The following is a 112,156-nucleotide window of genomic DNA, read 5'->3' as shown; positions in this document are numbered from 1 at the left end:
TGGCGATCTGCAACATCGAGGACAAACGAGCCCGCGAGCGGGCCAAGGAACGCGGGAAGCCCGCCGCGCAGCGCAAGGCCAAGCCCCGCCTGGTCGAGGGCCAGGTCGTGACCAACTGGAAGCAGGCACTCGGCCAGCTCGCGATCGCCTACCCCGACCGCATCAACCCCTACCTGTAAGCGAAATCAACAACAAGGGATCGATCACTTACACAGAAATCTTGACAAGCTCTGGTCGAGGTCGATGTCGACCCGCCGGGTCTCCTGGGCCTGCTGCCGCTTCTCCTCGGCCGCGGCCGGGTCGTACCTGACCAGGGCCTCCTCGACCAGCCGGTCGATCTGCGCCCAGGAGACCCCGTGCGCGATGGGCGCGAGCTGCCGGTCCACGAACCCCGCAGCATCGGCGGGCAGGGTGCGGGTGGACTCCGCGAACCGCAGTGCCTTCCACACCGGCACCCGCCCCTCCAGCACCCGCGCCCAGGTCTTCGGGAGCCGGTAGGCCAGCTCCACCACCTGACCCACATACGCACGCCCGGAGTCCAACGACCGGCCCAACAGGGCGGAGAGCTCCATCACCGCGAAGTCGCCGATCAGCGGGGCACCGGGGCCGGCGACCGGAAGCCCGGTGTCCAGACCCCGCTCGGTGATCGTCGAAGCGTCGCCCGTATCGGCCACGACATGCTCGCCCGCCCACTCGGCGATCCGACGGACCTCGCTGATCTGGCAGTCGATCAGGACTGCGCGGTTGTCCCGGATGCCGGCCAACAGCTCCCGCGAACGCGAGACCGGAGCGGGCTCGACGGCCTCGTCCTCCACCGGGGCGGAGAGGTCGAAGAGGGGTGCGGTCCCGAGATCCATACTGAACATTCAACACCTGACCCCCGACACATCGAAACGCTCGGAACCCCGTTGTGGACAGGCGAAACCCTCCTTCCTGGCCTGTGGACGAAAGGTGGGCTTCGCCCCTCGACCAGCGGGCGGCACCTCGCACCTCAACACCCGGCGTCGCCGTACGCCGCAGGTCCCACCGCGACCACCCTTGGTCCCTCCGCCCGCCAAGCTCAGAGCCCCGCCAGCACCTTCGCTGCCAGCTCAGCATCGGCCCGGCTCACATCAAGGTGCGTGACCAGGCGCACCGTGCGGGCTCCGACGGCGCCGGCCAGCACGCCCCCTCCCGGGCGGCGGCGACGAAGGCGGCAGCGTCGGGCCGGTCGAAGGCGACGATGTTGGTGTCGACGGTCGCGGGGTCGACACCGCAGGCCGCGGCGAGCAGCCGGGCGTGGGCATGGTCGTCGGCGAGGCGCTCGATGTGGTGGTCGAGGGCGTACAGCCCGGCGGCAGCGAGCACGCCGACCTGGCGCATCCCTCCTCCGAGCCGCTTGCGCCGCACCCGGGCCTCGGCCATCAGCGCTGCGGACCCGACCACCAGGGATCCGGCCGGAGCACCCAGTCCCTTCGACAGGCACACGCCCACGACGTCGGCCGCGGCGCCGTACTCCTCGAAGGGGACGCCGGTGGCGACGTGGGCGTTCCACACCCGGGCACCGTCGAGGTGGACGGCGGCGTCCTGCGCGTAGGCGAACGCCCGCAGTGCCTGCAGGTCCGCGATCGGGAGCACCGCTCCCCCGGCGAAGTTGTGGGTGTTCTCCACAGAGATCGCCGCGGTCCGGACGAAGAACGGCCCGAGGTCCGGCGCGAAGAGGTCCTCGATGACGGGCAGGTCGATCTGGCCCCGCGGGTGTGACCAGGTGCGCATGGTCACGCCGGAAACCGCGCCGTGCGCGCCGAGCTCGGCCCGCGCGATGTGGGCCCGCGACTCGCACAGCACCTCCTGTCCGGGAGCGACCACGAGCCCGACCGCGAGCACGTTGGCCATCGACCCGGTCGGCGTGAAGAGCGCCGCCTCGTGGCCGAGCAGCTCCGCGACCCGCTCCTCGAGCCGCCGTACGGTCGGATCCTCGCCGTAGACGTCGTCGCCGACCTCGGCGCGCGCCATCGCGGCGCGCATCGACTCGCCCGGCCGGGTGACCGTGTCGGACCGGAGATCGATCACGAGATCTGCTTGGAGATGACCGGCGACCAGCCGGACTCCTTGCCGGCGTTGGTGTTCGAGGTCCGCGCCCGCAGCTGGTAGGTCCCGGACCCCGACGGATTGAAGAGCCCGGTCGCGGAGGTCGCGTTGGTGCGGAACGGGCTCCACGTCGTCGTGCCCTGGCGCCGGAACTGGACGTCGAACGCCCGGCCACTCCCCGCCGAGGACGCCGACCACCGCAGCGTCAAGCCGCTACCGGCGGACCCGCCGGTCACCCTGAGCGGTACGACGATGCTGCCGTTCATGCCCGCGTGGATCGTGCAGTGGTAGGGGAACCTCCCCGCCGACGGCAGCGTCTTGGGGAAGCTGCCGGACGACTGCTGCCGGCTGTTCCAGAAGCCCTGGTTCGACGTCGTCGTGTGGGTGCCCTGGAACGTCCAGGTCACCGTCGTGCCCTGGGCGACCGTCGTGTTGGCCGGCGTGTAGCTGTTACCGGGACCGACGGTGATGGTCGATCCGCCGCCGACGGCCGACGGAGCGGTGGCGAGAGCGGCGAGGAGCGCGGCAGCGCCGAGACCGGCTGGCGCGAGGAGCGATCGGATGCGCATCTCGCCACCCTAGGACCGCGGTCAGGTCCGCCGCAGCATCTCCGCTACGAGGAACGCCATCTCCAGCGACTGCACCCGGTTGAGCCGGGGGTCGACGACCGACTCGTACCGGTGCGCGAGGCCCAGCTCGTCCAGCTCCTCGCCGCCACCGATGATCTCGGTGACGTCGTCGCCGGTGTTCTCCACCAGGATGCCCGCGGGGGTCGTGCCGAGCGCCCGGTGCACGTCGAAGAAGCCCTGCACCTCGTCGAGGACGTCCTCGAAGCGGCGGGTCTTGTAGCCGTTGGAGGTCTCGAAGGTGTTGCCGTGCATGGCGTCGCACACCCAGGCGACGTCGACGCCCTCGGCCGTGACCTTCTCGACCAGGTGCGGCAGTCCCTCGCGGATCTTGCCGGCACCGAACCGGGTGATGAAGGTGAGCCGGCCCGGCTCGTTGGTGGGGTTGAGCTTCGCGGCGAGATCGAGCGCCTCGTCGGCGGTCGCGGTCGGGCCGAGCTTGCAGCCGATCGGGTTGCGGATGTGCCGGAAGTACTCCACGTGGGCGCCGTCGAGCTGCCGGGTGCGCTCACCGATCCAGACCATGTGCGCGGACACGTTGTAGGGCAGCTCGGTGCGCGAGTCGGTGCGCGTCATGGCGTGCTCGTACTCCAGCAGCAGCGCCTCGTGGGACGAGTAGAAGTCGACCCGGTGGAACTCGTCCGGGTTGGCGCCGATCGCCTGCATGAAGGTGAGGGCGCGGTCGATCTCCGCGGCCATCGCCTCGTAGTGCTGGCCGACCGGGCTGTTGCGCACGAACTCGGAGTTCCAGGTGTGGACCTGGCGCAGGTCGGCGTAGCCGCCGGTGGTGAACGCGCGCACGAGGTTCAGCGTCGACGCGGACGCGTGGTAGACGTCGAGCAGCCGCTGCGGGTCGGGGCGGCGTGACTCCGGCGTGAACTCGAAGCCGTTGACGGCGTCGCCGCGGTAGGCCGGCAGCGTGACCCCGTCACGCGTCTCCTTGTCCGACGAGCGCGGCTTGGCGTACTGGCCGGCGAGCCGGCCCACCTTCACGACCGGCACCGACGCGGCGTAGGTGAGGACGACCGCCATCTGGAGCAGCACGCGCAGCTTGTTGCGGACGTTGTCGGCCGTCGCGTCGACGAACGTCTCGGCGCAGTCGCCACCCTGGAGGATGAACGCCTCGCCGCGGCTCGCGGCCGCGACCTTCGCCTTGAGCTCGTCGCACTCGCCCGCAAACACCAGCGGCGGCATGGTCCGCAACCGCGTGACGGCGGCAGCCACGGCGGCCGGGTCGTCGTACGTCGGCTGCTGCGCGGCGCCGAGGGCGTGCAACTGCTCGAGGGTGGGGATCTCCGTCACCACTCAAGGGTACGGCGCCTCGCCCGAGACCGCCGACTCAGCGACCCACCATGGGCACCTGGTGATCACGCGTCGCTGCGGTTCGGACTGGGCTAACCTGCCGGACGTGAGCAAGTTGCGCTCGCTCAAGCATCAGATCGACGTGTTGCGCGGACGGTACGTCGGCCTCGTCGTCGAGTCCACCGCGGACCGGGACGAGTGCCTGAAGGTGCTTGACGAGGTCCGTCGACTCGAGCTCAAGCGGGTCAAGGGACGCAGCGTGCTGGAGTCGGCGGCGTTCGTCGACGTCGACGTCGACGTCGACGACGTTCTCGTAGCGGTGCGGGACACCGCGGACGACCGGATCGTGGGCTGCGTTCGATCGACGCCGGCACCCCAGATCGCCACGCTCAGGTCCAGCCGTGACGAGTACCAGATCGACAAGCTGGCGCCGGAGCTCCTCGACCGTACCCAGATCCTCACCCGGTTCGCCGTGCTGCGCTCCCACCGGAGCACCCCCGCGTCGTACGTGATCATGCGCGAGCTCTACCGCTACTCACTCGCACGGGAATTGCTGATCAGTCTCCAGAGCTGCGAGCCCGGCCTGTACGCCAATTACCTACGGCTCGGCTTCCGCCCGTTGGGCTCGGTGCACCAGAGCTCGCTCGGTGGCTTCCGGATCCCGATGGTCCACGTGCACCACGACCGGGAGCACATGGAGCGCGTCGGCACGCCGTTGCTGCGTGAGCTGCCGCGCGACGCGCCGATGCCGACCGAGGGCCTGCGGTGGTACCGCGAGCTGGAGGCGCGCGAGGGTCGGATCGACCCCGGCGTCGCGTTCTACGAGCGCGACGAGGGCGAGGCCGGGGACCAGGGCGACCCCGACATCCACGCCTGGCTCACCGAAGGGCTCACCCCCAAGGGACGCGCCGAGCTCCTCCGCAATGCCCTCGAGGTGGACTGCTCCGACGGCGACGTCGTCATCGCTGCGGGCGATGGCGGGCGGTTCCTCGGCTTCGTGCTCGACGGCGTCGTGGAGGTCAAGGCCGGGGAGCGTGTGGTGCGGATGTTGGGCGAGGGCGAGCTGTTCGGCGAGATCGCGGTCGTGCTCGACCGGCCCCGGACGGTCGACATCGTCGCGGCTGGGGACGACACGCGCGTGCTGCTCCTGAGCCAGACGGCGCTGACGCGGCTGTCGAACGGGACGGATCAGGCGCAGGTGTGGCGCAACATTGCCCGGGTGCTGGCTAGGCGGTTGCCCTACACGACCTGATGAACGCGACCATCTCCGTCGCCAGCTCGTCCGCACGTTCGAACTGCACGGCGTGACCGGTCTCCACCTCCACGAGGTGGCTCGTCGGGGCCTGCGCCAGCACCGGCGCGATCCAGGCGCGGACCTTCTCGTTGTCGACGATGCGGTCGCCCGTGGCCGTGACGGCGAATATCGGGAGCCGGACACCGAGAATGGCCTCCCACGACCGCTCCTGCACCTCGTCGATGACCACCACAGATTTCAGCGTGAGCTGAGTCGTCTTGAGGTCGTCGGCGTCGATGAAGTCCAGACCCTCGGGCGCGAGCGTGAAGTCGGTCGCCTGCAGCGGCACGGGGACGAACGACTCGTCGCGGTCGGGACCGAGGTCGAAGTGGGTCAGCATGTGCTGCACCACCCGCTCGGTCATGTCCATGACCGAGCGGAAGCGGGCGTTCCAGAACAAACCCGGCGTGACGAGAAGCAGGCTGGCGAGCCAGTCCTCGTCCTGGAGGTGCTGGGCAGCCACGGCGGCGAACTGCGCTCCCTGGCACCAGCCGGCGAGGTGCACCCGCTGGTAGCGCTCGGCCAGGTAGCGGAGGTTCTCCTCGACGTCGACGATGCAGCGGTCGGCACTGCCGAGATCGCCCCGACCCTGGTTGAGCCCACACCCCCGGCGGTCGGGCGCGAAGACCGCGAAGTCCGACTGCGCGCAGATGGCCTCGGCGAGGGGACGCTGCCACAGCGAATGACTCATCCCGCCGTGAAGGACGACCACGACGTCGTCGCCCTGCTCGGGGCCCCAGAGCCGGTAGTGGACGTCGTACCCGTCCGACATCGTCTGCACCGCCACCTTCTCCCGCTCCGGCCACGAGGCGTGCGGTGCGCGGCCGGTCGTGCCCCATCCGCGCCCCCAGGCATCCGGCGGAGTGACCTGCAGACCCTCGGGAGTCACCTCCGCGTACAGCCGGCTGAGGTCGAGCCGGCCTCCACGGCCCCAGCGCAGGCTGGGCGTGACTGGTTCGCGCTCGATCAGGCGCGAGCCGAACGCCCCCTCCTGAGCGGCCAGGTCGTCAGCCTGCGCGGCAACCAGCATGGCCGCTCGCGTGAGCACCGACGTCTCCCCCACGTGGGCTCCGACGATGAGCGGCCAGCCCCGCTCGTTGATCGCGTCCACGAGGCGCAACGCACGGAGTACGCCACCGACGCGGGACACCTTCAGGTTCGCGATGTAGGAGCCGGGCAGGTCGTCGTACCGCTCGAGGTCGGCCATGGTGCACAGGCTCTCGTCGAGGATGATCGGCACCCCGAGCTCGGCGCTGATCGCGCTTTGGGTCTCGACATCCCGCGGAGCCACTGGCTCCTCGATGCCGAACAGGGGGGCGTCGAGGGCCTTCAGGTAGCCGAGCGCGGCACCGGGCTCATACGCCCAGAGGTTGTTGGCATCGACGCGGACGCGCCAGCCTTCGACGCCGTGCACCCCGGCCAGCTCGGCGATGTCGGCGATCTTCTGCTGATCGACGGCCAGGTCCCCACCAAGCTTCACCTTGAAGTCGGTGAGGCCGAGGATGCAGTACTGGTCGATGAGGAACCGGGTCTTCCACCGCTCGTCGTTGCCGAGCACCGCGCTGTATCGATGTGGCCCTCCCGGAGGCTTGAGTCCGAGCAGGCCCTCGACGCTGTTCGCCAGCTCCTGCGCGAACAGGTCGAGCAGCGCCATCTCGACGCCGCACCACGCCGATGGCGAGCCGTCGATCTCCTCCTCGTGCGCGACCGTCCACGCCCGGACGTCGCCCAGGGAGCCGCACTCGGCCGTGATCTGCGCAGCGCGGGCCCCGAGCCACGCGCGGACGGAGTCACGCGTCTCACCCGTCACGTACGGTCGCGGGCAGCCTTCGCCGTAGCCGCGCAGACCGCCGCGCGACGCCTCGACCCACAGGCTCTCGCCGTGCGTGCGGTCGGCCGACGCGTGCCGGAAGGTCATCTTCAACGGGACCCGAAGCTCGGAGAACTGCAGACGCAGGACGTCCATGCCGCAACAGTCCCACGTCGCGGCGGGTGCCACCAGACCTTGTCGGGCTACCTCGGGTCGTCCGTGGGATCGATGTCCATGTGCTCGATGTCGGCGAAATGACCGCCCTCGGGCTTGTAGAAGATCCGCGTGATGCCCCACAGCACGATGCCGACCAGGAGCAGGATCCCGGCGATGACGTACTGCACCTGGTCTGCCTCCAGCCGCGCCCACGGACCGAGCAGGTAGGCGCAGAAGAGGGCACCCAGCACCGGCACCACGATCGGGGCCTTGAACGAGCTCCCGTCCCCCGGGTCCTTGCGCAGGACGAGGCAGGCGATGTTGACGATCGTGAAGACCGCGAGCAGCAGCAGTGCGGTGGTGCCGGAGAGAGCGCTGACGACCGACACCTCGGTGCCCTTGTCGGCGTCGCCGATCGTCTTGTCGCTGAGCTTGACGACCGCGACGATCAGGCCCAGCGCCAGCACGGTGGTGAACGCGATCGCCGCCCACGGGGTACGGCGCCCGGCGAGGACGGTTCCGAGGGCGGGCGGCAGCACCTGCTGGCGGGCCATGCCGTAGATGAGCCTGCTGGCCATCAGCATGTTGATCAGCGCGGTGTTGGCGACCGCGAACACCGTCATGAACGGGAAGAAGTCGTCGATCGGCAGGTCGGGAGCGCCGAGCTTGACGACGTCGATGAGGATGCCGGCGTCCGGGTTCGTCGGCGCTGCGATGTCACCCGGAGGGATGACGACGACCACGGACACCGCGACCAGCATGTAGATCAGCGCCGCGATGCCGAGTCCGGTGAGCATCACGCGCGGGAAGATCCGCTCGGGCTCGCGCGTCTCCTCGACCATGTTCACGGAGTCCTCGAAGCCCACCATCGCGAAGAACGCGATCGTCGTGGCGATGGTGACCGCCAGGAACAGGCCCTTGTCGTCGGGGCTCTCGAAGACGGTGACCCGGTCGAAGTCGCCGTCGCCGCGGCTGATGACCACGAAGCCGATCACGATGACGATCGCGAGCGCCGCCATCTCGATCAGCGTGAGCACGATGTTGAACTTGACGCTCTCCCCGACGCCCCGGAGGTTGATCGCCGCGAGCAGGATCATGAACGCCAGCGCGATCGCCATCGCCCACCCGCTGGTGGTCGGGACGTCCTCCCAGATGTTGTTCAGGCCGAGCAGCAGGTTGTTCGCCAGCAGGTTGGACGAGGTGGAGGCGCTGGTGATGCCCGAGCACACGACCGTGAACGCCACGAGGAACGTGACGAAGTGGACGCCGAAGGCCTTGTGGGCGTAGAGCGCAGCACCGGCCGCCTGGGGGAACTTGGTGACCAGCTCGAGATAGGAGTACGCCGTCAGGGTGGCGACCGCGAACGCGACGAGGAACGGCAGCCAGGCGATGCCGCCCACCTGGCCGGCCAGCCGACCGGTGACGGCGTAGACGCCGGCGCCGAGGATGTCGCCGACGATGAAGAGCAGCAGCAGGCCGGGGCCCATCACCCGCTTGAGCTCGTGCCGCTGCCCTTCGGCCGGGGCGTGGTCCCTCGAGGTCGAGGCAGTCATCCGAGATCCCTCCATGGGGTGAGGTCCGCTTCCGTGGACGTCACCCTCCCGCAAGAATTCCTGTTTGGGAAGGACCGCGGCGGAGCGCCTCAGATCTGGTGTCCCCTGACCAGGACCGCCTGTGGCCGGCCCAGACCAGCCGGGTCGGCGGCCAGGTCTCCCTCGGCGACCAGCAGGTCGGCGTCGTACCCCACGGCCAGCCGGCCGGTCACGTCACCGACGCCGCACGCGTCCGCGGCGCCCGAGGTCCCGGCGGCCAGTGCCTCCTCGACCGGGTAGCCGCTCTTCACCATGTCGGTGACGGCTCGCCACGCGCCACCGTGCGGCTTGGCCGGCATCGCCCCGGAGTCGACGCCGGGCACCACCCGGACCCCGTGCGCGCGCATCCGGCCGAGGTCGACGTACCGCTGGGCCATCATCTGGTCGAAGTCGAGGCCCAGCCGCGCGAACGTCTCGGTGACCTGGGGCGGGGGCGGCGGCATGTTCGCCATGATGTCGGGGTCGAAGCCCATCGTCGGATCGACGGCGACCCCGGCCGCCGCGACCCGGTCGAGCAGGTCGTCGCTGAGCTCGGCGCCGCCCTCGGCGATCCCGCTGAAGTGCTCGATCCCGTCGACGCCCCCCGCGAGCGCGGCCTCGATCCCGGCGACCGAGTGCGCGTGCGCGAGCACCTGCAGCCCGACGGCGTGCGCGGCGTCGACGATGACCCGGATGTCGTTCGAGGTGTACTGCGCACCGAACATGTCGGTGCCGGGGGTCAGGAACCCGCCGCTCGCCATCACCTTGATCACGTCCACGCCCCGCTCGTGGTGCTCCGCAACGGCCGCTCTGAGCTCGTCCGGCGTTCCAGCGATGCTGCCGAGGAAGTGGCAATGGCCGTCCGGACTGGTGATCGGCGGCCCGGCTGCAACGATCCGCGGCTGACCCGGAGCACGGCGGTCGCGGGTCCCGAGCGTCCGGTAGCCGCGATCTCCCAGGTCGCGCACCGTCGTCACCCCGCCCGCGGCCTGCGCGGCCAGGGACTTGTCGATCTCGACGTCGATCTCCTCGAGCGTCATCGATCCCACCCGCTCGAGTGACCCCGGTTGGCCGTCGGAGACCAGGTGGACGTGCGCGTCCACCAGGCCGGGCAGGAGCGTTCCGTCGTACGACGTCACCTCGCACCCGGCGGGCACGGTGAAGTCGCCTGGTTCGACGCCGACGATCCGCGCCCCCTCGATCAGGACCGTCGCACCGCCCGGGAGGAACCGGCTGCCATCGAATGCACGGGGAGCGCGCCAAGCGAACACAGGCCGAGTCTGGACCGCGTGCGGGCCCGATGTCATCAGCCGATCGGCTGAGGGAAGGAGCCGTCAGCCGAAGAAGACCTGCGCCTCGGCGTACTCCTCCGGGCTGACGAGCTTGAGCTCGCCGGTGCCCTCGATGAGCGGCACCCGGATGATGTCCTTGCCGCGCAGCGCGACCATCACCCCGAAGTCGCCGTCGGCGACGGCACCGATCGCCTGCAGCCCGAACCGGGTGGCCAGCCACCGGTCGAACGCCGTCGGCGTGCCGCCACGCTGGACGTGGCCGAGCACGACGGCGCGCGCCTCGGCCCCGGTGCGGTCCTCGATCTCCTTGGCGAGCCGGTCGCCGATGCCGCCGAGGCGGACGTGCCCGAACGCGTCGACCTCGCCGCTCTGCAGCGTCATCCCGGTGCCGTCGCGCGGCACCGCACCCTCGGACACGACCAGGATCGGGGCGAACTTGGACTCGAACCGCTTCTGCACCAGGGCGCAGACCTCGTCGATGTCGAACGGCTGCTCGGGGATCAGCACGGTGCTGGCGCCGCCGGCGATCCCGGAGTGCAGGGCGATCCACCCGGCGTGGCGTCCCATCACCTCGACGACGAGCACGCGGTGGTGCGACTCGGCGGTGGTGTGCAGCCGGTCGATCGCCTCGGTCGCGATGTTGACCGCGGTGTCGAAGCCGAACGTGAAGTCGGTGCCGGAGAGGTCGTTGTCGATGGTCTTCGGGACGCCGACGACGTTGACCCCGAGGTCGGCGAGCTTGGTGGCGACGCCGAGGGTGTCCTCGCCGCCGATCGCGACCAGCGCGTCGACCCCGGCAGTCGCGAGGTTGTCCTTGATCCGCTGCACGCCGTCGTCGACCTTGAACGGGTTGGTTCGGGAGGAGCCGAGGATGGTGCCGCCCCGCGGCAGGATCCCCCGGCACTCGGCGATGCCCAGCTCCATGGTGATGCCCTCGAGCGGTCCCTTCCAGCCGTCGCGGAAGCCGACGAAGTCGAACCCGTGCTGCTTCACCCCCTTGCGCACCACGGCGCGGATCACCGCGTTCAGGCCGGGGCAGTCGCCCCCGCCAGTCAGCACTCCGACGCGCATCACGTCACTCCTTCTCCAGGCCCGGGGATTGGATCGTTCAACCAGGTCGAGCGTAGCGAAGCACCCCGATCCGGGTCACCCATCGGCGACGGCGATCTCCGGTCGCTACCGTTCCGGTATGACCTTCTCGATCGTGGCCCGGTCCGCTGACGGTGAGTCCTGGGGAGTCGCCGTCGCCTCGAAGTTCCTCGCTGTCGGCGCGGCCGTGCCGGCCGCGGTGGCCGGCGTGGGCGCCATCGCCACCCAGGCCGATGCCAACGTGGCCTACAAGGGGATCGCGCTCTCCCTCCTCGACGAGGGCGCGACCGCGCCGGTCGCCCTCCAGCGACTGCTGGAGGAGGACACCGAGCGCCAGCACCGCCAGGTCGGCATCGTCGACATCGACGGCGGCGCTGCGTCGCACACCGGCCAGGAGTGCATCGACTGGGCCGGTGGGGTGACCGGCGAGGGCTACGCGATCCAGGGCAATTGCCTCGCCGGCGCCGCGGTCGTCGACGCGATGGAGGAGGCGTGGCTGGGGAGCGACCCCGACGCCCCCCTGGCCGATCGGATGCTCGCGGCCCTCGCCGCTGGCGACGCGGCGGGAGGCGACAAGCGCGGGCGGCAGTCGGCGGCACTCCTGGTGGTCAAGGAGGCGGCAGGGTACGGCGGCCTCGACGACGTCGCCGTCGACCTCCGGGTCGACGACCACCCGACCCCGATCGACGAGCTCGCCCGGCTGCTCGACCTCAACGACCTCTACCTCACCGCCTCGACCGAGGAGGAGCGGGTCCCCGTCGACGACGAGCTCCGGGCCGAGCTCGAGGCGTTCGCGACCGCCGCCGGCCACCGCGACTTCCGCGACTGGGTCGGCACCGAGAACTACGAGATGCGCGTCGCCCCCGACCTCGCCTGGATCGACGAGCGGATCCTGGCGATCGTGCGGGGGGCGGGGGGCTAGCGGCCGCTGCAGGAATCCCCGGTCCACCGGTGATTCCTGCACTGATCGGGCATTGCACTGGCCGATAAGTGCCAGTCTTGCCTGGGCGATGTGACGCTTGAGGCTGGTGTGGCTACCTGATCTTGTCGAGTGCGGCCTGCGCGGCGTCCCGCTCGGCGGTCGCGGTCCGGAGCGCGGCCGCCGCCTCGTCGCGGACGTCCTCCGCGTCACCGAGCTCGTCGTCGACCTCGTCGAGCTCCGACTCGAGGTCGGCCACCCGGCGCCGCAGCTCGTCGAGCTCGGCCTGCAGCTGCAGCGATCGCGCGGACAGCCGGTCGACGTCGGCAACGGCGTCGGCGTGCGCCCCGTGGGCTTCGTCGTACGACGCCGCGGCCTGGTCGCGCCGCTCCTCGGCCGCCGCGCGTGCCTTGTCGGCGGCGTCCGGGTCGGGGACCACCCGGAGGTCCGGCGGGCCCGGCTCGGGCGCCTCCCGGGCCGTCGCGGAGAAGCCGAGCGCCTCCGGCACCGCGAGGGCCGTGGCCAGCGCCGCCTCACCGATCGGGTCGACGCCGGTGGTCTGCAGCGGACCAACGAGCAGGCCGCTCCGGACCGCGCGTCCGCAGTCGGCATCGACCATCGCGGCCGTCAGCGTCGCCTCCACCTGGTCGGCGACCGCCTGGGTGACCTTGTGACCCGCCTCGGCCGCGTGCTGCCGGGCCATCTGGGTGACGGCGGCGGTGACCTGGCGACGCTGCTTGGTGAGGGTCCGCAGCTCGCCGGCGGACATCGCGGCCTGCGCCTCCCGCAGCGCGGCACCCACGTTGAGGAGCTGGTCGACCTGGCCCGCCTCGCGACGGACCAGCAGGTTGACGACCCAGGCGGCGATGCCGGGCTTCTTCAGCGCTTTCACCGGGGCCGCGAGGTCGGTGCCCTTGAGCTCCTTGGCCCGGGCGTCCCGCGCGGCGGTGAACTCCCCCGGCGGGAGCGCGTACAGCTCGTCGGCGATCTCGAGCAGCGTCTCAGTCATCGTCGTCCAGGCCCTGCTCGATCGCGTAGCGGGTCAGCTCGACCCGGTTGTGGAGCTGGAGCTTGCGCAGGGTGTTCTGCACGTGGTTCTGCACGGTGCGGTGCGAGAGCACCAGCCGGTCGGCGATCTGCTTGTAGGACATGCCCTTGGCGACCATCTTGAGCACCTCGGTCTCGCGCTCGGTGAGCTGCTCGCCGTGGGGCGTCGCCGGTCCCGGGTCCAGCGCCATCCGGCGGAACTCCCCGAGCACCAGGCCCGCCAGGCCCGGGGTGAAGACGCTGTCGCCGACGCTCACCCGTCGGACCGCGGCGATCAGCTCGTCGCGCGAGGCGGACTTGACCAGGTAGCCGGTCGCACCGGCCTTGACCGCCTCCAGCACGTCGTCCTGCTCACCGGAGGCGGACAGGATGAGCACCCGCGCCGACGGATCCTCCTGGAGCACGGTCGCTGTCACCTCGACGCCGCTCGGCGGCGGGATCTGCAGGTCGAGGACAACGACCTGCGGCCGGGTCGCGCGGAACCGGTTGATCGCCTCGGTGCCGGTGGCGGCGGTGGCGACGATGCTGAGGCCGGCGGCGTCGAGGTCCTTCGCCACAGCGTCGCGCCACATCGGGTGGTCGTCGACGACCATCACCCTCAGCCGAGCCTGCTCCTCCATGGGCGAGACCCTAGTGCCCCCCGAAACCGGCCGGTCGGGTCAGTCGCGCCGCGCCGCGTCGGCCGCCGCCTTGTCCACCATCCGGAGCAGCTCCATCGGCACCGGGAAGGCGATCGTGGAGTTCTTCTCCGCGCCGAGCTCGAGCAGGGTCCCGAGCGTCCGCAGCTGCATCGCTGCCGGATGCTCCTCGAGGACCACGGCCGCCTCGCCGAGGTTGGCTGCCGCTTCCTTCTCGCCGAGCGCATGGATCACCTTCGCCCGCCGGTCCCGCTCGGCCTCGGCCTGCCGAGCCATGGCACGGCGCATCGACTCCGGCAGGATCACGTCCTTGACCTCGACCACGGTGACCTTCACACCCCACGGGTCGGTGACCTGGTCGATCACCTGCTGGAGGTGTTGGTTGATCTCGTCCCGCTTGCTCAGCAGGTCGTCGAGCGGTGCTCGTCCGAGCACGCTGCGGAGCGTCGTCTGCGCGATCTGCTGGGTGCCGAAGCGGTAGTCGTCGATCGACAGCACCGACCGCACGGCTTCCACCACGTTGAAGTAGACGACCGCGTTCACCCGCACGGTGACGTTGTCCTCGGTGATGACGTCCTGCGGCGGGATGTCGTACGTCTGGGTGCGCAGGTTGACCCGGATCAGCCGATCGACGATCGGGATGATCAGGATCAGGCCAGGGCCCTTCAGCGGCTGGATCCGCCCGAGCCGCAGAATCACGCCGCGCTCGTACTCCGGCAGGATCTTGACCGCCGCAGCCACCAGCGCCACCACGGCGATGAGGGCCAGGGCAAGTCCGATCAGTGCTCCCTCGCTCATGACGCACCTCTCTCCTCGTCTCCCGCGGCCGGTCCGGGCGCGGCTGGTTCCTCGGCTCCTTGGTCGGCCTGGTCATCGTCCTCGGGCACGTCCGGGTCGACGACCAGGACGAGTCCGTCGATCCCCACGACACGAGCCTCGCGGCCCGTCCGTAGCGGGGGTCCGGCGCTACGCAGGGACCACCACGCCCCCTCGGTGAACGTTCGCCCCGTAGACCCGTCGCTCTCCTTGACGGGCACCAGGCGTCCGATCAGCACGTCCGTCCCCGTCGAGACCGACGGCGCCCGCCGCGCGCGCATCGCGACCCGGCCGACGCCCACCACCAGCACGAACATCACGACCGCGAGCGGGACCGCCGCCCAGAGGTCGACCGCGACGCCCTCGGCGTCGTCGAACAGGAACACGGCCGAGAGCAGGAGGACGACGGCGCCGCCGAACCCGAAGCCCGCGGTGCCTGGCGCCAGTACCTCCGCCACCAACAGGCCGGCAGCGACAGCGAGCAACAGCAGGCCGACTGCGTTGACCGGCAGCACGGAGAGGCTGAAGAGCGCGAGCAACAGGCAGGTCGCGCCGGTCGCGCCGGCGAACCCGGCGCCGGGCGTGGCGAGCTCGTAGATCAGCCCGAGGGTGCCGAGGGTCAGCAGCAGGAACGCGAGGTTGGGGTCGGCCAGGAACTGCAGCAGCTTTCGGAACACGCCCATCTCGTGTCGGTCCGTGTCGGCGCCGCCCGTGCGTACGACGACGGTGCGCTCGTCCGCGACGGTGACCTGCTGGCCGTCCGCGGCGGCGAGGGCATCGGTCAGCGACGAGGCTCTGGCGTCGACCACGCCTTCGGCGACCGCTGTGTCGACGTCGACGGCGCGGCCCTCGCGGACCATGGCCGAGGCAAACTCGAGGTCTCGGCCGCGGAGCTTGGCCAGCGACTCGGCCTGGGCGGCCAGATCGTTCACGATCTTGTCCGAGACCTCCTCGCCTTCGAGGCCGACCGGCGTCGCTGCTCCGATCGTGGTGCCCGGAGCCATCATGGCGACGTGCGCGGCGAGGGTGATCACCGCGCCTGCGGACGCAGCCCGGGCGCCCTCGGGCGCCACGTAGACGATGACGGGAACCGGGCTCGCCAGGATGTCCCCGACGATGTCGCGCATCGCGTCCACCAGGCCGCCCGGGGTGTCGAGCTCGATGACGTATGCCGCATAGCCACCGTCGGCTGCGTCGCGCAGCCCGTCCTCGACGTGGTCGGCAACGACCGGGGTGATGGGGGTCGCCAGCGTCGTCACCAGTACCCGGGGCTGGTCGTCGAGCGCCGCGGCGCCTGCTCCCGAACCGATGAGGCCGACCGCCACCACGAGCACGGCTGCGAACAGCCGTGCCCCCGACTGCAGGCACCCGTTCATCGGACCAGCGACCTCAGCGTCAGCCTACGCCGACCCATCAGACGAGCTCAGGCCGTGTGGAACCGCCCGCGACGGTGCAGCAGTGGCTGGTCGTCGTCACCGACAGCGATCTCGTCCAGCACGGCCTCGACCTCGACCGACCAGCCCACCTCGCGCTCCCCTGCCAGCGACACGGAGGCGTGGGTCGTCGCGGTCGCGAGCAACGGTCCGTACGGCGTGGCGACGAACTCCGCCTGGCGGAACGGCCCGCCGGGCGCGGGCGCCGTCCCGGCGAACGCCTCCGCGAGCTGCCGGTCGTCCCAGGTCAGCAGCTGGACGACGGCCCGCCCGGTCTGCCGCAGGCCGGCGAGCAGGTCGCTGTCGGGGTCCAGCAGCGCCAGCACCCGGGGCTCCGGCCCGAGCGCCACCATCAGCGACGTCACGGTGAGTCCGGTCCTGTCCCCTCCTTCGCCGGCCGTCCAGAGGGTGACGGCGCCGACGATCCGTCCTCGCAGCCGCCGGGCCGGGTCGGGGTCGGGGTCGGCGAACGGATGGCCGGTGTGGATCGTCATTCGAGACCTGCTCTCCGGGGTACGACGAACTCCCACTCGGTGCCGAACGGGCCGGTGCTGAGCGTCGCCGTACCGCCGAGGTCGCGGAGGCGTCCCTCGATCGACTCGCTGACCCCGAGCCGGCCCTCGGTGCGGGCAGCGTCCAGCCGTCCCTCGGGGATCCCGTCGCCCTCGTCGCGCACCGAGATCGCGATCCGGTCGCCGAGGTCCTCCAGCAGGACCCAGGCGGGGGCACCGTCGCCGACGTGCCGGGTCACGTTGTCGAGGCAGGCACCCACGACGGCCACCAGCTCCGCGACGACCGACGCGGGCAGCTCGACCGGCCCGCCGGGGAGCACCACCTCCAGCCCCGGGCGGGGCGCGAACGACCCGAGCGCGGTCGCCAGGTCCTCCGTGTCGGGACGGTCGGCAGCGGTCACGCGGTCCTGGGCCCGGATCAGCGTCCGCAGCGCCCGCTCCTGCTCCCCTGCCAGGCGGCCGAGCTCGGCCGCCTCACCGCCGAGCTCGGCGCCGCGGCGCTGGACCAGGGCCAGCACCTGCAGCACGCCGTCGTGCACCACGCGGGCGAGCCGGGCGCGTTCGGTGGCCGCCGCGGCCTCCCGCTCGGCCAGGTCCCGCTCGGCCGCCATCTGCTGGAGCGACTCCACGAGGTAGCCGACGATCGGCCCCCCGAGCACGATGAGGAAGACGTAGCCGTAGTTGCCCTGGTCGAAGTCGGCCCGGATCAGCCGGTCGGTGCCGCCGAGGATGACGGAGGCGATCAGGCCACCCCGCCAGCCGTAGCGGATCGCCCAGGCCAGCAGGGCGCCCATGATCCAGAAGCCGGGGATCGTGGCGTTGAACCACTCGCCCTTGACGAAGGGGGTCGCCACCAGCAGCCCGACCGCGATCCCGAGGTCGGCGACCATCAGCCGCACGGTCCGGCGGATCGGCTTGGCGTAGGTGACGGTCGCGTGCACCGTCCACACGACCATCACTGCGACGCAGAGCCAGCCGGCGACGGGGTGCTCGAAGTTGTTGCGGTAGGCAGCCAGCACGACCGCGTTGACGAGGACGACGACCCGCAGCACCGCGAGCGCGCGGAACATCCGGTTCTCGACCGCGACCACCGCGCGGACCGACGTACCGGTCACGTCACGCTGCAGGCTTGCGCTGCTCGTCGCCCTTGGCGGAGTCGCCCTTCTTGGACTCCTCCTTGGCCCGGGTGGCGTACATGTCGACGTACTCCTGACCGGACAGCCGCATGATCTCGTACATGATCTCGTCGGTGATCGACCGCAGGATGAAGCGGTCGTTCTCCAGGCCGGCGTAGCGGCTGAAGTCGAGCGGCTTGCCGAAGCGCACGTGCGGGCGGGTCCAGCGGCCGAACTTCTTGCCCGGAGGGGCCACCACGTCGGTGCCGACGACGGCGACCGGGATGACCGGGACGCCGGTCTCGAGCGCCAGCCGCGCGATGCCGGTCTTGCCGCGGTAGAGGCGGCCGTCGTGGGAGCGGGTGCCCTCGGGGTAGATGCCGAAGAGCTCGCCCGCGCCGAGCACCCGCTTGGCGGAGAGCAGAGCGCCGGCCGCGGCGTCGGCGCCGGCCCGGTCGATCGGGATGTTGCCGGTGCCGCTGAAGAACGTCTTCTGCAGCCAGCCCTTGATGCCGGGCGTGGTGAAGTACTCGGCCTTGGCCACGAAGCTCACCTTGCGCGGCACGACGAGGGGCATGAACAGCCAGTCGGCGTACGACAGGTGGTTGCTGGCGAGGATCGCCGGTCCGTCGGCCGGGACGTGCTCCACACCGTCGGCACGCGGCCGGAACACGAGCTTCAGGATCGGCCCCAGCGCGATGAACTTGAGGAACCAGTAGAACACCCCACGCACCCTTTCCCCGAGACCGACGGGTCAGAGCCTAGTGCAGCGCGGGACAGGTTCCACACTGGTGCACAATCGCGCCATGAGTCGCAACCCGGAGTACGAGCCACTGACGGTCGACGCGCGCCCCGAGCTGACCGGCGGACGCCGGATCGGGGTCCTGCTCAGCCACGGCTTCACCGGCTCCCCCTTGTCGATGCGGCCCTGGGGCCGCTACCTCGCCGAGCGGGGGTACGGCGTAAGCGTGCCGCTTCTCCCCGGTCACGCCACCTCGTGGCAGGACCTCAACACCAAGCGCTGGAGCGACTGGTACGGCGCGATCAGCGCGGCGTTCGACGAGCTCGTGGCCGAGCACGACCAGGTGGTGATCGGCGGCCTCTCGATGGGTGGCACCCTCGTCCTGCGACTCGCCGCCGACCGCGGCGACCAACTGGCCGGCGTGATGGTGGTCAACCCGGTGGTCGCCTCGATGCGGCGCGACATCAAGGCGCTGCCCGTCGTCAAGCACCTGGTGCCGTCGCTCCCCGGCATCGCCAACGACATCAAGAAGCCCGGCGCCGAGGAGCACGGCTACACCCGCACACCGCTGCGTGCGTTCCACTCCGTGGTCCAGGCCTGGCGGCCGTTGATAGCCGATCTGCCGCAGATCAAGGCGCCGCTGATCTACTTCCGGGCCGACGACGACCACGTCGTGGACGCGGCCTCGCAGCCGATCATCCTCGGCCGGATCTCGTCGACCGACGTCGACGTGGTGCCGCTGCCGGACTCCTTCCACGTCGCCACCCTCGACAACGACGCCCCGACGATCTTCGAGCGCTCGGCCGAGTTCGTCGCCCGGGTCACGGCACCCGGGTAGCCCGCCCACGGGGATTGGCGGTTCGCCGTACCCTGGAGGCATGGCCCGCGAGGACGACGCTGAGTCTGCCGACCTGGCCCGCGAGCAGGAGCGCGAGCGGGAGTGGCAGCAGATCGTCGAGAACTACGGCGAGCGCGCCCTCCTCGACCCGGAGGACGCGGCGCCTGCTCCCGCGGCGCCCCAGCCGGTCCCGGAGCCGGAAGACCTCGACGATCCCAGTGAGGTCCGCGACCAGGTCCACCCGGAAGACGAGTTCGTCCCGCCGACCCCGCCGCCCATCCCCCGCCCCCCGCTCGACCGCCTGCTCGCGTGGCTGGGCGTGTTCGGCGTCCCCGCCGTCGTGCTGTTCTGCATCGTGGCGGGCATCAGCGTGCCCAGCTGGTTCGGGCTGCTGATGGCGGCCGGCTTCCTCGGCGGCTTCGGCTACCTGGTGCTCCGGATGTCCGACGAGCCCCGCGATCCCTGGGACGACGGCGCCGTCCTCTAGCCCCGCGAGGTCATGAGCAGCGCGGCGCCGACGGCGCCGGCCTCGGGACCGAAGCGGGTGGCGACCACCGGCGGGAGGTCGCGGTAGGCGGTGGCCTGGATCGCGTCCACGAGCCCGCGGCGTGCCGGCTCGAGCAGCAGGTCGCCGACGGCCGAGACGCCGCCGCCGACCACGACCTTCTCGGGGTCGAAGGACGAGACCAGTCCGGCGATGCCGACGCCCAGCCAGGTGCCGACGGTGGCGAACGCCTGCCGCGCGACCGGGTCCCCGGCGCGGGCGAGCGCCTCGACCTCGCGCCCGTCGAGGTGGGACCCGAGGGCGACCCGCATCACCCGCTCGAGCGTGCGGCCGCTGCAGTACTGCTCCCAGCAGCCGCGGAGCCCGCACTCGCAGGCCAAACCGTCGGGCACGACCTGGACGTGCCCGAACTCCCCGGCCATGCCGTTCGCGCCGCGCACCACGCGGCCGTCCAGGACGACGGCGCCGCCGATGCCGGTGCCGACCGTGATCAACAGCGCCGAGGAGACCCCGCGGAGAGCGCCCGCGGCGAGCTCGGCGTGGGCTGCGCAGTTCGCGTCGTTGTCGAGTACGACGGGCGCCCCGATCCGCTCCGCGAGCCGGTCCCGCACGGGCGCGTCCCGCCAGGGCAGGTGCGCGCCGAAGCGGACCCGCTCCCCCGGACGGTCGACCAGGCCGGCGGCGGCGACGCCGACCCCCGACACGGGCCGGCCGGCGGCGACCTCGAGCGCCGCCTGCACCACGGCCGCCTCGACCTCCGCGTCCGAGGCCGAGCGGCCCGGCATCGGGACCTGGGCGGACGAGGCGACGACGAGATCGTCGCCCTCCCCCGTCAGCTCGACGGCGAGCACCTTCGTGCCCCCGACATCGACCCCGACGTACATCGCGGTGCTTACGGCCTCGCCAGGTCGGCGGCGCCGATGACGCCGGCGTGGTTCCCGAGGAGGGCCCGGCGGATCTCCGCCTGCGGCCGGTAGCCACGTCCGGTGAGCGCGAGGGTGAACGTCTCGCGGATCGGGTCGAGCAGCAGGTCGCCGGCCTCGCTGACGCCACCGCCGATCACGATCACCGCCGGATCGAGCACCGCGACCAGGGACGCGATGCCGTGACCGAGCCACTGGCCGAGGGAGCGGAGCTGCTCGATGGCGAACCGGTCGCCGTCCTGCGCCGCCTCGGTGATGAGCGGGCCGGTGATCGCGGCGGAGTCGCCGCCGGCCCGGTCGAGCAGGTCGCGGGCGAGCAGCGACGACCCGGTCGCCGCTTCGCGGGTCGCGCGGACCAGGGCCGAGCCGGAGGCGTACTGCTCGAAGCAGCCGCGGTTGCCGCAGCCGCACTGCAGGCCGTCCGGCACCACACAGAGGTGCCCGATCTCGGCGGCGACGCCGTACCCGCCCCGCAGCAGCCGGCCGCCTGCGATCACGCCGCCGCCCACCCCCGTGCCGACGGTGACCATCAGCTGGTCGTCGACGTCGCGCCCGGCGCCGTACTGGAACTCGCCCCACGCCGCGGCGTTGGCGTCGTTCTCGACCACGACCGGCAGCCCGGTCAGCCGGGCGAGCTCGGAGCCGAGCGGCTCGTCCCGCCAGGCGATGTTGGGGGCGAAGAGCACGGTGGAGCGGCCGGCGTCGACGTAGCCCGCGGCGCCGACCCCGACGGCAGCGACCGGGTGCCGGGCGGCCAGCTCGGCGACGAGCGCGGCGACGGCGATCTCGATCGCCTCCGGGTCGGTCGCCGGCGACACGACGCGCGCCTCCTCGAGGATCGCCCCGCTGCCGTCCACCACTGCACCGGCGATCTTGGTGCCACCGATGTCGATGCCGCAGGTGACCGCGCCGGTCATCGGTCGGCCTGCGGGTCGGCAGTCGGGTCGGCAGGCGGGTCGGCCGGACCGTCGTCGGTGTCGTCGAGGTCGATCCGCTCGACCTCGGGACCGCGCTGCGGCCCACCGTGGTCCGGCGGCGGCACCGTCTCGAGCACCCCGGCAGCAGCCTGGAGCAGCGAAGTCGCCGCGGTGAGCAGGTGGGTCCGTACCTCGGGCGAGGTCTCGCGGACGGCATGGACGACCCGGCAGACGGGGCAGTACTTGCACTCCGCGCTGCCCGTGGCGATGTGGTCGTTGACCTCGTGCGCCAGCGACGACGCCTGGTCGGCGAGGCCGGCCAGGCTGCCACCCGCGTCTGCGCCCTGCTGGCGTGCCAGGTCGGCGAGGGCGCCGAAGAGCTTCAGCGCCTCCTCCCCGACAGAGCCGACCTGAGGACGCTCCGCGCCCTCCGATCCCTTCGGGTCCTGCGGTTCGGTCATGTCACCGCCTCCCGGCTGGTCGTCGTGGGGCTGGTCGTCGTGGGGCTGGTCGTCGTGGAGACGGCGTCGGGGTCGCGGAAGCGCACCTGCAGCTCGCCGCCGTCCACCTTGGCACCGGCGACCCGCAGCCGGGCCAGGCCGGCCGGCAGGGTCAGCAGCCTGCGGGACGACCCGACCGTCACGACCAGCTCGTCGCCGTTGCGGGCGAGGTCGACCTCGGCCCGGGTGACGAACGGGAGGGCGAGGTGGACCACCGCGTCGCCGGACTGCTCACGGGTGACACGGAACGGGCCCTCGCCCGCCGGCTGGGCCAGCGGGTCGTCGTCGCCGTACAGCTGTCGGGCCAGCTCGGTGACCGCAGGTACGCCGACCGGCTCGCCGGGTTGGTACTCCGAGCACCAGATCGGCAGCCCGGCGAAGGACTGGTCGACCTCCTTGAGCACGGTCTGCTGCGCATCGACCCAGCCGGCCCGCCACGCGTCGCCGTCGCCGGCCGGGAACACCCGGTTCGCCACGACGCCGTCGACCCGGTAGCCGAACAGCGACAGGCTCGTGTAGGCGCGCCGCGCCTCGGCCAGTACGACGTTCTCGGGCGTGAGCACCAGCCGGACCGAGGCATCGGGGCCGGAGAGCAGCGCGTGCACCTCGTCGAGCTCGGCGTGGAGCCGGGTGATCGCGTCGAAGACGGTGTCGCCCGGCATCGGCACGCCCGCCGCGCGGTTGAGCACCGGCCGGAGCGCCTTGACCAGCCGCCGCTGGATCGGCAGCAGCCGCTCCATGTACCACCCGAGCGCCTCGGGCAGCGCGAGCAGCCGGAGCGTCTCGGCGGTCGGCGCGCAGTCGACGACGATCACGTCCCACTGGCCGGAGCGGGCGTGCAGCCGCAGCTCCAGGAGTGCCAGCACCTCCTCGGCGCCGGGGATCACCGTCATCTCCTCGGCGGCGACCGGGTCCATCCCGGCGGCGTCGAGCACGGAGAGCAGGTAGCGCTGGACGTCGGCCCACGACTGCTCGAACCGCAGCTGGGCGTCGACCTGGTGCACGAACAGCCGGTCCGCGATCTCGGTCGGCTCGGCGTGCACCCGGCCGGGCGCGCCGTACGCGTCGGCGAGCGAGTGCGCGGCGTCCGTGGACAGCACCAGGGTGCGGAGACCCTGGGCGGCGGCGAGGGCGGCCGTCCCGGCGGCGACGGTCGACTTGCCGACACCGCCCTTGCCGGTGAAGAGGACGATGCGCACGTTGGAGCTCCGCGGTCCCTGCAGGGTGATCAGGCGCCCGACTCGACGCGCTTCTTGAGACCCTTCAACGCGGTGTCGATCAGGATCTTCTCGCCCTTCCGCTTGAGCATGCCGATGAGTGGGATCGACACGTCGAGGGCAAGCCGGTAGGTGACCTCGGTGCGACCCGGCGAAGTCTCGTCGAGGACGTAGGCGCCGTCGAGGGAGCGGAGCATCTTGCCCTGCACCAGGGTCCAGGTGACCTGGCGGTCGCCGTCCCAGATGTACGACAGCGTGTACTCGTCCTTGATCGGAGGCACGTCGAGCGCGAAGTAGACCTGCTCGGCGCGGCCGCGGGCCGCGGGGTCCGCCTCGTCGTACGACGCCTTGACGTCGGCGGTGGTGACGCCCTTCGCCCAGGCGGGGTATGCGGCGAAGTCGGCGATCACGGCCATCACGTCCGCCGCGGGAGCGTCGACAACGATCGACGAGGACGTCTGCTCTGCCATGGACGGCAGGCTACCGGAGAAGCGGGGCACCCCAACGCGGCGGTAACCTGCCGTGCGGTCTATCCCAGGAGGAACAACCTTGCGCGAGTACTCCACGCCCCAGTCCGTCGACATCCCGACGACCGGGAACCTGACGGACGACGTCGTCCGCAACGCGGCCGAGGCTCCCGAGGCCGTCGTGTTCAGCCGCCCCTCGCCGGACGGCGGCGACTGGGAGGACGTGACCACGCACGCGTTCCTCGAAGAGGTCAGCGAAGTCGCAAAAGGGCTGGTCGCAGCGGGTATCGAGCCCGGCGACCGGGTCGCGATCCTGTCGCGCACCCGCTACGACTGGACGCTGTTCGACTACGCCATCTGGTTCGCCGGCGCGGTGACGGTGCCGATCTACGAGAGCTCGTCCGGGGAGCAGATCGCCTGGATCCTCGGCGACTCGGGCGCCAAGGCGGTCGTCGCGGAGGACACGGGGCACGTCGCCAAGATCACAGCGGTCCGCCGCGACCTGGCCGAGCTCCACCACGTCTGGTCGCTCGGCGACAACGCGGTCGGCGTACTCACGCGGCTCGGCGCCGACGTCGGCGACGACGAGCTCGAGAAGCGCCGTACGACGGCGCAACCGGGCGACCTCGCCACGCTGATCTACACCTCGGGGACCACCGGTCGCCCGAAGGGCTGCATGCTCACGCACGACAACTTCCAGACCGAGCTGACCGTCGCGGTCGCCGAGCTGGACCAGCTGTTCGAGAGCGAGGGCGCGTCGACCCTGCTGTTCCTGCCGCTCGCCCACGTGTTCGCCCGGATCATCCAGGTCGGCGCGGTGAAGTCCCGCACCCGTCTCGGTCACAGTGCCGACATCAAGCACCTGCTCCCCCAGCTGCAGTCCTTCCAGCCGACGTTCATCCTCGCGGTGCCACGGGTGTTCGAGAAGGTCTTCAACACCGCCTCGCAGAACGCGACCGCGGACGGCAAGGGAAAGATCTTCGACCGGGCCGCCGACGTCGCGATCGCCTACTCCCGCGGCCTCGACGCCGGCCGGGTGCCGCTGCGGGTGCGCGCGCAGCACGCCGTCTTCTCGAAGCTGGTCTACGCCAAGCTCCGCGAGGCGCTCGGCGGCCAGTGCGAGTACGCCGTGTCCGGCGGCGCGCCCCTGGGTGACCGGCTCGGCCACTTCTACCGCGGCATCGGGCTCACCGTGCTCGAGGGCTACGGGCTCACCGAGACCACGGCCGCCCTGACCGTCAACCTGCCGGACGCGCTCAAGATCGGCACCGTCGGCCGGCCGCTGCCCGGAACGGCTGTCCGGGTCACCGACGACGGCGAGATCGTGTTCAAGGGCGGCCAGGTCTTCTCGGGCTACTGGGGCAACCCCGAGGCGACCGCCGAGGCCATCGACGCCGACGGCTGGTTCCACACCGGTGACGTCGGCGAGGTCGACGACGAGGGCTTCGTCCGGATCACCGGCCGCAAGAAGGAGATCCTGGTGACCGCGGGCGGCAAGAACGTCGCGCCCGCCGTGCTCGAGGACCGGGTCCGTGCACACGCCCTGGTCAGCCAGTGCCTGGTCGTCGGCGACGGCCAGCCGTTCATCGCGGCGCTCGTCACCATCGACGCCGACGCGCTGCCGGCCTGGGCCGAGCAGCACGGCAAGGACGACGTGCTCGAGCGGCTGGTCGACGACCCCGACCTGCGCCAGGCCATCCAGGACGCCGTCGACGACGCCAACCTGGCGGTGTCGAAGGCCGAGGCGATCCGGAAGTTCGAGATCCTCTCCTACGACTGGACCGAGGACGGCGGGCAGCTGACCCCCAGCCTCAAGCTGAAGCGCAACGTCGTCCTGCGGGAGTGCCGGGACGAGATCGCCGCGCTCTACGAGGTCTGAGCCTTCTGACCCACGCCGGACGGTCCGATCGCGTCAGTGACTGACCCGATATGACTAGGACCCCGGAACGTTCGGTCGGAGTCTGCGATTTCGCTCACTCGGCCCGGTTTTCCTCCGATAGCCTCCGATCGTCTCGGTGCCGCCTGGGAGGGTGCGCACCGGGCCTGGGACAACAAGATTTGACCCCGGGGAGCTCGCGGCGACGTGCCGCATCCCCGGCATGGGGAGCGGGAGGGCTCTGAGTTATGGACCGTCGCAAGTTGCTGTTGGTCGTCGCCGCCGTGATCGCGGTGCTGGGCGTGGCACTCGTCTTCGTCTACGCGAAGGGCGCTGACAAGCGCGCCGCGGACAAGTTCGACACCGTCGAGGTGCTCGTCGCGACCCAGAAGATCAGTCCAGGGGAGAGCTTCGACGACGCCCTCGAGAGCGGCAAGCTCGAGCTCGCCGACATCGCCCAGGCGCAGGTCCTCGACGGGGCCGACGACGAGTCCGACGAGTTCGAGGGCAAGCTCGCGCTCACGACCGTCTACCCGGGCGAGCAGGTCGTGCCGGCGAAGTTCGGTGGTGCGTTCGACATCGAGGCCGCAGCGACCCTGCCGATCCCCGAGGGCAAGATCGCGATCTCGATCCTGGTCAACGACGACGGCCGGGTCGGCAAGTTCCTCGCTCCTGGCGCCGAGGTGGCCGTGATCTTCACGGACATCGACCGGAGCACCCAGGAGCCGATCCTGACCAAGGTGCTGCTGAACCGCGTGACCGTCCTCGCCGCGGGCACCACCACCTCGCTCAACGGCGACGGCAACCAAGACGCGTCCGCCGAGGACGCACCGGAGGCCCAGAGCGAGCAGGGGATCCAGCAGCTGCTCACGATCGCTGTCTCGCAGCGCGACGCCGAGCGGGTGCGCTTCGCGGAGAAGGACGGCGAGCTCACCGCCGCGCTCCTCAACGACGGCAGCGATGTCGACGACGGGGCGAACCCCATCGTCAAGGACAACCTCCTCGACAACAAGGACAAGTGACATGCCCGTCCTCGTCGAGACCGACAGCGGGGTCGTCCCCTCGTTGCTGAGGGCGATGCCCGCCGGTTCCCACGCCGTCGCGGCTGCGGACCGCATGTACGTGTGGTTGGACCAGCACAGCGACGAGTACGTCGTCGCCCTCGGCCCGTCCCTGCCGCTGGACCTCGCGCTCTCGTACGCCGAAGACCTCCGGATCGCGAAGCCGACCGTCAGTGTGGTCCTGCTCCGCAATTCCTTCGACACCGAGGCGCTCACCCGGTCGATGCACGCCGGCGTGCGCGATGTCGTCGCCACTGACGACGAGAAGGGGCTGACCAAGGCGGTCGAGCGGGCCCACCAGCTCTACCTCGCCCTCCGTGGTCCGGGCGGCGCCCGGCAGATGGGTCGGGTCGTCACCGTCTTCTCCCCCAAGGGCGGTGTCGGCAAGACCACGACGTCGGTCAACCTCGCGCTCGCGCTCGCCGACAAGGGCGCGCGCAAGGTCTGCCTGGTCGACCTCGACCTCGCCTTCGGCGACGTCTCGATCACCATGCAGCTCTTCCCGACCCACTCGATCGAGCAGGCGGTCGGGTCCGAGGACTCCATCGACCTGGCGATGATCGAGGGCCTGCTGACCCGGCACGAGGACTCGCTCACCGTGCTGGCCGCGCCGGCCCACCCCGACGTGCGCGAGCGGGTCACGCCGCTGCTCATCTCGAGGATCCTGCGGGCGCTCCGGGACGGCTTCGACTACATCGTCGTCGACACCTCGCCGTCCTTCGACGACGCGACCCTCACCGCCCTCGACGAGACCGACGAGTGCGTGGTCGTGGCCACCCTCGACGTACCGACGCTCAAGAACGTCAAGGTCGCGCTCGAGACGATGGACATGCTCAACATCGCCCGTGGTCACCGGCACCTGTTCCTCAACCGGGCCGACGCCGAGGTCGGCATCGGTGTCGACAAGGTCGAGAACATCCTCGGCATGCCGGTGACGGCTCAGCTGCAGAGCGCGATGGACGTCGTCGCCTCGACCAACTCCGGCACGCCGATCGTCACCGCCCTGCCGAACCACCCCGCGAGCCGCGCCTACAACCAGCTCGCGGCGTCCGTGACCGGCGAGCCGATCGCCGTGCCCGCCTTCGTCCCCGACACCGTTGACGCGACCGCGAGGTCGCGCGGCCTGTTCCGTCGCGGAAGGAGCTGATCATGTCGAGTCTCTCCGAACGCCTCGAGGCCGCCCGGCGGGAGGCCCAGGGGAAGCACGCCGGCGAGCCGGACCCGAGCGACCCCCAGCGGCCGAACGGTCCGGCCCTCGCCGACAGGCTCACGCAGGCCGTGGCCACCGCGGCTGCCCCGGGCTCGGCCACCGCAGCTGCCGGCCCACTCTCCCAGCGGACCGCGGCGTCCGCTTCGGCTCCCGACAACCGCTCCGCCCAGCGGCGGGCGCTGGCCGGTTCGGAGAACGACCGGATCGAGGAGCTCAAGATCAGCGTTCACGCCGAGCTGCTCAAGGAGCTCGGGCCGCACCTGTACGACGCGGAGATGGACCAGGCCGAGCTCGACCAGCGGGTCCGCACCGTGCTGGCCGAGGTGCTGAGCGCGCAGGACCGCCCGCTCAGCAACAGCGACCGCGCGCGGGTCACCCAGGAGATCAGCGACGACATCCTCGGCTACGGCCCGATCGACCCCTACCTCCGGGACCCCGAGGTGTCGGAGGTCATGGTCAACGGCTACAACGACGTCTGGCTGGAGAAGGGCGGTCGCCTGACGAAGGCCGACGCCCACTTCGCGGACGAGGCGCACCTGCGGCGCACGATCGACAAGATCGTGTCCCGGATCGGGCGCCGCGTCGACGAGTCGAGCCCGATGGTGGACGCGCGCCTGCCCGACGGCAGCCGTGTGAACGCGATCGTGCCGCCGCTGTCCATCGACGGGTCCGCGCTGACGATCCGGAAGTTCGCCACCGACCCGCTCACCGTCGACGACCTGATCGCGTACGGGTCGCTGAGCCCGCAGACTGCTGACTTCCTCGATGCCTGCGTCCGCGGCCGCCTCAACATCATCGTGTCGGGCGGCACCGGCGCCGGGAAGACGACCACGCTCAACGTGCTGTCGTCCTTCATCCCGTCCGACGAGCGGATCGTGACCATCGAGGACGCCGCCGAGCTCCAGCTGCACCAGGACCACGTCGTCCGACTGGAGTCCCGGCCCGCGAACATCGAGGGCAAGGGTGCCGTCACCATCCGCGACCTGGTGAAGAACAGCCTCCGGATGCGCCCCGACCGGATCGTCGTCGGCGAGGTCCGCGACGCGTCCGCCCTCGACATGCTGCAGGCGATGAACACCGGCCACGACGGCTCGATCTGCACCCTGCACTCCAACGGCCCGCGCGACACGCTGGCCCGCATGGAGACGATGGTCCTGATGGCCGGCATGGACCTGCCGATCCGGGCCATCCGCGAGCAGGTCGCCTCCGCCGTCGACCTGATCGTCCACCAGTCACGCTTCAAGGACGGTTCGCGGCGGATCACCCACATCACCGAGGTCGAGCGGATGGAGGGCGACGTGATCACCCTCCAGGACGTGTTCGCCTTCGACAACACCGCGGGCTTCGACGAGAGCGGGCGCGTGCTCGGCCGGCTCCGCAGCACGGGCCTCCGACCAAGGTTCATCGAGAAGCTCGCCAATTCCAACGTCGCGGTCGACCCCGCACTGTTCCGACTGGACCGGGCATGAGGCGCGTCGTTCTGGCGGCGCTCGCCGCGGTCCTCGTCGTACTCGCGCCCTCGACCGCCTGGGCGGCGGAGGACGACGCGACGATCGCGCACGTCGAGGTCGCCGACAACGGCCTGCGCATCCTGGTGAGCGTGCCCTCCGGCGCCGAGGTCGACCTCGACGCCGTTGCCGGCACGCTCGACGGCGACACGCTCGACGCCACCGCGACCTCGACCGGCACCGACACCACGGTCCAGCGCACCACCGTGCTCGCCATGGACACCAGCGACTCGATGGCGCGCAACGGCAGGTTCGAGGCTGCGAAGGAAGCCGCGCTGACCTTCCTCGACAACGTCCCGGCGGACGTCCTGGTCGGGATCGTCACCTTCGACGGAGACGTGTCGACCGCTCTCGATCCCACCACCGACCGCGCTGCGGCCGAGGCCGTCATCGACGACCTCGAGCTCAGCAAGGGCACCCTGCTGTACGACGGCATCCTGGCCGCCGTGGACCTGGCCGGCGAGGGCGGGCAGCGCTCGGTCCTCGTCCTCTCGGACGGCGCTGACACCGGCAACGACACCGGCCTCACCGAGGTGACGGCCGCAATCGAGGACACGGCGACACTGGTCGACGTCGTCTCGCTCGACCAGGAGAACAAGCCGAAGGCCGCTGCCGCGCTCAGCGACCTGGCCGCAGCCGGCCAGGGCACCGTGATCGAGTCGACCGGCGCGGCCCTCGCCGACGCGTTCGCAGCCGAGGCGGAGGTGCTGTCCGACCAGATCCTGGTGACCGCTCCGCTGCCTGCCGGTTTCAACGCCGAGGAGGCCACGGTCGCGATCACGCTGCCGACCTCGGACGGCAACCTGGTCGCCAGCGCGTTCGCGAAGATCCAGGACGCGCCGGACGGTGACACCGGTCCGTCGACCCAGCCGGTCAACCCGGACGACACCTGGCAGCTGCCGGACTGGGCGCTCTACGCCGGCATCCTGGTGTTCGGCATCGGGCTGGTGACCGCTGCCGTCCTGCTGGTCCCTGCCAGGAAGCAGCCGATGACCATCGCCGACCGCCTCACGGCGTACACGGCGAGCACCGGAGTGGGCAGGCAGGAGACCAAGTCCGCGTCCGACCCGATGTTCGACCAGGCCAAGGCCGCCGCAGCCGGCGTGCTCGACCGCAACAAGGGGCTCGAGCAGAAGCTGGCGGCCCGCCTGGCGGCTGCCGGGAGCGGCTTCAAGCCGTCCGAGTGGCTCCTGCTCCACGTCGGGGTCGTCATCGCGTCGGGCCTGTTCGGCCTGCTGGTCGGCGGCGGCAGCCTGGTTGTCGGGATCCTGTTCGTCATCCTCGGCTTCTTCCTGCCGCGGTTCTTCCTGTCCTTCAAGGCCGGACGCCGGCGCAAGGCATTCAACAGCTCGCTGCCCGACACGCTCCAGCTGATGGCGGGTTCGCTGTCCGCGGGGCTGTCGCTGGCCCAGTCCGTCGACACGGTCGTCCACGAGGGGCCGGAGCCGATCGCCTCGGAGTTCAAGCGGGTGCTCGTGGAGACCCGGATCGGTCTGGAGATCGAGGACGCCTTCGACGGAGTCGCTGAGCGGTTCCAGAGCAAGGACTTCGCCTGGGTGGTGATGGCGATCCGGATCCAGCGCCAGGTCGGCGGCAACCTCGCCGAGCTGCTCACGACGGTGGCCGCGACGATGCGCGAGCGCGAGTACCTCCGTCGACAGGTCGCAGCACTCGCGGCCGAGGGCAAGCTCTCCGCGATGATCCTGGCCTGCCTGCCGCCCGGCTTCCTGATCTTCCTGAGCTTCACGAACCGCGGCTACATCGAGCCGCTGTTCAACACCGGGCTCGGGCTGATGATGCTGATCGGTGCGACCGTCTGGCTCTGTATCGGAGTCTTCTGGATGAGCCGCATGGTGAAGGTGGAGATCTGATCATGGTCCTTTTCCTTGCAGTGGTCCTGTTCGCCTCGGCGATCGTCCTGCTCCGCCTGGCCCTGGTGAAGGCTGAGACCAGCACCGGCCTCGAGCGGTCGATCGCGAGCCTCGAGCAGATGTCCTCGAGCCCCTCCGCGCTGACCGAGGAGCTCGAGCTGTCGTTCGCCGACCGGGTGCTCGAGCCGCTCCAGGCCCGTGCGCTCACGCTGGGACGGCGGCTGACCGGAAGCGACAAGGCCGAGCGGTTGCGTCACAAGCTCGACCTGGCCGGCAACCCTCGGGACATGTCCGTCGACCGGATCGTCTCGCTCAAGGTGATGGCTGCCGTGGTGCTCGCGCTCTGCGGGCTGGCCTACGCGCTCCTCAGCGCCGCCAACCCGCTCCTCTACCTCGCGCTGGGTGCGGGCGGGGCCGCGATCGGCTTCGTCGCACCGGACCTCTACCTGTACCAGAAGGCCTACGACCGGTCCGAGGAGGTCCGTCGCACCCTGGCCGACGCCGTCGATCTGCTGACCATCAGCGTGGAAGCCGGTCTCGGCTTCGACGCCGCGGTGCAACAGGTGGCCCGCAACACCGGCGGTCCCCTCGCCGAGGAGTTCTCGCGGGTGCTCCGGGAGATGCAGCTCGGCAAGGGCCGCGCGGACTCGCTGCGGGGCCTGTCGGACCGGACCAACGTCGACGACCTGAAGACCTTCGTCGGCTCGATGGTGCAGGCCGACTCGTTCGGCATCTCGATCGCCCAGGTCCTCCGCGTCCAGTCCGGCGAGATGCGGATCAAGCGGCGGCAGTACGCAGAGAAGAAGGCACAGCAGGTGCCGGTGAAGATCATGGTTCCGCTGATCCTCTGCGTTCTGCCGTGTTTGATGACGGTAGTCCTGGGACCTGCGATCATTAGTGTGATCAGGCAATTCGGCGGCAGCTGAGAGGCCCAACAGATCACAGGAGACATGCCCACCGGACAGTCGTTCGCCGTCGTCGCAGCGGCCCGTTTGTTCGCGCTGCTGGCGATCGGCGCGCCCTCGTTGTGGTACCACAAGCCGGGGGCCCTCTTCGCGCTGTTGACGCTGGCCGTGCTGTGGCTCTACCAGGTCGCGACCGTCACCAAGCGCGACCTGGAGCTGACGCTGACGCCGGCAGTCGAAGCGGCGGCGGTCGGAGTCGTCTGCGCCCTGGGCATGCAGGACTCGCCGGCGATCCTGGCCGCCCTGGTCGTGCCGCCGCTCTATGCGACGGCGGCGGTCGGGCTGCGCACGATGGTGCGGGCGGTCGCCTTCCAGCTCGTGTCCGTCGTCTCCATCGGTCTGATGTGGCACGGGCGGGGTGAGGGGACGGACTGGGCGGAGTGGGGAGTCTCGATCTTCACCTGGTCGATGGCCGGGGTCGGGCTGAGCCTGGTCGCCAGCGTCACCTTCGCGTCGGAGCAGCGGTGGCGCGCGTCGCTCGACCCGCTGTCGCCGTACCGTGACGCCCAGCACCTGATCAAGCAGCTGATCGAGCTGTCCGGCAACCTCAGCTCCGGACTCGACGTCTCGGCGATCGGGGGCGAGATGCTGGGCGTGGTCGGGGACCACATCCCGAGCCGCGCGCTCGCGGTCTACGTGCCACGCGGCGATGCCCTGACGCCCGTGGCGTCCAGCGCCGACCTGGAGCCGAGCGACGCGGACGCCTGCGAGAAGCTGGCGATCGACGCCTGGGCCCGGGGCGAACCGGTCACCGCGGGTCAGGGGTTCGCCTTCGCCGCCGGTGACTCCGCGATCGTCGCCGGGCTCCGTCCGGGGAGGGACGCCATCAAGGTCGCCGAACCGCCGTTCGAGGACCTGAGGACGGCGCTGGCGCCGAGCGCGGTGAAGTTCGACACCGCCCTGCTGTTCTCCCACTTCCGCGACGTCGCCAGCGCCGACGAGCGGCAGCGGCTCGCCCGGGAGATGCACGACGGGGTTGCGCAGGACATCGCGTCGCTCGGCTACCTCGTCGACGCCCTGGCCGCCCGGCCGGCCGACGAGCAGCAGGCCAAGCAGTTCGCGATGCTGCGCGAGCGGGTGACCAAGGTGGTCGCCGAGGTCCGGCGCTCGGTGATGAACCTGCGCACCAGCATCGGCGAGAACGAGAGCCTCGGCGCCGCGATCAGCGCGGTCGCCCGCCACCTCTCCGAAGCGTCCGCGATCCCGATCCGGGTGCGGCTCGACGAGCAGCCCGCCCGCCTCCGCCCCGAGATCGAGGCCGAGCTGTTCCGGATCGCCCAGGAAGCTCTGAACAACGCGGTCAAGCACGCCCGCGCCACCGCGATCGACGTACGATGCCAGGTCTACGCCCCCGAAGCCCGGATCACCATCGCCGACGACGGCGTGGGGATGCAGGGCGGGCGCGCCGACTCCCACGGACTGAAGATCATGCGCGAGCGCGCGAAACTGATCGGAGCGCAGCTGACAGTGCGCGACAATGCAAGTCGCGGACTCACTGTCTCGGTCGTGCTCCGCGCCCCCGGCGGCCACGGTCACCACCAAGAACAGACTCAGAGCTTGGAGACCCGATGACGAGCGACAACATCACCATCCTGCTGGTCGATGACCACGAGCTGATCCGCAGCGGTCTCGGCGCCGTGCTCGACCTCGAGCCCGACATGACGGTCCTCGGCACCGCGGGGAGCGTGTCCGAGGCGATCGCGGCGTACGACAGCCTCCAGCCCATGGTCGTGGTCGCCGACCTGCAGCTCCAGGACGGCACCGGTCTCGACATCGTGCGGACGATCCGCAAGAAGAGCGACACGACCGGCCTCATCGTCCTGACGATGCACTCCGGTGACGACCAGATATTCGCGGCGATGCAGGCCGGCGCCTCCGGCTTCGTCGGCAAGGACGCTCCCGCCACCGAGGTGATCAAGGCGGCCCGCCATGCCGCGGTGTCGCCGAAGGCGTTCGTGTGCGCCGGTCTGGTCGGGGCGATGATGCGTCGCCGTTCCGGTGAGGTGACGGCTCTGACCGAACGGGAGCACGACGTGCTCCTCCTGCTGGCCGAGGGACTCAACGCAGCTGCCATCGGAGCGAAGCTCTACCTGTCCGAGTCCACGACCAAGTCCCACATCGCCCGGATCTACCAGAAGCTCGGCGCTGCCAACCGCGCCCAGGCACTGGTCACGGCCATGCGGATCGGTCTGCTCTCGACGGTGCAGCCGTCGGCCCGATAACCCCTCGGGTCTTGCGGGTCGCGCCCGTCGAGACCCGCCAGGTAGTCCTAAGGGACTACCACCATCGAGTCGAACTCCCGATCCGCAGCGGTGCCCTCCCGCGGCAGGATTCTGGTCATCGGGGGAAACCCCCGGGGACACCGTTTCAGCAACTTGAGGGAGAACTTCGATGATCCAGTACCTGCAGATCCTGCTCAACGCCCACCGCGACGAGGACCGGGGCGCGTCCGCCGTCGAGTACGGCCTCCTGGTCGCCCTGATCGCGGTCGTCATGGCCGTTGGTGCCACCTTCTTCGGCACCCAGCTCAGCGCGCTCTTCAACACCGTCGGCGGCCAGCTCTGACCTGAGCTCGACCAACGCCGAAGGCCGCACGTCCACCCGGGCGTGCGGCCTTCGCAGTTGCAGCACCAGCTCAGCTTCCCGGAGGCCACCGATGCACCAGCGCACCTGCCGCCCGACCCGTCCGGAGGACGGGGGCTCAGCGGTCGAGTACGGGATCCTCATCTCGGCGATCGTGCTGGTCATCGTCGGGATGATCACCGTCTTCGGCGGCCTGGTCTCCAACCTGTACGCCAACGTGTTCTAGTCAATCGGGACCATCCCGGTCCGGACGAAGTGCCGATCCCACGGACGCTGCGAACGGGAAGACTTGTCGCATCGGGGGAACCCACCCCGGGGACCAAACCTCGAGATCACCGCAGTCGGATGGGCCGGCGAGCACCAGATCTCATCCACACCACAGGGAGAACTCCGATGATCCAGTACCTCCAGATCCTGCTCAACGCCCACCGCGACGAGGACCGGGGCGCGTCCGCAGTCGAGTACGGCCTCCTGGTCGCCCTGATCGCGGTCGTCATGGCCGTTGGTGCCACCTTCTTCGGCACCCAGCTCAGCGCGCTCTTCAACACCGTCGGCGGCCAGCTCTGACCTGACACCACGAACGGCCGAAGGCCGCACGCCCGGGGGGACGTGCGGCCTTCGGCAATTCTTGCTCACTCCTGCCGGGCGATCGCGATCCGCTCGAGCACGGTCGGGTGCGAGCCGAACCACCACTGCGACCACGCGGGCGGCGTCGGGTCGGCGAGGGACTTGACGGCGAGGCGCCGCTGGAGCGCGACGAACGGGTGCGGAGCGTTCGTGGCCTCCAGCGCGTCGACATCGGCACGGGTCTCGATCTGCCGGCTGATGCCGTTCTGGATCGGGCTCGCCAGGACCGTGGCGAGGGCTGTGAGGGCGAGGATCATCGGCACCGCGCCCACCTCGCTCGTCCGCGGCCGGCCGCGCCGTTCCGCGTACCCCGCCAGCAGCCCGAGGAGGCCGACGCCCACCAGCGCGCCGGCAGCACCCAGCGACGTGCCGATCAGCACGTCGTCATGGCGGGCGTGCGCCAGCTCGTGGGCGACGACCGACAGTGCCTGCTCCTCCGAGAGGTCGTCGACGAGAGTGTCGTAGACGACCACCCGGCGGGTGCCCCCGAAGCCCGACACATAGGCGTTGAGCGTCGTCGTACGACGGGACGCGTCGGCGACCAGCACCTCGTCGACCTCGACCCCCTCCTCGTCCGCGAGCTGGAGGATCTGGGTCCGCAGCGAGCCGTCCTCGAGCGGGGTGAAGGAGTTGAAGAGCGGCTCGACCAGCAGCGGGTAGACGAACGAGCCGGCGACGACGAAGCACGCCAGCACTCCCCCGGCCACGGCCGGCCAGGCGCGCGACCACCGACGAGCGATCCCGATCAGGGCGACGACCGCGATCGAGGTGGTCACGATGTCGACCAGCTCGCCCTTGACGAGGTCGTAGACCCACGTCGACCACGACGCCGTGCTGAGGCCCACGTCGAGCTGCAGCCGTCGTTGCGCGACTGCGAACGGCAGCGTCACCAGCCTGCCGATCAGGACCAGCGCCGCCACGACGAGGATCACCCGCACCCACCACGGGGGCCCGGACGTCCGGTCGACCAGCCGGCGTCCCCACGAGCCGAACCCGAGCCAGCACGCCACGGCGAGCGAGACCGCCAGCGAGCTCCAGCCCCACACCCGCGCCCACCGGGCGTAGTCCTCGGCGCGTCGGACCTGCTCGGCGGTGAAGACCGAGTCGGTCGCGACCGGATCCGGAGCGCCGCCCGGGACCGGGTGCCACGGCACCAGCCAGGTGGCGAGCAGCACGAACGCCGCCAGACCGATGATCGTGGTGCCGGCGGCGATCTGACGCTGCCCCGTGGTGTCGGCCACGTCAGCTGCCGACGGACGAGATGGACGTGAGCTTGGCCTGCCAGGCACGGGTGAGGTCGTCGATCGTCCAGTCGAACCGTCGGCGCAGCTCGCTGGGAAGGTCGGCACCACCCAGCACCGCGTCGTAGAGCTCCACCAGGGCCTCCTCTCCACCCCGCTCCGCCAGTGTCACGCAGACCAGCCAGGCAGCCTCGTAGGCGGCGCCGAGGTGCTGCGCGCTGGAGTCGAGGTCGGCACTGCTCGGCAGCTGGTCCGGGACACCGTCCGTCCGCACCTGTGCGGTGATCTGGCCCGCGGTCCGGGACACGGGCAGGTCGACGTCACGGAGGGCGACGTAGTCGGCGAAGCCCTCGAGCAACCACGGTTCCACGCCAGTGGTGGTCGGCGCCGCCGTCAGCGCGTGCACCGCCTCGTGACTCACCACCACCTGAGCCGCCAACGGACCGAGCCGGCCGAACACGTCGGGGTTCAGGAACACGTGGATCGGCCTGCCCGGCACATTGGCGCCGTCGGCCGACGTCGTGACCGCGGCCACCGCGTCGTACGTCCCGGCCGGCAGGCCGAGCGCCGCATGGAGGGCCGCACCGGAGGCCGGGACCTCGACCACGAGCCGCTCAGCCCGCTGCCCGAGCACCCGTCGCGCGACGACCAGCGCCTGCTCGGCCTCGGCGGCGAGGGGGCGGATCGGAATGACGCCGTCAGCCACCAGCACCACCGTGTCGGAGGTACGGCGGACGCTCGTCGCCGCGCCGAGCCACACCGGGCTCTGGCCCACTCCCCCGCCGACGGTGCTGATCCGCGTGCCGTCATCGGCGAACGCGAACTCGACCTCGGCCCGCGCCGGGGTGTCCTCGAAGCCGGAGATCCGCCAGGTCGTCGCGACCGCCGCCGTCCAGGTGCCGTCGGGGGCCACCTGTCCGTTCTCGGTCACATAGCTGAACGTCACGTCCGAGAGGTCGAGGGCGGCTGCCGTCTCGGCGATCGAGCGGAGCGTGTCCTGCGCCGGCCCGTCGCTGCCGAGGTCCGCAGCCGCGTCGGCGTCATGGCGCCGCAGCGCCCGTTCGAGCTGGTCGAGGGTGCCGGCGGCCGCGGACGGGGCGATCGCGTCGCTGGACGCGCTCGGCGTCGGCGCGACGTACGGCTCGTCAGAGTCGCAGCCAGCGAGCAGACCGACCGCGAGCAGGGCTCCCAGGAGCGGGAGCCGCCAGCGATCAGCCCGGGCGGACCGCACCGACGTACGGCATCGAGTGCAGGTCGGCCACCCGAACACCAGCACCGGGGTTCGCGGCGCCGGCGATCAGACCGTTGCCGATGTACATCTCGACGTGGCTGATCGGACTGTAGTAGAACACCAGGTCGCCCGGCATCAGCTGGCTCTCGGACACGCGTGCGCCGCTGCTGTACTGCGCGCTCGACGAGTGCGGGAGCGAGACGCCGGCCTGGGCCCACGCCATCATGGTCAGACCGGAGCAGTCGAACGCGTCCGGTCCGGCGGCGCCGTAGACGTAGGCGTCGCCGACCTGGGCCATGAGGTACTGAACAGCGGCGGCGGCACGGCCCTCGGCGGGCACGGAGGAAGGAGCCCGGACGTCGCCGTCACGGGACAGGATCGCGGCGCGCTCCTCGGCCTCGAGGTCGTCGAGCAGCTCCTCGGCCTCGGCCAGCTTCTCGTCGACCGTGTCCTTCTCGTCCTTGAGGTCGGCCTCGAGCTCGGCGATCTGGTCGCGGCGCTCGGAGGTCTCCTTGCGGCGGATCGAGTAGGCCTTGAGCTCGTCGTTGTAGTCGGAGAGCAGGGAGTCCTGCAGGTCGCTCACGGTCGAGAACGTCGACAGCTCGTTGAGGAAGGCGTCCTCGTCGGCGTTGAGGAGCTCGGCTGCCGGGCCCAGGGTCTGGCCCTGGAACTGGCGGATCACGGAGTCGCGGACGTCGGCGCGCACCCGGGCGACCTCGTCGCCCTGGCGAACCTCGTCGGACTCGAGAGAGTCGAGCTCGTCGGAGAGCTCGGAGAGCTCGAGCTTGGCGTCGTTGTAGCGCTCCTGCGCCTGCTCCGCCTCTTCGTAGAGGCGGTCGACCCGCGCCCGGACGTCATCGATGTCGGGCTCGGCCTGGGCGGGCACGGAACCGTTGACCGTCAGGACCACGGTTCCGGCGAGAACGAGTGCGCTCAGCGCGCTGGCAAGACGTTTGCGACCGTTCAGCACGAGCTGGGGGGTCTCCTCTGGTGTCGTACGCCTACCGGGTGAGCTGACGGGTTCGGGCACGACTTGCCCTACCCGTGCTCCTCGCGCCCGTGTCCACGGCCGCGCCTTGCACGGGATTCACCCCAGGATGGTGTGGGTCCCCGGCTCCGGTGCCGCGTGCGACACCAGACTCGACGCGGTGCCCGCGCGGATCGGGTTCGACCCACTTCCACGGACACCTGAGCGAGCAGCCTAAACCCGTCGCGAGGCCTCGCCAAACCCCGGCTCGCCGGATTGTGGGCAGGATCTCTGAGGCACGCGTCACACGAGTCACACGGGTCACTCAGGCGGACTCGACCTCGGGTCCGTCGACCGGGCGGACGAGCCGGAGTCGTGGCACCAGTCCCTCGTCCGCGAGCACGTCGAGCGCCCGCAGCTCCTCGTCGTCGATGGTCAGCTCCGGCGGCGGCCCGAGGAGGACGGTGACCACGCAGTCGTGGCACGCCAGTCCGCGGACCAGGCAGGTGTCGCAGTCGATCGTCGTCGTCATGCGACGACCGTGACAGGAGCCCCCGACACATCCTTGGTTTTCGAAGCTCTCTCCGCTCGCGCCTCCCCCGTCGTGTCGGAGGTTCCTCCTACCGTCGGCGACATGACCACCGCACCCGTCCGGAGCCGCTGGGAGGAGCAGCGCTCCTTCGACGAGCTCGGCCGGCCGTTGCGGGACGTGACCTTCTGCGTGGTCGACCTGGAGACGACCGGCGGCTCGGTGGGTGACGGCGACAGGATCACCGAGATCGGCGCGGTCAAGGTCCGCGGTGGCGAGGTGATCGGCGAGTTCCAGACCCTGGTCAACCCCGACACCGCGATCCCGGCGTTCATCGCCGTGCTGACCGGGATCACCAACGGCATGGTCGCCGACGCCCCGCCGATCAGCTCGGCGCTCCCCGCGTTCCTGGAGTTCGCACGCGGCTCGGTGCTGGTTGCTCACAACGCGGGGTTCGACGTCGGCTTCCTCCGTCACTTCGCCCGCGAGCAGGACCTCCCCTGGCCGGACTTCGAGGTCGTCGACACGGTCAAGCTCGCCCGGCGGGTGGTCACCCGCGACGAGGCGCCCAACCACAAGCTGTCGTCGTTGGCCCGGGTGTTCCGTTCGGGCACCACGCCCAACCACCGGGCGCTCGCCGACGCGCGCGCGACGGTCGACGTGCTCCACGGCCTGATGGAGCGCCTCGGCAGCCTCGGCGTGCATACGCTCGAGGAGCTGCAGACCTACTCGTCGAAGGTCGCGGCGGCGCAGCGCCGCAAGCGGCACCTCGCCGACCGCCTCCCCCACGCCCCGGGCGTCTACCTGTTCTGCGACGACCAGTCCCGGGTGCTCTACGTCGGCACCTCCAAGGACCTGCGCAAGCGGGTGCGCTCCTACTTCACCGCCTCCGAGACCCGGTCCCGGATCGGCGAGATGGTCCGACTGGCCTCCTCCGTCACCGGCATCGAGTGCGCGACCCCGCTCGAGGCCGAGGTCCGCGAGCTGCGCCTCATCGCGGAGCACAAGCCGTCCTACAACCGGCGCTCACGCTTCCCGGAGAAGGTCACCTTCGTCAAGCTCACCCGGGAGCCCTGGCCGCGGCTGTCGCTGGTCAAGCGGGTGCTCGACGACGACGCCGACTACCTCGGTCCGTTCTCGTCCCGCTCGGCCGCCGAGAGCTGCCTGGCCGCGCTGCACGAGACGTTCCCGATCCGCCAGTGCTCCGACAAGTTCGGTCGCCACCCGTCGCGCTCCGCCTGTGTGCTCGCCGAGCTCGGTCGCTGCCTGTCACCCTGCGACGGCAGCGTGGACTCGAGCACCTACGCCGCCGTCGTCCGCCAGCTGCGGGACGCGCTGCTGCGCCATCCCGACGACGTGGTCGAGCTGGTCAACGCCAAGATGGCCGCCCTCGCCGAGCAGGAGCGGTTCGAGGAGGCGGGCGTCCATCGCGATCGCCTGGCGTCGTTCGTGCGCGCCGCTGCCCGGACCCAGCGGCTGACGTCGCTCACGCGCTGCCCCGAGGTGGTCGCCACCCGCCGCGACGACGGCGGTCGCTGGTGCGTCCACGTGATCCGGCACGGGCGGCTGGCGGCGGCCGGCGTGATCCCCAGCGGCGTCGACGCGCGCAGCTACGTCGAGCAGCTCCGCGTGTCCGCCGAGACGGTCGTGCCCAGCATCGGGCCGATCCCCGCCGCGACCGCCGAGGAGTCCGAGCGGATCCTGCGGTGGCTCGAGCTGCCCGGCATCCGCCTGGTCGAGGTCGACGGCGAGTGGACGTGCCCCGTGCGCGGCGCCGGCCGTCCTCACCCGTCGACCGCGACGTCCTAGGCTGATCCCATGATCACCGCCATCGTCTTCGTCAAGGCCGACGTCGCCCGGATCCCCGAGGTCGCCGAGGCGATCGCCGCGCTCGACGGGGTCAGCGAGGTCTACTCGGTGACCGGTCAGATCGACCTGATCGCGCTGGTGCGGGTGCGCCGGCACGAGGAGATCGCAGCGGTCGTGGCGGACCAGCTCAACAAGGTGCCCGGTGTCATCGACACCGAGACCCACATCGCCTTCCGTGCCTACTCCCGGCACGACCTCGAGTCGGCGTTCTCCCTGGGTCTCGACTGACGATCGGACAACGCCTTCGTCAGCGGACGACCTGCGCGGTCGGCGCGCTGACCTTCCTCGCCGTCTGGTAGCCCGCGAGCCGGCCGGTCACGACGACGGTGATCCGCTTGCCCCGCGCGGTACGCGGGATCACGAACGACTGCCGCGCGCCCCTCGGCCCGGTGACCGCGTTCCTGCCGATCTTCCAACGGTAGGAGAGCCTCACGCCGGTCGGACCCCAGAAACCCGTGGACGCCAGGAGTGTCTGACCGACCTTCGCCTGTCCGCTGATGGCGGGTGTACCAGCGGTCAGCGCACCGAGGGCGACCGCCGCTGTCGGGGCGCTCGCGACGGTCTTCGGCGCATAGCCCGCCCTCCGACCGGTCACCTTCAGGACGATCGGACTGCCCACCGCACTGGCCGGGACGGTCAGGAACCTGCTGCCCTCGGCGAGGAGGGTGTCGCCGGCGTACCACTGATAGCTCAGGATCGAGCCGCTCGGGTCCCAGTCGGTGACCAGCCCGCTGAGCTGCTGACCCACCTGGGGGGTGCCCGTCACCACCGGCGTCGCGCCCTGCATCGTGGCGCCGAGGATGGTCACGGGAGCGCTCTCCTGCGGTGCTGCGGTGTACCCGGTCTTGACACCGGCGACCACGACCGAGATATCCGAGCCGACATCGTCTGCGCGGATCGTGTAGTTGGCGTAGACCGCGTTGGCGATGACGCTTCCGTTGCGCTTCCACTGGTAGCTGTAGCGGTCCGGCACCGGCGTCCAGCCGGTCCCGGGGTCGGCGGTCAGCGTCTTGCCGTACGACGCGGTCCCGTCCACGACGATGCTCGGCTGGTCCGTGCTGGTCCAGTCCTGGAGCCGGATCGGGCCGTACGGCGCGCTCAACCAGGGCTTGTCGGTGAAGTTGAGGCGCTTCGCCGTCGCCTGGACGGTGATCATCTTGCCGGCCTGGGCCGCGCCGATGGTGAACGTCTGGGACGTCGCTCCCAAGATCAGCTGGCCGTCGGCGTACCACCGCCAGGCCCAGGTGTCCTCGCGCGGGACCGTGTGGCCGATCTGAGCGGTCAGCACGTCACCCACTGCCGCCGTCCCCCCGGACGGCCCGGTGATGGTCGGGGCCTCGCCCTCGACGAACGTGCCACTGGCGATCGGCGTGGTGACGTACCACGTCCCGGACTCGCCGGTCGAGGGGAAGGTCTCGTACCGACGACCGTCCACGACGCCGGTGACCAGCACGATCAGCACCTTGCCCCTGTCACCCGCGGTCGGCACGTAGGCCTGGCGGTCGGCGTCGGGGATCGCCTGCCAGACGCTCATGTCGCCGATGAGTGCGTTGGTCGAAGTCGTCCGGTACCACCGGAACCGGAGCTCCACCGGGACGGCGGAAGGCGAACGCCATCCGTTGCCGTCGCTGTCGTACCTCTCGACCACCTCGGTGGAGGGGATCGGGTCGTAGACGAGCGCATTGCCGACGCCGCGGATTCCGGCGATCACTCCACCGCCATGAACGGGGTTGGGCTCGACGCCCGTCCCGGCTCTGCAGGACGCCCCGAGACGCACGCGATCGAGGAGCGCGACCGAGTCCAGGTCGCCATTGGCCCAGTCCGCCACCGTGATGTCCACGACCTCGTCGCCCGAGGCGAAGGTGAGCGGGATCCGTGCGGTGTCGCGGGTGGTCACGCTGTTCAGGGCAGTCACCTCGGGCAGCCACGGCTGCTCCGCCGTACCGGGCGCCGGGTCGAGGGGGTCGCCGGGGTGGTGCCAGTACATGACCGCGTTCGACGTGTAGGGGACGGGGGCCGCGGGCCGCGTGGCCTGGCTGAAGTAGCCCCAGCCCGCGTTCATGGCGTACTCCGTCGGCTCCCCGCGCCTCGTGATGCTGATGTCGTCGCCGCGATTGCCGTCGTGGTAGGTGTACTTGTGGACGGGTTCCTCCGTGCCCAGGGCGAAGTCGACGAAGAGGCATCCCGCTCCAGTCGCGTCGTCCACCGTCAGCGTCAGGGTCGAGCTGTCGGACACCCCGTCCTCGCCGCGGTCGGCGCTGAGCTGCGCGTCCGGGTCGGGCACCGCGGGGAACGCCGTGGGCGCGTACCCGGTCGACAACACGTAGTAGTCCGAGCCCTGCGACGGGAAGTCGTCGAACGCCCTGGTCGACACGGCACCGCTGCCCGTGACGCTCGCGCTGACGCCGGTCGGCAGGCCGAGCGCGGCGGTCGGGTCCGGCGGCGCGGCCGACGCCGATGGCGTCGTCGCGAGCACCGCCAGCGAGCTGCCGACGACGGCGGTGAGCACGGGCAGCACGAGCCGATGCGAAGTCACGAGATTTTCCTCCGGTGTTGATCCCCACGAGCGGATGCGTCAGCGCACTGCCCGTGTCCCCGGGCCCACTCCCGCCGCGAGACTAGGCGTCGCGGCCCGCCCGCTGACACGGGCAGCCAGACACTCCTGTTAGTCAGTTCGAACTAGGGGGACGGGGGTCCGTCTCGCGAGGCTCAGCCGGCCGCGGCGGCCACCCAGCGGTCCAGCGTCGCCTGGGCGGCACCGGAGTCGATCGCCTCGGCCGCCCGGGCGATGCCGGCGGCCAATGCCTCGTGGACGTCGGCGCCGGGGGCGCCGTAGACGGCCAGCCCCGCTCCCGCGTTGAGGAGTACGGCGTCCCGCACCGGGCCGGTCTCCCCCGCCAGCAGGCGGCGTACGACGTCCGCGTTGTGCTCGGCGTCCCCGCCGCGGAGTGCGTCCCTCTCCACCCGCGGCAGCCCGAACGCCGTCGGGTCGACCGAGGTGGTGGTGACCTCTCCGTCGTGGGCGACCCATACCGCCGAGGTGGTGGTCGTCGTGAGCTCGTCGAGCCCGTCGTCGCCTCGGAACACCCAGGCGTCGACGCCGCGGGCCGCGAGCACCCCCGCCATCACCGGAGCGATCCGCGAGTCGGCGCAGCCGACCGCCCGCGCCTGCGCGTGGGCCGGGTTGGTGAGCGGGCCGAGCATGTTGAAGGTCGTGCCGATGCCGAGCTCGCTGCGCGCCGGGCCGGCGAACCGCAGCGCGGGATGGAAGGTCTTGGCGAAGCAGAAGGTGATGCCGGCCTCCTCGACGACCGCTGCCACCCGCTCCGCGGGCAGGTCGAGCCGGATCCCGAGGACCCGCAGCACGTCGGCCGACCCCGACTGGGAGCTCGCCGAGACGTTGCCGTGCTTGACCACCTTGGCCCCTGCGCCGGCTGCGACGATCGCCGCCATAGTCGAGATGTTGACCGACATCGACCGGTCCCCTCCGGTGCCGACCACGTCGAGCAGCCGCCCGGACACCGTGATGGGGGTGGCGGCGGCGTACATCGCGTCGACCAGGCCGGTGACCTCGGCGACGGTCTCGCCCTTGGCCCGCAGCGCGACCGCGAAGCCGGCGATCTGCGCGTCCGTGGCCTCGCCCGCGAGGATCTCGCCGGTCGCCCAGGCGACCTGCTCGGAGGTCAGCTCGGTGCCGGCGACCAGCGCACTGAGGACCTCCGGCCAGGTGTGTCCGCTCACGCCGACGTGGCCGGGACGCGCGACCGCAGCAGGGCGATGACCGCCTCGGCGAGCTGGATCGGGTCGATCGGGTGCGGGACCGCGGCGTCCGCGCGGGACCAGGTGGCGAGCCACGCGTCCTGTGGGCGGCCGGTCAGCACCAGCAACGGCGGGCACTGGTAGATCTCGTCCTTGAGCTGCTTGGCAATGCCCATGCCACCGGCCGGGACCGCCTCGCCGTCGAGGATCGCGAGGTCGACGTGCCCGGCGTCCATGTTCTGGATGACGACCGGCTCGGTCGCCACCTCGACGTACTCCACCTCGGGCAGGTCCGGGTGGGGCCGCCGCCCCAGCGCCAGGATCACCTGCTCGCGGGTGTGGACGTCGTCGCTGTAGACGAGAACCTTGAGTGCCTTGGAGTCCGTCACGCGGCGTACGTTACTCGGAGGGTCGCGCCTGGCGCTCGAGCCGGTCCAGGCGCCGGTCCTCGCGCTCGGCCTCCTTCATCGACGCCCGCACCCACTGCACGAAGAGCACGACGAAGAAGACGATGCCGACCAGGTCGCCGGCACCCCACAGGATCCCGCCGGCCAGCTCCTGGTCCGCGCGCGGATCGGGCAGCCACGACCCCATCGGCCCGTCGTGGAGCGACGGGTAGTGGTCGCCGCCGATCAGTGCGCTCTGCCCCATGATCGTCACGCCCAGGAAGGCGTGGAACGGCAGCGTGAGCACGGTCAGCAGCACCCGGAACGGGTGCGCGACCCGCCCGGGCAGCGGATCCACCCCCACGATCGGCCAGAAGAAGAGCGCGCCGACGGTCACCAGGTGGACGTGCATCATCTCGTGCACGTACGCGTTGGAGAGCGAGGCGTCGTACCACCCGGTGAAGTAGAGCGCCCACGGCGAGATGACGTAGAGCAGGAAGGCCAGCGGCGGGAACGACAGCACCCGGGCGACCCGGGAGTGGAGTACGGCGAGCAGCCACCCCCGTGGCGACTTCGGCAGCGTGCGCAGGGCGAGTGTCACGGGCGCGCCCAGCGCCAGCGACAGCGGAACCACCATCGAGAGCACCATGTGCTGCGCCATGTGCACGCTCAGCAGCACCGTGTCGTAGGCGGCGACACCCGACGACGTCGCCAGGTAGAAGGCCAGCATCCCGACGCCCCAGGCGATCGACCGGCCGATCGGCCACCGGTCCCCGCGCCGGGTCAACGCGCGCACGCCGAGGGCGTACAGCCCGACCGCCCACACCGTCACCACGAGCGGCAACGGGGCGAGCGTCCACTCGGTCACGAGCGTCGCCCAGGAGAGCGGTTCCACGGACAGACGGTACGTCCTCGCGACACCCCGTCCGTTTACTGGGGGTCGGGGAGACGTCGGGGCCCACTATCGACATAATGACCCCGTGGCGACCACAGCAACGGCATCTCTCCCGGCCTCGCGACTGCACGGCCAGCACGACCGACCCAGCATGGTCGCGGTCGGGACCATCATCTGGCTGTCCAGCGAGCTGATGTTCTTCGCGGCCCTGTTCGCGTCGTACTTCACGATCCGCTCGGTCAGCGAGGAGATGTGGGCGGCCAACACCGACCTGCTCAACGTGCCGTTCGCGTCGATCAACACCACGATCCTGGTGCTGTCGTCGTTCACCTGCCAGCTGGGCGTGTTCGCTGCCGAGCGCGGTCAGGTGGGGCGCAAGGGCTCGCTGCTCCAGGTGGGCGGCTGGGGCCTCCGCGAGTGGTTCATCGTGACCTACATCATGGGCGCCATCTTCATCGGCGGCCAGGCGCTCGAGTACGCCGAGCTGATCCACGAGGGCGTCACCATCCCCCACGACGGCTACGGCACCATGTTCTACCTGACCACCGGCTTCCACGGCATCCACGTGACCGGCGGCCTGATCGCGTTCCTGTTCGTCCTCGGACGGACCTACATCGCGCGACGCTTCACCCACGAGCAGGCGGTCAGCGCGATCGTCGTCTCCTACTACTGGCACTTCGTCGACGTGGTCTGGATCGGCCTGTTCGCGACGATCTACCTCGTCAAGTGAGCCCCGTGACACCCACGAGCTCACCGACGAAGAACAATTGTCCGTCCCGGATCTGCAAGGACTGAATGTGCGCCTCCTGAACCGCTCCGCCGGCCGCCTCTCGCGGCACCGCCGCGGACCGATCGCCGGCCTCGTCGTACTCCTGCTCGGGCTGCTGATGACCGGCGGTCTGTACGCCGTCTTCGCGCCCGCCCAGGCCGACTCCACCGACAGCCAGGAGGAGCTGGTCAAGGACGGCCGCGAGCTCTTCCTCGTCGGCTGTGCGTTCTGCCACGGCCAGAACGGCGAAGGCGTGCTGACCCAGGACGGCACCCAGTACGGTCCGGCGCTCACCGACGTGGGTGCGGCCGCCGTCGACTTCCAGGTCGGCACCGGCCGGATGCCGATGGCCACGCCCGGCTCCCAGGCGCCCCGCAAGGAGGTCGTCTACACCGACGCCGAGATCGCGGCGCTCTCGGCGTACGTCGCCAGCCTCGGCACCGGCCCCGCGATCCCCGACGCCGAGCTCTACGACCCGGACACCCTCTCCTCCGAGGAGTACGACGAGTACGTCGTCCGCGGTGGCCAGATCTTCCTGGCCAACTGCACGGCGTGCCACAACTTCGAGGGCTCCGGCGGCGCCATGCCGCGCGGCGGCTACGCGCCCAAGATCCGTGGCGTCGACCCGAAGCACATCTATGAGGCCATGCTCACCGGCCCGCAGTCGATGGACACCTTCTCCGACGGCAACATCCCGCCGGACGACAAGAAGGCCGTCATCGCCTACCTCAACACCCTCGAGGAGCAGCCGAGCTACGGCGGCTTCACGCTCGGCGGCCTCGGCCCCGTCAGCGAGGGCATGATCGCGTGGTTCGTCGGCATGGGCGGCATGCTCGCGTTCGCCATCTGGGGCGCCTCGCACACGACACGCACGAGCAGGAAGAAGGACGGGGCGGACGCGTGACCGACTCTCACGACAGCATCGAGCCGGCCGACAGCCACGGCCACGGCGAGCTCGTCCCTGACGAGCCGATCGCCAACCCGGGCCTGCCGGCGCACGAGCCCCGGCCGACCGACGTCGACCCGGCGAAGGAGAAGCGCGCCGAGATCCAGGTCGCCGTCCTCTTCGCCCTGTCCGGGATCTGCAGCGTCCTCTTCGTCGTCTCGTACTTCACGTTCGACGTCGGCGACAACTGGCACGTCGTCGGCGGCCTCGGCGCCTCCACGGTCGCGCTCGGCTCCACGCTGGCCGGGGCGCTGCTCTTCGTCGGCGTCGGGATCACCCACTGGGCCCGCAAGCTGATGGGCGACCACGAGATCGTCGAGATGCGCCACCCGGCGTACTCCGAGGAGTCCGACCGCCAGCGGGCGCTGGAGGACATCAAGGTCGGCTTCGAGGAGACCGGGATCGCCCGCCGTCCGCTCATCGTCTTCTCGGGTGTCGGCGCGCTCGGCCTGCTCGGCCTTCCCGCCGTCGTCTACCTCCGCGACCTCGGCACGCTGCCGGGCGACAAGCTCGAGCACACGATCTGGGGCCAGGGCGGCCGGAAGATCACGATCGTCGAGGACGGTGAGGAGAAGGAGATCACCGTCCCGAAGATGCGGATCTCGCGCGACGCGATCGGGACGCCGATCCTGGCCTCCGACCTCGAGATCGGCGACCTGGTCAACGCCCAGCCCGAGGTGCTCTTCAACCCCACCCGCTACTACATGGAGCACGCCGACGTCGAGGGCGCCGAGCTCCAGACCCACAAGAGCAAGGCGTCGCTGATCCTGCTCCGGATGGAGCCGGGCGACATCAAGCCGGGCAAGGGTCGCGAGGACTGGGACGTCAACGGGATCGTCGCCTACTCCAAGATTTGCACCCACGTCGGCTGCCCGATCTCCCTCAACGAGCGCACGACGCACCACCTGCTCTGCCCCTGCCACCAGTCGACGTTCGACATGGCCGACTCCGGGCGGGTCATCTTCGGCCCGGCCGGCCGACCGCTGCCGCAGCTGCCGATCGAGGTCGACGAGCAGGGCTACCTGGTCGCGCAGAGCGACTTCACCGAACCGGTCGGCCCCAGCTACTGGGAACGTGACTACGAACGCGACCGCTTTGCGGAAGGTGACTGATGATGAAGAGCGCTGACGTCGCTTCGACGAACGGCACCGAGCCGGCGACCCCCAAGAAGGGCGCCAAGACTGCCGGCGTCGTCGCCACCTGGGCCGATGACCGGCTCGGCCTCGCGAAGGCCACCAAGGGCATGTCCCTCCGCAAGGTCTTCCCGGACCACTGGTCCTTCATGCTGGGCGAGATCGCGCTGTGGAGCTTCGTCGTCCTGCTGCTGACCGGCGTGTTCCTCACGCTGTTCTTCGACCCGAGCATGGCCGAGGTCCAGTACAACGGCTCCTACGACCCGCTGCGCGGAGTCCACATGTCGCGGGCGATGGCCTCCACCCTGGAGATCTCCTTCGACGTCCGCGGCGGTCTCCTGATGCGGCAGATGCACCACTGGGCCGCGATGATCTTCATCGCCGCGATGATGATCCACCTGCTCCGCGTCTACCTCACCGGCGCGTTCCGCAAGCCGCGCGAAATCAACTGGATCATCGGCTGCACGCTGCTGCTCCTCGGCACCATCGAGGGCTTCACCGGCTACTCCCTCCCCGACGACCTGCTCTCCGGCACCGGCGTCCGAGCGGCGGACGGCTTCATGAAGGCCAGCCCCGTGATCGGCACCTACATGTCGTTCTTCCTGTTCGGTGGCGAGTTCCCGGGTGACCAGATCATCCCCCGGTTCTACGCCATCCACATCCTGCTGATCCCGGGCATCCTGCTGGCCCTGATCACGTTCCACCTGATCCTGGTCGTCTACCACAAGCACACCCAGTGGCCCGGACCGGGCAAGACCGAGGAGAACGTCGTCGGTCCCCCGCTGATGCCGATCTACATGGCCAAGGCCGGTGGCTTCTTCTTCATCGTGTTCGGCATGACCGCGTTGCTCGGTGGCCTGTTCACGCTCAACCCGGTGTGGAAGTTCGGTCCCTACGACCCGTCCAAGGTGACCGCCGGCTCCCAGCCCGACTGGTACATGGGCTGGCCCGACGGCCTGCTCAGGATCATCCCCCCGTGGGAGACCCATATCTGGGGCGTCACGTTCTCCTGGAACATCATCCTGCCCATCCTCGTGATGCCGCCGCTGATGCTCACGGTCCTGATCGTGCTGCCGTTCATCGAGTCGTGGATCACCGGCGACAAGCGGGAGCACCACCTGCTCCAGCGTCCGCGCAACGCTCCGACCCGGACTGCGGTCATGGCCGCCCTGATCACCTTCTACGGCCTCTCGTGGGCCGCGGGCGGCAACGACATCATCGCGATCAAGATGCATCTGAGCATCAACCAGATCACGTACTTCCTGCGCGGCGCGGTCATCATCGGGCCGATCCTCGCCTTCATCATCACGCGGCGCTGGTGCATCTCGCTCCAGCGGCACGACGAGGGCAAGCTGCTGCACGGCTACGAGACGGGTGTCATCGTCCGCTCGCCCGACGGCGGGTACGCCGAGAAGCACCTGCCGATCAGCGAGGCCGCGGCCTACACGCTCACCGCTCGCGACCGCGAGGAGGTCTACTCCTCCAACGGCGCCGCCGACGAGGCGGGCGTGGCCGCTCCGGGTGGCAAGAAGGCCGAGATCGCCAACAAGGTCCGCGGCAAGCTGTCGGAGCTGATGTACGCCGACAACGTGCAGAAGCCGACCGCCGAGGAGCTGCACGACGCGCAGCACCACGCCGATCACGAGCTGCACGAGCTGGAGAACCAGATCGCCTCCGGCCCCAACCAGCACGGCCCGACCTCGGACCACTAGGTTCCAGCCCGTACGACGCGAGGCCCGTCCCCTCAAAGGGGGCGGGCTTTCGTCTTGCTCCAGCCCACGGCGAACGCTCCGGCAGCGGCGAGCGCCGCGAGGACGAGCATGCTCCACAGGACCGGTCGGTCGGCCGGGCCCCACACGAACGCGTTGCGGGTCCAGACGTGGGCGACCTTGAGGTAGAACCCGTCGACGACGGCGCCGGGTGTGATCATCACCAGCTGCAGCACCGCAACGGGCGCGAACACGGCGCGCGCGACGCGGCCCCTGTGATGGGCCGTCAGGGCCAGCGCCGGCGCGGCACAGGCCAGCAGCTCGAGGCTGGTCCGGTAGCCGTAGAACTGGTCTCCCCCGCTGAACCGCACCAGCACGCCCTGGACCAGCAGGTAGGCGACTCCTGAGGCGAGCAGCGCGCGGGACCAGTCCGGCAGGTCCCGCCACCCGCGCACCAGCGCAGGCGCGAGCACGACGAGGATCGGCGTCCAGAGGAGCAGGCCGCGGTCGGGCGCGACCCAGAACCCGAGGAGGTTGACCACGTCGAACAGGTTGGCGCCCGCGTTGCCCGTGAAGTCCCCTGCCCGGTAGCCCGACGACGGGTCCCAGCTGCCGTACATCCAGCGCGTCCAGACCGACATCAGGCCGAGCATCGCCCCGCTGACGAGTCCGACCCGAGCGACGATCGCCGGCTGGCGTCGTACCACCGCGACGGCGACAGCCAGCACCGCGCAGATCAGGGCGGCGTGCAGCCGTCCCCAGAGCGCCACTCCCCCGAACAGCCCCACCGCCCACCACCGGTCGCGATCCGCTGCCCAGGCCATCCCGACGATCCCGAAGCAGGTGAGGGTGTGCGGCCACAGGCCGTCCGCCGCCACGCTCCAGACCGGTGTCGTCAGGCCGAACAGCAACGACGCCAGCAGCGCGTGCCGGGGCTCGATCCGCCGGCGCAGGGTGAGGAACAGCAGCGTGACCGTGCCTGCGGTCAGCAATGCGGCGGTGATCCCGCCGGGGACCGCGGTCACGCCGTCCGGTCGCAGCAACCAGTACGCCGGCACGGACGCCGCGATGACGCCGGGCGCCCGTCCGACCGCCTCCCGGCCGTCGGTTGTCTCCACGATCCAGGTCTCGCGGATGATGTTGTGGTCGAGCGCCGGAAAGTCCGAGATCTCGGGCACCGGCTCGCCGGTGCGGGCGATGTGTCCAGCCGCGAAGTCCGCCGAGTAGACGTCGGGGCTCGGGTTCGGGCTGATGGTCAGCAGGTAGACGAGCGACAGGACGACGAACAGGGCGCCGGGGAGCCGCCATCCGCCGGACGACCTCGAGGAGCTGGGCACCGCGCCATTCTGGGGCGCTGCGCCGCTGCCGGACAGGCGCTGGACGGCGATCACCACGGAGTTCGTCCGACGTACACCTGACCGTTCCTCGACGCTCCGGGCCTGCTCCTCCGCTCTTCGTACAGTCCCCCCGCAAGTCGTACCCGACAACCAGCGAGGCGGACGTGAAGCTCGTCGTGCAGATCCCCTGCCTGAACGAGGAGGAGACCCTCCCCCTCGTGCTGGCCTCGATCCCGGCCTCGGTCCCCGGCATCGACGAGGTCGTGATCGTTGTCATCGACGACGGGTCGACCGACCGGACCGTCGAGGTGGCTCGCGCCCATGGCGTCCGGCACGTCGTCCACCATCGGCGCAACGAGGGCCTGGCCCGCTCGTTCACCGATGGCGTCAACTACGCGCTGGCGATCGGCGCGGACATCGTCGTGAACACCGACGGTGACAACCAGTACCCGCAGCAGCGGATCGCCGATCTGGTCGAGCCCATCGTGCGCGGCGAGGCCGACATCGTGATCGCCGACCGGCAGGTGCGGCTGATCGAGCACTTCTCGCCCAGCAAGAGGAAGCTGCAGCGGTTCGGCAGCTACGTCGTCAACCGCGCTGCCGGCACCGAGCTCCCGGACGCGGCGAGCGGTTTCCGCGCCTACTCGCGCGACAGCCTGATGCGGCTCAACACCGTCACCCGGTTCTCCTACTGCATGGAGACCATCATCCAGGCGGGCTACAAGCGGATGGCCATCGCGAGCATCCCGGTCGTCACGAACGCCAAGACCCGCGAGTCCCGCCTGTTCTCGTCGACCCGCCAGCACGTGTTCCGGTCCGGTGCGGCGATCGTGCGCGCGTACGTCATGTACCGCCCGTACATGATCTTCGGCTGGCTCGCCGCGCTCTTCGGCCTGCTCGGGCTGTTGCCGTACGTGCGGTACGCCTACCTCGAGGCGAGTGGCGACGGCGGCGGTCACCTGCAGTCGCTCGTCCTCGGGACCGCGCTGGTCCTGATGGCGTGCCTGAGCCTGATGCTCGGGATCGTCTCCGACCTGATCCGTGCCAACCGGACCCTGATCGAAGCGAACCTCGAGCACACCAAGCGCGCCCGGTTCGAGCAGGGCGCCCTGACGACAGGAGTCCTGTGAAGCAGCTCTACGTGCGATGCCTGCGCCTGATCGGCACCTTCCTCCGGGTCGCCGGTGTCCTCGGCTTCCTCGACCGGATGGCCCCGCGATCCCGCGCCGCGACCTGGGCCCGCTCACTGTTCGCGATCCACGACATCGACCAGCTCGCGCGGCTCGGCGTCCCCTGGTGGACGTTCGACTCCGCCGACCGGATCGCCGCGTTCCTCGACCAACGTCCCGCGGCGCGGATCTTCGAGTGGGGGTCCGGCGCGTCCACCCTCTGGCTCGCTGCCCGCGCGGGGAGGGTCCACTCCGTCGAGCACCACGCGGGCTGGGCGGCCGACCTGATGCCGCGGCTGCCGGCCAACGTGGTGCTGGAGGTGGTCGAGCCCACCCAGACGCGAACGCCCGCGATCGCGTCGAAGAAGCTGGGGCACGGTGGTCTCGACTTCTCCGCGTACGTCGACGCGATCGATCACACCACCGGCACGTTCGACGTGATCGTCATCGACGGCCGGGCGCGCGAGGCATGCCTGGCCAAGGCCGTCACCCGGCTCGCACCGGGCGGCGTCATCGTGTTCGACAACGTCGATCGGCAGCGCTACCGCGACGCGATCGCGTCCCTCGGCGCACAGGTCGAGGTCACCATGACCCGCGGATTGACGCCGGCGCTGCCGTACCCGACCCGGACCGCGCTGCTCGCCCACGCGGACGACCCGGCCCAGACGGCGTGACCCGGGACCGCATCCTCCTGGCGGCCCGGATCGGGTTCGTCCTGCTCACCATCGGGTTCGCCTGGTGGGGCTTCAACGGGCGCTGGCACGAGATCGCGGACGCGGTGCTCGAGACCGGGCCGCTCCACCTGCTGCTCGCGATCGGCCTCACCGTCGGCGGGCTGCTGGGCACGGCGCTGCTCTGGCGCCACCTGCTGGCGCACCTGGGCGCCGCCGTCCCGCGACGCGACGCGGCCGCGATCTTCCTCGTGGGGCAGCTCGGCAAGTACATCCCCGGCTCGGTCTGGACCTTCGCCGCGCAGGCGCAGCTCGGGCGGCGTCATGACGTGCCGGGCCGGGTCAGCGTGACGGCCTCGGCGATCTTCCTGCTGATCCACACCTTCAGCGGGATCCTGCTGGGCAGCCTCCTCGCGGGGACGGGCGTGCTGGAGACCCGCGTCGCCTGGTGGTGGTGGGCGGCGGCCGCCGTCGCCGGCGCCGCGCTGGTGAGCCCGCCCGTCGTGCGGCGGGTCGCCGACCGCCTGGCCGGTCGCGGCACCGTCGCCCGGTTCGGGATCGGCGACCTGATCCTCACGATGAGCGTCATGGCAGCGGTGTGGATCGCGTACGGCGCAGCCGTCGCCGCGCTGCTCGACGCCCGAGACCCCGACCACCTCCTGCTCGCCATCGGCGCCTTCGCGCTCAGCCATGCGGCCGGGGTCCTGATGGTCCTCGCTCCCGCGGGCATCGGCGCTCGCGAGGGCGTCCTGATCGCGTTGCTCGGCCCGACGTTCGGCGTGGGTCCCGCCGCGGCCGCCGCCCTCCTCGCCCGGGTCGTCCACGCGAGCGCCGACTTCGCCGCCGCCGCCGTCGCCCGTGCTGTCGCGCATCCAGCGCGCGCCGAACCCCAGCGGGAGGACGCCCGTGCACCCGTCGGTTGAGGACCGGGCGAGCCCACCCACCGCGACGCCACCTCGGGCCGCGCCGGAGCGACGTGGCGCCCGGCGCATGCTCGTCACCATCCTTGTCGCGGCGTTCGTCGTCCGCATGGTCGGGATCCGGCACGGGTTGCCGTTCGCCTACAACCCGGACGAGGAGCTGCACTTCGTCCCCCACGCCGCGAATGCGGCGGACGGCGACCTGAACCCGGGCTACTACGAGAACCCGTCGGCCCTCACCTACCTGTTGGCAGCGGTGTTCAAGGTGGTCTTCCTCGGCAGTGACGTGTCAACGAGGCTCGCGGACGACCCGGCCACGGTCTACACCGTCGCCCGAGTGGTGGTGGCCGTGCTCGGGACCGTGCTCGTCTGGCTCGTGCACTGGACGGCCACCCGCTTCTTCGACCGTACGACGGCGCTGGTGGCCGCGGCCGTCACGGCATTCGCGTTCCTCCCGGTCTTCTACAGCCATCAGGCGCTGAACGACGTGGTCACCCTGCTCCCGGTCACCGTGGCGCTGGCCGGCTCTCTGCTCGCGTATGAGCGAGGCGGGTGGCGGATGTTCGTCCTGGCTGGCGGCGCTGTGGGCGTCGCCGTCGGAACGAAGTACCTCGCCGCCCCGATGGCGTGCGTCGTGGCACTGGCAGCCGTGCTGCGGGTCGTCGAGCGGAAGGAGCGGGTCGCCCCCGTGATCGGGCTCCTGTGCGCCTCGGGCGTCGCGTGCCTGGTGGGCCTGTTCGCGCTGAACCCGTACCTCCTGCTCGACTTCGGCGTCTTCGTCGACCAGTTCGGCGGACAGTCGTCCCAGGTGGCAACAGCCAAGCTCGGCCAGCAAGGCAACGCGTGGACCTACTATCCGGGCACCCTGCTCTGGGGCTTCGGCCTCCTGCCCCTGGCGTTCGCGCTGGGCGGGTTCGCGGTCCTGCTCCGACGCAACCGGGCACACGCGCTGATGCTCGTGGGATTCCCGGTCCTGCTCTACCTCTACCTGGCGACCCAGGACAGGTTCTTCGCGCGGTGGGTGCTCCCGGCGTACCCCGCCCTGGCCGTCCTCGCCGGTCTCGGCGTGACGATCGCGGGGGAACGCATTCGCGACCGACTCTCGGCCGGTCGCGGGAGGGTCGCGCGCCTCGGGGTGGTCGCGCTCCCCGCACTCGCCGTCATCGTCCTCGCACAACCGCTGGCCGATGCCGTTCGCAGCGACCTGGTGCTCAGCCGCACCGACACCCGGACCGCCGCCCGCGGATGGATCCTGGACGAGATCCCCCGCGCCGACCGGGTCGTCCTGGAGCCGTCCTTCCCGGCGTCGTACCTGGACGAGAGCACCCTCGAGCTCTATCCGGTCGAGCGTCCGTACCAGGCCTACGAGGCACGGCTCTCCCCCGACCTGCTCGACGGCTACCGAGCCAACGGGTTCTGCTGGGTGGTGGTCACCAGTCATCAGAAGGATCGCGGCCTCAGCGCCGACCTTCCCGGGGCTCGGAGCTACTACCGACGACTCGACGACGAGAGCTCGCTCGAGGCCGTGTTCTCGCCGTACCGGGCAGGCGCGGAAGCGCCCGCGTTCTCCTTCGACTTCAGCTTCGACTGGTACCCGCCCGCGTACGCCCGGCCCGGGCCGCTCGTCGAGGTCCGCCACTTGGCGGACTGCCGACGGTGAAGCGCACCCGCGACGGACCCCGGAAGGGCCATCAACATGCTCATGAAGTCACCGCCAGCCGACGCGGGCGGAGTCGTCGGCCGTCTTCGCACATGGCCGGCCCATCCCCTCGCTGTGCCGTTCCTCCTCGCGATCGTGATGTTGGCGATCGGCGCCCAGGCTGCCTGTCTCTACGACCACCCCAACCCGGCCAACGACGAGCCTGCGCACATCGGGTACGTCGCCGCCCTGGCGCGTGGTGACCTCCCGACCATCGACACCTCCAGCGGGTACGACGGCTCCGACGAGGCCCACAGCCACGTCTGGACCGCCAACCACCCTCCGGCGTTCCACGCGCTGCTGGTGCCGATCTGGTGGCTGTCCTCGGGGGACGCCGGAGCCGCGACGATCGCGATGCGCCTGGTCAACACGGCTGGGTTCGCCGGCTGGCTGTTCCTGGTCGGCCTGATCGCGCGCGAGCTGGTGCCGCGTCGTCGCTGGGTCCCAGCGGTCGCGACCGCCGTTGCCCTGACGCCGACGCTCGCGATCCGGTCGGGGTTCGTGATGAACGACGGACTCGGCTCGGCCGCTGCCCTGCTCGCGATGCTGATGACGATCCGCATGGTGCGGCGGCAGGTCACGCCGATGCGGGTCGCGGTGGCTGCGATCGCCGGCACCCTGGCAGCGGGGACGCGGGCGCAGGGCGTGCTGCTGGTGGCCCTGTGCTGCCTGGTGGTGCTGATCGTGGGCGTCCGGCAGCACGGCTGGGTGCGCGGCTCGGCCGCCGCAGCCGTCGTGGGAGGTGTGCCTGCCGTCGCAACCGGTTGGTTCTATCTCCGCAACTACCGGCTGTACGGCGACTTCACCGGCCAGGACGCGCTTCTCGACAAGTTCGCGCGCAGCCCGATCGACCACGTGTTCGACGTCTTCGCGCTCCGTACGGTGATCGAGTCCCTGTTGTCGACGCCGATCCCGCTCCTCGCCCTGACCGTCCTCACCCCGATCGCGGCGATAGCCGCAGCACGGCGCGGCGACCTGCGGCCCGACCTCGCCTGGCTGTTGCTGGGGACGAACGGCGCGATCACGGCGGCCAACATCGCGCACTTCATCTCGGCCGGCGGCGGCTTCCACGACCGCTACTTCATGCAGGTCATGCCGCTTCTCGCGACGGCGACCGCGTTGGGCATGCTCGAGGTGGCCCGTTGGATTCCCCGGTCGAGCGCAGGTGACCTCCGAGAAGGCCTCGTCGCGACGTGCTGGACGGCGGTGCTCCTCGGCTGGCTCGCCGGTGCCGTCGCCGTACTCGAGTGGTTCGACCTCGTCGCCCACCCCAACCGGATCCCGGTCGCGGGCGCGACCCCGATCGTGCTGGCAGCGGCCGCCGGACTGACCGCGCTCGCGGCAGTCGCGGTGATGGTGCGCGGCGACCGAAGGCCGAGCGAAGGTCAGCTGAGCGCCGAGCCCGCCTTGTACTCGGACCAGTCGATGTTCCAGTCGCCGTAGCCGTTGTCCGGCTCCATCGGCCGGTCGGTGCCGGTGTACTCGACCACGTCGCCGCGCAGCGTCATCGCGTAGAGCCAGGCGGCATTGTCGGTGCTCATGCCGGTGCAACCGTGGGAGACGTTGGCGGAGCCCTGCGAGCCCACCGACCACGGCGCGGCGTGGATGAACTCACCGGAGTAGGTGAGGCGCATCGCCCACTGCACGTCGTCGATGTCGTAGGCCTCGGCCGAGCCGGCCGGGATTCCGACGGTCTCGGAGTTCATGCGCTTGACGTCGAACTTCTCGAGGATCACCTTGACGCCGGAGCGGGTCGTGAACCCCTCCTTGCCGGTCGTGATCGGGATCGTGCGGAGCAGCGAGCCGTTGGAGTAGACCTTCATCTGGTGGGTCTGGGCGTTGACCTCGTAGACGTGGGCGTCGCCGACGCTGAAGTCGACCTGCCGGTCCTCCTGGCCGTAGATCCCCGCGCCGGCGTCGACGCCGTTGATGTCGAGGTCGACGCTGACGTCGGTGCCGGCCTGCCAGTAGGTCTTCGGCCGGTAGTGCGCCTCGGTGCTGCTCACCCAGTGCCACGTCCCGGGCTGCGCCGGGGTGGTGGTCACGTGCATGTTGCGCTCGAACGAGGCCTGGTCGGTCACCGGGACGTCGAAGGTGACGACCACCGGCATGCCGACGCCGACGGTCTCGCCGTCGAGCGGCGCCACCGACGGGTAGGTCTGCTGGTCGAGGCTGAGCGCCTCGGTCGTGAAGCTCGACTTGCTCCGCAGGGTGTCGCCGCCGGCGCCCTCACCCACCGACTTCACGGTGTAGGTGACGCCGGGCTCCAGCCGGTCGGCGGCGGTCCAGCGGGCGCCGTCGTCGGAGATCGTGCCGTCCAGGGTGCCGTCGGCGTAGCTGACGGTGACCTTGGTGAGGGTCGCGTCCTTCGCGTTGACCTTGAGCTCGGTGTCGACGGGGACGCCGGTCGCGCCCTTCTTGACGCTGGGCTTGATGGTCCCCTCGACGACAGCCGCCGCGGTCGTCTCGTCCGTCTCGTCACCGACTCCGGCCGCGCCGAGCGCGTCATCGGCGGCGGAGCAGCCGCTCAGCAGGACAGCAGAGACGGCCAGGCCGGCGAGACCGCGACGGGACGCGGAGCGGGCGCGGTGGGCGCGGGTCAGCAGGTCGTGCATGCGAGTGGTGTCTCCTCCGGGGAACGATCGCGGCGAAGAAACGCCACCAAAAGAGGGTAACCCGAGACCCCAGCCCGAACCGCCATCCACGGCGTTGCCTATCTCACGCGCCGCCGAGGCAACCCGCCCAGGCTTCAGCGCGTGTTCATCGGCCTGTCAGTGCGCGTGCTCTCCGCGGTAGTACTCGAAGATCCATCCGCTCAGGGCCAGCACGCCGAGGGCAAAGCCGAGCACCACCATCCACCACTGCGTGACCGCGAGCGCGAGCACGATGATGCCCAGCGTGCAGGCGCACCAGAACGGCCACCAGGAGTACGGCGGGAAGAAGCCCAGCTCGCCCGCGCCGTCGGCGATCTCGCCGTCGGTGCGGTCCTCCGGACGGGGGTCCATCCGCTGCGCGTGGAACCCGAGGTACAGCGTGACCATCGCCGTCAGCAGCGTAGTCATCACCAGGGCGGAGGTGCCGGTCCAGTCGGCACCGGTGTCACTGGCGTCGGTGATGAACCAGTACGCCGGCGTCACCAGCACCAGGAAGATCGTCGTGATGCCGAACAGCCATGCCTCGACCTTCATCAGGCGTCATCCTCCGTGGCGTCGTGACGGTAGCTGTGGCTGTCGGGGTCGCCAGCGTCCTTCTTGGCCTGCTGCTGCGCGATGTGCTGCTCGCGGCCGCGCGCCTCGGGTGCGTCCACGATCTCCCCGGTGGCTTCCTTCGGGTTGGCGTCGAGCTCGATCGCGGCGATCTCCGGGTGGTGCAGGTCGAACGCCGGCGACTCGGACCGGATTCGCGGCAGGCTGTTGAAGTTGTGGCGCGGCGGCGGGCTGCTGGTCGCCCACTCCAGCGAGCGGCCCCAGCCCCACGGGTCGTCCACGCCGACCTCGGGCGAGTTGCGGGTGATCCAGACGTTGTAGAAGAACGGCAGCATCGACGACGCGAGGATGAAGGCCCCGATCGTGGACACCTGGTTGAGCACGGTGAACCCGTCGCCCGGCAGGTAGTCGGCGTACCGCCGCGGCATTCCCTCGATGCCCAGCCAGTGCTGGACGAGGAACGTCGTGTGGAAGCCGATGAACAGGAGCCAGAAGTGGATCTTGCCGAGGCGCTCGTCGAGCATCTTGCCGGTGAGCTTCGGCCACCAGAAGTAGAAGCCCGCGAACATCGCGAACACCACGGTGCCGAAGACCACGTAGTGGAAGTGCGCCACCACGAAGTAGGAGTCGGAGACGTGGAAGTCCAGCGGTGGGCTGGCCAGGATGATGCCGGTGAGACCACCGAAGAGGAAGGTCGTCAGGAAGCCGACGGACCAGAGCATGGGTGTGTCCATGCGCACGGACCCGCCCCACATCGTGCCGATCCAGTTGAAGAACTTGACGCCGGTCGGGACGGCGATCAGGAACGTCATGCCGGAGAAGAAGGGCAGGTTGACCGCGCCGGTGACGAACATGTGGTGAGCCCACACCGCGACCGACAGGATCGCGATGCCCATGGTCGCGCCCACGAGGCCGACGTAGCCGAAGATCGGCTTGCGGCTGAAGACCGGAAGGATCTCCGAGATGATGCCGAAGAACGGCAGCGCGATGATGTAGACCTCCGGGTGCCCGAAGAACCAGAACAGGTGCTGCCACAGGATCGGGCCGCCGTGCGACGGGTCGAACACATGGGCACCGAGCTGTCGATCGGCCTCGAGCGAGAGCAGCGCGCCCGCGAGGACCGGAAACGCGATGAGCACCAGCAGGCTGGTGATCAGCACCGTCCAGGTGAAGATCGACATCCGGAACATGGTCATGCCGGGGGCACGCATGCAGATGATCGTGGTGATGAAGTTGACCGCGCCGAGGATGGTGCCGAGACCGGCCATCCACAGACCCATGATCCACAGGTCACCGCCGACGCCGGGGCTGTTGATCGAGTCGGACAGCGGCGTGTAGGCGAACCAGCCGAACGACGCCGCGCCCTGCGGGGTGAGGAAGCCGGCCGCGGCGATCAGGCCGCCGAAGAGGTACAGCCAGTAGCTGAACATGTTGAGCCGCGGGAAGGCGACGTCGGGCGCGCCGATCTGCAGCGGCATGATCGCGTTGCCGAACGCGAAGAACAGCGGCGTCGCGAACAACAGCAGCATGATCGTGCCGTGCATCGTGAAGAGCTGGTTGAACGTCTCTTCGTTGACGACCTGGCTGCCCGGATAGGCAAGCTCGGAGCGCATGAGGAGCGCCATGATGCCGCCGGCCATGAACCAGGCCAGGGCGGTCGTGAAGTAGAGGTTGCCGATGATCTTGTGGTCGGTGGTCGTCATGACCTTGACCAGCATCTGTCCCAGCGGCTTGCGCTCGGGCAGGTCGGTGGTGCGTGCGGCGACGGCGGTCACTCGTGCTCCCCCTCGGTCTCGTTGAGGTCCTCGAGGACCGGCGTCTCTGAGTAGTCGCCGCCGAGGACGGGCTCCTCGCTCACGTGCTCGGGGTCGGCGCCGAGCTCGGCCAGGTACGCGTCGTACTCGTCCTGCTCGACGACGTGCACCTCGAACAGCATCCGCGAGTGGTACGACCCGCAGAGCTCGAAGCACTTGCCCGTGAACGTGCCGGTCTCGGTCGTGGTCACCTGGAAGGCGTTCTCACGGCCGGGAACGACGTCCATCCGCATCGCGAACGAGGGGATGCCGAAGCCGTGGATGACGTCCGGGCTGTAGAGCTGGAACTCGATCGTCGAGTCGACGGGGAGGTACAAGGGCGTGTCTTCGGCGGCGCCCGTGCCGGACACGTAGACGTTGGTGCCGTCCGGGGTGTCCACCGAGTCGGGGTAGTTGAAGGTCCACTGCCACTTCTGGCCGACGACCTTCACCGTCACGTCGGGGTCGGGGTCCATCTCGAGCATCACGTTCTGCACGCGCACGGTGTGCGAGAAGAACACGATGACCATGATGATCGGGAAGATCGTGTAGAAGATCTCGACCGGCAGGTTGTAGCGGGTCTGGATCGGGACCTCGTCGTCGCTGCGGCGCCGGAACAGCCAGACCGCACCGAGGATGAGGGCCCAGGTGACGGCGCCGGTGGCGAGCGCGGCGATCCACGCGCCCTGCCACAGGTGCAGGTTGTCCTGCCCTTGCTCGGTGACGATCTCGGGCATGCCGTAGCGGCCTGCCTGGGAGTCGTCCGAGCAGCCGGTCAGGCCCAGCGCGAGTACGACGACGCCGGCCAGGACAGCGGCGCGGCGAATCTGCCGGACCGGTCCTCCCGTGCGCTCGGGGTGCCTCAAGCCCACGAACGAGCCTTCCTCTCGAGGGTCACAACTCCTGCGAACATTAGCGGACCCGGGCCGTCCGGAGACCGCAGGGTCTGAAACGTGGCACCACTAGATTGGTGAACGTGACCAGCGCACGTGGCTACCTCGACACGGCGTCGGCCGAGCCCCTCCATCCGGCGGCCCGGGAGACGCTGCTCGCAGCGCTCGATCGGGGGTACGCCGACCCCCGGCGGCTCCATCGAGCCGGGCGCGACGCGCGGCTGCTCCTCGACAACGCGCGCGCCGTCGTGGCCGAGTGCATCGGCGCGCGGGCCGACGAGATCGGGTTCGCGGCCTCCGGCACGGACGCCGTCCACCGCGGGCTGCTCGGCCTGGCCCGTGCCCGGTCCGGCGAGGGCGTCGTGCACAGCGCCGTCGAGCACTCGGCGGTCCTGCAGGCGGTCGGCTGGCAGGACTCCCCCGCCCATCAGTCGGTGCCGGTCGACGCCGCCGGCCGGGTGGATCTGGCGGCGATGGCCGACGCGGCGCGCCGGCCCGGGGTCGCGGTGGTCGCCCTGCAGGCCGCCAACCAGGAGGTGGGCACGGTCCAGCCGGTCGACGCGCTCGATCTCCCGGACGACGTACCCCTGTTCGTCGACGCGGCCGCCTCGGTGGGCCGGCTTCCGCTGCCCACCCGGTGGTCCGCGCTGGCGGCGTCGGCGCACAAGTGGGGTGGTCCGGGCGGCGTGGGCGTGCTCGCCGTACGACGGTCGGCGCGGTGGACCACGCCGTTCCCCGGTGACGACGGGCTCGACCAGCTCAGCGGCAGCACCTGGGTGCCGGGAGCGCTCGCGGCGGCGGCCGCTCTCCAGGCGGTGCTCGCCGAGCGCGACGAGACCGCGGCCCGCCAGCACGCCCAGGTCGACCGGATCCGGGCCTGTGCGGGCGCTCTCCCCGACACCGAGGTGGTCGGCGACCCGGTCGACCGGCTCCCCCACCTGATCACGTTCTCGTGCCTCTACGTGAGCGGTGACGAGCTCGTGGCCGGTCTCGACCGGCGCGGCTTCGGCGTGGCCAGCGGCTCGGCCTGCACCGCGTCGACGCTCGAGCCGAGCCACGTCCTGGCCGCGATGGGCGCCCTCACCCACGGCAACGTCCGCGTCTCGCTGCGCGCCGACACCACCGACGACGAGGTCGAGGGCTTCTGCGCCGCCCTGACCGCGGTCGTCACCGACATCCGCGCGGGGATCGGGACATGACCGCCGAGATCGACTGCCGCGGCCGGGTCTGCCCCGGTCCGATCATCGAGCTGGCCAAGGCGCTGCCCGGGATCGCCGTCGGCGACGTGCTGGCCGTCGTCGCCGACGACCCGGCAGCCCGGCACGACGTACCGGCCTGGTGCCGCATGCGCGGCCAGGAGTACGTCGGGGAGGAGACCGCCGACGACGGCGTCCCGCGCTACGTGGTCCGGCGGCTCAGCTGACGAACTGTGCGACCTCGTCGGCCGGGCCGTCGCCGTACGACTCCCGGAGCCTGGACACGAACTGAGCTGGAGTGAAGGAGTACTCCTGCGGGCCGACGGTCTCGACGACGTACGCCGCCAGCACGCAGCCCACCTGAGCGGCACGCTCGAGCTCCAGACCCCAGCCGAGCGCGGCGAGGAAGCCGGCCCGGAAGGCGTCGCCGACACCGGTCGGCTCGACGGGCGTGACGTCCTTGGCCGCGCGCACCTCGATCAGCGGCTGGTCGGTGCCGGAGATCCGGACGCCGTCCGCGCCGAGCGTCGTGACCTGCAGGCCGACCCGCGCCTCCACGTCGGTCGCGGTCCAGCCGGTCTTCTTCTCGATGACGTGGGACTCGTACTCGTTGGTGATCAGGATGTCCGCGCCGTCGATCAGCTGACGGATCAGGTCGCCGTCGCCGAAGGCCAGCTGCTGCGACGGGTCGGCGACGAACGTGTAGCCGCGCTGACGGCACTCCTCGGTGTGGCGCAGCATGCCCTCGGGGTCGTCGGGCCCGATCAGGACGTACGCCGGCTCCCCGACCGCGTCGACGATCGGCTTGAGCTCGATCTCGCGGGCCTCGCTCATCGCACCCGGGTAGAACGACGCGATCTGCGCGTGCGTCGAGTCGTTGGTGCAGACGAAGCGGGCCGTGTGGCGGGTCGGCGACACGTGGATGTGGTCGCAGATGACCCCGTGCCGCTCCAGCCACGACCGGTACTCCGCGAAGTCCTCGCCCACCGCGCCGACCAGCACCGGGCGGACGCCCAGCACGCCGAGCCCGAACGAGATGTTGCCGGCGCAGCCGCCGCGGCGTACCTCGAGGTCGTTGACGAGGAAGCTCACCGACAGCTTGTCGAGCTGGTCGACGACCAACGAGTCGGAGAACTTGCCCTCGAAGGTCATCAGGTGGTCGGTGGCGATGGAGCCCGCGATCAGCAGCGAGCCAGTGGGTGCAGTCACGACACGGAACACTACCGGCCGGTATGGCTGGGTCTACCTGTCAGTAGCGCCTAGCGTCGCTGGCATGACCCCCTACGAGGAGATCGAGACGCCTGCTCAGCTGCGTGCCGACTGCGAGGCGGTCAACGGCCGATTGGCCCACGTCGCGCGCAAGGTCGTCCAGACCCCGCCGAGCATCCACTTCGACGAGTTCCCCCGCGAGGTCCAGAAGAAGGACATCCGGATCTCGGAGGCCGCCCAGCGGCTGGCCAACGCGCTCCATTTGCATCTGGACTAGCCGAAGTGTCGAGGTTGGTCCCTCGAAATGACGAAGCGCCGACCGCGAGGTCGGCGCTTCGTGACATTTCGAGGGACCAACCTCGACACTTCGGCGTCAGTGGAAGCTGTCTCCACAGGCGCACGAGCCGGTCGCGTTGGGGTTGTCGATCGTGAAGCCCTGCTTCTCGATCGAGTCGACGAAGTCGATCATCGCGCCGTTGAGGTAGGGGACGCTCATCCGGTCGACGACCACGGCAACACCGTCGAAGTCGGTGACGACGTCACCGTCGAGGCTGCGCTCGTCGAAGAAGAGCTGGTAGCGAAGGCCGCTGCAGCCACCGGGCTGCACGGAGATCCGCAGCGACAGGTCGTCGCGACCCTCCTGCTCGAGGAGGCTCTTGACCTTGGCAGCGGCCACCGGGCTGAGGTTGATCTGGTCCTCGCGACGGTCGACGATGACAGGGGCGGCAACGGTCGCGGTAGACGTGGTCGCGGTGGACGTGGTCGCTGCGGGGGCCTCGTGGCTGTGGCCGTGGCCGCCGCAACCGCACTGGTCGCTCATGCTTTCTCCAGGTGAGTCTCGGGTCGTTACGACAGCCTCAATGGTCCCACATCCTTGGTTATTCCCCATGTTGTCGTCGTCACCAGGTCAGAACGGCCTTGACCACCTTGCCCGCGGTCGTGTCCGCGATCGCGTCCGCGATCCGCTCGAAGGGGTACGTCGCCACCAGGTGGTCGACGTCGAACGCGCCCTCCGACCGCCTGCGGACCAACTCGGGGATCATCAGCTGCGGATCGGCGTCACCCTCGACCGAGGACCGCACGATCTTGCCCGACTGCAGCAGGTCGATCGCGTCGATCGGGTACTCCGGCGCGCCCAGCCCGAGGGCGACGAGCGTCCCGCGGGAGCGCAGTGAGTGCTGCGCCTGCTGGACGACCGCCGGCAGCGCCGTCGTGTCGATCGCGTACGACGCCCCACCGCCCGTCAGCTCCTTGACCCGGTCGACCACGCTGCCGGGATCCGGGCCGGCAGCCGGGTCGAGCGCGCGGGCGCCGTACCACTCGGCGAGCTCGCGGCGCGACGCCACCGGGTCGACGGCGACGACGGTCCCGGCGCCGGCGCCGCACGCGGCAGCGACGGCCGCGAGGCCGACCGCTCCCGCGCCGAAGACGACAAGGCTCTCGGCGGCCGTCGGGCGCAGCACGTTGAGCACCGTGCCGGCGCCCGTCTGGAAACCGCAGCCGAACGGCGCCAGGAGCGCGAGGTCGAGGTGCTTCGGCACGACGACGCAGTTGTCGGCGTACGCCAGGGCGTGCCGGGCGAAGCTGGACTGCCCGAAGAACGACCCGAACACGGCCTGCTCACCGCGGCGCATCGTGGTGGAGCCGTCCGGACGCATGCCCATGTAGTTGAGCAGGATGTGCTGCTCGCAGTAGCCGACGTCACCCGCCTCGCACGGGCCACAGCCACGGCAGGACCGGAAGCTCATCACGACGTGGTCCCCCACCTCGATCCCCCGGACATCGGCGCCGACGGCTTCGACGACACCGGTGCCCTCGTGCCCCATCACCGTCGGGAACATCTCGGCCGGCAGCATCGTCGGCACCGTCAGGTCGGTGTGGCACAGCCCGGTCGCCACCACCCGGACCAGCACTTCGTCGGGCCGCGGGTCGTCGATCTCGACGTCGGCGAAGGTGAACGGGTGGTCGGCGCCGGTGAACGGCGCCTCGGCCAGGAGAACGGTTGTCTGCACAGGGCAAATCTAGAACACGTTCTCGTTTAGCGCGACCAGGTGCGCGCGACCCGCTGCGCGAGCAGGGCCAGCGAGCCCGCCGCGTCGGCCATGGCCTGCTCCTGCCCCACGAGGTCGACGAGTGAGTACGCCGCGTCCATCCCGAGCGCCCGCATCTCGCGCGACCCGACGAGGACCTGGCCGGCGAGCGCGACGCAGGGCCGGAGGGCGTCGGAGGCGACAGCCGCGACTCCGGCTGGCACCTTCCCGGCCCGGCTGCTGTAGTCGAAGGCACCTTCGCCCGTGATGACCAGGTCCGCCTGCCGTGCGCGATCCGCGAGCCCGACCGCCTGCGCGACCAGCTCGATCCCGGCCGCCCGCTCGGCGCCGAGGAGGAACAGCCCGAAGCCGAGCCCACCGGCCGCACCCGCGCCCTTCTCGAGCGACGTGCGGAAGTCGGTGACGGCGGCGAACCCCTCGAGGACACCGTCCAGGAGCGGCATCCGCTCCTCCGCGATCCCCTTCTGCGCACCGAAGGTCCGGGTCGCTCCGAACAGCCCGGTCAGCGGGCTGTCGACGTCCGTGGCGGCGACCAGGCGGACCCCGGTCGTGCGCCCCCGCGCGGGTTCGAGGTCGACGTGCCGCACCCCGTTGATGCCGAGCACGCCGCGGTCCAGGGGTACGTCGGCCGTGGCACCCAGCGCGCCCAGCATCCCGGCGCCCCCGTCGTTCGTGCCGCTCCCCCCGAGGCCGACGACCACGGTGCGGGCACCCGCGTCGATCGCCGCGGCGACGAGCTCACCGACCCCGGCGGTGGCGGCGTGCTCGGCCCGCTCACCCCCGGTCAGCTGGGCCCCGCACGCCTGCGCGCTCTCGACGTACGCGGTGTCGCCGACGAGCAGGACGGTCGCGGGCACCGTCTCGCCGAACGGGCCGGAGACCGGCTCGACGAGCAGCTCGCCGCCGAGGACCGCGTTGAGGACGTCGACGAACCCCGGGCCGCCGTCCGACATCGGCGCCAGGTCGATCTCGTCGTCGGGCGCCTGCCGCCGCCAGCCCGTGGCGATCGCCTCCGCGGCCTCGACCGCGCTCAGCGTCCCGGTGAACTTGTCCGGCGCCACCAATATCCGCATGCGCGCCATCCTGCCCAAGTCATAGGTTCCTCGGGTGACCGAGGTGCTGATCCGCCCGATGCGCGACGCCGATGTGCCGGCCGCGGAGCAGATCAGCGACGAGGCGTTCTTCGAGCTGGACCGGCGGACCCTCCCCCGCGACTGGCCCGAGCCGGAGCGTCGTACGCCGGCTCTCTCGGCGAGCTGGATCTCCCGCACCCGCGGCTTCCTCGAGCACGATCCCGGCGGCTGCTGGGTAGCGGAGGACGGCTCCGGCGTGGTCGGCTTCGCGACGTCGTTCGTCCGCGAGCAGGTCTGGTGCCTGGCGACGTACGCCGTCCGCCCCGGCCTGCAGGGCCAGGGCGTCGGCGCGCGACTGCTGGAGGCGGCCGACGCGTACGGCGCCCACTGCGCCACCGGGATGCTGTCGGCCTCGGTCGACCCGCGGGCGATCCGGCGGTACTGGCGGGCCGGGTTCGCCTTCCACCCCCAGATGCTGCTGCGCGGGGCGGTGGACCGCGCGCGACTGCCCGTCGTCGACGGCGTCCGCGAGAGCCGGCCCGGCGACGTCCCGATGATGGATGCTCTCGCCCGGCGGCTCCGCGGCGGCGGACACGGTCCCGATCACGCCGCGCTGGCGGAGATGGCCCGGCCGTTGGTGGCCGAGACGGCAACCGGGCACGGGTTCGCCTACACCGACGGCGCCCGGCTCGCCGTGCTCGCGGCGACCGACGACGCGACCGCGCGGGCGCTGCTCTGGGCGTGCCTGGCCGGCGCGGGCAGGGCACGGACTACCTGGTGCCGCACCTGACGGCGGCGAACCAGTGGGCGATCGACGTGGGGCTGACCGCGGGCCTCACGCTCGGCCAGACGGGCTACCTCGGCGTGCGCGGCATGGCGCCGCCGGCGCCGTACATCCACAACGGGGCGCTGCTGTAGCCAGCACCTAGAGAGCGGCTGGCGCCACGGCCTCGATCGCGACGGCGATGCCGTTGAGGTGGGCCATGCCGCCGAGCCGCTCGACGTCGCCGAGCTCGCTCGACGCGAGCCGGTTGCTGTTGGCGCCGCCGGACTTGTTGGCCAGCTCCCAACCTCCGCCCACGTGGCCCCAACCGTGCGGGACGGCGACCGTGCCGGGGCCGACGTCGTCGGTCACCAGCGCGAGGGTCTCGATCTCGCCGAACCGGGAGCGGATCCGGACAATCGCCCCGTCGAGGACACCGGCCGCGTCCGCGTCGGCGGGGTTGATGCGCGCCTGGTGCTTGCGCCCGGCGCCCTTCATCAGGCTCGGGCTGTTGTGCATCCAGGAGTTGTGCGAGCGCTGCTCGCGCAGCCCGATGAGGCGGAGCGGGTAGTCGGGGTCCTCGTCGTGCCGGTCGCCCAGCCGGGCCAGCTCCTCGACGAGAGCCGGCGGGTCGAGGCGCACCCGGTGGCCGCGGTGGCGGACGGCGTGCTTGCGCAGGCCGGTCGCGGCGTACTCGTCGAGCACGACGCCGTGCGGCAGCGCGCGCAGCTTGCGGGCGTTGATGCCGCCACGACGCAGCCCGAACCGGTCGCCGTGCGGGCCGATCCGCAGCAGCAGCTCGAAGAGGAAGCGAGGGTTGGCGCGGACCGGCAGCCGGGTCGTGAGCGGTGCCAGCTTCTGCAGCAGGCCGACGCCGAGCGGCTCGACCCCGATGCGGGTCGCGATCTCGTCGTACACGGCCCATTCCTGCCGGGCCTCGCCACGCGGCGGCACGACGGGCTCGGCGACCTGGAAGAACGGGGTCGGAGCGGCCGACGCGACCGCGATCGGGAAGTCCTCGCGCTCGAGCCAGGTCGTGGCCGGCAGGATGTAGTCGGCGTACCGGTTGGTGTCGTTGACGTAGAGGTCCAGCGACACCATCAGCTCCAGCTGGGGCAGCGCCTCGGCGAGCTTCGGGCCGTTGGGCACCGAGAGCACCGGGTTGCCGGCACTGACGAACAGCGCGCGCAGCTGCCCCTTGCCGGGCGTCGTGATCTCGTCGGCCATCAGCACGGCCGGGTAGCTGCCGAGCACGTCGACGAAGCCACCCAGCCGCGAACGGTCCGTGGCGTACGTCGCCAGGCCGGCCCGCTCGGCCAGCTCCTCGATCGGGATCACCCCGCGGGAGAACAGCGTGCCGCCGGCCCGGTCCAGGTTGCCGGTGACGATCGCGAGGACGTCGATCAGCGCTCCCACCACCGTCGCGTGCCGGCCGAGGCAGGATCCCGTGCGGCCGTACGCCGTCGCGCTGGGAGCGGTCGCGAAGTCCCGCGCGAGGCGTCGTACGACGTCGGCGGGGACACCCGTCCGCGCCTCGGTCTCCTCCGGGGGGTGCTGCGCGGCTGCGCGCCGTACGGCGTCGACGCCGACGGTCTGCTCGCGGATCGCGGCCTCGTCGGCGAGGCCGTCGGCGAAGATCACGTGCAGCATCGAGAGCAGCAGCCAGGCGTCCGAGTCGGGCCGCACCGGGACGTGCTCGTAGGCGCGCGCCGTCTCGGTGCGCCGCGGGTCGACCACGACCACCCGGCCACCGCGCTTGGCGATGCCGTTGAGCTGGTCCTTGATCCGCGGCGCGTTGAGGGCGCTGCCGTGGGACACCAGCGGGTTGGCGCCGAGCATCAGCAGGAAGTCGGTGCGGGGCAGGTCGGGGAACGGCAGCTGGGTGACGCTGCCGTACAGCAGGGCGCTCGCCGCGAACCGGCTGTTGATGTCCTGGCTGCCGGCGCTGTAGGTGTGCTTGGTCCCGAGTGCGCGCATGAACGCCGCGAACCAGGTGGCGTGGGAGTAGGAGAACGCCGGCGGGTTGCCCAGGTAGCCGCCGATCGAGTCGCGCGGGAGGGCGCGGAGCCGTGCCACGATGTCGTCCAGCGCCGACTCCCACGACACGCGCTCGAACTCCCCCTGCTCGTTGCGCTTGAGCGGGTGGAGCACCCGGTCGGGGTCGTTCTGGATGTCGACGAAGGCGATCCCCTTGGGACATGCCTGGCCCCGCGACAAGGGGTGCTCGGAGTCGGGGCGCAGCTGGGTGACCGTGCCGTCCTCGACCGTGGCGACGAGCCCGCACAGCGGCTCACAGATCCTGCAGTAAGTGACCTTGGTCTCGACCGACATGACCCCACCGTAGGATTGGTGCATGACCACCGTCGACCTCCCGCTGCTACCGCTCGGCCGCGGCACCGACCAGCTCTCGGAGCGCGGTGTCGAGTGCCCGGGCGACCTGCCCGCGGCCTCCGACCCCGACCTCGTCGCACGGGCCCGGGCCGCCAAGGAAGCGCTCGGCGACAAGGTCTTCGTGCTCGGGCACCACTACCAGCGCGACGAGGTGATCCAGTTCGCCGACGTGACCGGCGACTCGTTCAAGCTGGCCCGTGACGCCGCCGCGCGCCCGGAGGCCGAGTACATCGTGTTCTGCGGGGTGCACTTCATGGCCGAGTCGGCCGACATCCTGACCGGCCCGCACCAGCAGGTGATCCTCCCCGACCTCGCCGCCGGCTGCTCCATGGCCGACATGGCGCGGATCGCGCAGGTCGAGACCGCCTGGGAGGCGCTGGCCGCCGCCGGCGTCCAGCACCAGGTCGTGCCGGTGACCTACATGAACTCCACCGCCGCCATCAAGGCGTTCTGCGGCCGCAACGGCGGCGTGGTGTGCACCTCGTCCAATGCCGAGGTCGCCCTCGACTGGGCCTTCGAGCAGAAGGGGCCCGACAACCCGGACACCAAGGTCCTCTTCTTCCCCGACCAGCACCTCGGCCGCAACACGGCGGTCCTCAAGCTGGGCCTGAGCCTCGACGACTGCGTCGTCTGGAACCCGCACAAGCCGAACGGCGGGCTGACCGTCGAGGAGCTCCGCGCCGCGAAGATGATCCTCTGGAAGGGCCACTGCTCCGTGCACGGGCGCTTCTCGGCCGACGTCATCGACGACCTGCGGGCGAAGATCTCCGACCTCAACGTGATCGTGCACCCGGAGTGCCAGCACGAGGTCGTGCTCAAGGCCGACTTCGTCGGGTCGACCGAGTACATCATCAAGACCATCGAGGCGGCGCCGGCCGGCTCCAGCTGGGCGATCGGCACCGAGCTCAACCTGGTGCAGCGGCTGGCCAACGCCCACCCGGACAAGAACATCGTCTTCCTCGACCGCAACGTCTGCTACTGCTCGACGATGAACCGGATCGACCTCCCCCACTTCGTGTGGGCGATGGAGTCGCTGGTCGAGGGCGTCGTCGTCAACCGGATCGAGGTCGACCCCCAGACCGAGCGGGAGGCGCTCGTCGCGCTGCAGCGGATGCTCGACCTGCCGGGCAAGAGCCACCGAGACTGACCAGCAACCTGTGCCGAAAACGAGGGCGATGAGCGTGTTCCGCCGTACCAAGTCCGAGTCCGAGACCACGGAGCTCGTCCCGTACAAGCCGGACGGGAAGGGTCGTCCCACGCCCAAGCGCAAGGAGGCCGAGGCCCTCGCCAAGGCCAAGGCGCGCGCGCCGCGCACCCGCAAGGAGCTCGCCGCCCGGCAGCGCCAGGTGCGCACTGAGGACAGCCGCAAGATCCGCGAGGCGATGAAGACCGGGGAGGAGAAGTACCTCTTCCCCCGCGACAAGGGGCCGGTACGACGCTTCATCCGCGACTACGTCGACCGCCGGTTCAGCATCGTGGAGATGCTGATCCCGCTGCTGATCATCACCATGATCCTGCAGTACACCGCGGCTGTCGGCGCCTCGTCGCTGGTGATGATGGCAACCTTCCTGTTCGTCATCGTCGACCTGGTGCTGCTGCGGTTCCGGCTCCGCAAGGAGCTCGCCCGACGGTTCCCCGGCGAGCCCCTCAAGGGCACGACCTACTACGCCGTGATGCGGTCGCTGCAGATGAAGTTCATGCGGATGCCCAAGGCGAAGGTCAAGATCGGCCAGGACCTCCCCGAGGAATACCGCTAGAGCCTCGGGGACTTCGTCAGCGCCGGGTCCGAGGTGACGACCGGCCCGACCACCTCGTCGATGTCACGGAGCGTCGCCTCGTCGAGCTCGACCCCGGCCGCCTTGACGTTCTCGGTGACCTGCTCGGGCCGTGAGGCGCCGATGATCGCGGCGGAGACGTTGTCGTTCTGCAGCACCCAGGCGACCGCCAGCTGAGCCAGGCTGAGCCCGACCCCGTCGGCGATCGGGCGCAGCTGCTGCACCCGCTCCAGGACGTCGTCCTCGAGCCAGCGCGAGATCATGTCGGCGCCGCCCTTGTCGTCGGTCGCGCGGGACCCGGCCGGCGGTGCCTGACCGGGGAGGTACTTGCCGGTCAGCACGCCCTGGGCGATCGGCGACCACACGATCTGCCCGATCCCGAGCTCACGGCAGGCCGGGACGACCTCGGGCTCGATGACCCGCCAGAGCAGGGAGTACTGCGGCTGGTTCGACACCAGCGGCACCCGCAGCTCGCGCGCCAGCTCCGCAGCCGCCCGGATCTCCTCGGCCCGCCACTCCGAGACGCCGATGTAGAGCGCCTTCCCGGAGCGGACGACGTCGGCGAACGCCACCATCGTCTCCTCCAGCGGCGTGCCGTGGTCGTAGCGGTGCGCCTGGTAGAGGTCCACGTAGTCGGTGCCCAGCCGACGCAGCGAGCCGTCGATCGACTCCAGGATGTGCTTGCGGGACAGGCCCTTGTCGTTGTGGGCGCCCGGGCCGGTCGGCCAGAAGACCTTGGTGAAGATCTCCAGGCCCTCGCGGCGCTCCCCCGCGAGCGCCTTGCCGAGGACGCTCTCGGCCGCGGTGTTGGCATAGACGTCGGCGGTGTCGAAGGTCGTGATGCCCTCGTCGAGCGCCTGCCGGACGCACGCGAGCGCGGACTCCTCCTCGACCTGGGAGCCATGGGTGAGCCAGTTGCCGTAGGCGATGGCCGAGATCTTCAGGCCGCTCGCTCCGAGGTTGCGGATCTCCATGTCGCCGACCCTATCCACGCTGCCGAAAGGGCCCTGCGAGGATGAGGGCATGCCGACCGCCGACGTCTCTGTCCGCGTCGCCTGGTCCCAGGACGCCGCCGGCATCGCCTCCGTCCAGCTCCGCGCCTGGCAGCAGCGGTACGACGCGCTTCTGCCGCAGCTGCTGGCCGAGCGCGGCCTCGATCCTGAGACGCATGCCGCCGCGTGGGAGCAGTCCCTCGCCCGCCCCCCGGAGGCGCGCCACCGGGCACTCGTTGCGCTCGAGCGGAACCTCGTGGTCGGGTTCGTCCTGACCGGCCCGGCCACCGACCCTGACGCCGACCCGGTCGTCGACGGCGAGCTGGGCGAGTTCACCGTCGACCCCGGTCACCTCCGGCAGGGGCATGGGTCGCGACTGCTGCAGGCAGCGGTCGACACCTTGCTGGCCGACGGCTTCACCCGGGTCGCGTGCTGGATCGACAGCACCGACGACGACGCCCGCGCGTTCCTGTCGGGCGCCGGCTGGGCGCCCGACGGAGCCAGCCGCGAGCTCGCCGACGAGACCGGCGCCGGCACTGTCAAGCAGGTGCGGCTCCACACCGCGATCGCCTGATCGTCGTCGGTGGTAACCGATACTCAGCGAGGATCTTAATATCGGTTACCGCAGTAACTGATACTGTGGTGGGCAGAGGTTTCAGTTACCAAAGGAGGCGCCATGGCCGACTCCGCGTGGCCGGCAGCGGCCGTCGAACAGCGCCCATGGCGCACCAATCCCGACCAACGCGGCCTCGACGGCTCCCGTCCCCACCAACGCGAGCGGATCCTCTCCGCCATCTCCGTCGAGATCCCCGCCCGAATCGCCAACCATCGCGTCGACGTCGCCCCCGAAACCACGGCAGCGTGCGAAGCAGCAGCTCAACGCATCAGCGCCCTCGAATCCCGAGCTGAGCACCTCCGCGGACTGGGAGAGCTTCTCGTACGCACTGAAGCCGTCGCTTCGTCCAAGATCGAGCACATCTACGCCGACATGGACGACATTGCCCGGGCCAGCCTCGGCGAGGAGGCCAGCGACAAAGCGCGCCGGACCGTCGCCGCCGGTCAGGCCCTCACCACCCTCACCGACTCCTGCAATGAAGCAGCGCCCCTCACCGAGCAGGCGATCCTCGACGCCCACCACGCGCTCCTCCGCGACGACCGCCTCGAGGGCGCTTGGGCCGGGCGCTATCGCCAGCAGCAGAGCTGGATCGGCGGGAGCGACTTCAGCCCCATCAGCGCCGTCCACGTCCCGCCCCCGCCCGAAGACGTCGGCCCACTCATGGCCGACCTGATCAGCTTCGCCAACCGCAACGACCTCAGCGCGATCTCCCAGGCCGCCATCGTCCATGCCCAGTTCGAGGCCATCCATCCGTTCACTGACGGCAACGGCCGCGTCGGCCGCGGCCTCATCGGCGCCGCTCTACGCCGCCGACAGATCACCATCTCCGTCACGGTGCCGGTCGCCGCAGCGATGCTCTCCGACGTGGACGAGTACTTCGACCGGCTTCGCGACTACCGCCAGGGCGATTCCGACTCGATCACCGAGTACGTCGCTCAGAGCGCGCTCGCCGCTGCTGACGCCTCCGTCGAGTCCGCCGACCGCCTCGCCGACCTCCCCGCCCGCTGGCACGACCTCGTCCGTGCGCGCCGAGGGTCGTCCCCGCGAACGCTCGTTGACGGCCTGCTCCGTGCCCCGATCCTCGACATCGCCCGAGCCGAGGACATCACCGGGTCCTCCCGTGCGCGGACCTATGACGCCATCGACCGGCTCGAGGAAGCCCGGGTCCTTCACGAGATCACCGGCGGAGGCAGGAACCGGATCTGGGTCGCGGCCGACGTGATGACCGAGCTGCGTGACCTGGAAGACCGCATCGGGGTCCGCGCTGCCCCGTCGGCTCGGTGGCGCCGGGCCGAGCAATGAAGGAGTCTGCTCGCCCGCGGGCGGCCTCGTGACGTGCAAGGAGTGCGCCGGACGAAGGTCCGACGCACTCCCTGGCAGGTGGTGCAGGTCAGTTCACGTTGACGGCGCTCCACGCGGTGGCGACGGCGGCCCGCTGGGTGCTGGTCGCACCGAACAGGTCGGTCGCCGCGTTCAGGGTCGCGGCCCGCGCCTGCGCGTAGGTGGTGCCCGACGTCATGTAGACCGTGAGCGCCCGGAACCAGATCTTCTCGGCCGCGGCGCGGCCGATGCCGAGGACCGTCGACCCGTTGCAGGTCGGCGAGTTGTGGGCCTTGCCGCCGATGTCCTTCGGACCCGAGCCCTCGGCGAGCAGGTAGAAGAAGTGGTTGCCGACACCCGAGGAGTAGTGCACGTCGACGTTCTTGGTGGTCGTGCTCCAGCAGGAGTGCGAGCTGCCGTCGAGGGACGGGTTGTCCATCCGCCGGAAGCCGTCGTGCTGCGCCAGGTCGAACTCCTCGCCGATGTAGTAGTCAGCGGGGTCCTCGCCGTTGGAGGCGTGGAACTCGACCATCGTGCCGAAGATGTCGGACGTGGCCTCGTTGATGCCGCCGGACTCACCCGAGTACGTCAGGCCGGCGGTGTTCTCGGTGACACCATGGGACATCTCGTGCCCGGCCACGTCGAGCGAGACCAGCGGGCCGAAGGAGACGCCGTCGCCGTCGCCGTACGTCATCTTGGTGCCGTCCCAGAACGCGTTGACGTACTTGTTGCCGTAGTGGACCCGGTTGAAGGAACCGGTGCCGTTGCCGAAGATGCCGTTGCGACCGTGGATCTGCTGGAAGTAGTCCCAGGTGACGTTGGTGCCGTACTGCGCGTCGACCCCTGCCGACTCGCGGCTGCTGGTCGAGCCGTTGCCGAACGAGGTGTCGGTGCTGGTGATGAGGGTGCCGTTGGAGCAGCCGACGCCGAACAGCGTGCAGAACAGGCTGTCGGTCCGGTTGTTCATGTCGGTCGTGTAGGTGTTGCCGCGGGTCGGGTCCTTGAGCTGGTACGACCACCCGGACGGCGTCACCTCGAGGTCGACGGTGCCGCTGTAGAGCGACTGGCCCTCCCCGTCCGTCGTCTGGATCCGCTCCTCGCGCCGGATGATGTCGCCGGTGCGGGCGTCGACGTAGCTGAGCAGCCGGCTCGGGGTGCCGTCCGCGTAGCGGCCACCGGTGGTGAACTCCCACGCGAGTCGCGGCGCACCACCGATGGCGTCGACCACGAGCCGCGGCGAGCCCTCGACCCGGACCTTGCGGATCTCCCGGGTCACCCGGTCCTTGGCGGTGACGGCGCGCTCGGCCCGGATGTGCCCGACCGTCGGGCGCACCGAGACCCGGACAGGAGCGGAGAGCGTCTGGCTGACGCCCTCCCACGCCGCACCGGGACCCTGGTGGACGACGAGGTCGCCGCCGACGACCGGGAGCCCGCGGAAGGTGCGCTGCACGCGCACGTGGGTGCTGCCGTCGGCGTCGCGGAGCGTAGCGGTGGCGGAGAAGGCCTGACCACGGGTCGCGCGGGCGACCAGGGGGTGGTCGCGGAGCGCAGCGATCGCCTTCTCGGCGACCCGGTCGCCGTCGGGCTTGGCGGCCGGCGTGGGTGCACTGGACGCACCGGACGGGAGTCCGAGGGTGAGCGTGGCAAGCGCGGCGGCTGCGGCGGTGACCGCTGCCAGGTGGGACCGGGTTCGGCGCCCTGGATTCTGCACGGTTCTGCTCCTTGCGTGGGGGTTCCGGCGTCGACAGTTACGCCGGGCGTGCAGAGAGTCGCACCGCCGGAGCGGTGCGGCCAGCAATCCGTCCCTGCAGGTTCCTGCAGCGCAGGAACCTGCAAACCAGGGCAGATGACCTACAGGTCCAGGAAGTGCTCGAGACCGACCGTCAGACCCGGGTTGTCGGCGATCTGGCGAACGCCCGTGAGGACCCCCGGCGTGAAGGAGACCCGGTCGAGCGAGTCGTGCCGGATGGTGAGCGTCTCGCCGACCCCGCCGAGCAGCACCTCCTGGTGCGCGACCAGCCCGCGGATCCGCAGACCGTGGACATGGATGCCGTCGACCACGGCCCCGCGCGCGCCGTCGAGGCCGGTGGAGGTCGCGTCGGGCACGGGTCCGCGGCCGGCGTCGCGCCGTGCTGCAGCGACCAGCTCCGCCGTACGGCGCGCGGTGCCGCTGGGTGCGTCCGCCTTGTTGGGGTGGTGCAGCTCCACGATCTCGACCGACTCGTAGAACGGGGCGGCCAGCGCGGCGAAGCGCATCATCAGGATCGCGCCGATCGAGAAGTTCGGCGCGATCAGGACGCCCGTCTGCGGGCTCTTCCCGAGCCAGTCGCCGAGGATGTCGAGCCGGTTGCGGTCGAAGCCGGTGGTGCCGACGACCGCGTGGATGCCGTGATCGATGCAGAACTCGAGGCTGTCCATCACGACGTCGGGATGGGTGAAGTCGACGACGACCTGCGCGCCGGCCTCGACCAGCGTGTCGATCGAGTCGCCCTGGTCGACCTCGGCGACCAGCGCCAGATCGTCCGCTGCGTCGACGGCGGTGCACACCTCGGACCCGACCTTGCCCCGGGCACCCAGCACGCCGACCCGGATCTGACTGCTCTCCACGCCCTCCAAACTAGTGCCTCCCTGTCTCGGACCCCTGTCGGTCCCGCGCTTCGGCCGTAGGTTCTGGCAGGCTGACCCCTATGGCGGTGCAGACGATCCCGGCCCGGCTCCGCTGGGCGGTGGACTTCATCGACGTGCAGCCCCAGGACCACGTCCTCGAGATCGGGTGCGGCTCGGGGCAGGCGGCGGACCTGATCTGCCGACGGCTCGAGGGCCGCGGCCGGATGTTCGCCATCGACCGCTCCGAGGCCGGCGTCGACCGCACCAAGAAGCGGTGCGCCGCGCACATCGAGGCCGGGAAGCTGACCGTGCGTCAGATCGACCTGGCGACCCTGCGGGTGCCGGTGAAGCGCCTGACCAAGGTCTTCGCGTTCGACGTCAACCTGTTCTGGGTGCGCGACTGCAAGGAAGAGGTCGCGCTGCTCCACGAGCGGGTGCTGCCGGGTGGCTCCGTCAACCTGTTCTTCGACACGAGCCGGCCCGAGCAGGTGCCGGAGATCATCACCAAGTCCGCCGAGGCGCTGACGGAGGGCGGCTTCCGCGTCTACATCGCGACGTCGGACAAGCCGCCCGTCGTCGGCATCATCGGGCGCCGGTGAGTCGAAGGCCCACCTGAGCCCTACGGCCCGACGACGGCCAGGAGCTCAGGCCTGCCGAAGACGTGGGTCGCGACCTCCTGGACCTCCTCGAGGGTGACGGCGTTGATCCGGTCCATCACCTCGTCGATGCCGAGCACCTCGGCGTAGACGAGCTCGGCCTTGCCGAGCCGCATCATCCGGGACGCGCTGTCCTCGAGCCCGAGCACCAGGCCGCCGACCAGCTGGCCCTTGCCCCGCTCGAGCTCGTCCGCGGTGATGCCGTGGGCGACGATGCGCGACAGCTCGACCCGGACCACCTCGAGCACCTCGTCGAGCCGGTCCGGCAGACAGCCGACGGCGACGCCCACCAGCCCGGAGTCGGCGTACTGGGTGGCGAAGGAGTAGACGGAGTAGGCCAGGCCACGGTGCTCCCGCACCTCCTGGAACAGCCGGCTGGACGTCCCGCCGCCGAGCGCGGTGTTGAGGACGCCGAGCGCGAACCGGCGGTCGTCGTCGCGCGTCAGGCCCTCGGCGCCCAGCACCACGTTGACCTGCTCGAACGGCCGGGAGATCCGGCCCTCACGGCCGTGGATCCGGGGACGTCGGCCACCGGCCCGCGGGCCGATCGGCTCGGCGGCGCCGTCGAGGAAGCCGTGGCGGTGGAAGGAGCGGCGGATCGCTTTGACGACCTCACCGTGGTCGACCGCGCCGGCCACGGACACGACCATGTTCTCGGGGCGGTAGTGCTTGCGGTAGAAGCGCTGGATCTGGGCCCGGGTCATCGCCTCGATCGAGCCGGTGGTCCCGGCGATCGGGCGGCCGAGCGGCCCGCTCCCCCACGCCAGGTCAGCGAGCAGGTTCTGTACGACGTCGTCGGGGTCGTCCTCGTGCATCGCGATCTCGTCGAGGATCACGTCGCGCTCGGCGTCGACGTCGTGCGTGTCGAGCACCGACCCGGTCACCATGTCGCCGAGCACGTCGACCGCCAGCGGCAGGTCCTCGCCGAGGACCCGCGCGTGGAAGCAGGTGTACTCCTTGGCGGTGAACGCGTTGAACTCGCCACCGACGGCGTCGAGCGCGATCGAGATGTCGAGTGCCGAGCGCTCGTCGGTGCCCTTGAAGAGCAGGTGCTCGAGGAAGTGGGACGCACCGTGCGTCGTCGTGGTCTCGTCACGGGAGCCGACGCCGATCCAGACGCCGATGGACGCCGACCGGGCGCCGGCCATCTGCTCGGTGACGATCCGGAGGCCCGAGGGCAGGACGGTACGGCGTACCCGCGAGGTCACCTGGCCGGCGGCGTCACGGACCGTCTCGAGCGTGGTGGTCGACGCGCGGCCGGCCGTGCGCGGGAGTGCCGACGGCCGGCCAGCGGTGCGCTGGCCGGCCGTCGGGACGGACTTGATCACTTAAGTGTCACTCCGCGTCCTCGGCGGCGTCCTCGGCGGGAGCCGCCTCCTCGACCACCGGGACGAGCGACAGCTTGCCGCGGTCGTCGATCTCGGCGATCTGGACCTGGATCTTCTGGCCCACGGAGACGACGTCCTCCACGTTCTCGACCCGCTTGCCGCCGGCGAGGTCACGCAGCTTGCTGATGTGCAGCAGGCCGTCCTTGCCGGGCATCAGCGAGACGAACGCGCCGAAGTTGGTCGTCTTGACGACCGTGCCGAGGTAGCGCTCGCCGACCTCGGGCATGGTCGGGTTGGCGATCGCGTTGACCGCCTGCTTGGCCGCCTCGGCGGCCTCACCGTTGGTCGCACCGATGTAGACGGTGCCGTCGTCCTCGATGGACAGCGTCGCGCCGGTGTCGTCCTGGATCTGGTTGATCACCTTGCCCTTGGGCCCGATGACCTCGCCGATCTTGTCGACGGGCACCCGGATCGTGATGATCCGCGGAGCGTGGACCGACATCTCCTCGGGCTCGTCGATGGCCTCGGCCATGACGTCGAGGATCGCGAGCCGCGCGTCCTTGGCCTGGTTCAGCGCCGAAGCGAGGACCTCGGCCGGGATGCCGTCGAGCTTGGTGTCGAGCTGCAGCGCGGTGACGAACTCGCGGGTGCCGGCGACCTTGAAGTCCATGTCGCCGAACGCGTCCTCGGCGCCGAGGATGTCGGTGAGCGCGACGTACTTCGTCTCGCCGTCGACCTCACCGGAGATCAGGCCCATCGCGATGCCCGCGACAGCGGCCCGCAGCGGGACGCCGGCCTGGAGCAGCGACATGGTCGACGCGCAGACCGAGCCCATCGAGGTCGAGCCGTTGGAGCCCATGGCCTCCGACAGCTGACGGATGGCGTAGGGGAACTCCTCACGCGTGGGCAGCACCGGAAGCAGCGCGCGACGCGCGAGCGCGCCGTGGCCGACTTCGCGGCGCTTCGGGGAGCCGACCCGGCCGGTCTCACCCGTGGAGAACGGCGGGAAGACGTACTTGTGCATGTAGCGGCGCGACTTCTCCGGGGAGAGGGTGTCGAGCTGCTGCTCCAGCTTGAGCATGTTGAGCGTGGTGACACCCAGGATCTGGGTCTCGCCGCGCTCGAACAGCGCCGAGCCGTGGACCCGCGGCAGCAGGCCGACCTCGGCGTGCAGCGGCCGGATGTCGGCGAGGCCGCGGCCGTCGATGCGGACCTTGTCGCGCAGGACCTGCTCGCGGATCGCGGACTTGTTCAGCGCACGGAACGCGGCGCCGATCTCCTTCTCGCGACCCTCGAAGTCGGCAGCGAGCTGCTCCAGGACCTCGGCCTTGATCCGGTCGAGCTCGTCCTCGCGCTCCTGCTTGGTCAGGGTGCGCTCGCGCCCACCGCTGACGCTGAAGAGCTCGCGGACGTGCTGGCCGACAGCGGCCTCGACCGCTGCGTAGGCGTCGTCCTCGAAGTCGAGGAAGATCGGGAACTCCTGGACCGGCTTGGCGGCCGCCTTGGCGAGCTCCATCTGGGCCTCGACCAGCTGCTTGATGAACGGCTTGCTGGCGTCGAGACCGCCGGCGACGACCTCCTCGGTCGGCGCCTGGACGCCGTCCTGGATCAGCGTCCACGCGGTCTCGGTGGCCTCGGCCTCGACCATCATGATCGCGACGTCGCCGGTGTCGGTGACCCGACCCGCGACGACCATGTCGAACACGGCGTCTTCGAGCTGGGTGTGGCTCGGGAAGGCGACCCACTGGCCCTCGATGAGCGCGACCCGCACGGCACCAACCGGGCCGGAGAACGGCAGGCCGGAGAGCTGGGTGGACATCGAGGCGGCGTTGATCGCGAGCACGTCGTACGGCGCGTCGGGGTTGAGGGCCAGGACGGTGATGACGACCTGGACCTCGTTGCGCAGACCCTTCTTGAAGGTCGGGCGCAGCGGCCGGTCGATGAGGCGGCAGGTGAGGATCGCGTCCTCGCCCGGCCGGCCCTCGGACCGGAAGAACGAGCCGGGGATCTGGCCCGCGGCGTACATCCGCTCCTCGACGTCGATCGTCAGGGGGAAGAAGTCGAAGTGGTCCTTGGGGTGCTTGCCGGCGGTGGTCGCCGACAGCAGCATGGTGTCCTCGTCGAGGTAGGCGGTCACCGAACCGGCGGCCTGACGGGCGAGCAGCCCGTTCTCGAACTTGACGGTGCGGGTGCCGAACTTGCCGTTGTCAATAACGGTCTCGACGGCGGAGATGACGGGTTCAGTCAACGTTTGACTCTCTCGTTCGCGGTGCGATCCGCGACGCCCGCGTCGTGTGATCCGATCTTCGATCGAGGCATGCAGGCTCTCAGCCCGGTGACCGGGCGTACGAGATCCTGAGTGCCACTACCGAGGATCGGGATCGTGGGTTGACGCGGATCGCTCCTGTGGATGGTTCTCTTCAGTTGTGCTGGCAGAACCACACGGTCCTGCCGCAATGTAGCGAAGGGACCCACCGAGGTGGTGGATCCCTTCACTTCAGGCTTATCGACGGAGGCCGAGGCGCTCCACGATCGAGCGGTAGCGCTCGATCTCGGTCTTCTTCAGGTAGTTGAGCAGCCGACGGCGCTGGCCCACGAGGAGCAGCAGCCCACGGCGGCTGTGGTGGTCGTGCTTGTGCTGCTTGAGGTGCTCGGTCAGGTGGCTGATCCGGTGGCTGAGCAGCGCGATCTGCACCTCCGGCGAACCGGTGTCGCCCTCGGTCGTCGCGTACTCGGCGATGATCTTCTTCTTGGTCTCCACGTCGGTACCAATAGCCATGCTTGATCGGGGTCCTTCCGGTTCGTTGCGCGGCGCGCCCGGGCAGGTCCACCGGGGCACTCTTGTTCCGCGGCCGTTCGACGGCAACCGGTCAAGGCTAACAGCGGTGGGAAACATCACCCAATCGCCGGATCGGGCCCGGAACCCGCTCCCAGACCGGCGCAGAGCAGGTCCAGGAACCGGTCGTGGTCGGCTCTCAACGCTACCCTCACCGGCGGCCCGGCAGCGCCGCCGGAGAAGGAGAAGCGGGTGGCGCCGTACGTCGTCCGGTCGGCCCGTTCGACCGTGACGGTGGCCTCCCGGACCTCGACGACGCCGGGATCGAGCAGGCAGGCGACGGCCAACGGGTCGTGCAGCGGCGTGGCGCCCAGGCCCGCCATGGCGGGGTCGCGGCGGTACCACTCGATCCGGTCGTCCACGAAGTCGGCGGCGGCCACGCCGGCGGCCGTGCCGAGGGAGCGCAGCCGCGCGGCATCGTCGGCCGTGAGCGGCGCCGAGAACGTCGCATCCATCGTGACGAGGAGGACGTCGCGGAAGCCGGCACCCAGTACGTCGTGCGCGGCCTCGGGGTCGCACCAGACGTTGCGCTCGGCGTACGTCGTGACGCCGCGCTCCCGATGCGCGCCGCCGAGCACGACCAGGCCGGCCACGGCCTCGACCAGCCGCCGATCCGCGGCAAGGGCCGCCGCCAGGTTGGTCAACGGCCCGGTCGGCACGACCGTCACCTCCGTGGTCGTGCCCCGCAGGGTCTCGACCAGCCACTCGACCGCGGGGCCGCCGGCGACCGTCGTCGCCACCGGGAGCGGGAGCGTCGCCGGCAGGTCGGAGCGACCGCTGGGGAGCTCCTCCAGCCGGGGGCGCACCGGGCCGTTGCTGCCGGGATGGACGCCGATCCCGCCGCGCCCGACCAGGTCCAGCACCCGGAGCGAGTTGTCGGTGGTGTGGGCGACGTCGTGGTTGCCCCACACCGTCGTCACGCCGAGCAGGTCGAGGTCGGGGTGCAGCGCGGCCAGCATGATCGCGACCGCGTCGTCGGTGCCGGTGTCGCAGTCGAGGATCACGGGGGTCACACGGGAAGGCTAGGTCTGCCACTATCGGGACGTGGAGCAGAAGATCGGCGTGTGCAACCTGTGCGAGGCCATCTGCGGCCTGGTGCTGACCATCGACGGCGACCGGGTCACGGGCGCACGCGGCAATCCCGACGACCCCCTCTCGCGGGGCCACATCTGCCCCAAGGGCGTGGCCATCGGCGACGTCCACTCCGACCCCGACCGGCTGACCCGACCGGTCCGACGTGACCGCGCCACCGGTGCGTGGACCGAGATCGGCTGGGACGAGGCGCTCGACCTGGTCGCCGACGGGTTCGCAGGGGTCATGAACGAGCACGGGCGGCACGCGCTCGGGATCTACCTCGGCAACCCCAACGTGCACAGCCTCGGCTCGATGACGCACGGCACCGCGCTGGTGAAGGCGCTCAAGACGCCCAACACGTTCAGCGCCACCTCGGTCGACCAGCTCCCCCACCAGCTGCTCGGGCACCTGATGTTCGGCCACCAGCTGCTGCTGCCGGTGCCCGACATCGACCGCACGTCGTACTTCCTGGTGTTCGGCGGCAACCCGATGGCCTCCAACGGGTCGCTGATGACCGTGCCCGACTTCCCCGGCCGGCTGCGCGAGCTGAAGGCGCGGGGCGGGCGCATGGTCGTGTTCGACCCACGCCGCACCGAGACCGCGAAGGTCGCCGACGAGCACCACTTCCTGCGGCCGGGCTCGGACCCGTGGGTGCTGCTCGCGATGGTGCGCCAGCTCTTCGTCGACGGGGTCGCCGCGGCACCGTCGTACGCCGTCGGCCTCGACGTGGTCGAGCAGGCGGTCGCGCCGTTCACGCCGGCGATCGCCGAGCAGCACAGCGGCGTGCCGGCCGAGGACATCGTGCGTATCGCCCGGAACCTCGCGGCGGCGGACGGTGCGGTCGCCTACGGGCGGATCGGCGTCTCGACCCACGAGTTCGGGTCGGTGTGCCAGTGGGCGATCAACCTGCTGAACGTGCTGTCCGGCAACCTGGACCGGACGGGCGGAGCGATGTTCACGTCCCCCGCCATCGACGTCGTCGGCACCGGCCTGGTCGGGCGGGGCGGCCACGGCCGGCGGCAGTCGCGGGTGCGCGGGCTGCCCGAGAGCGGCGGCGAGCTCCCCGTGGCCGCGCTCCGCGAGGAGATCGAGACACCCGGCGACGGCCAGATCCGCGCGATGCTGACCCTCTCCGGCAACCCGGTGCTCTCCACGCCCGACGGAGCGCGACTGGACCGGGCCCTCGAGGGTCTGGAGTTCATGGCTGCCGTCGACATCTACATCAACGAGACGACCCGGCACGCCGACGTGATCCTCCCGCCGACGACGGCGCTCGAACGCGACCACTACGACCTGGTCTTCCACGTCCTGGCGGTGCGCAACACCGCCCGCTTCACGCCCGCGGTGTTCCCCAAGGACCGGGACGCCCGGCACGACTGGCAGATCTACCGGGACCTCGCGCTGCGGGTGACCGACCGGCTCCGGCCGAAGCGCTCACTCCTCGACCGGCTCAAGCTCCGCGCGCGGATGTCGGTCAGTCCCACTCGGATGATCCAGGTGCTCCTCGCCCGTGGCGACTCCGGGACCACGATCACCCGGCTCCGCAAGCACCCGGAGGGCGTCGACCTCGGTGCGCTGCGGCCCGACCAGCTGCCCGACCGGCTCCGCACGCGCGACAAGACCCTCGACCTGGCGCCGACGCTGGTGCTCGACGACCTGGCCCGGCTCGAGACCGTGGCCGCTCCGGCTGAGGGCGAGCTGCTCCTCATCGGCCGGCGGCACAAGCAGGACTGCAACTCGTGGATGCACAACACCGAGCGGCTCACCAAGGGCCGACCGCGCCACCAGCTGCTCATGCACCCCGACGACCTCGCGGCCCGCGGCCTGACGGACGGTGCGACGGTCAAGGTGACGTCGCGGGTCGGCACGGTGGAGGTCGACGTCCGGGCGACCGACGACGTGATGCCCGGCGTGGTGTCGCTCCCCCATGGCTACGGCCACGGGCGCGCCGGCGTACGACTCGGGGTGGCGGACCAGGTGCCCGGTGTCTCGATCAACGACCTCACCGATCCCGAACGGCTCGACGTCTCGGGCAACGCCGCACTGTCCGGCGTACCGGTCACGGTCGCGTAGCGTCGCCGTCCTTCATCGAGCGGTAGGCGACCCGGGCGCTGACCGCCCGCTCGAGCTCGCGGATCACGCTGGAGAAGAACTGGCGGCGGTAGGCGTCGTCGGTCACGGCGTAGACGGTGAAGTACAGCCCGCTGAACGCCGCGAGGAAGACCGACACCCGGACCAGCTCCTGGCTCAGCCGCGACCCGATCCAGTCACCGGCCGGGCCGGTCAACGGGTGCACCACGCCGTCGTTGGTCCACGAGCCGACCACCTCCGGATCCATCGCCACCACCCCGAAAACGATGAAGAACGCGAAGACCGCCAGCGCGAGCAGCAGCACCTGCACCGTCTGCGAGACCAGCAGCACCAGGACCAGGTTGGCCTTCTGGAGGCCCGTCACCTCGGCATCGACGGACCCGACCCGGTCCACCCGCGCCGCGATCGCTCCGGCCGCGGCCTCGAGCGGCGTGCCGCGGCAGGCGTCGAGGAGCTGCCGGCTGTCGACCTCGTCGTCGACGCTGTCGAGCTCCTCGGGCAGCCGGGTGAGCAGGAAGCCGACGGCCACCGCCGCGAACAGCAGCACCGTCACCCAGAGCACGCCGCCGTCGAGCGCCGCCGACACCTGCCACACCTCGGCGTTGATGAAGAGGAAGGTGATGAACAGGAGCAACAGCGGCAGCGCCCGGGTCACCAGGGGCACCAGCAGCCCGAGCGAGCGGAGCGTGCGCCGTACGGCCCAGCCGACGATCAGCCAGGCGCGCAGCGTCACCACGGCGTACGACGCCAGCACCACCCCTGCAGCACTGAGGGCGGCGCCGATCCCCGCGGCTGCGCTCAGCGGGACCGCGACCACGACGCCCACCACGGCGCCGACGAGGGCAGCGACCAGGACGACGGCGGCGACGCGCGGGCGACGCAGCCCCGCGGCCACCTTGGCCCGGTAGGAGTCGACGAAGTACGGCAGCCCGTGCGCGACGAACCAGTGCTCGGCAGGGTCGAGGGTCTCGCGCTCGGGCATCGGTCAGGCCCCGAGGATCTCGCGGGTCCGCTCGACGTCGTCGGCGATCGCCACCAGGAGGGCGTCGACACCGTCGAAGCGCACCATCCCCCGGATCCGGTCGACGAACACGACCTCGACCTCGACGCCGTACAGGTCGAGGTCGGTGCGGTCGAGCACGTAGGCCTCGACCCGCCGGTCCCGCAGCCCGTCGAACGTCGGGTTGGTGCCGACGCTGATCGCGGCGGGGTGCCGGACTCCCCCGTCGGCGTCGTCGAGGCGGCGCAGCCAGCCGGCGTAGACACCGTCGGCCGGCGCGGCGGCACCGGGCACGACCGGGACATTGGCTGTCGGAAAACCGAGGTCGCGACCGCGCTTGTCCCCCTCAGCCACCGCCCCGCGGGTGACGAACGGACGGCCGAGGGCCTCAGCGGCGCCGGCGACGTCGCCGGCGGCCAGGCAGGTCCGGACGTACGTCGACGACCACACCTGTGGTCCCCCGTCGAGCTCGACGGCCTCGAGCACGAAGTCCTGCTCGGCGCCGGCCTCGCGCAACGTCTGCCGGTCGCCGGCGGCGCGGTTGCCGAACCGGAAGTTCGCGCCGACCACGACCGCATTCGCGTGCAGGGCGCCGACCAGGATCCGATCGATGAACTCCTGGGGCGACCAGGCGGCGATCTCCCGCGAGAACGGGATCACCAGCACGCAGTCGACGCCGGCCTCCCCGAGCAGGCGCAGCCGCTCGTCGATCGTGGTGAGCGTCGGTGGCGCATGCTCGGGCCGGAGTACCGCGATCGGGTGCGGGTCGAAGGTGACCGCGACGACGGTGTCGACGCCCACCTCCTGCGCCACCTCGCGGGCCCGGCGCACGACGTGCTGGTGCCCCAGGTGCATCCCGTCGAAGTTGCCGACGGTGACCACCGTGCGCCCGAGTTCCTCAGGCACGTCCGCGAAGGCTCGCCACACTCGCACGACGGTCACCCTACTGATAGCGCTAGCCGACGAAGACCGCGGCCGGACGTGCCCGTCCGCCCTCGGGGCGGTAGAGCGCGAGGAACTCGCCGTCAGGGGCGAAGACGGCGGTCAGGTCGTCGAGGACGAGCGGCAGCGCTCGCCCGTAGCGGACCGCCTGGGCCTGCTCCGCATCCAGGTCGTACGACGGGAACGCCGCGCGGGCCGCGTCCGCCAGCGAGGTCACGGCCAGGTGGTCGAGGTCGGTGTTGGCGTCCTCCAGCGTGAACGGACCGACGGAGTGGCGTCGCAGTGACGTGAGGTGACCGCCGACGCCGAGCGCCGCACCGAGGTCGCGGGCGATCGCGCGGATGTAGGTGCCGCTGGAGCAGCGCACCCGCACCTCCAGGTCGAGGTAGTCCCCCTCACGCCGGAAGGCGCCGGCCTCGATGGCGTGGATGGTGACCGACCGCGGCTCGAGCTCGACCTCCTCGCCGGCCCGGGCGAGCGCGTAGGCACGTTTCCCGCCGACCTTGATCGCCGAGACGGTGGACGGCACCTGCTGGATGTCGCCCTCGAACGCGGCGAGGGCGCCTCGGACGTCCTCCTCGGTCACGTGCGCGGCCGACGTGGTCGCGGTGACCTCGCCCTCGGCGTCGTCAGTCGTCGTCGCGGCCCCCAGCCGGACGACGGCGGAGTACGTCTTCTCGGTGAGCATGAGGTGGCCGAGGAGCCGGGTGGCGCGCTCGGCTCCGAGGACCAGCACGCCGGTCGCCATCGGATCCAGCGTTCCGGCATGGCCCACCTTGCGCGTGCCGAGCGTGCGTCGTACTCGCGCCACGACGTCGTGCGACGTCATGCCGGCCGGCTTGTCGACGACGACAAGGCCGGAGGGTGCGCCCATCAGGCGTCGTCCTCGTCCTCTGCCTCGGAGATCTCGCGCGGCTTCTTGTACGGGTCGGGGTCACCGGCCGGCCGGGCGCCCTCGCGCGCGGCCGCGACGGCCGCGTCGGCCTCTCGGGCCTTCGCCAGCACCTCGTCGAGGTGACGCGCACCCTCGGGGAGCTCGTCAAGCTGGAACGCCAGCGTCGGAACCAGTCGCATCCCGAGCTGCTTCCCGACCTCCGAGCGCAGCACGCCCTTGGCGGACTCGAGCGCGACAGCCGTGGCGGCCTGCTCGTCCTCGTCGCCGAGGACCGTGTAGTAGATCGTGGCGTGCTGGCTGTCACCGGACAGTCGGACGTCGGTCACGGTGATGAACCCGAGCCGGGGGTCCTTGATCCGTCGCTCGAGCATCTCGGCGACGATCACCTGGATCCGGTCGGCGATCTTGCGCACGCGGGGGCTGGCCATTCTCAGTTTCCTCCTGCGCCGAGTCGGCGCATCTCTGCACGGCCTGACTGTCGAGTCGGCGCTTCTCTGCAACGTACCCGTGCAGAGATGCGCCGACTCGGCGGTGGTCAGCTCCGCGGGATCTCCTTCATCTCGAAGGCCTCGACGATGTCGCCTTCCTTGACGTCCTGGAAGTTCTTGAGCACGAGACCGCACTCGAAGCCTTCCCGGACCTCCGACGCGTCGTCCTTCTCCCGCTTGAGCGAGGCCAGGTCGAGGTTGTCGGCGATGACCGCACCGTCGCGGAGCACGCGCACCTTGGCGTTGCGTCGGATGACGCCGCCGATGACCATGCAGCCCGCGATGTTGCCGATCTTCGACGAGCGGAAGATCGCGCGGATCTCCGCCTGGCCGAGGGTCGACTCCTCGAACTCCGGCTTGAGCATGCCCTTGAGAGCGGCCTCGATCTCCTCGATCGCCTGGTAGATGACCGAGTAGTACTTGATCTCCACGCCCTCGCGGTCGGCGAGCTCGGAGGCCTTGCCCTGAGCCCGGACGTTGAAGCCGATGATGATCGCGTCGGACGCGGCCGCCAGGTTGACGTTGGCCTCGGTGATCGCACCGACACCACGGTCGATGACCCGCAGCGACACCTCGTCGCCGACCTCGAGCGCGGCGAGCGCGTCCTCGAGAGCCTCGACAGAACCGGACACGTCGCCCTTGAGGATGAGGTTGAGCTCCTGGCTCTCGCCCTTCTCCATGGAGGCCATGAAGTCCTCGAGAGTACGACGCACGCGGCGCTTCGCCTGCAGAGCTGCCCGCTCGCGAGCCTCCCGCTTCTCGGCGATCTGGCGCGCCATCCGGTCGTCCTCGACCACGATGAAGTTCTGACCGGCGCCGGGCACCGAGGACAGACCGAGCACCTGGGCAGGGCGACCGGGGTCGGCCTCCGTGAGCTCCTCGCCGTGCTCGTCGAGCATCGCCCGCACCCGGCCGTAGGCCGGACCGGCGACGATCGAGTCACCGACACGCAGCGTGCCGCGCTGGACCAGGATCGTGGCGACCGGACCGCGACCGCGGTCCAGGTGCGCCTCGACCACGAGGCCCTGGGCGTCCTGCGTCGGGTTGGCCCGCAGGTCCAAGGACGCGTCCGCAGTCAGGACGACCGCCTCGAGCAGCTTGTCGAGGTTGAGCCCGGCCTTGGCCGAGACGTCGACGAACATCGCGTCGCCGCCGTACTCCTCGGGCACCAGGCCGTACTCGGTCAGCTGTCCACGGACCTTGGTCGGGTCCGCCTCCGGCTTGTCGATCTTGTTGACCGCGACCACGATCGGCACACCGGCCGCCTTGGCGTGGTTGAGCGCCTCGACCGTCTGCGGCATCACGCCGTCGTCGGCCGCGACCACGAGGATCGCGATGTCCGAGGACTGCGACCCACGAGCACGCATGGCGGTGAACGCCTCGTGACCCGGCGTGTCGATGAAGCTGATCCGGCGGTCGTTGCCGTCGACCTCGGTGTGCACCTGGTAGGCACCGATGTGCTGGGTGATGCCACCGGCCTCGCCCGCGACCACGTTGGCGCCGCGGAGCGCGTCGAGGAGCTTGGTCTTGCCGTGGTCGACGTGACCCATGACGGTCACGACCGGCGGTCGGATGACCAGGTCGGACTCGTCGCCCTCGTCGGCACCGAACTCCAGGTCGAACGACTCGAGCAGCTCGCGGTCCTCGTCCTCCGGAGAGACGATCTCGACCTTGTAGTTGAGCTCGTCACCGAGCAGCTCCAGGGTCTCGTCACCCACCGACTGGGTCGCGGTGACCATCTCGCCGATGTGGAAGAGCATCTGCACGAGCGACGCTGCGTCGACGCCGATCTTGTCGGCGAAGTCGGTCAGCGAGGACCCACGAGCGAGACGCACGGTCTCGCCGTTGCCCTTGCGGACCCGCATGCCGCCGATGGTCGGGGCCTCCATGGCCTCGAACTCCTGGCGACGCGCGCGCTTCGACTTGCGGCCACGACGGGCGGGACCGCCCGGACGACCGAACGCACCCTGGGTCTGGCCACGCTGACCGGGACGACCGCCACCGGGACGGCCGCCGCCACCGGGGCCGAAGCCGCCGGGGCCACCACCGGGACCGCCACGACCGGGCGCGCCACCGGGGCCGCCACGACCGGGCGCGCCGGCGCCGACGCCACCGCGACCGGGAGCACCACCGCGGGCACCCGGACCGCCGGGGCCACCGGGACCGCCGCGGCCGGGGCCGCGACCGCCGGGACCCTGGCCGAACGTCGCCGGGTTCTTCGGCATCATCGCCGGGTTGGGGCGCGGCATGCCGGGACGACCCGGGCCGGCGGGCGGACGCGGGCCGGCCGGGCCGGCGTCACCCTCACGCGGCGGCGGGGCGGGACGTCGTCCCATGCCCTGGCTCGAGGCGAAGGGGTTGTTGCCCGGACGCGGCGAGCCGCTGGGCTTGCCGACCGGCCGGGGCGCGGGCGCCTTCGGCGTGGGCGGCTTGGGAGCGGCCGGCTTCGGGGCCGACGGCGTCGCCGTGCTCTCGGTCGGGGCCTCGGGCTCCTCCGGCGCTGCCGGAGGCTCGACCTCCGGAGCGACGGGAGCGGGCGTCGGGGCAGGCGCGGCAGCGGCCGGCTCCTCGACGGGAGCGGCCGGCTCCGGCTCCGGCGCAGGCGCCTTCGGCTTGGGGCCGGGCTTCGGTGCGGCCCTCTTGGCCGCCGGCTCGGCGGCCGGCTCGGCAGCAGGCTTCATCCGCGCCTGAAGCTCGGCACCGTAGGTGTCCTCGAACTTCTTGACGGCGGGCAGCTCGATGCTCGAGGAAGCAGTCTTGGCGAACTCGCCGATAGCGCCGAGCTTCTCCAGCGCTTCCTTGCTGGGGATGCCGTACTTCTTGGCGAGTTCGGAAACTCGGGTCTTGGCCACGTCTCTCCTTCTGGCCCAAGACCCTTGTTCGGGGAAGTCTCAGACCGTTGGTGGATGTTGCAGAACGAACTTGCTCATCGCGAGGTACTCATCGAGTGCTCATGAGCTGCTGCTCCAGTCTCTTTCGGTCGGTCAGTGCTGGTTGTGGTGCGAGGCGAGGTGCTCACCTACCGGTGCGCTGGACAACCCACCCTCGACCCGTAAGGCGCGGGAGAAGGCTTTCCGGCGTACCGCGAGGTCGTAGCACCCCGGAGTGGGGTGCACGTGCGCTCCCCGTCCGGGTGCGGTGCCGTCGGGATCGGGTACGACGACCGCATGGCCGTTCGCGTCCGAGCCGGCGGTCACCCGCAACAACTCGCTTCTGGCGGCCCGCTTCCGGCATCCGATGCACGTCCGGACCGGCCCCTCAGGAAGGGAATCGTCCGGCGACGTCGAGATATTCCGTCGGCTTGCCACCAGCGGGCAACTCTACCTGCTGCGGCCACTACTTTCCGAAACCGGGCCACCTAGCCTGGTAGCCATGACCGACGTCCATTGCGCGGCGACGCTGCTGCTGGTGCCCGCCGGCCTCGCCGCGGACCTCGGTCCGGCCCTGGGGCCTTTCGCAGCCTGGGGCGCCGTTGCGGCGCTCGTAGGTCGCGATGATGGTCCCGTCCTCGAGGCTGTACTCCATGGTCCCGTCCGCACGGACGGTCGCGTAGCCGTACAGCGTCTGCTGCGCCTCGGCCAAGGGCCAGTCCTCCGGGGCGCCCTGCCCCGCGCCGGTCTCGACGCCCGGACCGTCGTCGGTACGACGCCACGTCCCGTCGCCGACCCACAGCCACTCCATGCCGCAGTGCACGTACATCGGCTCGTGGTAGCGCACGTCCACCTCGGGCTCCTCGCCGTAGCGTGACCAGCTCGACCGTCTCCGGCTCCAGCGGATCGGCCGCGCCAGGAAGATCCGTCCCCGCGGGCCAGGTGGAGACGGCGACCCCGCCGCGCTCGGCCACCATCACCAGCACCCGCCCGTCGTCCGTGCCCGCGATCGACCACGCCGGATCGCCTGGAGGTCGTCGGCACTGATGCTCGCGACCACCGTCGAGCCGACGACGCCGAGGCCCGAGATCGAGTAGGCGTCCCGCAGCAGCGGCACGTCCATCCGGGTCCAGGTGGTGCCACCGTCCCCGGAGCGCCACAGCGCGGCCTTGCCACCGATGCGTCCGGACGCGAGCAGGCCACCGTCCACGGCGACCACGTCGCCGACGTACGACTCGTCGTCGTAGCCCTGGTAGTCCGGGACGTCGGGGAGGGACACCTCCTCGAACGTGCTTCCGTCCTCGCTGGTCCAGATCCGGGCCTCGAACCCGCCCGCGCCGGCGTTGCCGAGCGCGAACCAGCTGCCGTCGACCGAGACGTCGCCGGCGAGGTGCTCCGTGCTCCACCGACCGCCCGCCTCAGGTTCCGAGCCTCACTCTGCCGGGCGGGGTTCCTCGTCCGAGTGGATGTCGATCCGCCATCCCGTCAGCCGCGCGGCGAGCCGGGCGTTCTGGCCCTCCTTGCCGATCGCGAGCGACAGCTGGAAGTCCGGCACGACGACCCGTGCCGACCTCGTGTCCGGGTCGACGACGGTGACCGAGCTGACCTGCGCCGGCGACAGGGCGTGCGCCACGAGCTCGGCCGGGTCGTCCGACCAGTCGACGATGTCGATCTTCTCGCCGTGGAGCTCGGACATCACCGAGCGCACCCGCTGGCCCATCGGGCCGATGCAGGCACCCTTCGGGTTGACGCCGGCGACGGTCGACTTGACGGCCATCTTGGTGCGATGGCCGGCCTCGCGAGCGATCGCGGCGATCTCGACGGTGCCGTCGGCGATCTCCGGGACCTCCAGCGCGAACAGCTTCTTCACCAGGTTCGGGTGCGACCGGGAGAGGGTGATCTGCGGGCCGCGCATCCCCTTGCGGACCGACACCACCAGGCACTTGATCCGGGTGCCGTGCCGGTAGTCCTCGCCGGGGACCCGCTCGCTCACCGGCAGCGTCCCCTCGATCTTGCCGAGGTCGACCAGCACGTCGTCGGGGTTGCGTCCCTGCTGGATGACGCCGGAGATGATGTCGCCCTCCTTGCCGGAGAACTCGCCGTACTTGATCTCGTCCTCGGCGTCGCGCAGCCGCTGGAGCATGATCTGCTTCGCCGTCGTCGCGGCGATCCGGCCGAACCCGTCGGGGGTGTCGTCGTACTCCCCGATCTTGTTGCCCTCGTCGTCGAGCTCGGCGGCGAGCACGGTCACGTGACCGGTCTTGCGGTCGAGCTCGACCCGCGCCTGCTCCTGCGCTCCCGGCGTCTTGTGGTACGCCGTCAGCAGCGCCTGCTCGATCGCCTCGACGAGGACCTCGAACTTGATCTCCTTCTCGCGCTCCAGCATCCGCAGGATGTTCAGGTCGATGTCCATCAGTCTTTGCCCTTCCGGTTGAACTCGATCTGGACGAGCGCCTTCGTCACGTCCGCGTAGGGCACTGTTCGCGTGGTCCCGTCGATGTCGAGGGAGACCTGCTCCTCGTCGGAGTCACCGATCCGACCGGTCACCACGGAGCCGTCGCCCAGCGTGACCTTGACCAGCCGGGACCGGTTGCGCCGCCAGTGGCGCGGCTCCGTGAGCGGCCGGTCGACACCGCGGGAGGTCACCTCGAGCGTGTAGGGGTGCTCCCCCATCGCCTCAGAGGCGTCGATGACGTCGTTGATCGCGCGGGTCGCCGCGGCAACGTCGTCGAGGGTCACGCCGCCGTCGGTGTCGATCGCGATCCGCAGCACCCGACGCTTGCCTGCGGGAGTCAGCTCCACCGCCTCGACATCGAGGCCCAGCTCCTCCAGCGGGCCGGACACGGCCTCCGACACGGCCGCGACGGTCGCATCTGCTCCGGGGCGCTGGCTCGAGCTCATGGGTGAGACCCCCGTGTCCTGTTGTGGCGAAGCGGTTGTGGTGCTGCGGCCCATCTGAATATCTCCAGCCACGATACCGGCTGTAACCTCACCGGGTGCCCAGCCCTCCCCCGCGCGCGTCCCGGCGCGCCGTCCTGACCGGCGGCACGGTCGTGGGCGCCGCTCTCCTGGCCACGGCAGGCTGCGGCGTGCGGCAGACCGAGGGATCCGCCGGCGCGGCGGTCCTCGACACGACCGCCCCCGCGGTCGACGCCGACACCGACCTCGTGGAGGCGGTCGCCGGACAGCTGACGACCGCGCTGGACCTGGCCGTGGCCACCGGCGCAGCGGTCCCCGCGCTGCGGCCGCTCAGCCGGCGCCTGGCCTCGCTGCACCGGGCGCACCTCGGCGAGCTCAGCCGCCCCGACGACGACGCGGGCGGCAAGGTCAAGGGCAGCCCGGAGACGGCTAAGGCCCGGCTGCTGCGGGCCGAGCAGAAGCTCCAGCGCGAGCTCGTGCAGGCCGCGCTCGACGCCGAGAGCGGGGCGCTCGCCCAGGTCTTCGCGTCGATGGCTGCCGCTGTCGCCCAGGAGCTGGCGGTGAGCGGATGACCGCGGGGACGCCGGCCGACGCTCTCCAGACCGCGCTGGCGGCGGAGCACGCCGCCGTCTTCGTGTACGGCGCGCTGGGCGGCCAGACCTCTCGGACCGCGAGCCCGACGCTGTACGGCGCCATCACCGACGCCTACGTGACGCACCGCGACCGCCGCGACGAGCTGATCGCGCTGCTCGAGTCAGACGGCCACGAGCCGGTCGCGGCCGAGCCGGGCTACGACCTGCCCGCGGACCTCTCCACGTCGACCGCCGTCTCCGACCGCGCGCTCGCGCTCGAGCGGGCGTGCGCAGCGACGTACGCCTTCGTCGTCGCCTCGACCCGCGACACGGACCGGACGTGGGCTGTCGCCGCCCTCGTCGACGCCGCCGTCCGGGAGCTGGGCTTCGGCGGCAGGCCCGAGCGCCTGCCCGGCCTGTAGGCGCGGTCCTGACACGGCGGTCGCCGGGCCGTGAAAAATGCGAAGCGGTCCGTGACCTCCGACTTCGGGGAACTCCCGAGACGTCCCCCGAAGCTCGGAGGTCACGGACCGCTCATGACCGGGGACAACGGCCATCGCAGGCGCCGGTGAGGTGGGGCTCACCGACCGCTGTGCACGATCATGCAACGAACCGCAGTCCGAGTGCCCAATCCTGCGATCCTCATAAAAGTGCAGTGCACGAACCTGCAATCCCGAGCGGGCCGGGGCCCGCCCTCCTCAGCCGCGGTAGGCGGCCCACATCGACTGTGCTCGCGACGCCTGACCGGGGCTGAACTCGGTGTAGCAGGAGTCGTAGCTGTAGTCCATGTAGTTGTGGATCGGGTCGAGGCCGGGCAGCTCGCACGAGTCGCGGCCCGCGGGACAGCCGGACGTCGGGCTGCTCTGGGCGGGCGTGTCCGCGACCTCGTCGTTCAGCTCGGTGCAGCCGCCCTGGAACGTGTGGTAGAGCCCGAACCAGTGACCGGCCTCGTGGGTCGCGGTCTCACCCAGGTCGTAGTTGGCGATGCCCCCGCCCGGGAGCGAGTCGTAGTGCACGCGGATGCCGTCGATCCCACCGTTCCGCTGGTAGTCCCACGGGAAGGTCGCGATGCCGAGGTACTTGAAGTCGACCAGCCAGATGTTGAGCGCGTTGGCGCCGCCCTGCCGGGTCGCCTTGCGGTACTTCGAGCTCGCGTGGTCCTGGTGCCAGGCGTCGTTGTAGAAGCGGTCGGTGCCGGCCAGGGAGAAAGAGAAGCCCGTGTCCGCGGCATCCGGCGACTCGCCACCGGCGAAGGTCTCGTTGAGCACGTCGATCTGGTCGGCGATCTGGGCGTCAGTCACGTCCCCGGTGCCGTCCGATGCCGCCATCACGTGCACGTAGACCGGGACCGACACGGACCTGTTGCGCAGCTCCGCCCTGGTTACTCCCTGGGCGCGCAGGCGGGCCTTGGTCTTGCGGGCGATCGCGCGCTGCTCCCGCGGCGACACGTCGCGGTGGTCGACGCCGTGGCCGCCCCGGGCAGAGGCACCGTGCCCCTCGCCCTCGACGCAGGCGCTGACCCGGTCGTCGACGGGTCGGGCCTGGGAAGGCGCCGCGAGTGCGACGTTGATCGAGGTGGCTCCGACCACCATCGCAAGAGTGAGCAGCTTTGTGATCCGCATCGGTGGTGCGACCTCCCGAGTTCAAGATCGCCCTGGTTGGGCGAAGATCCTCGTGCATCTTCCGGCCGCGGGGCCTGGATGCGCAAGAACCATTCGCCAGCGACTTCTGGTCAGCGCCAGTCGCGGAGGAGATCCGGGATGTCGGCGAGGCTATGGGCGACGGCGTCCGGCTCGCCCTCGGTGTGCCCGACCTGTTCCGGCGGGATCGCCGAGTGCGGGACGTGGATCGCCCGCATGCCCGCGTTGTGAGCGCCCCAGACGTCGTCGTACAGCCGGTCACCGACGTAGACGCAGCGGGCGGGGTCGCTCACCCCGACCGCCTCCATCGCGGCGGCGAACGCGTGCGGCGACGGCTTCGTCCACGGGACCTCGCTCGAGTAGACGTCACCGTCGAGCAGGTGGGCGACGCCGTCGCGCTCGAAGAACCCGACGTGCCATTCCCGCGGCCAGACGGTGTTGGAGAGGACGCCGACCTTGATGCCCTCACCCCGCAGCCACTCCCACAGCGGTCGCACCTCGGGGTCGGTCTCGGTGTGCGGCACCCAGAACTCGTAGTAGGCCGTCAGCAGCTCCGGGTCGTGCTCGAGGCCCGCCACCGTGAACAGGTCGGCAATGGTCGCGCTCTGCTGGTGGTCGCGACTCCTCCCCCAGATCGTGCTGCCGGCCTCGTGCAGCCGTCGGGCATGGAGGTGGCGGTCGTCCTCCGGGTCGGGGGTGGCGACGACGGCCGCCGCCAGCGCCAGCGACTCGGCGTGGAAGTCGATGTCGTGCCAGCGGGTGAGGGTGCCGCCCCAGTCGAAGATGACGGCGTCGATCACGCGCGCACCACTCCGGCCAGGTGGTGGGCCGCCTCGGCGACCGGGACGTCGGTGCGCTCTCCGGTGCGGCGGTCCTTGACCTCGACCACGCCGTCGGCGAGGCCGCGACCGACGGTCACGATCGTCGGTACGCCGATCATCTCGGCGTCCTTGAACTTCACGCCGGGGCTGATCTTGCCGACCCGGTCGTCGTAGAGGACGTCGAGCCCCTGGGCGGTCAGGTCCTGCGCAAGCTGCTCGGCCGCGGCGAAGACCGCCTCGTCCTTGCCGGCAGCCACCACGTGCACGTCGTACGGCGCGACGTTGCGCGGCCAGCACAGGCCGATGTCGTCGAGAGTGTTCTCCGCGATCGCGGCCACGCCGCGCGAGGGCCCGATGCCGTAGGAGCCCATGGTGACGGTGACCAGCTTCCCGTTCTCGTCGAGCACCTTCAGGTCGAGGGCGTCGGCGTACTTGCGGCCGAGCTGGAAGATGTGGCCCATCTCGATGCCGCGCGCCGACTCCAGCGTGCCGTCGTCACAGCGCGGGCAGGCGTCGCCGTCGCGGACGTCGGCGGCCTCGATCGTGCCGTCGGGCGTGAAGTCGCGCCCCGCGACCAGGTCGATGACGTGGCTGCCGTCGACGTTCGCGCCGGTCACCCACCGGGTGCCGGTCACCACCCGGGGGTCGACGAGGAAGCGGATCCCGCTCTCGCTCTCGGTCCCCAGCGCCTCGGGGCCGATGTAGCCCTTGACCAGGTCGGGGTGCTTCTTAAGGTCCTCGTCATCCATCGGCTGGACCTCGAGCGGCTCGAGCTGACCGCCGAGGCGCTTGAGGTCGACCTCCCGGTCACCGGGCAGGCCGATGGCGAGGGGCTCCGTCGTGCCGTCGGGGTGGACGAGCTTCACCAGGACGTTCTTCAAGGTGTCGCCGGCCGTCCAGGGCCGGTCGTCGCGCGAGAACTTCTCGTTGAGGTGGTCGACGAGGGTGGCGATCGTGGGTGTGTCCGGCGTCGCCTCGGCGTGCGCTGCCGGCGCGTCGTCGAACGGCTGGGGTGCGGGCGCCCGCACCTCGACCGCCTCGACGTTCGCGGCGTAGTCGCAGTGGGTGCAGCGGACGTAGGTGTCCTCCCCCACCTCGGCGGTCGCGAGGAACTCCTCGGACTTCGAGCCGCCCATCGCGCCCGAGGTGGCCTTGACGATGACGTAGTCGAACCCGAGCCGGTCGAAGATCCGGATGTAGGCGTCGCGGTGCGCCTGGTAGCTCGCGTCCAGCCCGGCGTCGTCGACGTCGAACGAGTAGGAGTCCTTCATCGTGAACTCACGGCCGCGGAGCAGGCCGGCCCGGGGGCGCGCCTCGTCGCGGTACTTCGTCTGGATCTGGTAGATCGAGAGCGGCAGGTCCTTGTAGGAGCCGTAGAGGTCCTTCACCAGGAGCGTGAACATCTCCTCGTGCGTCGGACCGAGGAGGTAGTCGGCGTCCTTGCGGTCCTTGAGCCGGAAGATGTTGGGGCCGTACTCGGTCCAGCGACCCGTGGCCTCGTAGGGCTCGCGCGGCAGCAGCGCGGGGAACGAGACCTCCTGGGCGCCGATGGCGTCCATCTCCTCACGGATGATCGCCTCGATCCTCCGCAGCACCCGCAGGCCGAGCGGGAGCCAGGTGTAGATGCCGGGGGCGGCGCGGCGGATGTAGCCGGCCCGGACGAGGAGCCGGTGGCTCGGCACCTCGGCGTCCGCAGGATCCTCGCGAAGGGTGCGGACGAACAGGGTCGACATCCGGGAGATCATGCGCACAGGGTAGGCGGGCCCCTCCGTGCTCAGGAAACCAGTTCCCGCCTCCGGCCACGCCCCCGCGCCGGGGCCGGCCGCCTCAGCCGCGCCCTGCCCGCCACGCGCCGCGGATGAGCGGCAGCTGGAGCGGCAGCCGGGCGAGCGTCACCGCCTGGAACGCACGGTTGGAGCCCTTGCTCGCATCGACAGCCATCTGCACGTTGCCGGGGAAGACGCCGACGAGCAAGGCGGCGCTGGCCAGTCCGGCCGCGCGGCGCGTCGACGGCAGGAGAAGGCCGACGGCGCAGAGCAGCTCGACGACGCCCGAGCCGACGATGACCTCCCGGTGCGCCGGCACCCACGACGGCATCAGCGGCTCGAACACCTCGGGCTTGACCAGGTGGACGGTGCCCGATGCGAGGAAGGCACCGACGACGATCTTGGCGTCGAGGCGCAGAGGTGTGGACAAGGAGCTCTCCTTCTAGAACATGACGGTGGCGAACCGGGTCGTCTCCCGGAAGCCGACGCGCTCGTAGGCCCGGCGGGCCGGCGCGTTCCACTCGTTGACGTACAGCGAGACCGCGGGCGAGATCCGCTCCCTCACCAGGGCGACCACGGCCGCCATCCCGGCCGAGGCGAGGCCCTCGCCGCGCCGGTGGGGCGGGACCCACACACCCTGGATCTGCGCCGCGTCCGGCGTCGCACACGCCACCTCGGCCTTGAACACGAGCTCGCCCCGGTCGAAGCGGGCGAAGGACCAGCCGCGGCTGATCAGCTGCACGACCCGGGTCCGGTAGAGCTCGGACCCGCCCCCGATCTCGGGCGACACCCCCACCTCCTCGGTGTACATCGCGACACAGGCCGGGTAGAGGGCGTCGAGGTCGGTCCGGGCGGTCACCCGGACCGCGGGGTCCGGCGCCACCCGCGGGGGTTCGGCGATGACGAGGTGGCGCTGGTCCCAGCGCGTGTCCCGCGGCCGCCCCCACGACCCGCCGATGGTGTTCCAGAACGGGATGACCGCTTCCTGCGGGCCCACGACGGTCGACGCCGTACGACGGCGCGCGAGCGCGCGCTCCGCGAACACGACCGCGTCCTCCGGGCTGGCCTGGACCGGCACCAGGTTGGCCGCGACATGACACGCAGCGACCAGTCGGCCGCCGTCGAAGCGGCCCCACATCTCGCCACCGAGCCAGCGCGGCTCGAGGCTGGTCGTGTGGGCGCGGTGGATCGCGAACACGTTGACGACAGGGTCCTGGTTGGCGAGCGCCAGGAACTCCTCCAGGTCGGCCGCCGCGAGGACACGCACTCCGTGGCGGGTCGTCAGCACGGGGCGAGCCTACGACGTCATCCTGGTCCCGGGTCATAGCCGTCCGGCTAGATTTCTGCCAGCCCCTTGGAAAGTTCTGATGCCCGTCCACACTCCGCGCGGCCGCCGCCTGCTCGCGACCGGCCTCGCGCTCGCCGTGCTCGCCCTGACGTCGGCCGACGCGGCACGGTCAGCACTGGACCCACCGGCTCCCGCCACGGTCCGCGACGCCTGCGGGCCGGTCCTGGCAAAGCCGGGGGTCGGGACCTGGCAGTGCACCTTCGTCGACGAGTTCCACGGCAGCTCCCTCGACACCGAGAAGTGGATCACCCAGGACACCGCCCGGACCGGCTTCAAGACCGGCCTCACCTGCTACCGCGGGGCCGACAACGTCGCCGTCAGCTCGGGCGCGCTGCTGTTGGAGGCACGGGACGAGGGCGTCCCGCTCAACTGCGACAACCCCTACGGCGTGCTCCGCACCCGTTACACCGGCGGCCTGGTGAGCACCCGTGGCCACTTCTCGCAGGTCTACGGCCGGTTCGAGGTGCGGGCGAAGTGGCCCTCCGCCACCGAGCCCGGTCTGCACGGCACCTTCTGGATGTTCCCGTCGAACCCGACCTACGGGCGGTGGCCGGCCTCGGGTGAGATCGACATCGCCGAGTGGTGGTCCAACGACCCGACGCTGGTCCTGCCGTCCCTCCACTACAACGGCCGCAGCTTCCATGCCGACTCGGGCTGGAGCTGCCGGGTCGACGACCCGAGCACCTTCCACACCTATGCGGTCGAGTGGTACCCGACCGGCATGCGCTTCTTCATCGACGGCTCGATGTGCTTCAGCAGGCTCTGGGCGCCGGACCACCCCCACGTGCCGCCCCAGCCGTTCGACCACCCGTTCAGCATGATCCTCAACATGGGCGTCGGCACGTCGTCGGGCACCAATCCGGTGTCGCCCACGACCCCGCTGCCGGCGACCCTCACCGTGGATCACGCCAAGGCATGGCGGTGATGGCCCCCGATCGCCGATCTGTCGAGGCCCCACGAGATCCTGACCGATCGGTCAGGTGACGAGCGGGTCAACTGACCGCTAACGTCTCCCACCGCGCGATGTCCTCGGGCCACGTCGCGCAGGGCCGTGGCGCTGTCACGGGTGCGGTGGGCCCGCCTGGCCCTGGGGGGATCGACTCCGATGCGTCCTACCATCCGACCTGTCCGCCGCCTGCTCGTCGGCGCGGCGCTGCTCACCGTTGCGGCCGTCGTGCCGCTGAGCTCCACCGACGACCCGGTGACGGCACGCGTCGCCGCCACCGTCGCGTCCGACGCCTGCGGGCCGGTCCGGTTCAAGGCCAACGGCACGGCGTGGACCTGCACCTTCGTCGACCGCTTCGACGGCACCACGCTCGACACGAGCAAGTGGAGCGTCCAGAAGACCTCGATCGCGGGCTTCCGGACGGGGAGGACCTGCTACACGGCCTCCCCGAGGAACGTGTCGGTGCGCGACGGCGGGCTGCACCTCGTCGCCGTCGAGGGTCCGCGGATCGTCTGCCGGAACCCGTTGGACAACTTCGGCACCCGCTACACCGGTGGCATGGTGGGCACCCGTGGCAACTTCTCCCAGGCCTACGGCCGCTTCGAGGTGCGGGCCATGTACCCGACCGCGCAGGTCTCCGGCGTCCACGGCGGATTCTGGATGTATCCCCGCGAGCACACTTACGGCATCTGGCCGTACTCGGGTGAGATCGACGTCGCCGAGTGGTGGTCCAGCGACCCGACCCTGGTGCTGCCGTCTCTGCACTACAAGGGCCGCGATCCCGACGCAGACTCAGGCTGGAGCTGCCGGGTCGCGGACGTGAGCACCTTCCACACCTACGCAGTCGAGTGGTACCGCACGACGATGCGGTTCTTCATCGACGGCGCGATGTGCTGGGAGCGCTCGTGGCAACCGGACGCGCCGCTCGTCGCGCCGCAGCCGTTCGACCGCCCGTTCAGCATGATCCTCAACATGGGCGTCGGCACAGCCACGGGCGTCAACAAGATCACGGCGCGCACGCCGTTCCCCGCGACGTACGTCGTCGACTACGCCAAGGCCTGGCGATGACCGAGAGGCGGTCCGACGTGCTCACGTCTGTTCGTCGAACGTCACGCGTGCTCGCAGCAACCGCACTCGTCGGGATCGCCGGACTCGCGCCGCTCCAGGCCGGCTCGTCGCCGGGAGGTGCCGCTGCCGCGGTGGTCGCCTCCGACGTCTGCGGCGCCGTCCTGCCCAAGGCCGACGGCACCACGTGGAGCTGTTCGTTCGTCGACAACTTCGACGGCTCGGCCCTCGACACCACCAGGTGGGGCATCCAGCAGACGGCGCTGACCGGGTTCCGGACCGGCCAGACCTGTTACACGGCGTCGACGAAGAACATCGCCCTCCGGCGCGGAGCGCTGGAGCTCACTGCCCGCGCGGAGAAGGGCCGGTTCAGCTGCCAGAGCCCGTCCGGTGACTTCACCACCAGCTACACCGGCGGCATGATCGGCACCCGCGGCAGGTTCTCCCAGGCCTTCGGCCGGTTCGAGGTGCGCGCCAAGTTCCCGACCGCCCGCACGGCGGGCGTGCACGGCGGCTTCTGGATGAACCCCGACGGCAACACCTACGGACCCTGGCCCGCCTCCGGCGAGATCGACGTCGCCGAGTGGTGGTCCAACGAACCGACGCTCGTGCTGCCGTCCCTCCACTACAACGGCTCCGACAGCAGCACCGACTCCGGCTGGGGCTGCCGGGTGCCCGACGTCAGCGTCTACCACACCTACACCGTGGAGTGGCTTCCCACCGGGATGAGGTTCTTCATCGACGGCGGCCTGTGCTTCGCACGCACCTGGACGCCCGACAGCCCGCTGATCGCGCCGCAGCCCTTCGACAAGCCGTTCACGATGATCCTCAACATGGGCGTCGGCACCGCGACCGGTATCAACGCAGTGTCGTCCACGGCGCCCCTCCCGGCGGTCTACTCGGTCGACTACGCGAAGGCGTGGCGCTGAACCAGCCCCCGGTCGGTCGACGCGCCTGCGTGCGTAACACTTCGATCGGCGATACGTTCGTCCTGACGTGACATCTCGTGTCCCTGTCACGTGAGTTTGTTCGGACGGGCCCCGGCGCGCTGCGGGCCTCTGCTGTTCCCTGGGGGTTCGTACCATGCGGAAAACTGTCGGCACTCTTCAACGCCTGCTGATCGGTGCGACTCTGGTCGGAGCGGCGGCGCTCGCCCCGCTGCCGGCCGGTGCACCGACCGAACCTGCGGCGGCCTCCGTCCTCGCGCGCGACGCGTGCGGCCCGATCCTGAAGAAGTGGAACGGCACCCGGTGGAGGTGCTCGTTCGTCGACAACTTCAACGGCCGTCAGCTCGACCGGGACAAGTGGGGCGTCCAGGAGTCACAGCGGAGTCGGTTCTCGACCGGCATGACCTGCTACATGGACTCCCCCAAGAACATCAAGGTCCGCCAGGGCAAGCTGCGGCTGATCACGCTGAAGAGGTCTTGGCTCCTGTGCGGCGCATACAAGGCGTTCATCACCCGCTTCACCGGCGGCATGATCGGCACCAAGGGTCACTTCTCGCAGACGTACGGCCGATTCGAGATCCGCGCGAAATTCCCGCCGACGAAGGAGGGCGGCCTGCACGGCGGGTTCTGGATGTACCCGATCGAGAAGACCTACGGCCAGTGGCCGGAGTCGGGTGAGATGGACGTCGCCGAGTGGTGGTCCTACACCCCGCACGTGGTCCTGTCCGCCCTGCACTACGACGGTCGGACCAAGGCTGAAGACTCCAGCAAGAGGTGCCGGACCAGGACTCCCGCACGGTTCCACCGCTACTCGGTCCTGTGGCGTCCGACGATGATGCGGTTCTACATCGACGGTCGCGAGTGCTTCCGCCGGGCCTGGGAACCCGATGCCCCGCAGAAGCGGCCGCAGCCGTTCGACCACCCGTTCAGCATGATCCTCAACATGGGGGTGACCGAGTACACCCGTGACGCCAAGATCACCAACAAGACCGAGTTCCCCTCGGCGTTCGTGGTCGACTACGCCAAGGCGTGGCGCTGACCGTCAGGAGATCGTGACCGAGGGCTCCGCGCCCTCGACCGGCTCCATCGACTCGGCGATCCGCATCGCCTCCTCGATCAGCGTCTCCACGATCTGCGACTCCGGCACGGTCTTGATGACCTCGCCCTTGACGAAGATCTGGCCCTTGCCGTTGCCGGACGCGACACCGAGGTCGGCCTCGCGGGCCTCCCCCGGGCCGTTGACGACGCAGCCCATGACGGCGACCCGCAGCGGGACCTCCATGCCCTCGAGGCCGGCGGTCACCTGCTCGGCGAGGGTGTAGACGTCGACCTGGGCGCGGCCGCAGCTCGGGCACGAGACGATCTCGAGCTTGCGCTCACGCAGGTTGAGCGACTGCAGGATCTGGAGGCCGACCTTGACCTCCTCGACCGGGGGTGCCGAGAGCGAGACCCGGATGGTGTCGCCGATGCCGCGGGACAGCAGGGCGCCGAACGCGGTGGCCGACTTGATCGTGCCCTGGAAGGCCGGACCGGCCTCGGTGACGCCGAGGTGCAGCGGCCAGTCACCCTGCTCCGCGAGCAGCTCGTAGGCGCGCACCATGACGACCGGGTCGTTGTGCTTGACCGAGATCTTGAAGTCGTGGAAGTCGTGCTCCTCGAAGAGGCTCGCCTCCCAGACCGCCGACTCGACGAGCGCCTCGGGCGTCGCCTTGCCGTACTTCTCCAGCAGCCGCTTGTCGAGCGAGCCCGCGTTGACGCCGATCCGGATGCTGGTGCCGCGGTCGTTGGCGGCCCGGGCGATCTCCTTGATCTGGTCGTCGAACTTCTTGATGTTGCCGGGGTTGACGCGGACGGCGGCGCAGCCGGCGTCGATCGCGGCGAAGACGTACTTCGGCTGGAAGTGGATGTCGGCGATGACCGGGATCTGGCTGTGCTGGGCAATCTCGGGGAGCGCCTCCGCGTCGTCCTGGCTCGGGCAGGCGACCCGCACGATGTCGCAGCCCGCGGCGGTCAGCTCGGCGATCTGCTGGAGGGTGCTGTTGACGTCGGCGGTCAGCGTCGTCGTCATCGACTGGACCGAGATCGGGAAGTCGCTGCCGACGCCGACCTTGCCCACCTGGATCTGCCGGGTCTTGCGGCGAGGAGCCAGCACCGGCGGGGGTGCGGCGGGCATACCGAGGCCAATGGCAGTCATGCGTTCAGGGTACTTCCGGGTCAGGATTCGAGGTGAACCGGCACAACCAGGTCACCCACGATCAGCACCACGCCCATGACCAACATCGCCGACGCGACGACGTACGCCACCGGGAGCAGCTTCGCGGCGTCGACGTAGCCGGGGTCGGGGCGGCCGCGCAGCCGGGCGAGGCCGCGTCGGAGCGCCTCCCACAGCGCGCTGGCGATGTGACCGCCGTCGAGGGGCAGCAGCGGCACGAAGTTGAACATGCCGATGAAGAAGTTGAAGCCGGCGATCAGCATCAGCAGCGAGATGACCTTCTCCTGGACCTGGATCTCCTCGTGGGCCGCCGTCTCGCCCGCGAGCCGGCCACCGCCGACGATGCTGACCGGTCCGGTGGGGTCGCGCTCCTCGAGCCCGAAGATCGCCTGGCCGACGTCGAACACCTTCACCGGCAGGGTGCCCAGCGCCTTGACCACGTCGACGGTCATGCCGCCCATCTGCTCGAGCGTGTAGAACGGGCCGCCCGTGGTCGGGTGGGTCGACGGCCGGACGCCGAGGAAGCCGACCTCGACCGGATCCTCCGCGTCCTCGCTCAGGAACCGCGGCGTCACCGTGGTCTCGGTGACGATCGGGGGGAGGATCTCGCCGTCGCGCTCGATGACGATCTCGGCGCGGCCGTCACCGTTGTCGCGGATCAGCTGCTGGACCTGGTCCCAGCTCTCCGCCTCGACACCGTTGAAGGAGACGATCCGGTCGCCCTCCTCGAGGCCCGCCTCGAACGCCGGCGTCGGCTGCTCGCGGATCTCCTCCTCGGTGCAGACCCGCCCCGACTCTTCGGCCGGCACGACGCACGCCTGCACCTCGTCGATCTTGGTCGTCACGGTCTCGTCCGCCGGGTTGCCGTAGGTGGCGAAGACGGCGGCGAAGATGCCGAACGCGATGAGCAGGTTGACCGAGGGGCCGCCGGCCATGACGACGACCTTCTTCCACGACGACATCTTGTAGAAGAGGCGGTCGGAGTCCTCGGGCTTGACCAGCTCCCACTCCGCGGCCCGGGCGTCGGAGATGAGCTGGGTGAACATGCCGGTGTTGGACTTCCGCACCCGGGTGACCTGGTTGCCGTCCGCGTCGTAGCTGATGTCGTCGGCGAGCTCCGCGGCCTCGGGGGGCAGCATCCCGACGATCTTGACGTAGCCGCCGAGCGGGATCGCCTTGACGCCGTACTCGGTCTCCCCGATCTGCTTGCTCCACACGGTGGGACCGAAGCCGATGAAGTACTGGGTCACCTTCCCGCCGAACTTCTTCGCCGGGATCATGTGGCCGAGCTCGTGCAGCCCGATCGAGACCAGGATCGCGACCACGAAGACGAGCACCCCGAGGGTGTAGAGCAGAACGGCGGTCATCGCTGGTGCGGGGTCCTCAGGTCTGGTTGGTCGTGATGGTGCGGGCGGCGGCCTCGCGCGCCCAGGCGTCGGCGGCGAGCACGTCGTCGAGCGTGAGGTGCTCCCCCGAGGGTACGTCGTGGTCGGCAAGGACGGCGCCGATGACGTCGACGATGCCGGGGAACGGGAGCCTGCCCTCGTGGAAGGCGTCCACACACACCTCGTTGGCGGCGTTGTAGACCGCCGGCGCGGTGCCGCCGCGGCTCCCGGCCTCGCGTGCCAGCACGACGGCCGGGAAGGCGACGTCGTCGAGCGGCTCGAACCGCCAGTCCGCCGCCTTCGTCCAGTCGACCGGGGTCTCGGCGTCGGGAACGCGGTCCGGCCAGGCCATCCCGAGGGCGATCGGGACCAGCATGGTCGGGAGACCGATCTGCGCCACGACGGCGCCGTCGGTGAACTCGACCATCGAGTGGATGAGCTGCTGGGGGTGTACGACGACGTCGATCCGGTCGAACGGCACGTCGAAGAGCAGGTGCGCCTCGATCACCTCGAGGCCCTTGTTGACGAGGGTCGCCGAGTTGGTGGTGATCACCCGGCCCATCGCGAAGTTGGGGTGCGCGAGCGCCTGCTCCGGCGTGACACCGTCGAGCTCGGCCCGGGTGCGGCCGCGGAACGGGCCTCCACTGGCGGTGAGGACGAGGCGTCGTACCTCCTCGGCGCTGCCGCCACGGAGGCTCTGCGCGATCGCGCTGTGCTCGCTGTCGACGGGGACGATCTGGCCCGGCTGCGCCCGCTCCTTGACGAGCGGACCGCCGATGATGAGCGACTCCTTGTTGGCGAGCGCGAGCGTGCGGCCGGCGTCGAGGGCGGCCAGCGTGGGCCGGAGGCCGACCGCGCCGGTGATGCCGTTGAGTACGACGTCGCAGGGCAGCTGTGCCGCCTCGACGGATGCCTCCTCGCCCAGGCCTGAGAACACCTCCGGGTAGCGGGTCGCGACCTCCGCGACCTGCCGCTCGAACAGCTCGGGGTTGCTCCCACCGGCGGTCAGTCCGACGACCCGGAACCGGTCGGGGTTGGCCCGCACGATGTCGAGCGCCTGGGTGCCGATCGACCCGGTCGAACCGAGGATGACGACGTCTCTCACGACACCCATCCTTCCAGTCGCTCAGGTGGGAGCGTCGACCCGTGCCGGGGTGCGCGGGCGGCGGTGGTAGTCCGGCGTCTCACCGGGCGCCAGGTTGGCGCGGTAGACGCCGTCACGGAGCTCCAGGACGTAGCCCTCGAGCTCCGGCATCCCGACCTCGGCGGCGTAGGCCAGCTCGGACTCCCAGTCATAGGGCACGCGCACGAACGACACCGAGAAGGGCGCGTCCTCGCGACCGCCGAGAACGCCCTCCATCACGACGTAGACCGGCGTCGGATCACCCGTGCAGTTGCCGACGCCGCCCGTGTTGACGACCGTCCGCCGCCGGCGGTCGGTCTCGTAATAGGGGTCGTGCGTGTCGCCGTGACCTGGCAGCGCTCCCGGCACAGGTCGACCACCTCCCGACCGCGAGGACCCTTTCCGACGTAGTCGCCGAGGTTGTAGATGGTCGAGATCCCGCGCGCGTCGATGTCCGCGAGGACCGCTTCCAGCGCAGTGAGGTTGCCGTGGACGTCCGAGATGAGCGCGATCCGATCGAGGGTCACGGTGGGCGAATCTACCTCCGCCGTGAACTCAGTCCTCGAGGAGCGCGTCCGCTGCCGCGTACGGGTCGGACTCTCCGGCGATCACGGCGTGGGCGAGTCCGTCGAGCCGGTTGCCGGCGTCGACCGAGCCCCAGCGCTCGCGGAGCGCGGTCAGGGCGATCGCCTCGATCTCGTCGCGGGTACGACGGACCCGGCGCCGCTCGAGCTCACCGCTCTCCCGGGCCCACGCGCGGTGCTCGTCGATCGAGTCGACCACCTCCGCGGCTCCCTGACCCTCGGTGGCGACGGTCTTGATCACCGGCGGCCGCCAGGCGCCCTCGGGACGGTCGGCGAGCGAGATCATCGAGCGCAGGTCGCGGCGCACCTTGTCTGCGCCCTCACGGTCGGACTTGTTGATGGCGAAGACGTCGCCGATCTCGAGGATCCCGGCCTTGAACGCCTGGATGCCGTCGCCCATGCCGGGGGCGAGCAGCACGATGGTCGTGTCGGCGAGCCGCGCGATCTCGACCTCGCTCTGACCTACACCGACCGTCTCCACCAGGATCACGTCGTAGCCCGCGGCACCGAGCACCCGCAGCGCCTGCGGGGTCGCCCGCGAGACGCCGCCCAGGTGTCCCCGCGCGGCCATCGACCGGATGAAGACGCCGGGATCGGTCGCGTGCTCGGACATCCGGATCCGGTCGCCGAGGAGCGCGCCGCCGGAGAACGGGGACGACGGATCGACGGCGAGCACCCCCACCCGGAGGTCGCGGCGGCGCAGCTCGGTGACGAGTGCGCTGGTCGAGGTGGACTTGCCGACACCGGGAGAGCCGGTCAGGCCGACGATGTGGGGCCCGCCACGGGCACCGTCGGCGTACGGCGCCAGTGCGGCCATCACGTCCCGCAGGACCGGCGAGCCGTCCTCGACCTGCGAGATCAAACGGCCGATCGCCCGGGCCTCGCCTTCGCGGGCCCGGGCGACCAGCTCGTCAGGTGACTCAGCCCTGCGGGACACGCACGATCAGGGCGTCGCCCTGGCCGCCACCGCCACACAGCGCGGCGGCACCGACGCCGCCGCCGCGGCGCTGGAGCTCGAGCGCGAGGTGCAGGACCACGCGGGTGCCGGACATGCCGACCGGGTGGCCGAGCGCGATCGCGCCGCCGTTGACGTTGACCTTCTCGTCCGCGAGGCCGAGCTCGCGGGCCGAGGCGATCCCGACGGCGGCGAACGCCTCGTTGAACTCGACGAGGTCGAGGTCGGCGGCGGTAATGCCCTCTTTCTCGAGGGCCTTCGCGGTCGCGGCGGCCGGCTGCAGCTGCAGGCTGGAGTCGGGGCCGGCGACCTGGCCGTGCGCGCCGATCTCGGCCAGCCAGGTGAGCCCGAGCTCCTCGGCCTTGGCCTTGCTCATGACGACGACGGCGGCGGCGCCGTCGGAGATCTGCGAGGCGGAGCCGGCAGTGATGGTGCCGTCCTTGGCGACCGGGCGGAGACCGGCGAGCGACTCGACGGTCGTGTCGGCGCGGACGCCCTCGTCCTCGCTCACGACGACGTCGCCGCGGCGGGACTTGATGGTGACCGGCACGATCTCGTTGTCGAAGACGCCGTTCTTCTGCGCGGCCGCGGCCTTCTGGTGCGAGCCGGCGGCGAACGCGTCCTGCTCCTCGCGGGTGAAGTTGTCCTTCGTGGCGTTGCAGGAGTCGGTGAGGTTGATCATCGCCTGCTTGGTGAACTGGTCGTACAGCGCGTCGTAGGCCATCGAGTCGACGAGCGCGGTGTCGCCGTACTTGAAGCCCTGGCGCGAGTTCGGCAGCAGGTGGGGGGCGTTGGTCATCGACTCCATGCCACCGGCGACGACGACGTCGACCTCACCCGCGCGGACGAGCTGGTCGGCCAGCGCGATCGCGTTGAGGCCCGAGAGGCAGACCTTGTTGATGGTGATGGTCGGCACGCTCATCGGGATGCCCGCGCCCGTGCTGGCCCCGCGGGCGGGGTTCTGGCCGGCGCCGGCCTGGATGACCTGGCCCATGATCACGTAGTCGACCTGGTCGCCCGAGACCCCGGCCTTCTCGAGGGCGCCCTTGATGGCGATCGCGCCGAGTTCGGCCGCAGA

Annotated in this window: 109 protein-coding genes, 2 pseudogenes and 1 riboswitch (1 of these 112 running past the window's edge); of the genes and pseudogenes, 44 read left to right on the top strand and 67 right to left on the bottom strand. The window is 70.7% G+C overall.

Annotated elements, in window-relative coordinates; translation table 11 throughout:
* Positions 1-179, top strand: a pseudogene (locus D0Z08_RS12430) (IS256 family transposase); the annotation flags it as partial.
* Positions 180-203: 24 nt separating this feature from the next.
* Here D0Z08_RS12430 and D0Z08_RS12425 read toward each other — a convergent pair.
* The 4 genes from D0Z08_RS12425 to D0Z08_RS12410 form a co-directional block, all read right to left on the bottom strand.
* Positions 204-857, bottom strand: coding sequence for a hypothetical protein (locus tag D0Z08_RS12425; protein ID WP_118925543.1), 654 nt, complete (start codon positions 855-857; stop codon positions 204-206).
* A 250-nt stretch (positions 858-1,107) separates the two neighbouring features.
* The gene (locus tag D0Z08_RS12420; protein ID WP_245993907.1) at positions 1,108-2,052 is read right to left on the bottom strand and encodes a threonine aldolase family protein; all 945 of its coding nucleotides are present in this window, start codon (positions 2,050-2,052) and stop codon (positions 1,108-1,110) included.
* Positions 2,049-2,639 carry a cupredoxin domain-containing protein gene (locus D0Z08_RS12415; RefSeq protein ID WP_118925542.1) on the bottom strand — a complete coding sequence of 197 codons (591 nt, stop codon included), beginning with the start codon at positions 2,637-2,639 and terminating at the stop codon, positions 2,049-2,051. Before D0Z08_RS12415 ends, D0Z08_RS12420 begins: the two co-directional genes overlap by 4 nt.
* A gap of 21 nt (positions 2,640-2,660) precedes the next feature.
* The gene (locus D0Z08_RS12410; RefSeq protein ID WP_220454155.1) at positions 2,661-4,001 is read right to left on the bottom strand and encodes a class II 3-deoxy-7-phosphoheptulonate synthase; all 1,341 of its coding nucleotides are present in this window, start codon (positions 3,999-4,001) and stop codon (positions 2,661-2,663) included.
* 103 nt (positions 4,002-4,104) lie between these two features.
* Here D0Z08_RS12410 and D0Z08_RS12405 point away from each other — a divergent pair, with 103 nt between their 5' ends.
* Positions 4,105-5,250, top strand: coding sequence for a Crp/Fnr family transcriptional regulator (locus tag D0Z08_RS12405; RefSeq protein ID WP_147381417.1), 1,146 nt, complete (start codon positions 4,105-4,107; stop codon positions 5,248-5,250).
* Here the strand turns inward: D0Z08_RS12405 and D0Z08_RS12400 are convergent.
* The 4 genes from D0Z08_RS12400 to D0Z08_RS12385 all read right to left on the bottom strand — a co-directional run bounded on the left by D0Z08_RS12400 (position 5,225) and on the right by D0Z08_RS12385 (position 11,192).
* The gene (locus D0Z08_RS12400) at positions 5,225-7,258 is read right to left on the bottom strand and encodes an alpha/beta fold hydrolase (RefSeq protein ID WP_118925540.1); all 2,034 of its coding nucleotides are present in this window, start codon (positions 7,256-7,258) and stop codon (positions 5,225-5,227) included. The genes D0Z08_RS12405 and D0Z08_RS12400 overlap by 26 nt on opposite strands.
* Before the next feature lie 47 nt (positions 7,259-7,305).
* Positions 7,306-8,811 (bottom strand): APC family permease, encoded by a 1,506-nt coding sequence (locus D0Z08_RS12395; protein ID WP_118925539.1) that lies wholly within the window; start codon positions 8,809-8,811, stop codon positions 7,306-7,308.
* A gap of 89 nt (positions 8,812-8,900) precedes the next feature.
* Entirely contained in the window at positions 8,901-10,100 is a 1,200-nt protein-coding gene (locus D0Z08_RS12390) for an amidohydrolase family protein (protein ID WP_182481279.1), read from the bottom strand.
* 63 nt (positions 10,101-10,163) lie between these two features.
* Positions 10,164-11,192: a 6-phosphofructokinase gene (locus tag D0Z08_RS12385; RefSeq protein WP_118925537.1), complete on the bottom strand. Its 1,029-nt coding sequence runs from the start codon at positions 11,190-11,192 to the stop codon at positions 10,164-10,166.
* 118 nt (positions 11,193-11,310) lie between these two features.
* Between D0Z08_RS12385 and D0Z08_RS12380 the strand changes: the two genes are divergently transcribed.
* A complete protein-coding gene (locus D0Z08_RS12380; protein ID WP_118925536.1) occupies positions 11,311-12,132 on the top strand; it encodes a DUF1028 domain-containing protein in 822 nt (273 codons plus the stop codon).
* A 112-nt stretch (positions 12,133-12,244) separates the two neighbouring features.
* Here the strand turns inward: D0Z08_RS12380 and D0Z08_RS12375 are convergent, their stop codons facing one another.
* Genes D0Z08_RS12375 through D0Z08_RS12345 form a run of 7 tightly spaced genes read right to left on the bottom strand, consistent with a single transcriptional unit; the run spans position 12,245 to position 18,414 of the window.
* Positions 12,245-13,138, bottom strand: coding sequence for a hypothetical protein (locus D0Z08_RS12375; protein ID WP_118925535.1), 894 nt, complete (start codon positions 13,136-13,138; stop codon positions 12,245-12,247).
* Positions 13,131-13,796, bottom strand: coding sequence for a response regulator (locus D0Z08_RS12370; protein WP_118925534.1), 666 nt, complete (start codon positions 13,794-13,796; stop codon positions 13,131-13,133). Before D0Z08_RS12370 ends, D0Z08_RS12375 begins: the two co-directional genes overlap by 8 nt.
* A 39-nt stretch (positions 13,797-13,835) precedes the next feature.
* Positions 13,836-14,612, bottom strand: coding sequence for a slipin family protein (locus D0Z08_RS12365; RefSeq protein ID WP_118925533.1), 777 nt, complete (start codon positions 14,610-14,612; stop codon positions 13,836-13,838).
* Positions 14,609-16,006: an NfeD family protein gene (locus D0Z08_RS12360; protein WP_118925532.1), complete on the bottom strand. Its 1,398-nt coding sequence runs from the start codon at positions 16,004-16,006 to the stop codon at positions 14,609-14,611. The genes D0Z08_RS12365 and D0Z08_RS12360 overlap by 4 nt, the downstream gene beginning before the upstream one ends.
* 47 nt (positions 16,007-16,053) lie before the next feature.
* The gene (locus D0Z08_RS12355; RefSeq protein ID WP_118925531.1) at positions 16,054-16,557 is read right to left on the bottom strand and encodes a flavin reductase family protein; all 504 of its coding nucleotides are present in this window, start codon (positions 16,555-16,557) and stop codon (positions 16,054-16,056) included.
* A complete protein-coding gene (macS, locus tag D0Z08_RS12350) occupies positions 16,554-17,690 on the bottom strand; it encodes a MacS family sensor histidine kinase (RefSeq protein ID WP_245993906.1) in 1,137 nt (378 codons plus the stop codon). The genes D0Z08_RS12355 and macS overlap by 4 nt, the downstream gene beginning before the upstream one ends.
* 1 nt (position 17,691) lies before the next feature.
* Positions 17,692-18,414, bottom strand: coding sequence for a lysophospholipid acyltransferase family protein (locus D0Z08_RS12345; RefSeq protein WP_118925529.1), 723 nt, complete (start codon positions 18,412-18,414; stop codon positions 17,692-17,694).
* Positions 18,415-18,496: 82 nt separating this feature from the next.
* Here D0Z08_RS12345 and D0Z08_RS12340 point away from each other — a divergent pair, with 82 nt between their 5' ends.
* Both D0Z08_RS12340 and D0Z08_RS12335 read left to right on the top strand, forming a co-directional pair.
* Entirely contained in the window at positions 18,497-19,270 is a 774-nt protein-coding gene (locus tag D0Z08_RS12340; protein ID WP_118925528.1) for an alpha/beta hydrolase, read from the top strand.
* Positions 19,271-19,310: 40 nt separating this feature from the next.
* The gene (locus D0Z08_RS12335; RefSeq protein WP_118925527.1) at positions 19,311-19,757 is read left to right on the top strand and encodes a hypothetical protein; all 447 of its coding nucleotides are present in this window, start codon (positions 19,311-19,313) and stop codon (positions 19,755-19,757) included.
* On the opposite strand, the gene D0Z08_RS12330 is transcribed toward D0Z08_RS12335, so the two are convergent.
* The 5 genes from D0Z08_RS12330 to D0Z08_RS12310 are packed head-to-tail and all read right to left on the bottom strand — an operon-like array spanning position 19,754 to position 23,802.
* The gene (locus D0Z08_RS12330) at positions 19,754-20,659 is read right to left on the bottom strand and encodes an ROK family protein (protein WP_118925526.1); all 906 of its coding nucleotides are present in this window, start codon (positions 20,657-20,659) and stop codon (positions 19,754-19,756) included. The two genes, D0Z08_RS12335 and D0Z08_RS12330, sit on opposite strands and share 4 nt — an antisense overlap.
* An 8-nt stretch (positions 20,660-20,667) precedes the next feature.
* Positions 20,668-21,615, bottom strand: coding sequence for an ROK family glucokinase (locus D0Z08_RS12325; protein WP_118925525.1), 948 nt, complete (start codon positions 21,613-21,615; stop codon positions 20,668-20,670).
* The gene (locus tag D0Z08_RS12320; protein ID WP_118925524.1) at positions 21,612-22,076 is read right to left on the bottom strand and encodes a hypothetical protein; all 465 of its coding nucleotides are present in this window, start codon (positions 22,074-22,076) and stop codon (positions 21,612-21,614) included. Before D0Z08_RS12320 ends, D0Z08_RS12325 begins: the two co-directional genes overlap by 4 nt.
* On the bottom strand, positions 22,073-23,314 hold the full coding sequence (locus tag D0Z08_RS12315) for an ArsA family ATPase (RefSeq protein ID WP_118925523.1): 1,242 nt from the start codon (positions 23,312-23,314) through the stop codon (positions 22,073-22,075). The genes D0Z08_RS12320 and D0Z08_RS12315 overlap by 4 nt, the downstream gene beginning before the upstream one ends.
* Positions 23,315-23,343: 29 nt before the next feature.
* Positions 23,344-23,802: an SRPBCC family protein gene (locus D0Z08_RS12310; protein ID WP_118925571.1), complete on the bottom strand. Its 459-nt coding sequence runs from the start codon at positions 23,800-23,802 to the stop codon at positions 23,344-23,346.
* A 79-nt stretch (positions 23,803-23,881) separates the two neighbouring features.
* Between D0Z08_RS12310 and D0Z08_RS12305 the strand changes: the two genes are divergently transcribed.
* The 11 genes from D0Z08_RS12305 (at position 23,882) to D0Z08_RS12255 (ending at position 35,440) form a co-directional block, all read left to right on the top strand.
* Positions 23,882-25,678, top strand: coding sequence for an AMP-dependent synthetase/ligase (locus D0Z08_RS12305; protein ID WP_118925522.1), 1,797 nt, complete (start codon positions 23,882-23,884; stop codon positions 25,676-25,678).
* Positions 25,679-25,923: 245 nt separating this feature from the next.
* Entirely contained in the window at positions 25,924-26,697 is a 774-nt protein-coding gene (gene cpaB, locus D0Z08_RS12300) for a Flp pilus assembly protein CpaB (protein ID WP_118925521.1), read from the top strand.
* Between the two features lies 1 nt (position 26,698).
* Positions 26,699-27,883: a CpaE/TadZ family protein gene (locus D0Z08_RS12295; protein ID WP_118925520.1), complete on the top strand. Its 1,185-nt coding sequence runs from the start codon at positions 26,699-26,701 to the stop codon at positions 27,881-27,883.
* A 2-nt stretch (positions 27,884-27,885) separates the two neighbouring features.
* A complete protein-coding gene (locus D0Z08_RS12290; RefSeq protein ID WP_245993905.1) occupies positions 27,886-29,415 on the top strand; it encodes a TadA family conjugal transfer-associated ATPase in 1,530 nt (509 codons plus the stop codon).
* A complete protein-coding gene (locus D0Z08_RS12285) occupies positions 29,412-31,325 on the top strand; it encodes a type II secretion system F family protein (protein ID WP_118925519.1) in 1,914 nt (637 codons plus the stop codon). The genes D0Z08_RS12290 and D0Z08_RS12285 overlap by 4 nt, the downstream gene beginning before the upstream one ends.
* A gap of 2 nt (positions 31,326-31,327) precedes the next feature.
* On the top strand, positions 31,328-32,251 hold the full coding sequence (locus D0Z08_RS12280; protein WP_118925518.1) for a type II secretion system F family protein: 924 nt from the start codon (positions 31,328-31,330) through the stop codon (positions 32,249-32,251).
* A 24-nt stretch (positions 32,252-32,275) separates the two neighbouring features.
* The gene (locus tag D0Z08_RS12275) at positions 32,276-33,862 is read left to right on the top strand and encodes a sensor histidine kinase (protein WP_118925517.1); all 1,587 of its coding nucleotides are present in this window, start codon (positions 32,276-32,278) and stop codon (positions 33,860-33,862) included.
* A complete protein-coding gene (locus D0Z08_RS12270; RefSeq protein ID WP_118925516.1) occupies positions 33,859-34,512 on the top strand; it encodes a response regulator in 654 nt (217 codons plus the stop codon). The genes D0Z08_RS12275 and D0Z08_RS12270 overlap by 4 nt, the downstream gene beginning before the upstream one ends.
* 169 nt (positions 34,513-34,681) lie before the next feature.
* The gene (locus tag D0Z08_RS12265) at positions 34,682-34,855 is read left to right on the top strand and encodes a Flp family type IVb pilin (protein WP_118925514.1); all 174 of its coding nucleotides are present in this window, start codon (positions 34,682-34,684) and stop codon (positions 34,853-34,855) included.
* Between the two features lie 91 nt (positions 34,856-34,946).
* A complete protein-coding gene (locus tag D0Z08_RS12260; protein WP_118925515.1) occupies positions 34,947-35,099 on the top strand; it encodes a Flp family type IVb pilin in 153 nt (50 codons plus the stop codon).
* 167 nt (positions 35,100-35,266) lie between these two features.
* Positions 35,267-35,440, top strand: coding sequence for a Flp family type IVb pilin (locus tag D0Z08_RS12255; protein ID WP_118925514.1), 174 nt, complete (start codon positions 35,267-35,269; stop codon positions 35,438-35,440).
* Positions 35,441-35,505: 65 nt separating this feature from the next.
* On the opposite strand, the gene D0Z08_RS12250 is transcribed toward D0Z08_RS12255, so the two are convergent.
* From D0Z08_RS12250 to D0Z08_RS12235, 4 genes are all read right to left on the bottom strand, one after another.
* Entirely contained in the window at positions 35,506-36,741 is a 1,236-nt protein-coding gene (locus D0Z08_RS12250; protein WP_118925513.1) for a M48 family metallopeptidase, read from the bottom strand.
* Position 36,742: 1 nt separating this feature from the next.
* The gene (locus tag D0Z08_RS12245) at positions 36,743-37,972 is read right to left on the bottom strand and encodes a hypothetical protein (RefSeq protein ID WP_118925512.1); all 1,230 of its coding nucleotides are present in this window, start codon (positions 37,970-37,972) and stop codon (positions 36,743-36,745) included.
* A complete protein-coding gene (locus tag D0Z08_RS12240) occupies positions 37,953-38,942 on the bottom strand; it encodes a C40 family peptidase (protein ID WP_245993904.1) in 990 nt (329 codons plus the stop codon). Before D0Z08_RS12240 ends, D0Z08_RS12245 begins: the two co-directional genes overlap by 20 nt.
* Before the next feature lie 13 nt (positions 38,943-38,955).
* A riboswitch (cyclic di-AMP (ydaO/yuaA leader) is annotated at positions 38,956-39,116 on the bottom strand.
* 148 nt (positions 39,117-39,264) lie between these two features.
* On the bottom strand, positions 39,265-39,471 hold the full coding sequence (locus D0Z08_RS12235) for a hypothetical protein (RefSeq protein ID WP_118925511.1): 207 nt from the start codon (positions 39,469-39,471) through the stop codon (positions 39,265-39,267).
* A 102-nt stretch (positions 39,472-39,573) separates the two neighbouring features.
* Here D0Z08_RS12235 and D0Z08_RS12230 point away from each other — a divergent pair, with 102 nt between their 5' ends.
* The gene (locus tag D0Z08_RS12230) at positions 39,574-41,277 is read left to right on the top strand and encodes a DEDD exonuclease domain-containing protein (protein WP_118925510.1); all 1,704 of its coding nucleotides are present in this window, start codon (positions 39,574-39,576) and stop codon (positions 41,275-41,277) included.
* Between the two features lie 9 nt (positions 41,278-41,286).
* Positions 41,287-41,565 (top strand): Lrp/AsnC family transcriptional regulator, encoded by a 279-nt coding sequence (locus D0Z08_RS12225; protein ID WP_118925509.1) that lies wholly within the window; start codon positions 41,287-41,289, stop codon positions 41,563-41,565.
* Between the two features lie 19 nt (positions 41,566-41,584).
* Here D0Z08_RS12225 and D0Z08_RS12220 read toward each other — a convergent pair whose 3' ends face one another.
* From D0Z08_RS12220 to D0Z08_RS12205, 4 genes are all read right to left on the bottom strand, one after another.
* Positions 41,585-43,873, bottom strand: a complete 2,289-nt coding sequence (locus D0Z08_RS12220) for a hypothetical protein (RefSeq protein ID WP_118925508.1) — start codon at positions 43,871-43,873, stop codon at positions 41,585-41,587.
* 173 nt (positions 43,874-44,046) lie between these two features.
* On the bottom strand, positions 44,047-45,078 hold the full coding sequence (gene trpD, locus D0Z08_RS12215; RefSeq protein WP_118925507.1) for an anthranilate phosphoribosyltransferase: 1,032 nt from the start codon (positions 45,076-45,078) through the stop codon (positions 44,047-44,049).
* Positions 45,075-45,485, bottom strand: a complete 411-nt coding sequence (locus D0Z08_RS12210) for an Rv3143 family two-component system response regulator (protein WP_118925506.1) — start codon at positions 45,483-45,485, stop codon at positions 45,075-45,077. The genes trpD and D0Z08_RS12210 overlap by 4 nt, the downstream gene beginning before the upstream one ends.
* A gap of 10 nt (positions 45,486-45,495) precedes the next feature.
* Positions 45,496-46,377 (bottom strand): cytochrome c oxidase assembly protein, encoded by an 882-nt coding sequence (locus D0Z08_RS12205; protein WP_245993903.1) that lies wholly within the window; start codon positions 46,375-46,377, stop codon positions 45,496-45,498.
* 85 nt (positions 46,378-46,462) lie between these two features.
* On the opposite strand from D0Z08_RS12205, the gene ctaE reads away from it, so the two are divergent.
* The 4 genes from ctaE to qcrB all read left to right on the top strand — a co-directional run bounded on the left by ctaE (position 46,463) and on the right by qcrB (position 50,937).
* Positions 46,463-47,107 (top strand): aa3-type cytochrome oxidase subunit III, encoded by a 645-nt coding sequence (gene ctaE / locus D0Z08_RS12200; protein WP_118925504.1) that lies wholly within the window; start codon positions 46,463-46,465, stop codon positions 47,105-47,107.
* Positions 47,108-47,174: 67 nt separating this feature from the next.
* Positions 47,175-48,050: a cytochrome bc1 complex diheme cytochrome c subunit gene (gene qcrC / locus D0Z08_RS12195; RefSeq protein WP_118925503.1), complete on the top strand. Its 876-nt coding sequence runs from the start codon at positions 47,175-47,177 to the stop codon at positions 48,048-48,050.
* Complete coding sequence (gene qcrA / locus D0Z08_RS12190) at positions 48,047-49,204, top strand: cytochrome bc1 complex Rieske iron-sulfur subunit (protein ID WP_118925502.1); 1,158 nt, start codon at positions 48,047-48,049, stop codon at positions 49,202-49,204. The genes qcrC and qcrA overlap by 4 nt, the downstream gene beginning before the upstream one ends.
* The gene (gene qcrB, locus D0Z08_RS12185; protein ID WP_425454054.1) at positions 49,204-50,937 is read left to right on the top strand and encodes a cytochrome bc1 complex cytochrome b subunit; all 1,734 of its coding nucleotides are present in this window, start codon (positions 49,204-49,206) and stop codon (positions 50,935-50,937) included. Before qcrA ends, qcrB begins: the two co-directional genes overlap by 1 nt.
* Before the next feature lie 32 nt (positions 50,938-50,969).
* Here the strand turns inward: qcrB and D0Z08_RS12180 are convergent, their stop codons facing one another.
* Entirely contained in the window at positions 50,970-52,271 is a 1,302-nt protein-coding gene (locus tag D0Z08_RS12180) for a hypothetical protein (protein WP_147381416.1), read from the bottom strand.
* Positions 52,272-52,435: 164 nt separating this feature from the next.
* On the opposite strand from D0Z08_RS12180, the gene D0Z08_RS12175 reads away from it, so the two are divergent.
* From D0Z08_RS12175 to D0Z08_RS12155, 5 genes are all read left to right on the top strand, one after another.
* Positions 52,436-53,401 (top strand): glycosyltransferase family 2 protein, encoded by a 966-nt coding sequence (locus tag D0Z08_RS12175; protein ID WP_118925499.1) that lies wholly within the window; start codon positions 52,436-52,438, stop codon positions 53,399-53,401.
* The gene (locus D0Z08_RS12170; protein WP_220454154.1) at positions 53,398-54,114 is read left to right on the top strand and encodes a class I SAM-dependent methyltransferase; all 717 of its coding nucleotides are present in this window, start codon (positions 53,398-53,400) and stop codon (positions 54,112-54,114) included. Before D0Z08_RS12175 ends, D0Z08_RS12170 begins: the two co-directional genes overlap by 4 nt.
* Entirely contained in the window at positions 54,111-55,034 is a 924-nt protein-coding gene (locus D0Z08_RS12165) for a lysylphosphatidylglycerol synthase domain-containing protein (protein WP_182481278.1), read from the top strand. The genes D0Z08_RS12170 and D0Z08_RS12165 overlap by 4 nt, the downstream gene beginning before the upstream one ends.
* Before the next feature lie 67 nt (positions 55,035-55,101).
* Positions 55,102-56,691, top strand: a complete 1,590-nt coding sequence (locus D0Z08_RS12160; RefSeq protein ID WP_118925497.1) for an ArnT family glycosyltransferase — start codon at positions 55,102-55,104, stop codon at positions 56,689-56,691.
* 42 nt (positions 56,692-56,733) lie between these two features.
* Entirely contained in the window at positions 56,734-58,173 is a 1,440-nt protein-coding gene (locus D0Z08_RS12155; protein WP_147381415.1) for a glycosyltransferase family protein, read from the top strand.
* Here the strand turns inward: D0Z08_RS12155 and D0Z08_RS12150 are convergent.
* The 4 genes from D0Z08_RS12150 to ctaC form a co-directional block, all read right to left on the bottom strand.
* Positions 58,116-59,345, bottom strand: coding sequence for a L,D-transpeptidase (locus D0Z08_RS12150; RefSeq protein ID WP_118925495.1), 1,230 nt, complete (start codon positions 59,343-59,345; stop codon positions 58,116-58,118). The two genes, D0Z08_RS12155 and D0Z08_RS12150, sit on opposite strands and share 58 nt — an antisense overlap.
* A gap of 156 nt (positions 59,346-59,501) precedes the next feature.
* A complete protein-coding gene (locus D0Z08_RS12145) occupies positions 59,502-59,918 on the bottom strand; it encodes a cytochrome c oxidase subunit 4 (RefSeq protein WP_118925494.1) in 417 nt (138 codons plus the stop codon).
* A complete protein-coding gene (ctaD, locus tag D0Z08_RS12140) occupies positions 59,918-61,654 on the bottom strand; it encodes an aa3-type cytochrome oxidase subunit I (protein ID WP_118925567.1) in 1,737 nt (578 codons plus the stop codon). The genes D0Z08_RS12145 and ctaD overlap by 1 nt, the downstream gene beginning before the upstream one ends.
* Positions 61,655-61,707: 53 nt before the next feature.
* On the bottom strand, positions 61,708-62,601 hold the full coding sequence (ctaC, locus tag D0Z08_RS12135; protein ID WP_245993902.1) for an aa3-type cytochrome oxidase subunit II: 894 nt from the start codon (positions 62,599-62,601) through the stop codon (positions 61,708-61,710).
* A 104-nt stretch (positions 62,602-62,705) separates the two neighbouring features.
* Here ctaC and D0Z08_RS12130 point away from each other — a divergent pair, with 104 nt between their 5' ends.
* Both D0Z08_RS12130 and D0Z08_RS12125 read left to right on the top strand, forming a co-directional pair.
* Positions 62,706-63,821 (top strand): cysteine desulfurase family protein, encoded by a 1,116-nt coding sequence (locus D0Z08_RS12130; protein WP_118925564.1) that lies wholly within the window; start codon positions 62,706-62,708, stop codon positions 63,819-63,821.
* Positions 63,818-64,045, top strand: a complete 228-nt coding sequence (locus D0Z08_RS12125) for a sulfurtransferase TusA family protein (protein ID WP_118925493.1) — start codon at positions 63,818-63,820, stop codon at positions 64,043-64,045. The genes D0Z08_RS12130 and D0Z08_RS12125 overlap by 4 nt, the downstream gene beginning before the upstream one ends.
* Here the strand turns inward: D0Z08_RS12125 and D0Z08_RS12120 are convergent.
* Positions 64,038-64,970, bottom strand: a complete 933-nt coding sequence (locus tag D0Z08_RS12120; RefSeq protein ID WP_118925565.1) for a carbohydrate kinase family protein — start codon at positions 64,968-64,970, stop codon at positions 64,038-64,040. The two genes, D0Z08_RS12125 and D0Z08_RS12120, sit on opposite strands and share 8 nt — an antisense overlap.
* A gap of 121 nt (positions 64,971-65,091) precedes the next feature.
* Between D0Z08_RS12120 and D0Z08_RS12115 the strand changes: the two genes are divergently transcribed.
* Positions 65,092-65,304: a hypothetical protein gene (locus D0Z08_RS12115; RefSeq protein WP_118925492.1), complete on the top strand. Its 213-nt coding sequence runs from the start codon at positions 65,092-65,094 to the stop codon at positions 65,302-65,304.
* A 96-nt stretch (positions 65,305-65,400) separates the two neighbouring features.
* On the opposite strand, the gene erpA is transcribed toward D0Z08_RS12115, so the two are convergent.
* The 3 genes from erpA to D0Z08_RS12100 form a co-directional block, all read right to left on the bottom strand.
* Complete coding sequence (erpA, locus tag D0Z08_RS12110) at positions 65,401-65,847, bottom strand: iron-sulfur cluster insertion protein ErpA (protein ID WP_342772345.1); 447 nt, start codon at positions 65,845-65,847, stop codon at positions 65,401-65,403.
* A 79-nt stretch (positions 65,848-65,926) separates the two neighbouring features.
* Positions 65,927-67,039 carry an NAD(P)-dependent alcohol dehydrogenase gene (locus tag D0Z08_RS12105; protein WP_245993901.1) on the bottom strand — a complete coding sequence of 371 codons (1,113 nt, stop codon included), beginning with the start codon at positions 67,037-67,039 and terminating at the stop codon, positions 65,927-65,929.
* A gap of 26 nt (positions 67,040-67,065) precedes the next feature.
* Positions 67,066-68,151, bottom strand: a complete 1,086-nt coding sequence (locus D0Z08_RS12100; protein WP_118925490.1) for a glycerate kinase family protein — start codon at positions 68,149-68,151, stop codon at positions 67,066-67,068.
* A 34-nt stretch (positions 68,152-68,185) separates the two neighbouring features.
* Between D0Z08_RS12100 and D0Z08_RS12095 the strand changes: the two genes are divergently transcribed.
* On the top strand, positions 68,186-68,941 hold the full coding sequence (locus D0Z08_RS12095; RefSeq protein WP_118925489.1) for a GNAT family N-acetyltransferase: 756 nt from the start codon (positions 68,186-68,188) through the stop codon (positions 68,939-68,941).
* The gene (locus D0Z08_RS32100) at positions 68,929-69,069 is read left to right on the top strand and encodes a hypothetical protein (protein WP_182481277.1); all 141 of its coding nucleotides are present in this window, start codon (positions 68,929-68,931) and stop codon (positions 69,067-69,069) included. The genes D0Z08_RS12095 and D0Z08_RS32100 overlap by 13 nt, the downstream gene beginning before the upstream one ends.
* A 7-nt stretch (positions 69,070-69,076) precedes the next feature.
* On the opposite strand, the gene D0Z08_RS12090 is transcribed toward D0Z08_RS32100, so the two are convergent.
* Positions 69,077-71,245: a molybdopterin-containing oxidoreductase family protein gene (locus D0Z08_RS12090; RefSeq protein ID WP_118925562.1), complete on the bottom strand. Its 2,169-nt coding sequence runs from the start codon at positions 71,243-71,245 to the stop codon at positions 69,077-69,079.
* Between the two features lie 22 nt (positions 71,246-71,267).
* Here D0Z08_RS12090 and nadA point away from each other — a divergent pair, with 22 nt between their 5' ends.
* Entirely contained in the window at positions 71,268-72,452 is a 1,185-nt protein-coding gene (gene nadA / locus D0Z08_RS12085; RefSeq protein WP_118925488.1) for a quinolinate synthase NadA, read from the top strand.
* Between the two features lie 28 nt (positions 72,453-72,480).
* Positions 72,481-73,062, top strand: coding sequence for a DUF3043 domain-containing protein (locus tag D0Z08_RS12080; protein WP_245993900.1), 582 nt, complete (start codon positions 72,481-72,483; stop codon positions 73,060-73,062).
* Here the strand turns inward: D0Z08_RS12080 and D0Z08_RS12075 are convergent.
* Complete coding sequence (locus D0Z08_RS12075) at positions 73,059-74,054, bottom strand: aldo/keto reductase family protein (protein ID WP_118925487.1); 996 nt, start codon at positions 74,052-74,054, stop codon at positions 73,059-73,061. The two genes, D0Z08_RS12080 and D0Z08_RS12075, sit on opposite strands and share 4 nt — an antisense overlap.
* Positions 74,055-74,103: 49 nt before the next feature.
* Here D0Z08_RS12075 and D0Z08_RS12070 point away from each other — a divergent pair, with 49 nt between their 5' ends.
* Together D0Z08_RS12070 and D0Z08_RS12065 are read left to right on the top strand one after the other, a co-directional pair.
* Positions 74,104-74,646 carry a GNAT family N-acetyltransferase gene (locus tag D0Z08_RS12070; RefSeq protein ID WP_118925486.1) on the top strand — a complete coding sequence of 181 codons (543 nt, stop codon included), beginning with the start codon at positions 74,104-74,106 and terminating at the stop codon, positions 74,644-74,646.
* Between the two features lie 102 nt (positions 74,647-74,748).
* Entirely contained in the window at positions 74,749-75,990 is a 1,242-nt protein-coding gene (locus D0Z08_RS12065) for a Fic family protein (RefSeq protein WP_118925485.1), read from the top strand.
* Positions 75,991-76,078: 88 nt separating this feature from the next.
* Here D0Z08_RS12065 and D0Z08_RS12060 read toward each other — a convergent pair whose 3' ends face one another.
* Together D0Z08_RS12060 and dapB are read right to left on the bottom strand one after the other, a co-directional pair.
* A complete protein-coding gene (locus tag D0Z08_RS12060; RefSeq protein ID WP_118925484.1) occupies positions 76,079-77,719 on the bottom strand; it encodes a M4 family metallopeptidase in 1,641 nt (546 codons plus the stop codon).
* A gap of 140 nt (positions 77,720-77,859) precedes the next feature.
* A complete protein-coding gene (gene dapB / locus D0Z08_RS12055; protein WP_245993899.1) occupies positions 77,860-78,615 on the bottom strand; it encodes a 4-hydroxy-tetrahydrodipicolinate reductase in 756 nt (251 codons plus the stop codon).
* A gap of 80 nt (positions 78,616-78,695) precedes the next feature.
* Here dapB and D0Z08_RS12050 point away from each other — a divergent pair, with 80 nt between their 5' ends.
* Positions 78,696-79,214 carry a class I SAM-dependent methyltransferase gene (locus D0Z08_RS12050; protein WP_118925483.1) on the top strand — a complete coding sequence of 173 codons (519 nt, stop codon included), beginning with the start codon at positions 78,696-78,698 and terminating at the stop codon, positions 79,212-79,214.
* Between the two features lie 20 nt (positions 79,215-79,234).
* Here the strand turns inward: D0Z08_RS12050 and D0Z08_RS12045 are convergent, their stop codons facing one another.
* From D0Z08_RS12045 to D0Z08_RS12030, 4 genes are all read right to left on the bottom strand, one after another.
* Positions 79,235-80,599: a M16 family metallopeptidase gene (locus tag D0Z08_RS12045; protein ID WP_245993898.1), complete on the bottom strand. Its 1,365-nt coding sequence runs from the start codon at positions 80,597-80,599 to the stop codon at positions 79,235-79,237.
* A 7-nt stretch (positions 80,600-80,606) separates the two neighbouring features.
* Positions 80,607-82,847, bottom strand: a complete 2,241-nt coding sequence (locus D0Z08_RS12040; protein ID WP_118925482.1) for a polyribonucleotide nucleotidyltransferase — start codon at positions 82,845-82,847, stop codon at positions 80,607-80,609.
* 255 nt (positions 82,848-83,102) lie between these two features.
* Complete coding sequence (gene rpsO, locus D0Z08_RS12035) at positions 83,103-83,378, bottom strand: 30S ribosomal protein S15 (protein WP_118925481.1); 276 nt, start codon at positions 83,376-83,378, stop codon at positions 83,103-83,105.
* 116 nt (positions 83,379-83,494) lie between these two features.
* Positions 83,495-84,448 (bottom strand): nucleoside hydrolase, encoded by a 954-nt coding sequence (locus tag D0Z08_RS12030; RefSeq protein WP_118925480.1) that lies wholly within the window; start codon positions 84,446-84,448, stop codon positions 83,495-83,497.
* Positions 84,449-84,479: 31 nt separating this feature from the next.
* Here D0Z08_RS12030 and D0Z08_RS12025 point away from each other — a divergent pair, with 31 nt between their 5' ends.
* The gene (locus D0Z08_RS12025; RefSeq protein ID WP_118925479.1) at positions 84,480-86,582 is read left to right on the top strand and encodes a molybdopterin-dependent oxidoreductase; all 2,103 of its coding nucleotides are present in this window, start codon (positions 84,480-84,482) and stop codon (positions 86,580-86,582) included.
* Here D0Z08_RS12025 and D0Z08_RS12020 read toward each other — a convergent pair.
* From D0Z08_RS12020 to rimP, 10 genes are all read right to left on the bottom strand, one after another.
* Positions 86,569-87,582: a hypothetical protein gene (locus D0Z08_RS12020; protein WP_118925478.1), complete on the bottom strand. Its 1,014-nt coding sequence runs from the start codon at positions 87,580-87,582 to the stop codon at positions 86,569-86,571. The two genes, D0Z08_RS12025 and D0Z08_RS12020, sit on opposite strands and share 14 nt — an antisense overlap.
* 3 nt (positions 87,583-87,585) lie before the next feature.
* Positions 87,586-88,527 carry a bifunctional riboflavin kinase/FAD synthetase gene (locus D0Z08_RS12015; protein ID WP_425454056.1) on the bottom strand — a complete coding sequence of 314 codons (942 nt, stop codon included), beginning with the start codon at positions 88,525-88,527 and terminating at the stop codon, positions 87,586-87,588.
* Between the two features lie 28 nt (positions 88,528-88,555).
* Positions 88,556-89,419, bottom strand: coding sequence for a tRNA pseudouridine(55) synthase TruB (gene truB / locus D0Z08_RS12010; protein ID WP_425454055.1), 864 nt, complete (start codon positions 89,417-89,419; stop codon positions 88,556-88,558).
* Positions 89,416-89,865, bottom strand: coding sequence for a 30S ribosome-binding factor RbfA (gene rbfA / locus D0Z08_RS12005; protein ID WP_118925476.1), 450 nt, complete (start codon positions 89,863-89,865; stop codon positions 89,416-89,418). Before rbfA ends, truB begins: the two co-directional genes overlap by 4 nt.
* A gap of 107 nt (positions 89,866-89,972) precedes the next feature.
* Positions 89,973-92,777: a translation initiation factor IF-2 gene (infB, locus tag D0Z08_RS12000; RefSeq protein ID WP_118925475.1), complete on the bottom strand. Its 2,805-nt coding sequence runs from the start codon at positions 92,775-92,777 to the stop codon at positions 89,973-89,975.
* Positions 92,778-92,909: 132 nt separating this feature from the next.
* Positions 92,910-93,233 (bottom strand): YlxR family protein, encoded by a 324-nt coding sequence (locus D0Z08_RS11995; protein ID WP_281271726.1) that lies wholly within the window; start codon positions 93,231-93,233, stop codon positions 92,910-92,912.
* Between the two features lie 28 nt (positions 93,234-93,261).
* On the bottom strand, positions 93,262-93,648 hold the full coding sequence (locus tag D0Z08_RS11990) for a hypothetical protein (RefSeq protein ID WP_118925474.1): 387 nt from the start codon (positions 93,646-93,648) through the stop codon (positions 93,262-93,264).
* A gap of 123 nt (positions 93,649-93,771) precedes the next feature.
* Positions 93,772-94,074 carry a hypothetical protein gene (locus D0Z08_RS11985; RefSeq protein ID WP_118925473.1) on the bottom strand — a complete coding sequence of 101 codons (303 nt, stop codon included), beginning with the start codon at positions 94,072-94,074 and terminating at the stop codon, positions 93,772-93,774.
* Positions 94,075-94,227: 153 nt separating this feature from the next.
* A complete protein-coding gene (gene nusA, locus D0Z08_RS11980; RefSeq protein WP_118925472.1) occupies positions 94,228-95,208 on the bottom strand; it encodes a transcription termination factor NusA in 981 nt (326 codons plus the stop codon).
* Positions 95,208-95,696: a ribosome maturation factor RimP gene (rimP, locus tag D0Z08_RS11975; RefSeq protein ID WP_118925471.1), complete on the bottom strand. Its 489-nt coding sequence runs from the start codon at positions 95,694-95,696 to the stop codon at positions 95,208-95,210. The genes nusA and rimP overlap by 1 nt, the downstream gene beginning before the upstream one ends.
* 95 nt (positions 95,697-95,791) lie before the next feature.
* On the opposite strand from rimP, the gene D0Z08_RS11970 reads away from it, so the two are divergent.
* Together D0Z08_RS11970 and D0Z08_RS11965 are read left to right on the top strand one after the other, a co-directional pair.
* Entirely contained in the window at positions 95,792-96,286 is a 495-nt protein-coding gene (locus tag D0Z08_RS11970) for a hypothetical protein (protein ID WP_118925470.1), read from the top strand.
* The gene (locus D0Z08_RS11965; RefSeq protein WP_118925469.1) at positions 96,283-96,708 is read left to right on the top strand and encodes a ferritin-like domain-containing protein; all 426 of its coding nucleotides are present in this window, start codon (positions 96,283-96,285) and stop codon (positions 96,706-96,708) included. The genes D0Z08_RS11970 and D0Z08_RS11965 overlap by 4 nt, the downstream gene beginning before the upstream one ends.
* Positions 96,709-96,984: 276 nt before the next feature.
* Here D0Z08_RS11965 and D0Z08_RS11960 read toward each other — a convergent pair whose 3' ends face one another.
* From D0Z08_RS11960 to D0Z08_RS11940, 5 genes are all read right to left on the bottom strand, one after another.
* On the bottom strand, positions 96,985-97,908 hold the full coding sequence (locus D0Z08_RS11960; RefSeq protein WP_118925468.1) for a zinc metalloprotease: 924 nt from the start codon (positions 97,906-97,908) through the stop codon (positions 96,985-96,987).
* Positions 97,909-98,018: 110 nt separating this feature from the next.
* Entirely contained in the window at positions 98,019-98,726 is a 708-nt protein-coding gene (locus tag D0Z08_RS11955; RefSeq protein ID WP_118925467.1) for an HAD family hydrolase, read from the bottom strand.
* Complete coding sequence (locus D0Z08_RS11950) at positions 98,723-100,492, bottom strand: proline--tRNA ligase (protein ID WP_118925466.1); 1,770 nt, start codon at positions 100,490-100,492, stop codon at positions 98,723-98,725. Before D0Z08_RS11950 ends, D0Z08_RS11955 begins: the two co-directional genes overlap by 4 nt.
* Before the next feature lie 82 nt (positions 100,493-100,574).
* On the bottom strand, positions 100,575-100,943 hold the full coding sequence (locus D0Z08_RS11945) for a DoxX family protein (RefSeq protein WP_118925465.1): 369 nt from the start codon (positions 100,941-100,943) through the stop codon (positions 100,575-100,577).
* 12 nt (positions 100,944-100,955) lie between these two features.
* Complete coding sequence (locus D0Z08_RS11940; protein ID WP_118925464.1) at positions 100,956-101,801, bottom strand: GNAT family N-acetyltransferase; 846 nt, start codon at positions 101,799-101,801, stop codon at positions 100,956-100,958.
* 79 nt (positions 101,802-101,880) lie between these two features.
* Here D0Z08_RS11940 and D0Z08_RS11935 point away from each other — a divergent pair, with 79 nt between their 5' ends.
* From D0Z08_RS11935 to D0Z08_RS11920, 4 genes are all read left to right on the top strand, one after another.
* Positions 101,881-102,786, top strand: coding sequence for a glycoside hydrolase family 16 protein (locus D0Z08_RS11935; protein WP_118925463.1), 906 nt, complete (start codon positions 101,881-101,883; stop codon positions 102,784-102,786).
* Between the two features lie 180 nt (positions 102,787-102,966).
* Complete coding sequence (locus tag D0Z08_RS11930; protein ID WP_118925462.1) at positions 102,967-103,875, top strand: glycoside hydrolase family 16 protein; 909 nt, start codon at positions 102,967-102,969, stop codon at positions 103,873-103,875.
* Positions 103,872-104,801: a glycoside hydrolase family 16 protein gene (locus tag D0Z08_RS11925; RefSeq protein ID WP_118925461.1), complete on the top strand. Its 930-nt coding sequence runs from the start codon at positions 103,872-103,874 to the stop codon at positions 104,799-104,801. Before D0Z08_RS11930 ends, D0Z08_RS11925 begins: the two co-directional genes overlap by 4 nt.
* Positions 104,802-104,955: 154 nt before the next feature.
* Positions 104,956-105,858 (top strand): glycoside hydrolase family 16 protein, encoded by a 903-nt coding sequence (locus tag D0Z08_RS11920; RefSeq protein WP_118925460.1) that lies wholly within the window; start codon positions 104,956-104,958, stop codon positions 105,856-105,858.
* A 3-nt stretch (positions 105,859-105,861) separates the two neighbouring features.
* Here D0Z08_RS11920 and ispG read toward each other — a convergent pair whose 3' ends face one another.
* From ispG to D0Z08_RS11890, 7 genes and pseudogenes are all read right to left on the bottom strand, one after another.
* Positions 105,862-107,013: a flavodoxin-dependent (E)-4-hydroxy-3-methylbut-2-enyl-diphosphate synthase gene (gene ispG / locus D0Z08_RS11915; protein ID WP_118925459.1), complete on the bottom strand. Its 1,152-nt coding sequence runs from the start codon at positions 107,011-107,013 to the stop codon at positions 105,862-105,864.
* 20 nt (positions 107,014-107,033) lie between these two features.
* Positions 107,034-108,398, bottom strand: a complete 1,365-nt coding sequence (locus D0Z08_RS11910) for a M50 family metallopeptidase (protein WP_118925458.1) — start codon at positions 108,396-108,398, stop codon at positions 107,034-107,036.
* A 16-nt stretch (positions 108,399-108,414) separates the two neighbouring features.
* Positions 108,415-109,521, bottom strand: coding sequence for a 1-deoxy-D-xylulose-5-phosphate reductoisomerase (gene dxr, locus D0Z08_RS11905; protein ID WP_425454053.1), 1,107 nt, complete (start codon positions 109,519-109,521; stop codon positions 108,415-108,417).
* A gap of 21 nt (positions 109,522-109,542) precedes the next feature.
* A complete protein-coding gene (locus D0Z08_RS11900; protein ID WP_245993911.1) occupies positions 109,543-109,908 on the bottom strand; it encodes a hypothetical protein in 366 nt (121 codons plus the stop codon).
* Between the two features lie 50 nt (positions 109,909-109,958).
* Positions 109,959-110,066 (bottom strand): annotated as a pseudogene (locus tag D0Z08_RS32960) (metallophosphoesterase family protein); the annotation flags it as partial.
* 28 nt (positions 110,067-110,094) lie between these two features.
* Positions 110,095-111,060, bottom strand: coding sequence for a methylmalonyl Co-A mutase-associated GTPase MeaB (gene meaB / locus D0Z08_RS11895; protein WP_118925456.1), 966 nt, complete (start codon positions 111,058-111,060; stop codon positions 110,095-110,097).
* Positions 111,044-112,156, bottom strand: partial view of an acetyl-CoA C-acetyltransferase gene (locus D0Z08_RS11890; protein ID WP_118925455.1) — the 3' portion only. The gene runs 78 nt beyond the window's last position; 1,113 of the gene's 1,191 nt are visible here — the last part of the coding sequence; its start codon lies off the right edge, out of view — the gene reads right to left on this strand; the stop codon is at positions 111,044-111,046. Before D0Z08_RS11890 ends, meaB begins: the two co-directional genes overlap by 17 nt.

The sequence above is a fragment of the Nocardioides immobilis genome (genome assembly GCF_003515065.1).
Classification (GTDB): domain Bacteria; phylum Actinomycetota; class Actinomycetes; order Propionibacteriales; family Nocardioidaceae; genus Nocardioides; species Nocardioides immobilis.
Note: the sequence above shows the minus strand (reverse complement) of the source record. Positions and strands in the feature narration are given on the sequence as shown.

Coding starts and splice junctions, on each gene's coding strand:
- D0Z08_RS12425 (WP_118925543.1), bottom strand. CDS start 857: ATGGATCTCGGGACCGCACCCCTCTTCGACCTCTCCGCCCCGGTGGAG.
- D0Z08_RS12415 (WP_118925542.1), bottom strand. CDS start 2,639: ATGCGCATCCGATCGCTCCTCGCGCCAGCCGGTCTCGGCGCTGCCGCG.
- D0Z08_RS12400 (WP_118925540.1), bottom strand. CDS start 7,258: ATGGACGTCCTGCGTCTGCAGTTCTCCGAGCTTCGGGTCCCGTTGAAG.
- D0Z08_RS12395 (WP_118925539.1), bottom strand. CDS start 8,811: ATGACTGCCTCGACCTCGAGGGACCACGCCCCGGCCGAAGGGCAGCGG.
- D0Z08_RS12385 (WP_118925537.1), bottom strand. CDS start 11,192: ATGCGCGTCGGAGTGCTGACTGGCGGGGGCGACTGCCCCGGCCTGAAC.
- D0Z08_RS12380 (WP_118925536.1), top strand. CDS start 11,311: ATGACCTTCTCGATCGTGGCCCGGTCCGCTGACGGTGAGTCCTGGGGA.
- D0Z08_RS12375 (WP_118925535.1), bottom strand. CDS start 13,138: ATGACTGAGACGCTGCTCGAGATCGCCGACGAGCTGTACGCGCTCCCG.
- D0Z08_RS12370 (WP_118925534.1), bottom strand. CDS start 13,796: ATGGAGGAGCAGGCTCGGCTGAGGGTGATGGTCGTCGACGACCACCCG.
- D0Z08_RS12365 (WP_118925533.1), bottom strand. CDS start 14,612: ATGAGCGAGGGAGCACTGATCGGACTTGCCCTGGCCCTCATCGCCGTG.
- D0Z08_RS12360 (WP_118925532.1), bottom strand. CDS start 16,006: ATGAACGGGTGCCTGCAGTCGGGGGCACGGCTGTTCGCAGCCGTGCTC.
- D0Z08_RS12355 (WP_118925531.1), bottom strand. CDS start 16,557: ATGACGATCCACACCGGCCATCCGTTCGCCGACCCCGACCCCGACCCG.
- D0Z08_RS12340 (WP_118925528.1), top strand. CDS start 18,497: ATGAGTCGCAACCCGGAGTACGAGCCACTGACGGTCGACGCGCGCCCC.
- D0Z08_RS12335 (WP_118925527.1), top strand. CDS start 19,311: ATGGCCCGCGAGGACGACGCTGAGTCTGCCGACCTGGCCCGCGAGCAG.
- D0Z08_RS12330 (WP_118925526.1), bottom strand. CDS start 20,659: ATGTACGTCGGGGTCGATGTCGGGGGCACGAAGGTGCTCGCCGTCGAG.
- D0Z08_RS12325 (WP_118925525.1), bottom strand. CDS start 21,615: ATGACCGGCGCGGTCACCTGCGGCATCGACATCGGTGGCACCAAGATC.
- D0Z08_RS12320 (WP_118925524.1), bottom strand. CDS start 22,076: ATGACCGAACCGCAGGACCCGAAGGGATCGGAGGGCGCGGAGCGTCCT.
- D0Z08_RS12310 (WP_118925571.1), bottom strand. CDS start 23,802: ATGGCAGAGCAGACGTCCTCGTCGATCGTTGTCGACGCTCCCGCGGCG.
- cpaB (WP_118925521.1), top strand. CDS start 25,924: ATGGACCGTCGCAAGTTGCTGTTGGTCGTCGCCGCCGTGATCGCGGTG.
- D0Z08_RS12295 (WP_118925520.1), top strand. CDS start 26,699: ATGCCCGTCCTCGTCGAGACCGACAGCGGGGTCGTCCCCTCGTTGCTG.
- D0Z08_RS12290 (WP_245993905.1), top strand. CDS start 27,886: ATGTCGAGTCTCTCCGAACGCCTCGAGGCCGCCCGGCGGGAGGCCCAG.
- D0Z08_RS12285 (WP_118925519.1), top strand. CDS start 29,412: ATGAGGCGCGTCGTTCTGGCGGCGCTCGCCGCGGTCCTCGTCGTACTC.
- D0Z08_RS12280 (WP_118925518.1), top strand. CDS start 31,328: ATGGTCCTTTTCCTTGCAGTGGTCCTGTTCGCCTCGGCGATCGTCCTG.
- D0Z08_RS12275 (WP_118925517.1), top strand. CDS start 32,276: ATGCCCACCGGACAGTCGTTCGCCGTCGTCGCAGCGGCCCGTTTGTTC.
- D0Z08_RS12270 (WP_118925516.1), top strand. CDS start 33,859: ATGACGAGCGACAACATCACCATCCTGCTGGTCGATGACCACGAGCTG.
- D0Z08_RS12265 (WP_118925514.1), top strand. CDS start 34,682: ATGATCCAGTACCTGCAGATCCTGCTCAACGCCCACCGCGACGAGGAC.
- D0Z08_RS12260 (WP_118925515.1), top strand. CDS start 34,947: ATGCACCAGCGCACCTGCCGCCCGACCCGTCCGGAGGACGGGGGCTCA.
- D0Z08_RS12255 (WP_118925514.1), top strand. CDS start 35,267: ATGATCCAGTACCTCCAGATCCTGCTCAACGCCCACCGCGACGAGGAC.
- D0Z08_RS12235 (WP_118925511.1), bottom strand. CDS start 39,471: ATGACGACGACGATCGACTGCGACACCTGCCTGGTCCGCGGACTGGCG.
- D0Z08_RS12230 (WP_118925510.1), top strand. CDS start 39,574: ATGACCACCGCACCCGTCCGGAGCCGCTGGGAGGAGCAGCGCTCCTTC.
- D0Z08_RS12225 (WP_118925509.1), top strand. CDS start 41,287: ATGATCACCGCCATCGTCTTCGTCAAGGCCGACGTCGCCCGGATCCCC.
- qcrB (WP_425454054.1), top strand. CDS start 49,204: ATGATGAAGAGCGCTGACGTCGCTTCGACGAACGGCACCGAGCCGGCG.
- D0Z08_RS12160 (WP_118925497.1), top strand. CDS start 55,102: ATGCTCGTCACCATCCTTGTCGCGGCGTTCGTCGTCCGCATGGTCGGG.
- D0Z08_RS12155 (WP_147381415.1), top strand. CDS start 56,734: ATGAAGTCACCGCCAGCCGACGCGGGCGGAGTCGTCGGCCGTCTTCGC.
- D0Z08_RS12150 (WP_118925495.1), bottom strand. CDS start 59,345: ATGCACGACCTGCTGACCCGCGCCCACCGCGCCCGCTCCGCGTCCCGT.
- D0Z08_RS12145 (WP_118925494.1), bottom strand. CDS start 59,918: ATGAAGGTCGAGGCATGGCTGTTCGGCATCACGACGATCTTCCTGGTG.
- ctaD (WP_118925567.1), bottom strand. CDS start 61,654: ATGCTGGTCAAGGTCATGACGACCACCGACCACAAGATCATCGGCAAC.
- D0Z08_RS12125 (WP_118925493.1), top strand. CDS start 63,818: ATGACCGCCGAGATCGACTGCCGCGGCCGGGTCTGCCCCGGTCCGATC.
- D0Z08_RS12120 (WP_118925565.1), bottom strand. CDS start 64,970: ATGACCTTCGAGGGCAAGTTCTCCGACTCGTTGGTCGTCGACCAGCTC.
- D0Z08_RS12115 (WP_118925492.1), top strand. CDS start 65,092: ATGACCCCCTACGAGGAGATCGAGACGCCTGCTCAGCTGCGTGCCGAC.
- erpA (WP_342772345.1), bottom strand. CDS start 65,847: ATGAGCGACCAGTGCGGTTGCGGCGGCCACGGCCACAGCCACGAGGCC.
- D0Z08_RS12100 (WP_118925490.1), bottom strand. CDS start 68,151: ATGCGGATATTGGTGGCGCCGGACAAGTTCACCGGGACGCTGAGCGCG.
- D0Z08_RS12090 (WP_118925562.1), bottom strand. CDS start 71,245: ATGTCGGTCGAGACCAAGGTCACTTACTGCAGGATCTGTGAGCCGCTG.
- nadA (WP_118925488.1), top strand. CDS start 71,268: ATGACCACCGTCGACCTCCCGCTGCTACCGCTCGGCCGCGGCACCGAC.
- D0Z08_RS12080 (WP_245993900.1), top strand. CDS start 72,481: ATGAGCGTGTTCCGCCGTACCAAGTCCGAGTCCGAGACCACGGAGCTC.
- D0Z08_RS12075 (WP_118925487.1), bottom strand. CDS start 74,054: ATGGAGATCCGCAACCTCGGAGCGAGCGGCCTGAAGATCTCGGCCATC.
- D0Z08_RS12070 (WP_118925486.1), top strand. CDS start 74,104: ATGCCGACCGCCGACGTCTCTGTCCGCGTCGCCTGGTCCCAGGACGCC.
- D0Z08_RS12065 (WP_118925485.1), top strand. CDS start 74,749: ATGGCCGACTCCGCGTGGCCGGCAGCGGCCGTCGAACAGCGCCCATGG.
- D0Z08_RS12050 (WP_118925483.1), top strand. CDS start 78,696: ATGGCGGTGCAGACGATCCCGGCCCGGCTCCGCTGGGCGGTGGACTTC.
- rpsO (WP_118925481.1), bottom strand. CDS start 83,378: ATGGCTATTGGTACCGACGTGGAGACCAAGAAGAAGATCATCGCCGAG.
- D0Z08_RS12020 (WP_118925478.1), bottom strand. CDS start 87,582: ATGCCCGAGCGCGAGACCCTCGACCCTGCCGAGCACTGGTTCGTCGCG.
- rbfA (WP_118925476.1), bottom strand. CDS start 89,865: ATGGCCAGCCCCCGCGTGCGCAAGATCGCCGACCGGATCCAGGTGATC.
- nusA (WP_118925472.1), bottom strand. CDS start 95,208: ATGGACATCGACCTGAACATCCTGCGGATGCTGGAGCGCGAGAAGGAG.
- rimP (WP_118925471.1), bottom strand. CDS start 95,696: ATGAGCTCGAGCCAGCGCCCCGGAGCAGATGCGACCGTCGCGGCCGTG.
- D0Z08_RS11965 (WP_118925469.1), top strand. CDS start 96,283: ATGACCGCGGGGACGCCGGCCGACGCTCTCCAGACCGCGCTGGCGGCG.
- D0Z08_RS11960 (WP_118925468.1), bottom strand. CDS start 97,908: ATGCGGATCACAAAGCTGCTCACTCTTGCGATGGTGGTCGGAGCCACC.
- D0Z08_RS11950 (WP_118925466.1), bottom strand. CDS start 100,492: ATGATCTCCCGGATGTCGACCCTGTTCGTCCGCACCCTTCGCGAGGAT.
- D0Z08_RS11935 (WP_118925463.1), top strand. CDS start 101,881: ATGCCCGTCCACACTCCGCGCGGCCGCCGCCTGCTCGCGACCGGCCTC.
- D0Z08_RS11930 (WP_118925462.1), top strand. CDS start 102,967: ATGCGTCCTACCATCCGACCTGTCCGCCGCCTGCTCGTCGGCGCGGCG.
- D0Z08_RS11925 (WP_118925461.1), top strand. CDS start 103,872: ATGACCGAGAGGCGGTCCGACGTGCTCACGTCTGTTCGTCGAACGTCA.
- D0Z08_RS11920 (WP_118925460.1), top strand. CDS start 104,956: ATGCGGAAAACTGTCGGCACTCTTCAACGCCTGCTGATCGGTGCGACT.
- ispG (WP_118925459.1), bottom strand. CDS start 107,013: ATGACTGCCATTGGCCTCGGTATGCCCGCCGCACCCCCGCCGGTGCTG.
- D0Z08_RS11910 (WP_118925458.1), bottom strand. CDS start 108,398: ATGACCGCCGTTCTGCTCTACACCCTCGGGGTGCTCGTCTTCGTGGTC.